This window comes from Streptomyces sp. 3-6, assembly GCF_056323165.1.
Genome location: NZ_JBWHZP010000009.1, coordinates 1 through 114,770, shown reverse-complemented (window position 1 = coordinate 114,770; position 114,770 = coordinate 1). Strand labels below are relative to the sequence as shown.

92 protein-coding genes, 2 tRNA genes and 1 other RNA gene (1 of these 95 running past the window's edge) are annotated in these 114,770 nt (G+C 73.7%); 33 read left to right on the top strand and 62 right to left on the bottom strand.

What is annotated here, in order from left to right; all coding sequences use genetic code 11:
* A protein-coding gene (locus AC02VZ_RS14315; protein WP_432055156.1) for an SGNH/GDSL hydrolase family protein crosses the window boundary here: on the top strand, positions 1–1,090 show its 3' portion. 275 nt of this gene lie to the left of the window's left edge; the window shows 1,090 of its 1,365 coding nt (coding positions 276–1,365); the start codon falls outside the window, past its left edge; it ends in the stop codon at positions 1,088–1,090.
* Positions 1,091–1,432: 342 nt separating this feature from the next.
* Here the strand turns inward: AC02VZ_RS14315 and AC02VZ_RS14310 are convergent, their stop codons facing one another.
* Positions 1,433–2,248 carry a DUF1707 SHOCT-like domain-containing protein gene (locus tag AC02VZ_RS14310; RefSeq protein WP_432055155.1) on the bottom strand — a complete coding sequence of 272 codons (816 nt, stop codon included), beginning with the start codon at positions 2,246–2,248 and terminating at the stop codon, positions 1,433–1,435.
* A gap of 335 nt (positions 2,249–2,583) precedes the next feature.
* Between AC02VZ_RS14310 and AC02VZ_RS14305 the strand changes: the two genes are divergently transcribed.
* The gene (locus AC02VZ_RS14305; protein ID WP_476475499.1) at positions 2,584–4,959 is read left to right on the top strand and encodes a transglycosylase domain-containing protein; all 2,376 of its coding nucleotides are present in this window, start codon (positions 2,584–2,586) and stop codon (positions 4,957–4,959) included.
* A gap of 180 nt (positions 4,960–5,139) precedes the next feature.
* Here AC02VZ_RS14305 and AC02VZ_RS14300 read toward each other — a convergent pair whose 3' ends face one another.
* A complete protein-coding gene (locus AC02VZ_RS14300; protein WP_203591459.1) occupies positions 5,140–5,442 on the bottom strand; it encodes a GroES family chaperonin in 303 nt (100 codons plus the stop codon).
* A 99-nt stretch (positions 5,443–5,541) separates the two neighbouring features.
* On the bottom strand, positions 5,542–5,871 hold the full coding sequence (locus AC02VZ_RS14295) for a DUF3618 domain-containing protein (protein ID WP_432055153.1): 330 nt from the start codon (positions 5,869–5,871) through the stop codon (positions 5,542–5,544).
* Positions 5,872–6,066: 195 nt separating this feature from the next.
* Here AC02VZ_RS14295 and bcp point away from each other — a divergent pair, with 195 nt between their 5' ends.
* Positions 6,067–6,534: a thioredoxin-dependent thiol peroxidase gene (gene bcp, locus AC02VZ_RS14290; RefSeq protein ID WP_432055152.1), complete on the top strand. Its 468-nt coding sequence runs from the start codon at positions 6,067–6,069 to the stop codon at positions 6,532–6,534.
* A gap of 39 nt (positions 6,535–6,573) precedes the next feature.
* A tRNA-Leu gene (locus AC02VZ_RS14285) sits at positions 6,574–6,660 on the top strand.
* 84 nt (positions 6,661–6,744) lie between these two features.
* On the opposite strand, the gene rdgB is transcribed toward AC02VZ_RS14285, so the two are convergent.
* From rdgB to AC02VZ_RS14265, 4 genes are all read right to left on the bottom strand, one after another.
* Positions 6,745–7,347, bottom strand: coding sequence for an RdgB/HAM1 family non-canonical purine NTP pyrophosphatase (rdgB, locus tag AC02VZ_RS14280; protein ID WP_432055151.1), 603 nt, complete (start codon positions 7,345–7,347; stop codon positions 6,745–6,747).
* A gap of 34 nt (positions 7,348–7,381) precedes the next feature.
* Positions 7,382–7,780, bottom strand: coding sequence for a hypothetical protein (locus AC02VZ_RS14275; protein WP_432055150.1), 399 nt, complete (start codon positions 7,778–7,780; stop codon positions 7,382–7,384).
* Between the two features lie 141 nt (positions 7,781–7,921).
* Positions 7,922–8,659, bottom strand: a complete 738-nt coding sequence (gene rph, locus AC02VZ_RS14270) for a ribonuclease PH (protein ID WP_432055149.1) — start codon at positions 8,657–8,659, stop codon at positions 7,922–7,924.
* 133 nt (positions 8,660–8,792) lie between these two features.
* Positions 8,793–9,026 carry a PTS sugar transporter subunit IIB gene (locus tag AC02VZ_RS14265; protein WP_020270294.1) on the bottom strand — a complete coding sequence of 78 codons (234 nt, stop codon included), beginning with the start codon at positions 9,024–9,026 and terminating at the stop codon, positions 8,793–8,795.
* Between the two features lie 228 nt (positions 9,027–9,254).
* On the opposite strand from AC02VZ_RS14265, the gene AC02VZ_RS14260 reads away from it, so the two are divergent.
* Positions 9,255–10,568 carry a PTS transporter subunit EIIC gene (locus tag AC02VZ_RS14260; protein WP_432055148.1) on the top strand — a complete coding sequence of 438 codons (1,314 nt, stop codon included), beginning with the start codon at positions 9,255–9,257 and terminating at the stop codon, positions 10,566–10,568.
* 251 nt (positions 10,569–10,819) lie between these two features.
* Here AC02VZ_RS14260 and AC02VZ_RS14255 read toward each other — a convergent pair whose 3' ends face one another.
* Positions 10,820–12,892: an ABC transporter permease gene (locus tag AC02VZ_RS14255; protein ID WP_476475498.1), complete on the bottom strand. Its 2,073-nt coding sequence runs from the start codon at positions 12,890–12,892 to the stop codon at positions 10,820–10,822.
* A gap of 334 nt (positions 12,893–13,226) precedes the next feature.
* Here AC02VZ_RS14255 and AC02VZ_RS14250 point away from each other — a divergent pair, with 334 nt between their 5' ends.
* Positions 13,227–14,477 carry a PTS transporter subunit EIIC gene (locus AC02VZ_RS14250; RefSeq protein WP_432055146.1) on the top strand — a complete coding sequence of 417 codons (1,251 nt, stop codon included), beginning with the start codon at positions 13,227–13,229 and terminating at the stop codon, positions 14,475–14,477.
* Positions 14,478–14,580: 103 nt separating this feature from the next.
* Here the strand turns inward: AC02VZ_RS14250 and AC02VZ_RS14245 are convergent, their stop codons facing one another.
* Positions 14,581–15,333 carry an MBL fold metallo-hydrolase gene (locus AC02VZ_RS14245; RefSeq protein WP_432055145.1) on the bottom strand — a complete coding sequence of 251 codons (753 nt, stop codon included), beginning with the start codon at positions 15,331–15,333 and terminating at the stop codon, positions 14,581–14,583.
* A 203-nt stretch (positions 15,334–15,536) separates the two neighbouring features.
* On the opposite strand from AC02VZ_RS14245, the gene AC02VZ_RS14240 reads away from it, so the two are divergent.
* Positions 15,537–15,983 (top strand): type II toxin-antitoxin system PemK/MazF family toxin, encoded by a 447-nt coding sequence (locus AC02VZ_RS14240; RefSeq protein WP_432055144.1) that lies wholly within the window; start codon positions 15,537–15,539, stop codon positions 15,981–15,983.
* A 140-nt stretch (positions 15,984–16,123) separates the two neighbouring features.
* Here AC02VZ_RS14240 and AC02VZ_RS14235 read toward each other — a convergent pair whose 3' ends face one another.
* The 7 genes from AC02VZ_RS14235 to clpS all read right to left on the bottom strand — a co-directional run bounded on the left by AC02VZ_RS14235 (position 16,124) and on the right by clpS (position 21,251).
* A complete protein-coding gene (locus tag AC02VZ_RS14235; RefSeq protein WP_476475497.1) occupies positions 16,124–17,074 on the bottom strand; it encodes a PLP-dependent cysteine synthase family protein in 951 nt (316 codons plus the stop codon).
* A 6-nt stretch (positions 17,075–17,080) separates the two neighbouring features.
* Complete coding sequence (locus AC02VZ_RS14230; protein ID WP_476475496.1) at positions 17,081–17,392, bottom strand: MoaD/ThiS family protein; 312 nt, start codon at positions 17,390–17,392, stop codon at positions 17,081–17,083.
* 124 nt (positions 17,393–17,516) lie between these two features.
* Positions 17,517–17,612, bottom strand: coding sequence for a putative leader peptide (locus AC02VZ_RS14225; protein ID WP_318653187.1), 96 nt, complete (start codon positions 17,610–17,612; stop codon positions 17,517–17,519).
* A gap of 133 nt (positions 17,613–17,745) precedes the next feature.
* On the bottom strand, positions 17,746–18,168 hold the full coding sequence (locus AC02VZ_RS14220; RefSeq protein WP_362098750.1) for a M67 family metallopeptidase: 423 nt from the start codon (positions 18,166–18,168) through the stop codon (positions 17,746–17,748).
* Positions 18,169–18,323: 155 nt separating this feature from the next.
* Positions 18,324–19,865 (bottom strand): alanine/glycine:cation symporter family protein, encoded by a 1,542-nt coding sequence (locus AC02VZ_RS14215; RefSeq protein ID WP_476475495.1) that lies wholly within the window; start codon positions 19,863–19,865, stop codon positions 18,324–18,326.
* A gap of 412 nt (positions 19,866–20,277) precedes the next feature.
* Positions 20,278–20,880 (bottom strand): DUF2017 domain-containing protein, encoded by a 603-nt coding sequence (locus AC02VZ_RS14210; protein WP_432055140.1) that lies wholly within the window; start codon positions 20,878–20,880, stop codon positions 20,278–20,280.
* Between the two features lie 53 nt (positions 20,881–20,933).
* A complete protein-coding gene (clpS, locus tag AC02VZ_RS14205; RefSeq protein ID WP_192231433.1) occupies positions 20,934–21,251 on the bottom strand; it encodes an ATP-dependent Clp protease adapter ClpS in 318 nt (105 codons plus the stop codon).
* 108 nt (positions 21,252–21,359) lie between these two features.
* On the opposite strand from clpS, the gene AC02VZ_RS14200 reads away from it, so the two are divergent.
* Positions 21,360–22,757, top strand: coding sequence for a nicotinate phosphoribosyltransferase (locus AC02VZ_RS14200; RefSeq protein ID WP_476475494.1), 1,398 nt, complete (start codon positions 21,360–21,362; stop codon positions 22,755–22,757).
* A 142-nt stretch (positions 22,758–22,899) separates the two neighbouring features.
* On the top strand, positions 22,900–23,490 hold the full coding sequence (locus AC02VZ_RS14195) for a nicotinamidase (protein WP_432055138.1): 591 nt from the start codon (positions 22,900–22,902) through the stop codon (positions 23,488–23,490).
* A gap of 212 nt (positions 23,491–23,702) precedes the next feature.
* Here AC02VZ_RS14195 and AC02VZ_RS14190 read toward each other — a convergent pair whose 3' ends face one another.
* Together AC02VZ_RS14190 and AC02VZ_RS14185 are read right to left on the bottom strand one after the other, a co-directional pair.
* Positions 23,703–24,047: a hypothetical protein gene (locus tag AC02VZ_RS14190; RefSeq protein WP_362098760.1), complete on the bottom strand. Its 345-nt coding sequence runs from the start codon at positions 24,045–24,047 to the stop codon at positions 23,703–23,705.
* Positions 24,048–24,168: 121 nt separating this feature from the next.
* The gene (locus AC02VZ_RS14185) at positions 24,169–26,529 is read right to left on the bottom strand and encodes an immune inhibitor A domain-containing protein (RefSeq protein ID WP_476475493.1); all 2,361 of its coding nucleotides are present in this window, start codon (positions 26,527–26,529) and stop codon (positions 24,169–24,171) included.
* 393 nt (positions 26,530–26,922) lie between these two features.
* On the opposite strand from AC02VZ_RS14185, the gene AC02VZ_RS14180 reads away from it, so the two are divergent.
* Complete coding sequence (locus AC02VZ_RS14180; RefSeq protein WP_432055136.1) at positions 26,923–27,255, top strand: hypothetical protein; 333 nt, start codon at positions 26,923–26,925, stop codon at positions 27,253–27,255.
* 24 nt (positions 27,256–27,279) lie between these two features.
* Here AC02VZ_RS14180 and AC02VZ_RS14175 read toward each other — a convergent pair whose 3' ends face one another.
* Both AC02VZ_RS14175 and AC02VZ_RS14170 read right to left on the bottom strand, forming a co-directional pair.
* Complete coding sequence (locus AC02VZ_RS14175; protein WP_476475492.1) at positions 27,280–28,050, bottom strand: RDD family protein; 771 nt, start codon at positions 28,048–28,050, stop codon at positions 27,280–27,282.
* Between the two features lie 117 nt (positions 28,051–28,167).
* On the bottom strand, positions 28,168–29,718 hold the full coding sequence (locus tag AC02VZ_RS14170; protein ID WP_476475491.1) for an RDD family protein: 1,551 nt from the start codon (positions 29,716–29,718) through the stop codon (positions 28,168–28,170).
* Between the two features lie 364 nt (positions 29,719–30,082).
* On the opposite strand from AC02VZ_RS14170, the gene AC02VZ_RS14165 reads away from it, so the two are divergent.
* Positions 30,083–30,493 carry an SsgA family sporulation/cell division regulator gene (locus tag AC02VZ_RS14165; RefSeq protein WP_476475490.1) on the top strand — a complete coding sequence of 137 codons (411 nt, stop codon included), beginning with the start codon at positions 30,083–30,085 and terminating at the stop codon, positions 30,491–30,493.
* 32 nt (positions 30,494–30,525) lie between these two features.
* On the opposite strand, the gene AC02VZ_RS14160 is transcribed toward AC02VZ_RS14165, so the two are convergent.
* Complete coding sequence (locus tag AC02VZ_RS14160; RefSeq protein ID WP_432055132.1) at positions 30,526–31,947, bottom strand: FAD-binding oxidoreductase; 1,422 nt, start codon at positions 31,945–31,947, stop codon at positions 30,526–30,528.
* A gap of 103 nt (positions 31,948–32,050) precedes the next feature.
* Here AC02VZ_RS14160 and AC02VZ_RS14155 point away from each other — a divergent pair, with 103 nt between their 5' ends.
* Positions 32,051–33,526: a tetratricopeptide repeat protein gene (locus tag AC02VZ_RS14155; protein ID WP_476475489.1), complete on the top strand. Its 1,476-nt coding sequence runs from the start codon at positions 32,051–32,053 to the stop codon at positions 33,524–33,526.
* A gap of 258 nt (positions 33,527–33,784) precedes the next feature.
* On the opposite strand, the gene hppD is transcribed toward AC02VZ_RS14155, so the two are convergent.
* Positions 33,785–34,930: a 4-hydroxyphenylpyruvate dioxygenase gene (gene hppD, locus AC02VZ_RS14150; protein ID WP_476475488.1), complete on the bottom strand. Its 1,146-nt coding sequence runs from the start codon at positions 34,928–34,930 to the stop codon at positions 33,785–33,787.
* 122 nt (positions 34,931–35,052) lie between these two features.
* On the opposite strand from hppD, the gene AC02VZ_RS14145 reads away from it, so the two are divergent.
* From AC02VZ_RS14145 to AC02VZ_RS14125, 5 genes are read left to right on the top strand one after another with little or no spacing between them, the layout of a single operon-like run.
* The gene (locus AC02VZ_RS14145) at positions 35,053–35,553 is read left to right on the top strand and encodes an Lrp/AsnC family transcriptional regulator (RefSeq protein ID WP_476475487.1); all 501 of its coding nucleotides are present in this window, start codon (positions 35,053–35,055) and stop codon (positions 35,551–35,553) included.
* Between the two features lie 25 nt (positions 35,554–35,578).
* Positions 35,579–36,226, top strand: a complete 648-nt coding sequence (locus AC02VZ_RS14140) for an ABC transporter permease (RefSeq protein WP_432055128.1) — start codon at positions 35,579–35,581, stop codon at positions 36,224–36,226.
* Between the two features lie 58 nt (positions 36,227–36,284).
* Positions 36,285–37,505, top strand: a complete 1,221-nt coding sequence (locus tag AC02VZ_RS14135) for a betaine/proline/choline family ABC transporter ATP-binding protein (protein WP_476475561.1) — start codon at positions 36,285–36,287, stop codon at positions 37,503–37,505.
* Entirely contained in the window at positions 37,502–38,359 is an 858-nt protein-coding gene (locus AC02VZ_RS14130; protein ID WP_432055127.1) for an ABC transporter permease, read from the top strand. Before AC02VZ_RS14135 ends, AC02VZ_RS14130 begins: the two co-directional genes overlap by 4 nt.
* Positions 38,356–39,372, top strand: coding sequence for a glycine betaine ABC transporter substrate-binding protein (locus AC02VZ_RS14125; RefSeq protein WP_476475486.1), 1,017 nt, complete (start codon positions 38,356–38,358; stop codon positions 39,370–39,372). The genes AC02VZ_RS14130 and AC02VZ_RS14125 overlap by 4 nt, the downstream gene beginning before the upstream one ends.
* A 208-nt stretch (positions 39,373–39,580) precedes the next feature.
* On the opposite strand, the gene AC02VZ_RS14120 is transcribed toward AC02VZ_RS14125, so the two are convergent.
* The 4 genes from AC02VZ_RS14120 to AC02VZ_RS14105 all read right to left on the bottom strand — a co-directional run bounded on the left by AC02VZ_RS14120 (position 39,581) and on the right by AC02VZ_RS14105 (position 45,153).
* Complete coding sequence (locus tag AC02VZ_RS14120) at positions 39,581–40,369, bottom strand: YlbL family protein (RefSeq protein ID WP_476475485.1); 789 nt, start codon at positions 40,367–40,369, stop codon at positions 39,581–39,583.
* A 297-nt stretch (positions 40,370–40,666) separates the two neighbouring features.
* Entirely contained in the window at positions 40,667–41,305 is a 639-nt protein-coding gene (locus AC02VZ_RS14115) for an IclR family transcriptional regulator (protein WP_432055124.1), read from the bottom strand.
* Positions 41,306–41,612: 307 nt separating this feature from the next.
* Positions 41,613–43,406, bottom strand: coding sequence for a DEAD/DEAH box helicase (locus AC02VZ_RS14110; RefSeq protein WP_476475484.1), 1,794 nt, complete (start codon positions 43,404–43,406; stop codon positions 41,613–41,615).
* Positions 43,407–43,659: 253 nt separating this feature from the next.
* Complete coding sequence (locus AC02VZ_RS14105; protein WP_476475483.1) at positions 43,660–45,153, bottom strand: MFS transporter; 1,494 nt, start codon at positions 45,151–45,153, stop codon at positions 43,660–43,662.
* 221 nt (positions 45,154–45,374) lie between these two features.
* On the opposite strand from AC02VZ_RS14105, the gene AC02VZ_RS14100 reads away from it, so the two are divergent.
* A tRNA-Cys gene (locus tag AC02VZ_RS14100) sits at positions 45,375–45,449 on the top strand.
* 71 nt (positions 45,450–45,520) lie between these two features.
* Here the strand turns inward: AC02VZ_RS14100 and AC02VZ_RS14095 are convergent.
* The 9 genes from AC02VZ_RS14095 to AC02VZ_RS14055 all read right to left on the bottom strand — a co-directional run bounded on the left by AC02VZ_RS14095 (position 45,521) and on the right by AC02VZ_RS14055 (position 56,834).
* Positions 45,521–45,940, bottom strand: coding sequence for a PIN-like domain-containing protein (locus tag AC02VZ_RS14095; protein WP_476475482.1), 420 nt, complete (start codon positions 45,938–45,940; stop codon positions 45,521–45,523).
* A complete protein-coding gene (locus AC02VZ_RS14090) occupies positions 45,897–46,544 on the bottom strand; it encodes a DUF433 domain-containing protein (protein WP_476475481.1) in 648 nt (215 codons plus the stop codon). Before AC02VZ_RS14090 ends, AC02VZ_RS14095 begins: the two co-directional genes overlap by 44 nt.
* A gap of 299 nt (positions 46,545–46,843) precedes the next feature.
* On the bottom strand, positions 46,844–48,010 hold the full coding sequence (locus tag AC02VZ_RS14085) for an SUKH-4 family immunity protein (RefSeq protein WP_476475480.1): 1,167 nt from the start codon (positions 48,008–48,010) through the stop codon (positions 46,844–46,846).
* A 366-nt stretch (positions 48,011–48,376) separates the two neighbouring features.
* Entirely contained in the window at positions 48,377–50,692 is a 2,316-nt protein-coding gene (locus AC02VZ_RS14080; protein ID WP_476475479.1) for a xanthine dehydrogenase family protein molybdopterin-binding subunit, read from the bottom strand.
* Complete coding sequence (locus AC02VZ_RS14075; RefSeq protein ID WP_476475478.1) at positions 50,689–52,584, bottom strand: (2Fe-2S)-binding protein; 1,896 nt, start codon at positions 52,582–52,584, stop codon at positions 50,689–50,691. Before AC02VZ_RS14075 ends, AC02VZ_RS14080 begins: the two co-directional genes overlap by 4 nt.
* Complete coding sequence (locus tag AC02VZ_RS14070; protein ID WP_362098880.1) at positions 52,581–53,474, bottom strand: FAD binding domain-containing protein; 894 nt, start codon at positions 53,472–53,474, stop codon at positions 52,581–52,583. Before AC02VZ_RS14070 ends, AC02VZ_RS14075 begins: the two co-directional genes overlap by 4 nt.
* 285 nt (positions 53,475–53,759) lie before the next feature.
* Positions 53,760–55,412 (bottom strand): beta-N-acetylhexosaminidase, encoded by a 1,653-nt coding sequence (locus AC02VZ_RS14065; protein WP_476475477.1) that lies wholly within the window; start codon positions 55,410–55,412, stop codon positions 53,760–53,762.
* Positions 55,413–55,941: 529 nt separating this feature from the next.
* Positions 55,942–56,232 carry a DUF3039 domain-containing protein gene (locus AC02VZ_RS14060; RefSeq protein WP_362098886.1) on the bottom strand — a complete coding sequence of 97 codons (291 nt, stop codon included), beginning with the start codon at positions 56,230–56,232 and terminating at the stop codon, positions 55,942–55,944.
* 29 nt (positions 56,233–56,261) lie between these two features.
* A complete protein-coding gene (locus AC02VZ_RS14055) occupies positions 56,262–56,834 on the bottom strand; it encodes a YqgE/AlgH family protein (RefSeq protein ID WP_476475560.1) in 573 nt (190 codons plus the stop codon).
* Positions 56,835–57,088: 254 nt separating this feature from the next.
* Here AC02VZ_RS14055 and murA point away from each other — a divergent pair, with 254 nt between their 5' ends.
* Complete coding sequence (gene murA, locus AC02VZ_RS14050) at positions 57,089–58,435, top strand: UDP-N-acetylglucosamine 1-carboxyvinyltransferase (RefSeq protein WP_432055108.1); 1,347 nt, start codon at positions 57,089–57,091, stop codon at positions 58,433–58,435.
* 271 nt (positions 58,436–58,706) lie between these two features.
* On the opposite strand, the gene AC02VZ_RS14045 is transcribed toward murA, so the two are convergent.
* From AC02VZ_RS14045 to AC02VZ_RS14000, 10 genes are all read right to left on the bottom strand, one after another.
* Positions 58,707–58,988 (bottom strand): HU family DNA-binding protein, encoded by a 282-nt coding sequence (locus AC02VZ_RS14045; protein WP_003990598.1) that lies wholly within the window; start codon positions 58,986–58,988, stop codon positions 58,707–58,709.
* Positions 58,989–59,413: 425 nt separating this feature from the next.
* The gene (locus tag AC02VZ_RS14040) at positions 59,414–60,832 is read right to left on the bottom strand and encodes an NAD-dependent malic enzyme (RefSeq protein WP_432055107.1); all 1,419 of its coding nucleotides are present in this window, start codon (positions 60,830–60,832) and stop codon (positions 59,414–59,416) included.
* Positions 60,833–61,179: 347 nt separating this feature from the next.
* Entirely contained in the window at positions 61,180–63,477 is a 2,298-nt protein-coding gene (locus AC02VZ_RS14035) for a HelD family protein (protein WP_476475476.1), read from the bottom strand.
* 60 nt (positions 63,478–63,537) lie between these two features.
* Positions 63,538–64,323: a zf-HC2 domain-containing protein gene (locus AC02VZ_RS14030; RefSeq protein ID WP_432055105.1), complete on the bottom strand. Its 786-nt coding sequence runs from the start codon at positions 64,321–64,323 to the stop codon at positions 63,538–63,540.
* A gap of 47 nt (positions 64,324–64,370) precedes the next feature.
* A complete protein-coding gene (locus AC02VZ_RS14025) occupies positions 64,371–64,952 on the bottom strand; it encodes a sigma-70 family RNA polymerase sigma factor (RefSeq protein WP_164338096.1) in 582 nt (193 codons plus the stop codon).
* Between the two features lie 348 nt (positions 64,953–65,300).
* A complete protein-coding gene (locus AC02VZ_RS14020) occupies positions 65,301–65,897 on the bottom strand; it encodes a CGNR zinc finger domain-containing protein (RefSeq protein WP_476475475.1) in 597 nt (198 codons plus the stop codon).
* Between the two features lie 138 nt (positions 65,898–66,035).
* Positions 66,036–67,190: a uroporphyrinogen-III synthase gene (locus tag AC02VZ_RS14015; protein ID WP_476475474.1), complete on the bottom strand. Its 1,155-nt coding sequence runs from the start codon at positions 67,188–67,190 to the stop codon at positions 66,036–66,038.
* Between the two features lie 120 nt (positions 67,191–67,310).
* Positions 67,311–68,672 (bottom strand): nitrate/nitrite transporter, encoded by a 1,362-nt coding sequence (locus AC02VZ_RS14010; protein WP_476475473.1) that lies wholly within the window; start codon positions 68,670–68,672, stop codon positions 67,311–67,313.
* Positions 68,673–68,840: 168 nt separating this feature from the next.
* Entirely contained in the window at positions 68,841–69,674 is an 834-nt protein-coding gene (locus AC02VZ_RS14005) for a hypothetical protein (protein WP_476475472.1), read from the bottom strand.
* A 26-nt stretch (positions 69,675–69,700) separates the two neighbouring features.
* Positions 69,701–70,171, bottom strand: coding sequence for an ATP-binding protein (locus AC02VZ_RS14000; RefSeq protein ID WP_476475471.1), 471 nt, complete (start codon positions 70,169–70,171; stop codon positions 69,701–69,703).
* 228 nt (positions 70,172–70,399) lie between these two features.
* On the opposite strand from AC02VZ_RS14000, the gene AC02VZ_RS13995 reads away from it, so the two are divergent.
* Positions 70,400–71,251, top strand: coding sequence for a helix-turn-helix domain-containing protein (locus AC02VZ_RS13995; RefSeq protein ID WP_476475470.1), 852 nt, complete (start codon positions 70,400–70,402; stop codon positions 71,249–71,251).
* 10 nt (positions 71,252–71,261) lie between these two features.
* Positions 71,262–71,435 carry a DUF397 domain-containing protein gene (locus tag AC02VZ_RS13990; protein ID WP_476475469.1) on the top strand — a complete coding sequence of 58 codons (174 nt, stop codon included), beginning with the start codon at positions 71,262–71,264 and terminating at the stop codon, positions 71,433–71,435.
* A 34-nt stretch (positions 71,436–71,469) separates the two neighbouring features.
* Here AC02VZ_RS13990 and AC02VZ_RS13985 read toward each other — a convergent pair whose 3' ends face one another.
* The 8 genes from AC02VZ_RS13985 to ftsE all read right to left on the bottom strand — a co-directional run bounded on the left by AC02VZ_RS13985 (position 71,470) and on the right by ftsE (position 81,155).
* Positions 71,470–72,786 carry an acyltransferase family protein gene (locus AC02VZ_RS13985; protein ID WP_476475468.1) on the bottom strand — a complete coding sequence of 439 codons (1,317 nt, stop codon included), beginning with the start codon at positions 72,784–72,786 and terminating at the stop codon, positions 71,470–71,472.
* A gap of 67 nt (positions 72,787–72,853) precedes the next feature.
* On the bottom strand, positions 72,854–75,049 hold the full coding sequence (locus tag AC02VZ_RS13980; RefSeq protein ID WP_476475467.1) for a bifunctional polysaccharide deacetylase/glycosyltransferase family 2 protein: 2,196 nt from the start codon (positions 75,047–75,049) through the stop codon (positions 72,854–72,856).
* The gene (locus AC02VZ_RS13975; RefSeq protein WP_476475466.1) at positions 75,049–76,575 is read right to left on the bottom strand and encodes a hypothetical protein; all 1,527 of its coding nucleotides are present in this window, start codon (positions 76,573–76,575) and stop codon (positions 75,049–75,051) included. The genes AC02VZ_RS13980 and AC02VZ_RS13975 overlap by 1 nt, the downstream gene beginning before the upstream one ends.
* 548 nt (positions 76,576–77,123) lie before the next feature.
* Positions 77,124–77,525: a transfer-messenger RNA gene (gene ssrA / locus AC02VZ_RS13970) on the bottom strand.
* 175 nt (positions 77,526–77,700) lie between these two features.
* Positions 77,701–78,180 carry an SsrA-binding protein SmpB gene (gene smpB, locus AC02VZ_RS13965; RefSeq protein WP_432055092.1) on the bottom strand — a complete coding sequence of 160 codons (480 nt, stop codon included), beginning with the start codon at positions 78,178–78,180 and terminating at the stop codon, positions 77,701–77,703.
* A 78-nt stretch (positions 78,181–78,258) separates the two neighbouring features.
* Positions 78,259–79,437: a S41 family peptidase gene (locus tag AC02VZ_RS13960; RefSeq protein WP_476475465.1), complete on the bottom strand. Its 1,179-nt coding sequence runs from the start codon at positions 79,435–79,437 to the stop codon at positions 78,259–78,261.
* 68 nt (positions 79,438–79,505) lie between these two features.
* Complete coding sequence (gene ftsX / locus AC02VZ_RS13955) at positions 79,506–80,423, bottom strand: permease-like cell division protein FtsX (RefSeq protein WP_362098934.1); 918 nt, start codon at positions 80,421–80,423, stop codon at positions 79,506–79,508.
* A 42-nt stretch (positions 80,424–80,465) separates the two neighbouring features.
* Entirely contained in the window at positions 80,466–81,155 is a 690-nt protein-coding gene (gene ftsE / locus AC02VZ_RS13950) for a cell division ATP-binding protein FtsE (protein WP_164333262.1), read from the bottom strand.
* 391 nt (positions 81,156–81,546) lie between these two features.
* On the opposite strand from ftsE, the gene AC02VZ_RS13945 reads away from it, so the two are divergent.
* Positions 81,547–81,741 (top strand): hypothetical protein, encoded by a 195-nt coding sequence (locus tag AC02VZ_RS13945; protein ID WP_432055090.1) that lies wholly within the window; start codon positions 81,547–81,549, stop codon positions 81,739–81,741.
* Between the two features lie 129 nt (positions 81,742–81,870).
* Here AC02VZ_RS13945 and AC02VZ_RS13940 read toward each other — a convergent pair whose 3' ends face one another.
* The 4 genes from AC02VZ_RS13940 to AC02VZ_RS13925 all read right to left on the bottom strand — a co-directional run bounded on the left by AC02VZ_RS13940 (position 81,871) and on the right by AC02VZ_RS13925 (position 87,754).
* Positions 81,871–82,536 carry an LPXTG cell wall anchor domain-containing protein gene (locus AC02VZ_RS13940; RefSeq protein WP_432055089.1) on the bottom strand — a complete coding sequence of 222 codons (666 nt, stop codon included), beginning with the start codon at positions 82,534–82,536 and terminating at the stop codon, positions 81,871–81,873.
* Between the two features lie 309 nt (positions 82,537–82,845).
* Positions 82,846–83,952, bottom strand: a complete 1,107-nt coding sequence (gene prfB, locus AC02VZ_RS13935) for a peptide chain release factor 2 (protein ID WP_432055088.1) — start codon at positions 83,950–83,952, stop codon at positions 82,846–82,848.
* A gap of 368 nt (positions 83,953–84,320) precedes the next feature.
* The gene (locus AC02VZ_RS13930) at positions 84,321–85,565 is read right to left on the bottom strand and encodes a serine/threonine-protein kinase (RefSeq protein ID WP_432055087.1); all 1,245 of its coding nucleotides are present in this window, start codon (positions 85,563–85,565) and stop codon (positions 84,321–84,323) included.
* A 503-nt stretch (positions 85,566–86,068) separates the two neighbouring features.
* Complete coding sequence (locus tag AC02VZ_RS13925; protein WP_476475464.1) at positions 86,069–87,754, bottom strand: serine/threonine-protein kinase; 1,686 nt, start codon at positions 87,752–87,754, stop codon at positions 86,069–86,071.
* Between the two features lie 461 nt (positions 87,755–88,215).
* Between AC02VZ_RS13925 and AC02VZ_RS13920 the strand changes: the two genes are divergently transcribed.
* The 6 genes from AC02VZ_RS13920 (at position 88,216) to AC02VZ_RS13895 (ending at position 99,902) form a co-directional block, all read left to right on the top strand.
* The gene (locus AC02VZ_RS13920) at positions 88,216–91,857 is read left to right on the top strand and encodes an FHA domain-containing protein (RefSeq protein WP_476475559.1); all 3,642 of its coding nucleotides are present in this window, start codon (positions 88,216–88,218) and stop codon (positions 91,855–91,857) included.
* Positions 91,858–92,008: 151 nt separating this feature from the next.
* Positions 92,009–93,421 (top strand): ABC transporter substrate-binding protein, encoded by a 1,413-nt coding sequence (locus tag AC02VZ_RS13915; protein WP_476475463.1) that lies wholly within the window; start codon positions 92,009–92,011, stop codon positions 93,419–93,421.
* 6 nt (positions 93,422–93,427) lie between these two features.
* On the top strand, positions 93,428–94,777 hold the full coding sequence (locus AC02VZ_RS13910; protein ID WP_476475462.1) for a carbohydrate ABC transporter permease: 1,350 nt from the start codon (positions 93,428–93,430) through the stop codon (positions 94,775–94,777).
* Positions 94,774–95,688 carry a carbohydrate ABC transporter permease gene (locus AC02VZ_RS13905; protein WP_476475461.1) on the top strand — a complete coding sequence of 305 codons (915 nt, stop codon included), beginning with the start codon at positions 94,774–94,776 and terminating at the stop codon, positions 95,686–95,688. The genes AC02VZ_RS13910 and AC02VZ_RS13905 overlap by 4 nt, the downstream gene beginning before the upstream one ends.
* A 147-nt stretch (positions 95,689–95,835) precedes the next feature.
* On the top strand, positions 95,836–98,133 hold the full coding sequence (locus tag AC02VZ_RS13900) for a bifunctional glycosyltransferase/CDP-glycerol:glycerophosphate glycerophosphotransferase (protein WP_476475460.1): 2,298 nt from the start codon (positions 95,836–95,838) through the stop codon (positions 98,131–98,133).
* A 209-nt stretch (positions 98,134–98,342) separates the two neighbouring features.
* The gene (locus tag AC02VZ_RS13895; protein WP_476475459.1) at positions 98,343–99,902 is read left to right on the top strand and encodes a hypothetical protein; all 1,560 of its coding nucleotides are present in this window, start codon (positions 98,343–98,345) and stop codon (positions 99,900–99,902) included.
* 220 nt (positions 99,903–100,122) lie between these two features.
* Here the strand turns inward: AC02VZ_RS13895 and AC02VZ_RS13890 are convergent, their stop codons facing one another.
* Positions 100,123–100,536: an organic hydroperoxide resistance protein gene (locus tag AC02VZ_RS13890; RefSeq protein WP_432055080.1), complete on the bottom strand. Its 414-nt coding sequence runs from the start codon at positions 100,534–100,536 to the stop codon at positions 100,123–100,125.
* Positions 100,537–100,670: 134 nt separating this feature from the next.
* Between AC02VZ_RS13890 and AC02VZ_RS13885 the strand changes: the two genes are divergently transcribed.
* Positions 100,671–101,177, top strand: a complete 507-nt coding sequence (locus AC02VZ_RS13885; RefSeq protein WP_476475458.1) for a MarR family winged helix-turn-helix transcriptional regulator — start codon at positions 100,671–100,673, stop codon at positions 101,175–101,177.
* 201 nt (positions 101,178–101,378) lie between these two features.
* Positions 101,379–103,013, top strand: coding sequence for a glycosyltransferase family 2 protein (locus AC02VZ_RS13880; RefSeq protein ID WP_476475457.1), 1,635 nt, complete (start codon positions 101,379–101,381; stop codon positions 103,011–103,013).
* A gap of 204 nt (positions 103,014–103,217) precedes the next feature.
* On the opposite strand, the gene AC02VZ_RS13875 is transcribed toward AC02VZ_RS13880, so the two are convergent.
* The gene (locus AC02VZ_RS13875) at positions 103,218–103,856 is read right to left on the bottom strand and encodes a TetR/AcrR family transcriptional regulator (RefSeq protein ID WP_476475456.1); all 639 of its coding nucleotides are present in this window, start codon (positions 103,854–103,856) and stop codon (positions 103,218–103,220) included.
* Between the two features lie 123 nt (positions 103,857–103,979).
* Here AC02VZ_RS13875 and AC02VZ_RS13870 point away from each other — a divergent pair, with 123 nt between their 5' ends.
* Entirely contained in the window at positions 103,980–104,909 is a 930-nt protein-coding gene (locus AC02VZ_RS13870; RefSeq protein WP_476475455.1) for an ABC transporter permease, read from the top strand.
* A complete protein-coding gene (locus AC02VZ_RS13865; RefSeq protein ID WP_476475454.1) occupies positions 104,902–105,759 on the top strand; it encodes an ABC transporter ATP-binding protein in 858 nt (285 codons plus the stop codon). Before AC02VZ_RS13870 ends, AC02VZ_RS13865 begins: the two co-directional genes overlap by 8 nt.
* A 487-nt stretch (positions 105,760–106,246) precedes the next feature.
* On the opposite strand, the gene AC02VZ_RS13860 is transcribed toward AC02VZ_RS13865, so the two are convergent.
* From AC02VZ_RS13860 to AC02VZ_RS13850, 3 genes are all read right to left on the bottom strand, one after another.
* Positions 106,247–111,178, bottom strand: coding sequence for an NAD-glutamate dehydrogenase (locus tag AC02VZ_RS13860; protein WP_476475453.1), 4,932 nt, complete (start codon positions 111,176–111,178; stop codon positions 106,247–106,249).
* Positions 111,179–112,039: 861 nt separating this feature from the next.
* Complete coding sequence (locus tag AC02VZ_RS13855) at positions 112,040–112,711, bottom strand: HAD family hydrolase (RefSeq protein ID WP_432058583.1); 672 nt, start codon at positions 112,709–112,711, stop codon at positions 112,040–112,042.
* Positions 112,712–112,879: 168 nt separating this feature from the next.
* Positions 112,880–113,422, bottom strand: a complete 543-nt coding sequence (locus AC02VZ_RS13850) for a DUF6912 family protein (RefSeq protein ID WP_432058584.1) — start codon at positions 113,420–113,422, stop codon at positions 112,880–112,882.
* 376 nt (positions 113,423–113,798) lie between these two features.
* On the opposite strand from AC02VZ_RS13850, the gene AC02VZ_RS13845 reads away from it, so the two are divergent.
* Entirely contained in the window at positions 113,799–114,629 is an 831-nt protein-coding gene (locus AC02VZ_RS13845; protein ID WP_476475452.1) for an Rv3235 family protein, read from the top strand.
* Positions 114,630–114,770: the final 141 nt, after the last annotated feature.

Below are 114,770 nucleotides of genomic sequence, written 5' to 3'. Positions count from 1 at the left end.
GGTGCGCAACGTCGTCCACACCAGCGCCGGCGGTACGAGTGCCCGCGTCACGCTGTCCAATCTCTACGGGCAGTCCCCGCTCACCGTGACGCACGCGTCGATCGCCGTCGCGGCCGGACCCGGCCGTGCCGCCGCCGTCGCCGGCACCCTGCGCCCGCTCACCTTCACCGGCAGCCGCTCCGTCGTCGTCCCGGCGGGCGCCCAGGTGACCAGCGACGCGGTGCGCGTCACCGTGCCCCGGGACGGCGACGTGCTGATCACCACCTACTCCCCCACCCCGTCCGGGCCCGTCACCTACCACCCGCGGGCCCGCCAGATCTCCTACGTCGCCGAGGGGCAGCACACCGCGGACACCACCGGCGCCCCGTACACCACGCGGACCGGCTACTGGCGGTACGTGACCGCGCTGGACGTGCTCAGCAGCGAGTCGGACGGCACCCTCGTCGCGTTCGGCGACTCCCTCACCGACGGGGTCTCCGCAAGCGTCGGCGCCAACAACCGGTGGCCGGACGTCCTCTCCGACCGGCTGCGCGCCGCCCAGGACGCGGGGCGGGACGTGCCCCGGCTCAGCGTCGTCAACGAGGGCATCAGCGGCAACCGCCTCCTCACCGACGGCCTCGGCCGCCCGCCGGAGAACCCCAGCGGCCTCAACCGCTTCGGCCGGGACGTCCTCGGCCGCACCAACGTACGGGCCGTCGTCGTCGACCTCGGCGTCAACGACATCCTGCGCCACCCCGGCGCCGGCGACCCGGACCAGATCCTCGACGGCCTGCGCACCCTCGTCGACCGGGCCCACGCCCGCGGCCTGAAGGTCGTCGGCGCCACCCTCATGCCGTTCGGCGGGCACCCCGGTCACACCGAGGCGCGGGAGGCGGTGCGGCAGCGGATCAACGCGGAGATCCGCTCCGGGCGGGTCTTCGACGCGGTGGTCGACTTCGACAAGGCGCTGCGCGACCCCTACGACCCGCGCCGCCTGCGCCCGGTCTACGACTCCGGCGACCACCTCCACCCCAGCGACCGCGGCTACACGCGGATGGCGCAGGTCCTCGACCTCGACGAGCTGAGCGGCGGCGCCCCGGCGCAGTTGTGACGGGCGCGGGTGCCCCGCCCGTTCTGTGACGGGGCGCGGGCGCCTGTTGTCCGGTGACCGGGCGCGGGTTCCCGTCGTCCGGTGACGGGTCCCCGGGGTCGCCGGGAGGCGCTGCGGGAGCGCCGGGGTGGCCAGGGCGGCGAGAGGGCCGGGACGCGGACGGGGGGCCGGGGCCCAGGGTCACCGGTCACGGGGTCACAGGCCACGCCGAAGGGTCAGCGGCCGGCGGAGGGGCCCGCCGGTGGAGGGTGGCCCAGCGGTGGAGGGTGGCCCAACGGCGGAGGGTGGTCCAGCGGTGAACGGTGGCCCGCCGGTCGCGCCGCCCGGGGCCGGGACCGCCCGTCAGTGCCCGCCGTGTCCGCCCCGGCCGTCACGGCGCTCGGAGGGCTCCTCCGCGCCCGAGCCGTGCAGGCCGTGCAGGCCGTGCAGGCCGCCGTCCCAGGACCTGGAGCCCGAGGAGGCGTCCAGTGCGCGGCGGTTCGCCTTGCGTTCCAGCTTCTGGCGTCGGCGTTCCTCGCGCAGCCGCTGCTTCTCCGCACGGGGCAGCTTGCGCTGCACCCCGACCCCGCCCCAGAAGGCGAAGCCGGTGACGATCACCCGGGGCGCGCCCGGCTCGGCCGGAACGCCCTCCTCCCGGTGGTCGAAGCCGCCCATGATGCCGATGCCGCGCACCACGACCTCGACGCCCGGCGGGACGGTGATGTCCACCCCGCCCATGATCGCGATCGCGTTGATCACGATCTCGCGGTCCGCGAAGTTCGCCTCCCGCAGGTCGATGTCCCCGCCGCCCCAGAACGCGAAGCAGTTGAACTGCCGCGGCGCCGTCCAGCGGCCCTTGCGCTGGAACCCCGACATCACCGCGACCGCCCACGACGACCGGCCGGCGTCGTCGCCGCCCACGATCCGCCCGGCCCAGTCGTCGGAGGGGGCCGGTTCCTTGGTCAGCGACACCGCCGGGGCGTTGACGCCGGCGGCCGGCAGATCACGGGTGATCGGCGCCAGTTCGCCGTACGTGCGCGCCCGGTAGGTGGCGTCCAGCCGCTCCCCGAACTCCTCCATGTCCAGGCGCCCTTCAGCGAGCGCCTCGCGCAGGATGTCGGCGACCCGTTCGCGGTCACGGTCGGAGGCACGGAGGTCCGGGGCGGCGTCGTCGGTCATACCCGTCAGCCTACGATTCCCCGCCGTCCGTCGGCTACGACGGACGGCGGGAACGCCCCCGGTCCCGCCTCCGCCCGCCGCCCCCGCCCACCGCCGACGGCACCCGGCGGCCGGAGGCCGCCCCCGCCCGCCCCGGCCCGCCTCCGCCGCCGCCCTGCCCTCCCCTCGCCGCCCGCCCTCCCCGCCCGGCCGGGCCCCATGCGTGTGAGAAGGCGCATCCGACGCGGACGCGCCGCGTCGGCACGGAACTGTTCCCCGGATGCGACAGTCTTCAATAGAAGGAGCGCACCAGGCGTAGAGCGACGAACGAGGCGAAACAGGAGTCCGTGCACGACATGAGCGACGAGCCGCAGCCACAGCCCGGCCCGGGCCGGCCCCCGAGAGAGCCACAGGCGGCGGACGCCCCGCAGGGCACGGCGGAGGGCGGACGCAGGCGCACCGGCTGGCGTCGCCTGGTCCCCACCTGGCGGATCGTGCTCGGCACCTGCCTGGTCGGCGGCCTGCTGCTGGTCGGAGCCTTCTTCCTCGGCTACCACCTGGTGAAGATCCCGCCCGCCAACGCCCTCGCCACGAAGCAGGCCAACGTCTACCTGTACGCCGACGGCTCGGTCATCGCCCGCGACGGCGAGGTCAACCGGGAGAACGTCACGCTCGACCGCGTCTCCAAGGACGCCCGGCACGCGGTGCTGGCCGCCGAGGACCGAGACTTCTACACGCAGTCCGCCGTCGACCCCAAGGCCATGGTCCGGGCCGCCTGGAACACCGCCACCGGCAAGGGCAAGCAGTCCGGCTCCACGATCACCCAGCAGTACGTGAAGAACTACTACCTGCGGCAGGAGCAGACCGTCACCCGCAAGGTGAAGGAGTTCTTCATCGCGATCAAGCTGGACCGGGAGCAGACCAAGGACCAGATCCTCGAGGGCTACCTCAACACCAGCTACTTCGGCCGCAACGCCTACGGCATCCAGGCCGCCGCCCAGGCCTACTACGGCATGGACGCCAAGGACCTCGACGCCGGCCGCGCCGCCTACCTGGCCGCGCTGGTCAACGCGCCCAGCCAGTACGACGTCGTCGCGCACCCGGAGAACCGCCGGGCCGCGGAGTCCCGCTGGAACTACGTCCTGGACGGCATGGTCGAGAAGGGCTGGCTCAGCGAGTCCGAGCGGGCCGGCATGGAGTTCCCCATGCCGAAGGAGAGCACCACGTCCACCGGCATGTCCGGACAGCGCGGCTACATCGTCCGCATCGTCAAGGACCACCTGGTGCAGAACCGGATCGTCGCCGAGGAGGAACTCGACCGGGGCGGCTACCGCATCACCACCACGCTCCAGAAGGACAAGCAGGACGCCTTCGTCGACGCCGTCAACGACAAGCTGATGGACCGCCTCGACAAGAAGAACCGCAAGGTCGACACCTACGTCCGGGCGGGCGGCGCCTCCGTCGACCCGAGGACCGGCAAGGTCGTGGCGATGTACAACGGCATCGACTACGTCAAGCAGTACACCCCGAACGCCACCCGCCGGGACTACCAGGTCGGCTCGATCTTCAAGCCGATCGTGTTCACCTCCGCCGTGGAGAACAAGTCCAACACCCAGGACGGCCGGCTGATCACGCCCAACACCGTGTACGACGGCACCAACAAGCGCCCGGTGCAGGGCTGGTCCGGGCACTACGCCCCCGAGAACGAGGACCACGTCTCCTACGGCGACGTCACCGTGCGCGAGGCCACCGACAAGTCCGTCAACTCGGTGTACGCGCAGATGGCGGTGGACGTCGGCTCCGAGAAGGTCATGCAGACCGCCGTCGACCTCGGCATCCCGGCGAAGACGCCCTCGCTGACGCCGAGCCCGTCGATCGCGCTCGGGGTGGCCACCGCCAGCGTGCTGGACATGGCGGAGGCGTACGCGACGCTCGCGAACCACGGCCGGCACGGCACGTACACCATGATCGAGAAGGTGACGAAGGACGGCCGGGAGACGGTGGAACTGCCGAAGCGGCAGACCCGCCAGGCCGTCAGCCGCCAGGCCGCCGACACCACCACCTCGGTGCTGCGCGGCGTCGTGCAGAACGGCACCGGCACCGCCGCCCTCGACGCCGGACGGCCCGCGGCGGGCAAGACCGGCACCGCCGAGGAGGACAAGGCGGCCTGGTTCGCCGGTTACACCCCCGACCTCGCCACCGTCGTCGCCGTGATGGGCCAGGACCCCGAGACCGGCGCCCAGAAGAAGCTGTACGGCGCCATGGGCCTGCCCCGCGTCAACGGCGGCGGTGTCCCGGCCGAGATCTGGGCGCAGTTCACCCGGGAGGCCCTGGAGGGCGAGCCGGTGCAGGAGTTCGACCTCGACCTCCAGGTGGGCGCCGACCAGATCCAGCCCCTGCCGAGCGACGCCACCCCCGCCGACCCCGGCGCCGGCGAGGAGGACGAGGACCACTCGCCCACGCCCGGCGGGCCGGAGAGCGGCACCGAAACCCCTGGCACCGATCCGGGGCAGACCGAGGGCCAGACCGACGGCCAGACGCAGGGCCAGACCGACGGCGGCACCGGCACCCCGGACGGAGGAACCACCGAGGGCGGCACCACCGACGGCACCGGCACCGGCGGCACCACCGGTGACCCCACGGGCGGCACCGGGGACGGCGGCGCCGACGGCACCGGCGGCATCGACCAGGGCGGCCTCTCCGGCACGCTCACCGGTGGCCGCAGGCAGTGACCGGCGGGCCGGCGGGTCGGCGGGTCGGCGAGCCGCGGACGCTGAACCCCCGGACCGCAGTCCGGCGCCCCGGACGGCGCGTGGCCCCGGGGTCCACGCGCCCGGGGGCCCGACACGGCGGAGGGGGCCGGTGACCACCGCGGTCACCGGCCCCCTCCGTCACGCACACAGCCGGCGGGCCTACAGGTACAGGCCGGTCGAGTCCTCGGAGCCCTCGAACCGGTCCGCGGCCACCGCGTGCAGGTCGCGCTCCCGCATCAGCACGTAGGGCACGCCCCGCACCTCCACCTCGGCGCGGTCCTCCGGGTCGAACAGCACCCGGTCGCCGGGTTCCACCGTCCGGACGTTCTGCCCGACGGCCACCACCTCGGCCCAGGCCAGCCGCCGGCCCACCGCGGCGGTCGCGGGAATCAGGATGCCGCCCCCGGAACGCCGCTCGCCCTCAGTGGTGTCCTGCCGGACGAGCACGCGGTCGTGCAGCATCCGGATGGGCAGCTTGTCGTGCTGGGAGCCGTGGTCGTTACTGTTGGCGCTCACGCTCTGAAACCTACCTGCCCGCTCCGCCCCCGCGCGCGGGCGGGGTCAGCTCCGGCGCCGGCGCGAGCCCAACGCCAGCAGCCCCACCACGCCGACCAGCAGCACCGCCGCCGGCACGACCCGCTCCATACGGGGGGACCCGTCCTCGTCCACGAACCGGGCCTTCACCTCGCTCAGCGCGGCGTTCACCCCGACGTAGGCGCGGCCCACCGTGTGGTCCACGTGGGAGACGACCCGGGCCTTGGCGTCGTCCACGATCGTCTTCGGGTGCACCCGCACGCCGATCTCGTCCAGGGTCTCGGCCAGCACCGCGCGACGGCGCCGGATGTCCGCCTCGATCTCCGCCGGGGTTCTGGTGTCCGCCGTGTCCGCCACCGTGTCGCCTCCGAAGTCCGCTGGATCCGTGAATCCGCTGATGTGATCCGCTGATACCGCTGATACCGCTCATACCGCTGTTGCCTGTGCCGGACAGTCTGTCAGCTTCGCGCCGGGCCGCACCGTCAGCACCCCCGGTTACCCTCGATCCCGGCACCCGATCCACCCAGCGCGCACGTACGAGGAGACAGACCGATGAGTGAACGCCTCCAGCCCGGGGACGAGGCCCCCGCCTTCACCCTGCCCGACGCCGACGGCAACGAGGTGTCCCTCGCCGACCACCGGGGCCGCAAGGTCATCGTGTACTTCTACCCCGCCGCCCTCACCCCGGGCTGCACCAAGCAGGCCTGCGACTTCACCGACAACCTCGACGTGCTGGCCGGCGCGGGGTACGACGTGATCGGCATCTCACCGGACAAGCCCGAGAAACTGGCCGCGTTCCGCGAGAAGGAGTCCCTGAAGGTCACCCTGCTCGCCGACCCCGACAAGAAGGTCCTGGAGGCGTACGGGGCGTTCGGGGAGAAGAAGAACTACGGCAGGACGTACCTGGGCGTCATCCGCTCCACGATCGTGGTGGACGAGGAGGGCAAGGTCGAGCACGCCTTCTACAACGTCCGGGCGACGGGACACGTGGCCAAGATCATCAAGGATCTCGGCATCTGATGCCGCTGCCCGGCCGCTAGCATGGCCGGGCAGCATCGAGCGGCCGTGGTGGAACTGGCAGTCACGCTGGGTTTAGGTCCCAGTGGGGTAACTCCCGTGAGGGTTCGAGTCCCTCCGGCCGCACCAGAGTCCGGTCCACCGGTCCGTTCGGCCCACCGGTGTCCGGCCCACCGGTCCGTTCAGTCACCGGTGTCCGGCCCACCGGTTCGTTCAGCCCACCAGTTCGCGGATCACCGGCACGAGCGCGCGGAAGGCCTTGCCGCGGTGACTGATCGCGTTCTTCTCGGCGGCCGTCAGCTCCGCGCAGGTCCGGCTCTCGCCGTCCGGCTGGAGGATCGGGTCGTAGCCGAAGCCGCCGGTGCCGGACGGGGCGTGGCGCAGGGTGCCGGTCAGGCGGCCCTCGACGACCCGTTCCGTGCCGTCGGGCAGGGCCAGGGCCGCCGCGCAGGCGAAGTGGGCGGCGCGGTGCTCGTCGGCGATGTCGGAGAGCTGGGCGAGGAGCAGGTCCAGGTTGGCCCGGTCGTCGCCGTGGGTGCCGGCCCAGCGGGCGGAGAAGATGCCCGGGGCGCCGCCGAGGACGTCGACGCAGAGGCCGGAGTCGTCGGCGACGGCGGGCAGGCCGGTGGCGCGGGCCAGGGCGTGCGCCTTGAGGAGGGCGTTCTCGGCGAAGGTGACGCCGGTCTCCTTGACGTCGGGGACCTCGGGGTGGGCGTCGGCGCCGACGAGTTCGTGGGGCAGGCCCGCGTCGGCCAGGATCGACCTGAGTTCGGTGATCTTTCCGGCGTTGCGGGTGGCGAGGATCAGGCGGGTCATGGCGTCCAGTATCCCGGCCGGCGCGGGCCGCCCGTCACGGTGTGCAGACCTTGGTGAGTTCCCCGGCCGCGTCGGTCACCGGGCTGATGTCGGGGTTCCGGTCACCGTTCTCGACGGCGGTGCGGACGTTGCCGACGGCGCGGTCGAGGTCGTCGACGGCCTTGCCGACGTCGGCGTTGTCGGTCGTGTCGGCGAGCTCGTCGAGGTTCTTCTCGATGGAGGTGAGGGACTCCTCGAGCTGGGTGACGTCGTTCGAGGCGTTGTCCACGGCCTGCTGCATCTCCGTCACGCTGTCGGCGATGGCGTCGGCGGTCCGGACGCAGTCCAGCGCCTTGTCGACGGCGGCGCAGCCGGTGGTGAGTCCGGCGGTCAGCGCGACGGCCGCCAGGGTGGCGGCGACGGCTGCGGTGCGGCGTCGGCGGCTCGCGGCCATGGGCGGGGTCCTCCCTCGTGCGGGCCGGTTGGGCCCGGTGGCTGGGCGGGCGCGCGGAGTCGGCCGTGCGCCCGTTACCGGTTCAGACGCGGCGGTGACCGGCGCGGTTGCCCGTGCCGGCCACCGGAGTTGGGGCGCGCTTTACCTTTCGAGGACGGTGGCGAGCGCGGCGCGCTGGGCGTCGGCGAGGGTGGCGCAGCCGGCCACGGCGAGGTCGAGGAGCGCGTTGAGCTCGTCGCGGGCGAACGGCTCGGCCTCCGCGGTGCCCTGCACCTCGACGAAGCGGCCGTCGCCGGTGCAGACGACGTTCATGTCGGTGTCGGCCTTGACGTCCTCCTCGTAGCGGAGGTCGAGCAGCGGGGTGCCGTCGACGATGCCGACGGAGACGGCGCTGACGGTGCCGGTGAGGGGGCGGCGGTTGGCGCGGACCAGCTTGTTCGCCTGGGCCCAGGCGACGGCGTCGGCGAGGGCGACGTAGGCGCCGGTGATGGCGGCGGTGCGGGTGCCGCCGTCGGCCTGGAGGACGTCGCAGTCGAGGACGACGGTGTTCTCGCCCAGGGCCTTGTAGTCGATGACGGCACGCAGCGACCGCCCGATGAGGCGGCTGATCTCGTGGGTGCGTCCGCCGATGCGGCCGCGGACGGACTCGCGGTCGCCGCGGGTGTTGGTGGCGCGCGGGAGCATGGAGTACTCGGCGGTGACCCAGCCCTCGCCGCTGCCCTTGCGCCAGCGGGGGACGCCCTCGGTGACGGAGGCGGTGCACAGCACCTTGGTGTCGCCGAAGGAGACGAGGACGGAGCCTTCGGCGTGCTTGCTCCAGCCGCGTTCGATGGTGACGGGGCGGAGCTGTTCGGGGGTGCGGCCGTCGATGCGTGACATGGCGCAAGAGCCTAGCCGTCGTGGGGTGCGGCCCGTGCCCGAGGTGCGCCAGGGGCCCCCGCCCGGCATGGGGAGGGGGCCCCTGGGACCTCGCGTCGGTGGGAACGCCGGCGCGGTGCGCGCGCCGCGCGTCTCACATGAGGTCTTCGATCTCCGCCGCGATGGGGTCGGCGTCGGTGCCGATGACGACCTGGATGGCGGTGCCCATCTTGACGACGCCGTGGGCTCCGGCGGCCTTCAGGGCGGCCTCGTCGACCTTGGCCGGGTCGACGACCTCGGTCCGCAGGCGGGTGATGCAGCCTTCGACTTCCTCGATGTTGTCGATGCCGCCGAGCCCGGCAACGATCTTCTCAGCCTTGGTGGCCATGTTCGCACTCCCTGATCCGAACCGCTTTGTCGCAGTAACCCACAGTTGGCCCAACTTTGCGAGCGGTCATGTCGTGGGTGCCCAAGGATGGCGTCACGACAGCGGAACCGTCACCAACTGGTCTACACCACCCGGTGGACCGTCGACAAACCCGCGGCCGTCGGCGCGCGCGCCCGGGCACCGCCGGATCGGATGAACGCCGCACGAGCGTCCAGCGAAGGGGACCGGATGAGTGCCGACAGTCCCGCGAACGCGGCGAACGGGGTCAGCCCCCTCCGCGAGCGGTGGAACCGGTTCTTCCAGGGCCTGCAGAAGATGGGCCGCAGTCTGCAGCTGCCGATCGCGGTGCTGCCGGCGGCGGGCATCCTCAACCGGCTCGGACAGCCCGACGTCTTCGGCGACGACGGTCTGGGCTGGACGAACGTCTCCAAGGTGATGGCCGGCGCGGGTGGCGCGCTGCTGGACGGATCGCTGGGCCTGCCGCTGCTGTTCTGCGTGGGCGTGGCCATCGGCATGGCGAAGAAGTCGGACGGCTCGACGGCGCTGGCCGCGGTGGCGGGCTTCCTCGTCTACTACAACGTGCTGCGCCAGTTCCCGGAGGACTGCCCCGAGGGCTCCACGGCGGTGCAGGCCATCGGCTGCCAGGTGACGGAGGACCCGGCGACGGTGACGCCGTTCACCTTCCAGAACCCGGGGGTCTTCGGCGGCATCGTGATCGGCCTGATGGCGGCGTACTTCTGGCAGCGCTTCCACCGCACCAAGCTGGTCGACTGGCTGGGCTTCTTCAACGGCCGCCGCCTGGTGCCGATCATCATGGCGTTCGCGGCGATCGTGTTCGCGGCCCTGTGCCTGTGGGTGTGGCCGCCGATCGGCGACGCGCTGGAGAGCTTCAGCGACTGGATGACCGACCTGGGCGCGTGGGGCGCGGGCGTCTTCGGCGTCGCCAACCGGGCGCTGCTGGTGGTGGGTCTGCACCAGTTCCTCAACGTGCCCATCTGGTTCCAGTTCGGCAGCTACACCAAACCGGACGGGACGGTCGTGCACGGCGACATCAACATGTTCCTGGCGGGCGACCCGAACGCCGGGCAGTTCCTGTCCGGCTTCTTCCCGATCATGATGTTCGCGCTGCCGGCGGCGGCCCTGGCGATCACGCACTGCGCGCGCCCGGAGCGGCGCAAGGAGGTCGGCGGCCTGATGCTGTCGGTGGCGCTGACGTCGTTCGTCACGGGCATCACCGAGCCGATCGAGTACTCCTTCCTGTTCGTCGCCCCGGCGCTCTACGTGATCCACGCGCTGCTGACGGGCGCCTCGATGGCGGTGACCTGGGGGCTCGGGGTGCACGACGGCTTCAGCTTCTCGGCGGGACTCATCGACTACGTCATCAACTGGAACCTGGCGACCCGGCCGTGGGCGATCATCCCCATCGGCCTGTGCTTCGCCGCGCTGTACTACGTGATCTTCCGCTTCGCGATCACCAGGTTCGACCTCAAGACCCCGGGACGGGAGCGGGAGGAAGAGGTGGAGGACACCACCAAGGCGTGATCGGGTGCGTCGGCCGGCCCCTGGATGCGGGGCGGCCCGCTGGGTGGGAGCCCACGGGCCGAGGGTCGGGAGCCGGAGGTCGGGGGCCGGACGCCGGGGGCCGGACGCCGCAGCCCCCGTTGCGAGGACTCACGACACCGCAGCCCCGTGCGAGGGCTGCGGTGTCGGGCCGTCCGGGTCTCCCAGCGGGTCGGGAGACCCGGACCACCGGGTCGGTGCGCCGGATCGGTGCGCCAGGTCAGTGCACCGGGTCAGTGCGCCGGGGCGAGCGCCGGGTCGCCCTTCTTCGGGGCGTCGACGGTGGCGCCGTCCTCGGTCGCGTCGGAGCCGGGGTTCCCGGAAGCGGCCGGCGGGTTCGGCGCCCTCTTATCCCGGCGGGCCAGCCACAGGTCCACCAGGACGTTCAGGACCAGGCCCGCCGCGCCCCAGATGCCGATGGTCAGGAGGTTGCGGCCCAGCCCGTGGCCGTCGAAGTACACCGTCGAGCGCACGATGTCGACGGCGGCGGGCAGCGGCAGAACGTCCTGAAGGCTGCGGAACACCTCCGGAACCATGTACACGGACAGACCGCCACCGGACGCGGGGACACCGGCCAGCATCAGGACCAGCATCACCGGGATGATCGCGGCGAGACCGAGGGTGCGGGTGAAGACGCCGGTCACCAGCGAGACGCAGAAGACCGTGAGGGCGCCGACACCGATCAGCTCCAGGGCGTGTCCGTTGACGGCGCCGATCAGGACGTCGAAGAGGAACCACAGCCACACCGAGATCCCGACCGCCCAGCCGGCCAGCTTCACCAGGAAGTGACGCAGCCGCGTCAGCTCCGGCGCACCGCCGCGCAGCACCGCCATGATCAGGAAGCCGGCCATGATCCAGGACATGCCGACGTACATGCTGTTGCTGCCCTGGGTGTCGTCCTGGGTCAGCGGCTTGATGTCGATCGGCTCCAGTGCGGTCTTCTGTCCGGCGGCGACCTGCTGGAACACCGACCGCAGGGTCATCTGCTGGCTGGAACCGGCGGCCGAGGAGCTGTAGAGGGTCGCCGGGCCGTCGGCCGAGGACGGCAGGACGTAGGCGCCGACGATCTCCTGTTCGAGGATCTGTTCCTTGACCTCGTCGACGGAGGTGCCGCTGCGGAGGTCGAGCATGGCGCCGAGCTGGGGCTTGAGGCCCTCGGCCAGCTGCTCTGCCTGTCCGGCGTCGGCGGCGACCACGACCACGGGCATGTCGTGGATCTTCGGCTGGTGCATGGAGGCGCTCATCGCGCCGACGACACCGATCAGGATGGCGAGCGGGAAGGCTGCCGCGGCGAAGTAGCGGATCTTCGGCGACCGCACCGGACCGCCGGACAGCGCGGGCAGCGGGGTGCTCACGTCGGACACGTCGGGCGCGGCCGGGATCGCGTACCCGGAACGGCGCTCCTTCAGCAGCGCGAGCGCGAAGGCGATGACGAGCCAGGAGACCAGCGGGAGGAGGTGGCCGCCGGCGCCGCGGCCGTCGAAGTACAGCAGGGAGCGCAGCGCCTCACCCGCCGCGGGCAGCGGCAGCACGCCGTACAGCCACTGGAAGAAGCCCGGCATGCTGTGCATCGATAGCGCCAGGTTGGACGAGGGCATGCCGAAGACCACCCACAGCAGCATCCCCACGAGGACGGCGAGCGGCCCGACCAGCTTGGTGAACAGCGCCTGGGTCATGCCGACCGCGCCGATCGTCAGCATGCCGACGCCGAGGAACTGCAGGTAGTGGCCCTCCACCGCGCCCACGACCGGCCCGAGGATGACCCAGATGACGGTGCTGGTGGCCGCGGCCCACCCGACGAGGAGCGGGACGAAGGTGCGCAGCCGCAGCAGGAACGGCAGCGACAGCATCAGGATGCTCAGCGGCACGTAGCCCGCCAGCATCATGCCCATGCCCGCGAAGAGGACGGCGGTGCCCGACATGTCGCCGTCGGGGAGCGGGGCGGAGTCCTTGGTGGTGATCTGCCACTGGTTCTCGGCGACCACCGGCGTCAGCACCTGCTGGACCGTGCTCGCCTGGGAGGCACCGGCGGCCGACGCCGTGTGGATCACGGCCGCGCCCCCGTCGCCCGCGGGTATCTCCAGGGCGCCGGAGATCTCACGGTCCCGGAGCAGGTCCAGCGCCTCGTCGGCGGTGGCCACCAGCCGGGGCTCGACGGGGCCGCCGTCGAGGGCGTCCAGTTGGGCGACGACCTGCTGCGCGGCCTGCCCCGACCCCACCACGGCCACCGGCATGTCACGGGCGGCCGGTGCGTGCATGGTCCCGACGTACGTCGCGTACATCATCGTCACCATCAGGAACGGCATGGCGAAGAGAGCGACGTAGCGCGCGATCCGGGTCCTGCGGTCCTCCCGGCACCCGGCGGAGGCGGAGGGGGGAATGCCGTCACCCCGCCCTCGCCCTCCGCTTGGCTAGGCTGGAGCCGGCTCCCACGGCCCTCGGACCCTGCCGGTCCGGGGGTCTTTCGGTGTGCCCGCAGGCCACCCACGAGCGGCGGCACCCGGTTCCGCTTCGCCCCCCGGGGTGGCCACGGTGCGTAGCCCCGTGGTTGCGATTTTGACGGGTTCCTTATATGCGCCACATCGTGCTAGAACAGGTCTACACCACTCAGTGGTGTAGACCACCACCGATGGAGGACGTATGAGTACCGCCACCGCATCGGCGGCCCCCGCGAAGAAGCGGGGATCCGGCCTTTTCCAGGGCCTGCAGAAGGTGGGCCGCAGCCTTCAGCTCCCGATCGCCGTCCTGCCGGCGGCGGGCATCCTGCTCCGCCTGGGCCAGCCGGACGTGTTCGGCGAGGACGGGTTCGGCTGGGACCGGGTAGCGGCCGTCTTCGCCACCGCCGGTGGCGCGATCTTCGACAACCTGCCGCTGCTGTTCTGCGTCGGCGTGGCCATCGGCTTCGCCAAGAAGTCCGACGGCTCCACGGCGCTCGCCGCGCTGGTCGGCTTCCTCGTCTACAGCAACGTCCTGAAGGCCTTCCCCGTCACCGAGGCGAAGGTCCAGGCGGGCGAGGACATAGCCGCGACCTACAACAACCCGGGTGTCCTCGGCGGCATCATCATGGGTCTGCTGGCGGCGGTGCTGTGGCAGCGCTACCACCGCAAGAAGCTGGTGGACTGGCTCGGCTTCTTCAACGGCCGCCGTCTGGTCCCGATCATCATGGCCTTCGTCGGCACCGCGATGGGTGTCTTCTTCGGCCTGGTCTGGGAGCCGATCGGTGACGGCATCTCCAACGTCGGCGAGTGGATCACCTCGCTCGGTGCCGTGGGCGCCGGCCTGTTCGGCCTGATCAACCGTGCGCTGATCCCGGTCGGCATGCACCAGTTCGTCAACACCGTCTCCTGGTTCCAGATCGGTGACTTCACCAACGCCGCGGGCGAGGTCGTCCACGGTGACCTGAACCGGTTCTTCGCCGGTGACCCGGACGCCGGTCTGTTCATGTCGGGCTTCTTCCCGATCATGATGTTCGGTCTGCCGGCCGCCGCGATCGCCATCGCGCACGCCGCCCGCCCCGAGCGCCGCAAGGCCGTGATGGGCATGATGGTCTCCCTCGCGCTGACCTCCTTCGTGACCGGTGTGACCGAGCCGATCGAGTTCGCGTTCATGTTCATCGCCCCGGCGCTGTACGTGATCCACGCGGTGCTCACCGCCCTGTCCATGGCGATCACCTGGGCCCTCGGGGTCCATGCCGGCTTCACCTTCTCGGCGGGCGCCATCGACTACGGGCTCAACTGGAACCTGGCGACCAAGCCATGGCTGATCATCCCGATCGGCCTGGTGTTCGCGGCGATCTACTACGTGGTCTTCCGCTTCGCCATCGTCAAGTTCAACCTGCCGACTCCGGGCCGTGAGCCGGAGGAAGAGGTCGAGGACACCACCAAGGCGTAGGCCCGCCCCCGCGGGGGGTCAACGCGAAGGCCCCCGGGAACCGTCGTGCGTGACGGTGCCCGGGGGCCTTCCCCGTGGGCGGGCGGCGGCCCGCCTGCGGAGGTCAAACCTGGTACGTGGCCCCCGGCGCCGCCAGTTCCACCGGGCCGTCGTAGACCGCGCGGGCGTCGCGCAGGTTGACCTGCGGGTCGGTCCAGGGGGCGATGTGGGTGAGGACCAGGCGGCGGGCGCCGGCCCGGGCGGCGGTCTCCCCCGCCTCGCGCCCGTTCAGGTGCAGGTCGGGGATGTTCTCCTTGCCGTGGGTGAAGGCCGCCTCGCACAGGAACAGGTCGGCGTCGCGCGCGAGTTCGTCCAGCACCGGGGTGACGCCCGTGTCGCCGGAGTACGTCAGCGTGCGCCCGCCGTGCTCGATCCGGATGCCGTACGCCTCCACCGGGTGCGCCACCCGGTCGGTGTGCACGGTGAACGGGCCGATCTCGAAGGTGGACGGCTTGACCGTGTGGAAGTCGAACACCTCGCTCATGGAGGAGGCGGAGGGTGTGTCGGCGTAGGCGGTGGTGAGGCGGTGCTCGGTGCCCTCGGGACCGTAGACCGGGAGGGGGTCGCAACGGCCGCCGTCGTGCCGGTAGTAGCGCGCGACGAAGTACCCGCACATGTCGATGCAGTGGTCCGCGTGCAGGTGGCTGAGGAAGATCGCGTCGAGGTCGTAGAGACCGCAGTGGCGCTGCAGCTCGCCCAGGGCACCGTTGCCCATGTCGAGGAGCAGCCGGAAGCCGTCGGCCTCGAGGAGGTAGCTCGAACAGGCCGAATCCACGGACGGGAACGACCCCGAGCAGCCGACGACGGTGAGCTTCATGGAGCAGAAACCTCCGCTGCGGGGATGTGAGAACGGGGGTTGTGCGGTCCGTCGAGCGTAAGACGCAAAACGTGTGGTCGCTCCTTCGCCAGGGGCGGTTGTGGGGGAACTCACCTGCGCTGTCACCAGTTCGGCTGGAACCGGGGCGCGTGGGGCGGGTGGAGGGGCGCGCGGCCGGCGCCCGCGCCGGTACGGTCGGTGCCATGGACACGTCCTGGTGGTGGCTCGCGCTCGCCGCGGTCGTCCTGCTCGCCCTGGTGGCCGCGCTCGTCGACGGCTGGGGCCGGGGCCACCGGCCCTCCGCGCGCGGAAGACGGAGCCGGACCGGGCCCCGGGCGGGCGGGCCGCGGCCGGCGGAGATCTGGTGGGCGGGGGTGCCCTTCGAGGACCGCCCGGGGAGCAAGGACCGGCCCTGCCTGGTGCTGACGGTGCACGGGGACCGGGTCACGGTCGCCAAGATCACGACGAGGTCGGGCGACGGGCGGCCCGGGGTGGTCCCGCTGCCGCCGGGGTCCGTCGGCGACGCCCGGGGGCGGGCCAGTTATCTGGAGACGGACGAGCTGCGGGACGTCCCGCTGGAGGACTTCCGCCGCCGGGCCGGCGTGCTCGACCCGGCCCTGTGGGAGCGGGTGCGCCACCTGGCGGAGTGAGCCCGGCGGGGAGCGGGCGGGCCGCCGGGTGCCGCCCGGGCCCTCGCCCGCGCAGACGCCCCCGGGCAGCGGTGAAGGGGCCGGAGCGGTGCTCGGGCCCCTTCGGGGTGCTGGGCGGACGGCCGAGGGTCAGCCGGGGGTCAGGCCCAGAGCTGGCCCTGGAGGGCGTCGATGGCCTGCTCGGTCGTCGGGGCCGTGTAGACGCCGGTCGACAGGTACTTCCAGCCGCCGTCGGCGACCACGAAGACCACGTCGGCGCTCTCCCCCGCCTTCAGCGCCTTCTTCGCCACGCCGATCGCGGCGTGCAGGGCGGCGCCGGTGGAGACGCCCGCGAAGATGCCCTCCTGCTGGAGCAGCTCACGGGTGCGGGTGACCGCGTCGGCGGAGCCGACGGAGAAGCGCGTGGTCAGCACGGAGGCGTCGTACAGCTCGGGGACGAAGCCCTCGTCGAGGTTGCGCAGCCCGTAGACGAGGTCGTCGTAGCGCGGCTCGGCGGCGACGATCTTCACGTCGGGCTTGTGCTCGCGCAGGTAGCGGCCGACGCCCATGAGCGTGCCGGTGGTGCCGAGTCCGGCCACGAAGTGGGTGATCGACGGCAGGTCGGCGAGGATCTCCGGGCCGGTGCCCGCGTAGTGCGCGCCGGCGTTGTCGGGGTTGCCGTACTGGTAGAGCATCACCCAGTCCGGGTGCTCGGCGGAGAGTTCCTTGGCGACCCGGACGGCGGTGTTGGAGCCGCCCGCGGCCGGGGAGGAGACGATCTCCGCGCCCCACATGGCGAGCAGGTCCCGGCGTTCCTGCGAGGTGTTCTCGGGCATCACGCACACGATCCGGTAGCCCTTGAGCTTCGCGGCCATCGCCAGGGAGATGCCGGTGTTGCCGGAGGTGGGTTCGAGGATGGTGCAGCCCGGGGTGAGGCGGCCGTCCTTCTCCGCCTGCTCGATCATGAACAGGGCGGGACGGTCCTTGATGGAGCCGGTGGGGTTGCGGTCCTCCAGCTTGGCCCAGATCCGCACGTCCTCGGACGGCGAGAGCCGCGGCAGGCGCACCAGAGGGGTGTTGCCCACCGCGGCCAGCGGGGAGTCGAAGCGCATCGGCGATCAGGCCGTTCCCGACCGTCGCCCGGCGGTCGCCGCGGCCGAGCCGCCGGCCACCGCCGGGAGGATGGTCACGCTGTCGCCGTCGCTGAGCTTGGTGTTGATGCCGTCGAGGAAGCGGACGTCCTCGTCGTTCAGGTACACGTTGACGAAGCGGCGCAGCTGCGCGCCGTCCACGATGCGGTCCTGGATGCCGGTGTGCCGGGTCTCGAGGTCGGCGAAGAGCTCGGCGAGGGTGTTCCCGGAGCCGTCCACCGCCTTCTGACCGTCGGTGTACTGGCGGAGGATGGTCGGGATGCGGACCTCGATGGCCATGGCAGAGGGCTCCTGTCGGAAGGTGTCGTCTCGTCGGTGGGCGCACGGCGGCGCGGGTGCGTGGTGACGCGGGTGGTGCTCGGTGCGGACGCCGGGGCTCACGGCCGTACGGCGGCAGGGTTCGTCAACAGATGGCGCTGGCGAGCCTGCACAGGTCGACGTGCAGCCGCGCCACGAGCATGCTGCCCGGCGTCTTGTCGCTCACGTCAGGGAGAACCATGCGGTCATCGTATCGATTCCCGATCGGGGGATCCGAGTGTGATCTCACACTGCGGACGGCTACCGACCGGACATCGAGACGGTGCAGGTGGGCGGGGTCCGTCCGGTCCGTGGGGCGGACCCTCGTGGCGGTCTCAGTACGCCTCGACGACCTTGACCTCCTCCTCCGTGACCTCGCCGTCCACGATGCGGAAGGAACGGAACTGGAACTCGCCGAGGCCGTCGGTGTCGGCGGTGGAGACCAGCACGTAGTGGGCGCCGGGCTCACTGGCCAGCTCGATGTCGGTGCGCGAGGGGTGCGCCTCGGTGGCGGTGTGCGAGTGGTAGATGACCACGGGTTCTTCGTCGTTGTCGTCCATCTCGCGGTACAGCCGCAGCAGGTCCTTGGAGTCGAACTCGTAGAACGTGGGCGAGCGGGCGGCGTTCAGCATGGGGATGAAGCGTTCGGGGCGGCCGGAGCCCACCGGGCCCGCCACCACTCCGCACGCCTCGTCCGGGTGGTCCTTGCGGGCGTGGGCGACGATCTGGTCGTAGAGCGCCTGGGTGATGGTCAGCATGAGGCTCAGCATAAGCAGACGGGCCGTCCCGTACCGAAGGGTGGTACGGAACGGCCCGGATGCCGGACGCCGTGAGCGGCCGGCCGCGGGGAGCCCCACGAGTGCTCCCCGCGGCCAGGGCGTCCTGGGAGGGGACGGTCGGCGGTGCCGGAGGGTCAGAGCGACTTCGTCGCCGGGACCTCGGGCTCCTCGGGCCGGGCGTCGGCGGCCTCGGCGCTCTTGCGGAGGCGGACGAACTCCAGGAAGGAGTTGAGCTCCCGCTTGACGACGGGGGCCAGGAGGTAGAGGCCGATGATGTTCACGACCGCGAGGAGGAAGAGGGCCGAGTCGGCAAGGCTGATCAGGGAGTCGAGGGAGAGGAGGGCACCCGCGACGACGAAGATGCTCCAGACGCTCTTGAAGATCGTCTCGCTGGTCCTGCTGCGGCCGAAGAGGTACGTCCACGCCTTCAGGCCGTAGTAGCCCCAGGTGAGGATCGTGGAGAAGGCGAACAGCAGCACCGCGACGGTCAGCAGGTGCGGGAACCAGGGCAGGACGGTGGCGAAGGCGTCGGAGGTGATGGTGACGCCGCCGATGCCCGCACCCTCGCGGGCCTCGCCCCAGCTGGCCGGGTTGGCGATGACGATGGTCAGCGCGGTCATGGTGCAGACGATGACCGTGTCGATGAACGGCTCCAGCAGGGCGACCAGGCCCTCGCTCGCGGGGTGCTTGGTCTTGACCGCGGAGTGGGCGATCGGCGCGGAGCCGATACCGGCCTCGTTGGAGAAGGCGGCGCGCTGGAAGCCGACGATCAGGGCGCCGAGGATGCCGCCCGCGACACCCTGGGGCTGGAAGGCTCCGGTGAAGATGTCGCCGATCGCGTCCGGCACGGAGGTGATGTTGACCAGGATGACGGTCAGGCAGGCCAGGACGTACATGATCGCCATGGCGGGGACCAGCCGGCTGGTGACGGAGGCGATGGAGCGGATGCCGCCGAGGAGCACCAGGCCGACCAGGACGGCGATCAGCACGCCGAAGAGGACCGCGCCGGAGGAGGAGGCCATGAAGCCGTCCTCGCCGCCGAAGGTGGAGGCGATCTGGGCGTAGCTCTGGTTGGTCTGGAAGAGGTTGCCGCCGAACAGGCCGAAGAACAGGATGAAGATCGCGGCGAGGGCCGCGAGCACCTTGCCCAGCTTGGCGCCGCCGCGGCCGAAGCGCTCGGCGAGGCCCTTGGGCAGGTAGTGCATGGGACCGCCGGAGACGGTGCCGTCCGGGTGCTCGTCGCGGTACTTCACACCGAGGGTGACCTCCACGAACTTGCTCGCCATGCCGAGCAGGCCGCAGACGATCATCCAGAACGTGGCGCCCGCGCCGCCGACGGAGACGGCGACGGCGACACCGGCGATGTTGCCGAGGCCGACGGTGCCGGAGACGGCCGCGGTGAGGGCCTGGAAGTGGTTGACCTCGCCGGGCGCGTCGGCCTCGTCGTACTTGCCGCGCACGACCTCCAGGGCGAGCTTGAACCGGCGGGCCTGGACGAGGCCGAACCAGCACGTGAAGACGAGACCCGCGATCGCGAGCCAGGCGACGATGAGGGGGAGTTCGGCGCCGAACACCGTGACGGTGTAGAACACGACGTCGCCGACGGCGGTCGCGACGGGGTCGAAGAAATCGCTGACGGAGTCGTCGATGTTTTGTGTGATGGAGTCGAGTGACATCGAGCTTCCTCAAGAGCGGGGACGTGCTGGCGTGGCGCAGCAGAACGGGTGCGACGTGTGCGAACGCCGTGGTCCGTGCGGCGGCGGCGGTGGGGGGAGACGGCCCCCGGACCGGGGCCGTCGCTACCTGCCGTGCTGGGTGGTGCACGCCGGTGAGGGTGGCCGGCTGCCCGTTCCCGGCGGAGGTGTGCCGCGAACGGGCTGGAGATTCGTACCACGCTGCCCACCCGCCCCCGAGTGACACGCATCACAGAAAACCGCCCCTGCGGAATAAATCCACGGGGCGGTGACGGGATCGTTATGCGGAGTTGAGGTTCCTCTGAGCGAACACTTCGCGGGGACCCATATGGATGTATTGGACATCTTCACGGCATGAGGGTCCGACGCGTCACGACTCGAGAGACCCGACGCGTCACGGCATGAGGGTCCCCACGAGCGTCTCCTGGAGACCGCCCAGCCAGAGGTACGCCATCACCATCGGCTTGCGGGCGTCCTCGTCCGGCAGGCCGAAGAGCACGTCGGTGTCGTCCTCGTCGCCGATGTCCAGCCGGGCGCCGATCGCCAGGCGCAGGTCGTTGAGGGCGCCGAGCCACTGCCGGGACTCCTCCGGCGACAGCTTCAGCACCGCCCCGCCCTCCCCGCCGGAGCTGAGGGCGTCCAGGGTGCGGATCACCGCGAGGGCGTTCTCGCGCTTGCCGGCGCGCAGGTCGTTCTCGGTGTAGCGGCGGAACTCGGCGGAGTGGGCCCGCTGCTCCTCGGCCTCGCCGGGGGAGGCCGGGCCCTCGGGGTCGCTGTAGGCGTCGGGGAAGAGGCGGCGCAGCACCGGGTCGGAGGGCGGTTCGCTCGGTCCGTCGGCGAAGAGTTCGGCCAGCGGGTCGCCGGGGGCGTCCTCGGCGGGTCCCGGGCCGATCAGCTCCATCAGCTGCACGGCCAGCGACCGGATGATGGAGATCTCTACGTCGTCGAGGGCGACGGCCGCGCCGCCGCCGGGGAGCGGTTCGAAGTGTCCGGGCATGGAGGCGATCGCTACTTCCGGTCCTGCGCAGGGGACGGGTGATGTCCGGAAGGTCACTTCCGGTCGTGCTGGAGGGTGGCCCACAGGCCGTAGCCGTGCATGGCCTGGACGTCGCGTTCCATCTCCTCGCGGGTGCCGCTGGAGACGACCGCCCGACCCTTGTGGTGGACGTCGAGCATGAGCTTGGTGGCCTTGTCCTTGGAGTAGCCGAAGTACGTCTGGAAGACGTACGTCACGTAGCTCATGAGGTTGACCGGGTCGTTGTGCACGATGGTGACCCAGGGGACGTCGGGCTCCGGCACGGCGAAGGTCTCCTCCGCCGACTCGGTGCGTTCGATCTCCAGGGGTGCGGGTGACGTCACACAGCCCATGCTGCCACCGGAGGGGGGTGGACGCACAAACCGGCCCGCCAGAACGGAAGTCGGCACACCCGCCCCCGGGAAATCGTCAAACTGACGAAATGGGGGTAGCATCGTCGTATGAACACAGCGGATCCAGGGCTGTCGACGGCTGCCGGACGCGAGGCGTCCGCGCGCTCGGGCGGCGGCGGACGGCGACTGGGCGTCCCCTCGACGGCGCTCTTCACGGACCAGTACGAGCTGACCATGCTGCAGGCCGCGCTCAGCGGCGGCACCGCCGGACGGCGCAGCGTGTTCGAGGTCTTCACCCGACGGCTGCCCGGCGGCCGGCGCTACGGCGTGGTGGCCGGCACCGGGCGCGTGCTGGACGCGGTGGAGAACTTCCGCTTCGACCCGGAGATCCTGGGCTTCCTGCGGGACAAGGCGATCGTCGACGCCGACACCCTCGACTGGCTGGCGGACTACCGCTTCACCGGCGACATCTGGGGCTACCCCGAGGGCGAGGTGTACTTCCCGGGCTCCCCGCTGCTGCGGGTGGAGGGCAGCTTCGCGGAGTGCGTGCTGCTGGAGACGGTGATCCTGTCCATCCTCAACCACGACTCCGCCATCGCCGCCGCGGCCTCCCGGATGGCGTCGGCCGCCGGGGACCGCCCGCTGATCGAGATGGGCGCCCGGCGCACCCACGAGCTCGCCGCCGTGGCCGCCTCCCGCGCCGCCTACATCGGCGGCTTCACCTCCACCTCCGACCTGGCGGCCGGCTTCCGCTACGACATCCCGACGGTCGGCACCTCCGCCCACGCCTTCACCCTGCTGCACGACACCGAGCGGGACGCCTTCCGCGCCCAGGTGGACTCCCTGGGCCGCGGCACCACGCTGCTGGTGGACACCTACGACGTGGCCGAGGCGGTCCGCACCGCCGTCGAGGTGGCCGGTCCCGGGCTCGGCGCGGTGCGCATCGACTCCGGTGACCTCCTGCTGGTGGCGCACAGGGTCCGCCAGCAGCTCGACGCGCTCGGCGCCACCGGCACGAAGATCACCGTGACCTCGGACCTGGACGAGTACGCCATCGCCTCGCTCGCCGCCGCCCCGGTGGACGCCTACGGCGTCGGCACCCAGCTGGTGACCGGCTCCGGGCACCCCACGGCCTCGATGGTCTACAAGCTGGTCGCCCGCGCCGAGTCGGACGACCCGGCGGCGCCGCTGGTGCCGGTGGCGAAGAAGTCCACCGGCGGCAAGACCTCCGTCGGCGGCCGCAAGTGGGCCGCGCGGCGGCTGGACGAGGACGGCGTCGCCGAGGCCGAGGTGGTCGGCACCGGGCCGGTGCCCGACGACCTGGCCGACCGGCAGCTGCTGGTCCAGCTGGTCAAGGGCGGCGAGGTGCTGGTCCGCGAGCCGCTCGACGTGATCCGCGAACGGCACATCGCCGCCCGCGCCGGTCTGCCGCTGTCCGCCACCCAGCTCTCCCGGGGGGAGGCCGTCCTGCCGACGGAGTACCACCACGGCCCCTCGGGCCACTGAACCGCACCGCTTCACCGGGCGCACCGGACGGAGGCACGGAAGACCGTGCCGCGCCCCTGTCCGCCCCGCCCGCCGTTCCCTAGGCTCGGTGGTTCACCGGCCGGGCCGCTTCAGCCGACTTCCCACCGGGAGGAAACACACCATGCGCCGCGCCTTGATCGTCGTCGACGTGCAGAACGACTTCTGCGAGGGGGGCAGCCTCGGCGTGACCGGCGGGGCCGACGTGGCCGCCGCCATCACCGAACTGATCGGGCAGGCCCCGGCCGGCTACCGGCACGTCGTGACCACCCGTGACCACCACATCGCCCCCGGTGGCCACTTCGCCGACAACCCGGACTTCGTCGACACCTGGCCCGCCCACTGCGTGGCCGGCACCGAGGGCGCGGGCTTCCACCCGAACTTCGCCCCCGCGGTGCTCTCCGGCGCGGTCGACGCCGTCTTCGACAAGGGCTCCTACTCGGCCGCCTACAGCGGATTCGAGGGCACCGACCAGGACGGCACCTCGCTGGCGGACTGGCTGCGCGCCCGCGAGATCGACGAGGTCGACATCGTGGGCATCGCCACCGACCACTGCGTGCGGGCCACCGCGCTGGACGCGGTGAGCGAGGGCTTCCGCGCCCAGGTGCTGCTCGACCTCACCGCCGGAGTGGCCCGGGAGACCACCGAGCAGGCCCTGGAAGCCATGCGCGCCGCGGGCGTGGAGCTCACCGGCAAGCCGGTCGTCGGCCACTGACCCGGGCTTTCGCCGACTGACCGGCCGGCCAGGCCCGTGCGGCCCGTGCGGTCCGCACTGCCCCCGCGTCCCGCCCGCGTCGTGCGGCGCCTCGGGCGGGGGCCGCGGGCGCCTCGGGTCCGAGGCAGCGGGGCAGCTCGGGTCCGTGGGCACCGGGGCGTCGCAGGCTGCCGCGGCGGCTCAGGCGAGGGCCCCGGGAGGCCCGGGGCGGCTCAGGCCGGGGCCGCGGGGCGCCGCAGCAGGGCCCGGATCGGCTGCCACAGCTCCACGGCCAGCTCCGGTCCGGTCAGCACACCGGGGCCGGGCGCGGTGCGCCATATCAGGCCGTCGGGATGGTGCAGCACGGCGGTGATCTCGTCGGGGGTCGGCGGGGCGGCGTTGCCCCGCAGGTAGACCGCCCGCAGTCCCAGGTTGCGCAGCCTGGTCAGGGCGCGCGCCCGGTTGCCGGCGTGCACGAGGACGCGGACCGCGCCGGTGCCGTCGGCGGCCGGGCGGGGCAGGTTCAGCGCCACCACCACGGTGCCGTTCGGCAGCTTGCAGAAGCCTCCTGCGGCCATGTGATCAGACCCCCGTGTCCGTCGGTGTCAATAAGAGATGCACGGACGCACCTAAACACGGATCGGCGGCGACCCGCCAGGGGGTCGCCGCCGATCATGCTCTGACCTGCGAGAACGCGGATTACTTCACCGCGGGACGCACCTCGAGCTCGATCGTGGAGCCGTCGCGGGCCTCCTTGGTGATCTTGATCTTGGTGTTGGTGTCAGTGATCTGGACACTGCCGCCCGGGTTCGCGGGGTCGTAGTAGGTGTGCTTGTGGTCGTTGAACTCCGACACACCCTTCGACGACCTGATCTTCGTGCGGACGCCGTCCTTGTGGAGCGTGATGCCGTCCGTGCGGAAGGTGCTGAAGGTGGAGTCGTAGGTCTGGATCCGGTTGCGCATCAGCGTGCCGTCGGACCACTTCATGGCCTTCGGGTGCGCGTCGACGGGCAGGATCAGACCGGTGCCCGGGTGCTGGCTGGTGTTGTTGTCGGCCTGGGAGGTGTCCCACTTCCAGATCAACAGGCCGTTCTGGTACGGGAAGTGCTCCACCCAGTCCGGACGGCTGCTCGCGAAGCCGAAGTTGTACGGGCCGACCTTCAGGGTCTTGTCGTACGAGACGTACTGACGGTTCTCGGCGATGTAGTACTGCGCGTAGTCCTTGGTGAAGGACGCGCCGATGCGGGAGAAGCCGGTGGCCTTCCACGCGTCGTCCGCCGTCTCGGCGTTGTCGGTGAAGACGGCCTCGCCGTCCGCGGTCACCGCGATCCGGTCGGCCGCGAAGCCCTTGAGGGCCACCCCGCCGTCGGTCTGGTAGCGGAAGCGCAGGTCGATCTTCTGGCCGGCGTAGGCGTCCAGCGGGAAGACCATGGGCTTGTAGCCGTCGACCGTGCCGTGCAGGGCGGGCTTGTCGCTGCCGTCCCGCGGGAGCGGCTGACCGTCCACCGTGCCGTCCAGGGCGGTCCAGTTGGCGCCGCCGTCGGTCGACACCTCGGTGTAGAGGTAGTCGTAGTTGGCCTCGATCTCGTACCAGCCGTCGAGGGTCAGCTCCGCCGACTCCTTGCCGGTGAGGTCCACCGAGCGGGTCAGGGTGTTCTTGAGGTTGTCACCGCTGCCGCTCCACCACTGGGTCTGCCCCTCGGCGGGGGTGACGACCTCGGTGGTCACGGCCTTCTTCGGCAGCTCGACGACCAGCGCCTGCTTGTGCTTGGTGTTGTACTCGGCCAGGCCCAGCTTGTGCCAGGAGTTGACGCCCGCCTTGGCCCGGTCGTAGTTCAGCCAGCCCAGCTGCAGCTTGTCCCAGGCGGTCATGTCGCCGGGGAGGTCACCGATCTCCTTCTTGCCGGTGCCCAGCCAGGAACCGGAGGACATCAGGGTCCAGAAGCCGGTGGAGTTCTCGCCGCCCGCGGTGTCGTAGAGGTCCGGCAGGCCGAGGTCGTGGCCGTACTCGTGGGCGAAGACGCCGAGTCCGCCGTTCTCCGGCTGGATGGTGTAGTCGCCGACCCAGATGCCGGTGTCGCCGACGGCCGCGCCGCCCAGCTTGTTCTGCTCCGGGCCGGTGGCGCCGGCGTCGGTGCCGAAGGCGTACCAGCGGTGCGCCCAGATGGCGTCCGTGCCCTGCGCGCCGCCGCCGGCGGACTCGTCCTCGCCGGCGTGCACGATCTGGAAGTGGTCGATGTAGCCGTCGGGCTCGTTGAAGTCGCCGTCGCCGTCGTAGTCGTAGCGGTCCCACTCGTCGAACTCGGCGACGTTCGCCTTGATCTCGGCGTCGGTCCGGCCGGCCGCCTTCTGCTGGTCGACCCAGGCGTCCAGGCCGTCGCTGACGACGTTCCACACGCTCGGGCAGTTGCTCTGGCCGCAGGCGTTGTTGCCGTACCGGGCCTCGTTGTAGGGGACCTTGACCCAGTCGGAGACCTGGCCCTCGACCGAGTAGCGGCCGGAGGACTGCTTCTCGAAGTACGTCTTGACCGACTCGGTGCCCTTGCCCTCGCCGAAGTACAGGTCCTCGAAGTGCTTCTGGTTGTAGTCGGCCTGCCAGGCGGTGGAGTTGTCCTTCTTGCGGTCCGGCTCGGCGATCTGGTTGTGCAGCGGGCCGGGGGTGCCGCCGTAGCGGCTGTCGATCTGGTCGCCGAACTCGACGAGGATCGTGAAGATCTTGTCGGTCTTCTCGCGGCCGAGCTCGACGTACTTGGTGTCGCCCTTCTTGCTCTTGAGGCCGACGACCTTGGAGCCGTGACGGTTCTTCACGGTGTTCTTGCCGGAGATGACCTGCTTCAGCGCCTCCTCGCGCTGCGCGGCCTGGGTCTTGGAGAGCGGGCCCTCGAGGTCGTGCTCGACGTGGGTCAGCTCCGCCGGGTCCTTCCGGTCCACGGTGACGGGCCGGTCGGCCCGATCGGCCGTGTCGGCCTGGGCCAGGGTGAACGCAGAGCCGGTGGCGGTGGCCGCCGCGACGGCCACGCCTATCGCGGCCGCTCTGAACGTCCATGGTCTCGTGGTCACTTGAGAGATCCCCTCCCGCGTGCGTGTGCGCGGCAGGGGGGTTCCGGTAATGGATGCAGTCCGCGCACACGTGATCAACGCGTGTAATCAAGTGACGACATTTGACTAGAGGTTCCGCTGAAAAAACAGACCTTGACTTGAACAGATCAAAGGCGTTATGCGGAACGGTGGTTCGCATTGCGGACACACCGTTGCGAACCGCACGGCGCGTACGGCCGTCCACAGGGTGGACGTCATGACTCCGTGCGCCCCCTGTGCACCGGTCCTGTCGGTCAGGTCACGCTTACTGTCCGTTCCCCTCGGGCACCCTCGGCGTTAGAGTCGGATGGCGGATCGCCCATGAGCCGGCGGTTGCCAGGCCGACAGCCCCCGACCTCCGAGGACACGATGGCCATGCCCCGTCCGACTGTCGCTCAGCTCGCCTGCGGTTCGTGCACCGTGGTCCTGTCCACCCTCGCCATGCTGCTGCTGTCCGGGGCGAGTTCGGGCCCCGCCGTCGCCGCCGTCGCCGTCGCGGCCCTCGCCCTCGGCCTGCTGGCCGCCGTGCGGCTGCCGCTCGCCCGGCCGCGCCCCGCCACGGCCCCGGCCGCCTCGGCTCCGGCCGTCCCGGGTCCCGCCGCGTCGGCTCCCGCCGCCCCGGCCGGGCGTCCCTCGCGCCCGGCCGCCGTACGGGCCACGGTCGGTTCCCCGGTCCGCGAACCCGTACGGGAGCGGGCGGCCTCCTGAGGCCCTCCGGCACCCGCCGGGGCGTCAACCGGTGCTGACCACCACGGTCTTGGCCACCTTGTCGTGCAGGCCCTGCTTGTACGGCCGGTCGAAGTAGCTCCAGCCACCGGCGATCACGGTCCACACGCAGGCGCAGCAGAACGCGAACGGCAGCCACAGCACGGCCGCCCGCGTCAGCGAGGTCTGCGTCGAGGGCGTCGCCCCGTTGTCCAGGTTGGCCACCCGGAGCCTGAGCCACTTCTTGCCCAGCGTCTGCCCCAGACGCGCCGTCAGCAAGGTGTCGTAGGCGATGTACAGCACCGCGGCGACCAGGGACTGCCAGAAGGAGTTGCCCACATTGATCTGATCGGTGTCGACGTTGTACTCGCTCACCCCGAACGGCCAGGTGAGCAGCCAGACCACGATGCCGACCAGGATCATGTCGATGATGCGGGCGAGGGTGCGCCGGCCGCTGTCCGCGAGCGGCGGCATCCCGGCGAGCGGATCGCCCGGACCGCCGGCGCGGCCGGGACCGTACGGACCGCCGCCGCCGCCGTAGGGGCCGCCCCCTCCCCCGCCGTAGGAACCGCCACCGCCCCCGTAGGGGCCGCCGCCCTGGCCGCCTCCGCCGCCGTAGGGGTCACCGGGGTACGGCGGGGGCTGCTGCCCGGGCGGCGGATCGTAGGGGGAACCCTGGCCCGGACCGGGACCCTGCCCGGGCCCGGGGGCGCCCGGGCCGCCGGGCGGGGGGTGTTTGCGCAACGGGTCGTCGTCCGGGGGCTGCTGTCCCGGACCGGGAGGCGGTGTGCTGCTCATAGGCCCGAGTCGACCCCGAACCCCTCGGCTCCGCATCCGGCGCGCCGCCGTCCGGAGTACCGGGACGACGGCCCGCCCCGGCAGTTCCCGAGGGCCCCCCGAGGGGTCCTTGGGAGGTCAGCCGGCCACGAAGGTGTGGGCCGCCTTGTCGTGCCAGCACTGGCGCCACGGCTTGTCGAACAGGCACCACAGGACGCCGACGATCCCCACGACGAGCAGCCCGGGGACGCTGTAGACGAGCCAGCGGCGCAGCGCCGCGCCGAACTCCGGGCTCTCGTGTCCCTCGATGTCCCGGACGTCCAGCCCCAGCAGCCGCTTGCCCAGCGTGCGGCCCCACTTGACGGTGGGCAGCACCTCCAGCAGGAGCCCGGCGAGCAGCAGCACGGCCAGCACGATGCCGAGGTGGAGCGAGGTGGTGCCGTCGAGCAGCCACACCGTGACGGTCCGTCCGGACAGCTTGGCGGTCTCGATCTTCGCCTCGATGTGGTCCAGCGCCCGGCTGCCCAGCGGCACCGCGGCCACGGCGGTGACGGCGCCGAGGACGACCGTGTCCACCAGCCGGGCGGCGAACCGCTTGCCCAGCGGGGCGGGCCGGGCCTCGGCCTGCCGCCGGGCGGCGGCCTGGAACGGGTCGTCCACCGGCGGCTTCCACGGCACCACCGGCGGCTCGTCCCCGCCCGCGAGCCGGTGCACCTGCTGCGCCCAGGACGACTGGCCCCCGCCCGCGCCGCCCGCCAACGGCCCGGAGGCCGCCAGGGGCGGGGAGGCGGGCGTGGCCGCCGGGGCGGGAGAGGAGGCGGGCGCCGGAGCGGGCGCCGGAGCCGGAGCGGGCGCCGGGGCCGCCGCCGCGGCCGGTGCCGTCGGCGGGGTGGCGGCGCGGGCGGCCGTCTGCGGGGCCGGGGACTGCGGGGGCACGGTGGGCGTCGGCGCCTGCTGCGGTCCGGACGGCGGGACGGCGGCGGCCGGGGCGGACCCGGACGCCGAGGCGGCAGCCGCCCGGCTCGCGGCGCGGGCGGCTGCCGCCTTGCCGGCGCCGAACCCGGGACGGCCGCCCCCGGACGGGGTGGTGGCGGCCCGGAACGTCATGGTGCCCTCGTCCTGCCGGGTGCTCCCGGCCGGTGCGGCGGGCCCCCCGGTGCCGGCCGCCGGCGCCCCCACGGGTCCGTCCGCTCCCGCACCGCCGTCCGCCTCCGGTCCGGAGGCGAGCGGTGCCCGCGGGTCGGCGCCCCAGGAGACCCGGCGGTCCGGTCCACCGCCGAAGCCCGACTGGCGGGAGCGGTCGGCGCCCCAGGCCGACGCGGGCTCCGGACGGCTGCCGTGCTGCGCCTCGGCCGGGGACGGCGCGGACGACGGCCCTGCCGTGGGCGACGTGGGCGACGTGGGCGATCCGGGGGCCGGGACGGCGGGCGGCGCGGGGGCCGGGGCGACGGGCGGCTCGACCGGGTCCTCGTCGAAGAAGTGCGGTCCCGTCTCCTCCACGGCGGGCGGCGCGGGGGCCGCCGCACCGGGCGGCGGCGCGAGGCGCTCACCGGCCGCGGGCGCGGGACGGCTGGTGCCGGGCACCCAGGCGGCGCCGTTCCAGTACCGGACGTATCCAGGAATGGACGGGTCCGGGTAATACCCTTCGCGGGGCCTGTCGTCGCCCGGGGCCGGGGTTGGGGCGCTCATGTCCGTCGTCCCGTATCTGCTCGTTGGGTGGGATGGGGGGATACACATCTATCAGACGGCCCGGGGCCCCACCGCCCGTCCCGCCGGACCCGCCCCTTTCGGGGGCCGATGTGGTACGCACGCACCGCCCGTGACGCCCCTGCCCCCGCGGTCCCCGGACCGTCCGGGGCGCCGCCGGCCCCCACCGCGCCCGCGCCGCCGAGGGGGTGCGCGAGGTGGGTGCGCCCGGTGCGTCCGGTGCGTCCGGTGCGTCCGGCGCCGCCCGCGAAAAAGTTTCCGGAAGCCGCGTAATGCTCCCGGCCCCGGCCGCTCTCTCCTCGTGCGGGCCCCCGACGGGTCCGGTCACGCGAGAGGAGCACATGCCATGAACACCGTGGTGGAGCGGGAACTGGAACTGCGGCTGATCCTGTCGCCGGAGCGGGCGCTGCCCGTACCGGCGCGGCTCGGCTACCGCACCGACGACCCCTACGCCGTGCACGTCGCCTTCCACGTCACCTCCGAGCATCCCGTGCACTGGACGTTCGCCCGGGAGCTGCTGGTGGAGGGCGTGTTCCGGCCGTGCGGGCACGGGGACGTGCGGGTGTGGCCGTCGAAGGCGGACGGGCGTTCCGTCGTGCTGATGGCGCTGAGCTCGCCCGACGGCGACGCGCTGCTGGAGGTCCCGGCGGCGCAGGTGTCGGCCTGGCTGGAGCGCACGTTGCGGCTGGTGCCGCCGGGCAGTGAGAGCGAACAGCTGGATCTGGACGAGGAGCTGGCCGGGCTGCTCGCGCCGTGACCGCCGGGCCGGCGCGGTGCCGGACGGGCGGATCAGAACAGCTTGCCCGGGTTGAGGAGGTCCAGCGGGTCGAAGGCCCGTTTCACGGCCCGCTGCATCTCCAGCCCGACGGGTCCGAGCTCGCGGGCCAGCCACTCCTTCTTCAGCAGCCCGACGCCGTGCTCGCCGGTGATGGTGCCGCCGAGTTCCAGGCCGAGGGCCATGATCTCGTCGAAGGAGGCGCGGGCGCGCCGCGACTCGTCCTCGTCGGTGGCGTCGAAGCACACCGTCGGGTGGGTGTTGCCGTCCCCCGCGTGGGCGACGACGCCGATGGTGAGCCGGTGCCGGGCGGCGATCCGCTCGACGCCCTCGATGAGTGCGCCGAGCCGGGAGCGGGGCACGCACACGTCGTCGATCATGGTGGTGCCCCGGACGGCGTCGAGGGCGACGAGGGAGGACCGCCGGGCCTGGAGCAGCAGTTCGGACTCGGCCGGGTCCTCGGCCGGGACGACCTGGGTGGCGCCCGCGGCCTCGCACAGCGCGCCGACGGCGGCGAGGTCGGCGGCCGGGTCGGTGGTGTCGAAGGCGGCGAGCAGCAGGGCCTCGGTGGTCTCGGGCAGGCCCATGCGGGTCAGGTCGTTGACGGCGCGGACCGTGGTGCGGTCCATGAGTTCGAGGAGTGAGGGGACGTGGCCCCCCTCCATGATCCGGCACACGGCGTCGCAGGCGGCGGCGCCGGAGGCGAACTCGGCGGCCAGCACGAGCTGTCGGGGAGGCTTGGGCCGCAGGGCGAGGACGGCGCGGACGACGACGCCCAGGGTGCCCTCGGAGCCGACGAAGAGGCGGGTCAGGTCGTAGCCGGCGACGCCCTTGGCGGTGCGGCGGCCGGTGGACATCAGGCGGCCGTCGGCGAGGACGACGTCCAGGCCGAGCACGTACTCGGCCGTCACCCCGTACTTCACGCAGCACAGCCCGCCGGACGCGGTGCCGATGTTCCCGCCGATGGTGCAGGTCTCCCAGCTGGAGGGGTCCGGCGGGTAGGCGAGGCCGTGTGCGCCGACGGCGCGGGAGAGCGCCGCGTTGACGACGCCGGGTTCGACGACGGCGATCCGGTCGACGGGGCTGATCTCCAGGATGCGGTCCATCTTCGTCAGGGAGAGCACGATGCAGCCGTCGGTGGCGTTGGCGGCGCCGGACAGGCCGGTGCGGGCGCCCTGCGGGACGACGGGCACGCGCAGCGCGGTGGCGGTGCGCAGGACGTGCTGGACCTGTTCGACCGTCCGGGGCAGGACGACCACCGCGGGGCGGCCGGCCGGGCAGAAGCCGGCCATGTCGTGGGCGTAGGAGGCCGTGACGTCGGGGTCGGTGAGCACGGCCTCGGGCGGCAGGCCGCCGAGGAGCCGGTCGACGAGCGGCCCGGCCGCCACCGTGTCCGTGTCTGCGTGGTGTCGCGCTTCGGTACGGCTCATGATCACAGCGTGACATCCGGGGCCATCGGTGTGAACCCCGCGCGCGGCGGCCGGCCGGCCCCGGAGTGTGATCGTCGTACGGCGCGGGGGGTGGCGCACAGTGTGCGCCATGGACGACGCCACGGACGCCACGCCACCACGGCCGGAGCAGCGGGGGGACGCGGGGACGGCGGGGACCGGCCCGGATCCGCATCCGTCCGGCGGCCCCGCCCGGCGGCGCCGCGGGGTGCTGCTCGCCTCGGTCGCCGGGTGTGCCGTGCTCGGGGGCGTCCTGGCGCTGCTGCCCTGGGGGCGGGGGCCGGAACGGCCGCCGGAGCCGGAGCCCTGGGCGCGGGCGCGGGCCGCCGTGACCGCCGGGGTGCCGGCCGCGCTGCCCGACCTGGACGCGCTTCTGGAGGAGCAGCGGCGGCGGGTGCGGGACGACCCCCGGGACGCCGTGTCCTGGGCGGTGCTCGGGGCGGCCCGGGTGGAGCGGGGGCGGCGGCTCGCCGACCCGGCGTCCTACTCGCGGGCGGAGGAGGCGCTGCGCACCTCGTTGAAGGTACGGCCCGAGGGCAACGCGCCGGCCCTGCGCGGACTGGCGGCGCTGGCGAACGCCCGGGGGGACCACGGCAGGGCCCGCGCCTGGGCCGAGGCCGCGCGGAAGCTGGAGCCGGGGCGGTGGACGTCGTACCCGCCGCTGATCGAGGCGTGCGCGGGGCTGGGTGACCACAAGGCGGTGGGCCCACTGCTGGAGCGCCTGGTGGAGCTGCGGAAGGGGCCGGTGGTGAAGGCGCGCAAGGCGGCCGTGTACCGGGACCGGGGCTGGCGGGAGGACGCGGCGGCGCAGATCGCGGACGCGGCGGCCGGGGCGTCCGGACCGGCCGAGCGGGCGGCGTACCTGGAGCGGGCCGGGCAGCTGGCGTGGGAGCGCGGCGAGCGGGAGAGCGCGCTGGCGCACTTCCGGGCGGCGGTGCGGACCGACCCGGACCAGCGGGCGGCCCTCGCGGGCGAGGCCCGGGCGCTGACGGCGCTGGGCCGCACGACCGAGGCGCTGAGCGCCCACCGGATCGCCCTGGAGAAGCAGCCGCTGCCCGAATACGCCCTGGAGCTGGGCGAGTTGTACGCGTCGCTGGGCATGGAGCAGGCCGCCGGGGTGCAGTACGACCTGGTGCGCGAGCTGGTCCGGAAGGCCGCCGCGCACGGGGTGGCCGGGGACCTGGTGCTGGGCCGTCTGGAGGCGGACCACGGGGACGCCGGGGCGGCCGTGCGGCGGCTGCGCGCGGAGTACCGGCGGCGGCCCTCGGCGGCGGTGGCGGACGCGCTGGGCTGGGCGCTGCACCGGGAGGGGCGGCACGCGGAGGCGTTGCGGTACGCGGTGCGGGCGACGGAGGGCGAGCACGGCGGCGGGGCGCGCGTCGCGCTGCACGTGTTCCACCGGGGCATGATCGAGCGGGCCCTGGAGCGGCCCGGTCCGGCCCGGCGGCACTTGCGGGAGGCGCTGCGGATCAACCCCTGGTTCTCGCCGCTGCGGGTGCCGGAGGCGAAGGCGGCGCTGGCCCGGCTGGGCGAGCCGTCGGTGGCGGCGGGACCCGAGTCGTCCTGAGGCCCCGGACGGCGCTGCCGGGCTCCGGGCATCCGGGCATCCGGGCACCGGGCGCGGGCCTCGGCCGCCCCACGGCCGGAAGGCCGAAGTACCGGCGGACCGGCGGACCGGCGGACCGGCGGACCGGAAGGCCGGCGGGCCGGAAGGCCGGCGGGCCGGAAGGCCGGCGGGCCGGAAGGCCGGCGGGCCGGAAGGCCGGCGGGCCGGGGACCGGAGGTGGTGCCGGTGCCCCGCCCCGCCGTGCACGGGCTCAGCGGCTCACAGGTTGCCGCGCTTCTCCTGCTCCCGCTCGATCGCCTCGAACAGGGCCTTGAAGTTGCCCTTGCCGAAGCCCATGGAGCCGTGGCGCTCGATGAGTTCGAAGAACACCGTCGGGCGGTCCTGGACCGGCTTGGTGAAGATCTGCAGCAGGTAGCCGTCCTCGTCGCGGTCGACGAGGATCTTCAGCTCGCGCAGGGTCTCGACCGGCACCCGGGTCTCGCCGGCCCACTCGCCGAGCGTGTCGTAGTAGGAGTCCGGGGTGTCCAGGAAGCGCACGCCGGCGGCGCGCATCTGGCGGACCGTCTGCACGATGTCGTTGGTGTTCAGCGCGATGTGCTGGACCCCGGCCCCGCCGTAGAACTCCAGGTACTCGTCGATCTGGGACTTCTTCTTGGCGATGGCGGGCTCGTTGATCGGGAACTTGACCTTGAGCGTGCCGTCGGCCACCACCTTGGACATCAGGGCGCTGTACTCGGTGGCGATGTCGTCGCCCACGAACTCCTTCATGTTCGTGAAGCCCATGACCTTGTTGTAGAACCCGACCCACTCGTTCATCCGGCCGAGTTCGACGTTGCCGACGCAGTGGTCGATGGCCTGGAAGGTGCGCTGCGCGGGCGGCTCGACGATCGGGTCGGCGGCCACGTAGCCGGGCAGGTACGGGCCGTCGTAGCCGCGGCGCTCGACCAGGGTGTGGCGGGTCTTGCCGTAGGTGGCGATGGCGGCGAGGACGACGGTGCCGTGCTCGTCCTTCATCTCGTACGGCTCGGCCAGCGAGCGGGCGCCGTGCTCGACGGCGTAGGCGTGGGCGGCCCGCGCGTCCGGGACCTCGATGGCGAGGTCGATGACGCCGTCGCCGTGGGCGGCGACGTGGTCGGCGAGGAAGGCGCCCCACTCGGTGGACTGCTTGATCACCGAGGTGAACACGAAGCGGGCGGAGCCGCTCTCCAGGACGTAGGAGGCGGTCTCGCGGCTGCCGTTCTCCGGGCCGGAGTAGGCGACCAGCTTCATGCCGAAGGCGGTGGAGTAGTAGTGCGCCGCCTGCTTGGCGTTGCCCACGGCGAAGACGACCGCGTCCATTCCCTTGACCGGGAAGGGGTCGGCCTGCCGGGCGGTGTCGGGAGTGTGGTGTGTGGTCTGCGTCATAGGTGCAGGGTGGTGCAGCTCTGCAAGGTGCGCAATACTTCGCTGGATCACTGGGCAATCTGTACAGCGCCGTACGGGTGACGGCGGACTTCCTGTACAGGATGACCATCGGGGAGGCGGGAATGGCGATCGATCATCTGGACGGCCGCATCATCGTGCTGCTGGCGCGGGAGCCGCGGATCGGGGTGCTGGAGATGTCCCGGCGGCTGGGGGTGGCCCGGGGCACGGTGCAGGCGCGGCTGGACCGGCTTCAGTCGAACGGAGTCATCCGCGGCTTCGGCCCGCAGGTGGACCCGGCGGCCCTCGGCTACCCGGTCACGGCGTTCGCCACGCTGGAGATCCGGCAGGGTCAAGGCGCCGATGTCCGGGCCCACTTGGCGTCCGTGCCGGAGGTGCTGGAACTGCACACCACCACCGGCACCGGGGACATGCTGTGCCGGCTCGTGGCCCGCTCCAACGCCGATCTCCAGCGGGTGATCGACCGGGTCGTCGGTTTTGATGGCATCGTCCGGGCCGCCACGGCGATCGTCATGGAGAACCCCGTTCCGCTGCGGATCATCCCGCTGGTGGAGCAGGCGGCGCTGGGCTGCACGTCCGGCCCGGAACGGAGCGGACGGGACTGAACCGGCGGAGCTGGGGTGAGCGGATGTGAACTTCCTCGAGTACCTGGACAGCCGCCACCAGCAGTTGCTGGCGGACGCCTACCAGCACGCCAGCGTGGTGTTCCAGTGCATGGTCGTGGCGACCGTGCTCGGGGTGCTGATCGGGGTCGCCACCTACCGCAGCGAGTGGGCGGGCAACCTCGCCACGACCACCACCGCCACCCTGCTGACCATCCCCTCGCTGGCCCTGATCGGTCTGCTGATCCCGCTGGTGGGCCTGGGCGTGCCGCCGACGGTGATCGCGCTGACGCTGTACGGGCTGCTGCCGATCGTGCGGAACTGCATCGTCGGGCTGCGCGGGGTCGACCCGTCGCTGGTGGACGCGGCGACCGGCATCGGCATGTCCCGCCCGGCCCGGCTGGCCCGGGTCGAGCTGCCGCTGGCGTGGCCGCCGATCCTGACCGGCATCCGGGTCTCCACCCAGATGCTGATGGGCATCGCGGCCATCGCCGCCTACGCCTCCGGACCCGGCCTGGGCAACCTGATCTTCCGCGGGATCGCCTCGCTGGGCAGCAGCAACGCGCTCAACCAGGTCCTGGCCGGCACCCTCGGCATCATCGTCCTCGCGCTGCTGTTCGACGCCGCGTACGTGCTGATCGGGCGGCTGACCATCCCCAGGGGGATCCGTGCCTGAGCCGACCACCGCCACCGCGGCCGACGACGCCGCCCCCGCGCCCTCCGGCGGCGCCGCCATGGGCGCCACCATCGAACTGGACGGCCTGACCAAGCACTACCCGGGCAGCCCGCAGCCCGCCGTGGACGACGTGACCATGGACATCAGGGCCGGGGAGACCGTGATCCTCGTCGGCCCGTCCGGCTGCGGGAAGTCCACCACCCTGAAGATGATCAACCGGCTGATCGAGCCGACCGGCGGCCGGATCCGCATCGACGGCGAGGACGTCACCGACATGGACCCGGTGCGGCTGCGCCGCAAGATCGGGTACGCGATCCAGGCCAGCGGGCTGTTCCCGCACATGACGGTGGCGCAGAACATCGCGCTGGTGCCGAAGATGCTCCGCTGGCCGGCCGCCCGGGTGCGGGCCCGGGTGGAGGAGATGCTGGACCTGGTCGGCCTGGACCCCGGCGAGTTCCACGGCCGCTACCCACGCCAGCTGTCCGGCGGGCAGCAGCAGCGCGTCGGGGTGGCCCGGGCGCTGGCCGCGGACCCGCCGGTGCTGCTGATGGACGAGCCGTTCGGGGCGGTGGACCCGATCACCCGGGACCACCTCCAGGACGAGCTGATCCGGCTCCAGCACGAGCTGCACAAGACGATCGTGTTCGTCACCCACGACTTCGACGAGGCGATCAAGCTGGGCGACCGGATCGCGGTGCTGCGCGAACGCTCGCACATCGCCCAGTTCGACACCCCGGAGGCGATCCTCACCAACCCGGCGGACGACTTCGTCTCCGGCTTCGTCGGCGCCGGCGCGGCGCTGAAGCGGCTCAACCTGACCCGGGTGCGGGACGTGCCGATCACCGACTACCCGACGGTGACGGTGGACGACCCGCTCCAGGAGATCTTCAACCGGCTGCGCTCCAGCGGCACCAACGAGATCCTGCTGCTCGACCGGCGGGGCCGCCCCTACAAGTGGCTGCGGCGCGGCGACCTGATGCGGGCCAAGGGCTCGCTGGCCCGGGCGGGCACGCTGGTGCACGACCACGTGAGCCGGGCGGCGACGCTGCGCGACGCGCTGGAGGCGGTGCTCACCGACAGCTCGGGGCGGGTGGTGGTCACCGGTCCGCGCGGGGTCTACGAAGGGGTCGTCGACGTGGAGACGCTGATGAACTCGGTGCACGAACTGCTGGAGGCGGACCGGCTGGAGGCGCTGGAGGCGCAGCACGACCTGGAGTCCCACCGCGCCGACCGCACCCACGCCGAGCAGGAGGGGCACGGCGGGGAGGAGGAGGCGTGACGGCGGCCCCGGGGCGGCGGCCCGACGGCGAGCACGACGTCCGGGGGCTCGCCTTCCGCGACGAGGGCGACGACGAGGGCGGGAGCCCGCCACCGCCCCCGCAGGCGGTACGGGCGCCCCGGGTGACCTGGCAGAAGCTGACGTTCCTGCCGCTGGCACTGGTGGCGCTGCTGCTCGGCACCTGGCTGTGGTTCCTCCAGGCCGACCTCGACCCGCTGGAGCAGAACGCGCTCTCCGACGGCCAGGTGTCCAAGGCACTGTGGCAGCACATCGAACTCACCGTGATCTCCACGTTCTTCGTGCTGATCATCGCGATCCCGCTCGGCATCCTGCTGACCCGCGGGGCGATGCGCCGGGCCACCCCGGCCGCCATGGCGCTGGCCAACATCGGCCAGGCGACCCCGGCGATCGGTCTGCTCGCGCTGCTGGTGATCTGGCTGGGCATCGGCCGCAGGGCCGCGCTGGTCGGCATCATCGCCTACGCCGTGCTGCCGGTGCTGGCCAACACCATCGCCGGGCTGCGGGCCAACGACCCGACCCTGCTGGAGGCGGCCCGCGGCATCGGCATGTCCCCGCTCGGAGTGCTGACCCGGGTCGAACTGCCGCTGGCCGTGCCGCTGATCCTGGCCGGGGTGCGCACCGCCCTGGTGCTGAACGTCGGCACCGCCACCCTGGCGACCTTCGGCGGGGGCGGCGGCCTGGGCGTGCTCATCACCACCGGCATCACCAGCCAGCGGATGCCGGTGCTGATGCTCGGGTCGATCCTCACCGTCGCGCTGGCGCTGCTGGTGGACTGGCTGGCCTCACTGGCCGAACTGCTGCTGCGCCCGCGCGGACTGGAGGCCGGATCATGAGCCGGTACGGAACACGGCCGGGCCACGGCACCCGGCGGCCGGGGGTACGGCGGAGGACGCGGGCCCTGCTCGCCGGGGCGGTCCTGCTGTCGGCCGCCGCCTGCGGCCTGACCAGCGGCTCCCCGATGGTGGACGACGTGGAGCCGGGATCCATCGGGCGGGGCAAACCCCTGGAGGGCGCCAAACTCACCGTCACCTCCAAGGAGTTCACCGAGCAGCTCATCCTCGGCGCGATCATGGGCATCGCGTTCCAGGCGGCCGGCGCGGAGGTCATCGACCGCACCGGCATCCAGGGCAGCGTGGGCTCCCGGGAGGCGGTGGTCAACGGGGACGCGGACGCCGCCTTCGAGTACACCGGCACCGCGTGGATCACCTACCAGGGCAACAGCAAGCCGCTGCCCGACCCGCGCGAACAGTGGGAGGCGGTGCGCGCGGCGGACGTGAAGAACGGGGTGACCTGGCTGGAGCCGTCCACCCTGAACAACACCTACGCCCTGGCGATGAACCGGGCGAACGCGAAGAAGTACGGCACCAGGACGCTGTCGGACGTGGCGGCGCTGGCGAAGTCGGACCCGGGCGCGGTGACGCTGTGCGTGGAGGGCGAGTTCGCCAACCGGGCCGACGGGCTGCCGGGCCTGGAGAAGGCGTACGGGATGAACATCCCGGCGGGCAACATCACCCAGATGGACACCGGGATCATCTACACCCAGGCCGCCAAGGGCACCTGCACCTACGGCGAGGTGTTCACCACCGACGGCCGCATCAAGTCCATGGACCTGGTGGTGATGGAGGACGACAAGAAGTTCTTCCCCAACTACAACGCGGCGCCGACGGTCAACACGAAGACCCTGAAGGAGTGGCCGGCCATCAACGAGGTCCTCGACCCGGTCACGGCCAGGCTGAACAACGACGTGGCCCGGACCCTGAACGCGAAGGTGGACGTGGACGGCGAGGACCCGCACCAGGTGGCGCTGGACTGGATGGTGGACGAGGGCTTCGTGAAGGAGGGGTAGGGACGGCCGTGCGGGTCCGGGTCGCGGCTGGGCTCCGGCTCGCGGCTGGGTCCCGGCCCAGTGCCCGGTCGTGGCCTGCGGCTCGGTCCCGGTCTGCGGCTGGGCTCTGGCTCGCGGCTCGGTCCCGGCCGCGGCTCGGTCCTGGCCCGCCGTCGGGTAGCGGTCCGCCCCGCCGCTCGCTCCGGGTCGGACCCCCGGCGTCCGCCGGTCAGCAGGCGGGGACCTTGCCGCCCTTCTCCAGGGAGACCAGGGCGTCGACCGCGCCCTTCAGGGTGGTCACCGGGATCAGACGCAGGCCCGCGGGGAGTTCGGCGCGGGCGTCGGCGCACTCGGCCTCGGGCACCAGGAAGACGGTGGCACCGTCGCGCCGGGCCGCCTGGGTCTTCAGGGGCACGCCGCCCACCGGGCCGACCGTGCCGTCCGCGTCGATGGTGCCGGTGCCCGCGACGACCCGGCCTCCGGTGAGGTCGCCGCCGCTGCCGTCACCGTTCAGCTTGTCGACGATGCCGAGGGAGAACAGCAGCCCGGCGCTCGGGCCGCCGACGTCGGCCAGCTTCAGCTCGACCTCGATGCCCTTGCCGTCCTCGCCGAGGTAGCCGAGGGCGGCCTGCGTGGCCTCGTCCTGGGACTCCTCCATCTGCTCGCGGTTGTAGCGCTCGATCTCCTTGACGGTGTCCCCGCTCGGGTAGACCGCGTCGCGCGGCATGACCGCCCGGTCGGTGCTGAACCAGCTGTCGATCACGTCGGGCAGGCTCACCCGGGTGTCCGGTGAGGTCGCCTCGATCGTCGTCATCCGCAGCTGGCCGCGCGTCTCCCGGACCGGGGCGCCCGAGATGGTGATCACCTGGGTGCCCTTGTTCTCGCCGAGCACGTCCGCCGTCAGTCCCGGCTGGGCGACCGAGAACGGCAGCGGTGCGAACACCACCGTGGCCAGCAGGGCGACGACGGGGACGGCGCAGACGGCGAGGGCCCGGGGGCGCGTGAGACGAGAGAGCACGGGTTCAATCTACGGGGTGGCCCGGACGGGGGGTGGCCCCGGTGGGGACGGCCGGGACGGCGGGTGGCCCCGGTGAGGATCCCCTGCTCGGGCCCTCGCGGGGGCGCGGTCGGGGTCATGCGGCTGGCTCCCGTAGGGGCCGCGCGACGCACCCGTGGGGGCCCGAGGCGCCCCGTAGGGGTTGAGGGCCGAGGGGTGTCCCGTAGGGGTTCGGGGGCGTCGAGGGGTGTCCCGTAGGGGTGTCCGGGGGCCCGAGGGGTGTTCCCGGCGGGCAGAGGCCGCCGGCGCCGGGAGCGGTCAGCGCAGGGCCTCCGCGACCTCGCGGGCCGCGTCCACGACCCGCAGGCCGACCCGTTCGGGGACCACGTCGGCGAGCATCACCACGCCCACGCTGCCCTCCACCCCGGTGACCCCCAGCAGCGGTGCCGCCGCCCCGCACGCCCCGGCCTCCAGTTCGCCCGCGGTGAGGGTGTAGCCGGGGTCGTCCAGGCGCTGACGGGCCGAGAGGATCGCCCGGCCGGCGGCGCCCCGGTCCAGCGGGTGCCGGAACCCGGCCCGGTAGGCCACGTGGTAGTCGGTCCAGGAGGGCTCCACCACGGCCACGGCGAGCGCCTCCGCGCCGTCGACCAGCGTCAGGTGGGCCGTGGCGCCGATGTCCTCGGCCAGGGACCGCAGCGCGGGCATCGCGGCCTCGCGCACCAGCGGATGCACCTGCCGTCCCAGGCCCAGCACCCCGAGGCCGACCCGGGCGCGCCCGCCCAGGTCACGGCGTATCAGCGCGTGCTGTTCGAGGGTGGCGAGCAACCGGTACACGACGGTCCGGTTCACGCCCAGTCGGTGGGAAAGCTCGGTGACGGTCAGCCCGTGGTCCGTGTCGGCGAGCAGCTTGAGGACACGCAGTCCCCTGTCGAGCGTCTGAGAGGTCTCCGCGGTCACGACGCCCACTCCTTAGTGGTGAGGTCGGCGGCCCCCTCGCGGCGTGTGCGTCACCGAGTCCCGTCGGAGACGCGCTTCAGAGGCCGCCGATCGGCCGGCGGCCCGGACGTGGTCCCGGGCACAGTCGCTTCACGGCTGCGCTCCGCGGCAGCGCTGCCACGGGGCGTGTGCGTTGCGGGGACAGTAGCGAGCCGGTCCGGTCAGCGGAAGGCTCCGTCCAGAATCCGGTCACCTCTGCGCACGAAGTGCCGCTCTTTGTCCGCAAAAGCCCGGCGGTGGTCCTGCACGCGCCCCCGCACGGTCCGCGTCACCGCATCCGGGTGGCCCACTCCTGCACCTTGGCGATGCGCGCCCGCAACTGTCCGGCGGTGGCCTCGGCGGCGGGCGGGCCGCCGCAGACGCGGCGCAGTTCGGTGTGGATGACACCGTGCGGCTTGCCGGACTGGTGGACGTAGGCGCCGACCATCGTGTTGAGCCGCTTGCGCAGCTCCATCATCTCCTTGTGGGAGACCACCGGGCGCCGCTCGGCGGGCAGTTCCAGCAGGTCGGCCTCGGCGTCCGGCTTCTTGCGGCTGTGCGCGATCTGCCGAGCCTGGCGCTTCTGCAGCAGCAACTGCACCTGGTCGGGCTCCAGCAGCCCGGGGATGCCGAGGTAGTCCTGCTCCTCCTCGCTGCCCGGGTGGGCCTGCATGCCGAAGTCGGCGCCGTTGTAGGTGACGCGGTCGAAGACGGCGTCGGACTCCAGCGCCTCGAAGGGCAGCATGTCCTGCTCGCCGGTGTCCTCGTCCTCCTCCCGGTTCGCCTCGTCCATCTCCGCCTCGGACTCGGCGTAGGGGTCCTCCTCGCCGTCCTTCTTCGGCTTGTCCAGGACGTGGTCGCGCTCGCGCTCCATCTCGCCCGCGAAGCCGAGCAGGTCGGGGATGGTCGGCAGGAACACGGACGCGGTCTCGCCGCGCCGCCGGGACCGCACGAAACGGCCGACGGCCTGGGCGAAGAACAGCGGGGTGGAGATGGTGGTGGCGTACACGCCGACCGCGAGCCGCGGCACGTCGACGCCCTCGGACACCATCCGTACGGCGACCATCCAGCGGTCGTCGCTGCCGCTGAACTCGTCGATGCGTTTCGACGCGCCCGTGTCGTCGGACAGCACCAGGGTGGCCCTGTGCCCGGTGATCTCCCGGATCAGCTTGGCGTAGGACCGCGCGGAGTCCTGGTCGGAGGCGATCACCAGGGCGCCCGCGTCGGGCACGGACTTGCGGACCTCGGTCAGGCGCTGGTCGGCGGCGCGCAGCACGGACGGCATCCAGTCGCCGCGCGGGTCGAGCGCGGTGCGCCACGCCTGGCTGACGGCGTCCTTCGTCATCGGCTCGCCGAGCCGGGCGGCGATCTCGTCGCCGGCCTTGGTGCGCCAGCGCATATGGCCGCTGTAGCTCATGAAGATGACCGGCCGCACGACTCCGTCGGCGAGCGCGGAGCCGTAGCCGTAGGTGTAGTCGGCGGACGATCGGCGGATCCCGTCGTCGCCCTCCTCGTAGGTGACGAAGGGGATCGGGTTGGTGTCCGACCGGAACGGCGTACCGGTCAGGGCGAGCCGCCGGGCGGCCGGTTCGAACGCCTCCAAGCACGCCTCGCCCCACGACTTGCTGTCGCCGGCGTGGTGGATCTCGTCGAGGATGACCAGGGTCTTGCGCTGCTCGACGCGGTTGCGGTGCAGCATGGGGCGCACGCCGACACCCGCGTAGGTCACGGCGACGCCGTGGTACTCCTTGCCGAGCGGGCCCGCGCTGTACTCGGGGTCCAGCTTGATCCCTATCCGCGCGGCGGCGTCGGCCCACTGCTTCTTCAGGTGCTCGGTCGGCGCGACGACGGTCACCTGCTGCACGACGTGGTGGTGCAGCAGCCAGGACGCGAGCGTCAGCGCGAAGGTCGTCTTGCCGGCGCCGGGGGTCGCCACCGCCAGGAAGTCGCGCGGCTGCTCCTGGATGTACTTCTCCATCGCCCCCTGCTGCCAGGCCCGCAGCTTGCTGGCGGTGCCCCAGGGGGCGCGGCCGGGGAAGGCGGGCGACAGGTGGTGCGAGGCAGAGGCTGCGGTGGTAGTCACGGTCTCCGTCGGGGGGTGGTTCGGGCGGCTCGGCTACGTCGGACGACCGAGCCACCCTACCGAGCGGCCGACCGGACGCGGGCGCGGACCGGGCCGGGCCGCCCGGGGGTGGGACCGACGTCACACCGGCGGCCCGGCGGGCGGTCTGCGGGCGGTCCGGACCGCTCCGGGGCACGGTGGACGACCCCGGCCCCGGCCCCGGCCCGGGGTCCCGGCGGGTGGTCCGGCCCCGCTACCCGCCGGAACGCGGCCGCTACTTGCCGGCCCGCAGCCGCGTCGTCACCCACACCCCCGCCAGCGCCACCGCCGCCATCGGCAGGAACACCGCGGCGAAGGCGGCCGGGTTCGCGCCGGTCGCCTCGGTGGCCACGTGGCTGACGGCGCCACCGCCGAGCGCCACGAAGGCCGCCCCGCCCACGGCGAGCAGGAGCACGTTGGACAGGCCGTCGGAGATCTGGAGGGCGGCGGAGTTGGTGCCCGCCTCCTCGGGGGCGGAGAGCTGGAGCAGCAGCACGCTGGTCGAGGAGATCACCAGGCCCATGCCGAAGCAGCCGAACGCCCACGCGACGGCCAGCGTCCAGGCCGGCACCGAGGGGATCAGCACGCTCGGGGCCGCCGCGATGGCGAGGGCCACCAGCAGCATGCCGAGGCTCATCAGCCGCTCCCGGTACGGCTCCAGGCGCGGCCGGGACTGCGCCCACGAGCCCAGCGCCCAGGTGCCGCCGCCGGCCGCCAGGGAGAACCCGGCGAGCGTCGGGCTGAGGCCCCGCTGGGTGACCAGCATCAGCGGGACGAAGGACTCCGCGGCGATGAACGACCCGGCCGCGATCCCGCGCAGCAGCACCACCGACGGCAGCCCGCGCGCCGCCCGCCAGGTGCCGCGCGGGAGCAGTCCGAGCACGGCCGGGACCAGCAGGGCCACGCCCGCGGCGGCCGGCAGCAGGGACGTCCAGCGCAGGTCCTGCGCCGCGTACTGGAGCAGCCCCGCGCCGAACGAGATGGCCAGGGCGAGGCGGATGCGACGCCGGTCGAGCGACGGCCGCCGCTTCCCGGACGGGCCCGCCGCCCCGCCCGGCTCGTCCACCGGGCCGGCGGCCCGCCGCCGTATCTGCGGCAGCGCCAGGGCCAGCGGGAACACGACGAGCACCGGGATCCCGAGGAACACCCACCGCCAGCCGATGTGCTCGGTCACCGCGCCCGAGGCGAGCGGACCGACGATCGACGGCACCACCCAGCTCGCCGCGAACGCCGCCATGATCGCGGGCCGCAGCCGCTCCGGGTAGGCCCGGCCGACGACCACGTACAGGGCGACGATCACCAGCCCGCCGCCGAGCCCCTGCACCGCCCGCCCCAGGATGAACAGCCACATCGCGCCCGCCGTCCCGGCCAGCAGCAGCCCGGTGGCGAAGGCGGCGATGCCGGTGGTCAGCGGGGCGAGCGGCCCCCGGCGGTCGGACCACTGGCCGGAGAGCACCATGGCGAACAGGCTGGTGGTGAAGAAGCCGGAGAAGGCGAACGCGTACAGCGACACCCCGTCCAGCTCCCGCGCCGCCACCGGCATCGCCGTCCCGACCGCCGTCGCCTCGAAGGCGATCAGCAGCACCACGGAGACGATCCCGATGCTCAGCGCCCGGTAGGAACGGCTCAGCACGGTCTCGTCGCGTTCGACGGGTGGCAGGCCGGCGGGGGCGCCCGGGACGGCGTCGGGCACGGCGACAGACGTGTCGCGCGGGTCGGGGTGGGTCATGCTCGCCAGGGTAAGGGGCGCGAAGCGGTTACACGCCTGTCGGTGGTCGGTCCGGTTCCCGGACCATGGTCCTGGGTCCGGCCGGCCCACCCCTTCGTGAACGGCGCGTTGCGGTCCTGTGGCAGCCCCGCCGATCTCCTTGAGCCCGCCTCCCGCCCCGCCCTACGGTCGTCCCACCGGTCCACCACGGCGGGACGCCCCAGGGCACCCGCCTCCGGCCCGGCCGTGTGCCCGAGTGGTTCAGGGACTCGCCTGCAAAGCGAGTAACGCGGGTTCGATTCCCGCCACGGCCTCCAGGCGATCAGCCGTCCGATGCCACGAAACGGTCAACCACGGCTGGTTGACGCTGCATCCGTGTCGATGCCGTTCATGACCATGTCCTGCGTACGCCGTCGCGGCCGATCGCGAATGCGGCAGGCCCCTTCCTGCAGGCGACACGGTAGATCTCCGACTGCGCGCTGTGGATGCGACGCACCATTTCAGAGATCGACAGTTGCTGATTGTCCAGGTAGAAGAGAACCGCAGCGCTGTCCACCAGGGGCCGGCGCTCGTGCGCGCGGGCCTTGATCCGCCCGTCCTTGCACAACGGGTGCCAGCCACGCGACAGCCCGTACGCGATCCACTCCTCGTCAGCGATGTCCTGAGCGTCGTCGGGGAATTCGACGGCGATCAGATGAACGGACCAGCCAAGTTCCGCCAACCTTTTCGGGACGCTCTTGCCCAGGTTTCGATCAACCAGGAATTCAGGCTGCTTGGGCTGCTCGGAGAATGGCTTCGACCTCGTCACGCGACAGGCCGTACTCGTCGCCCACCACTTCGAGTGGCTCGCCCGCCTGCCAGAGGTCCACGATGGCATCCACCTGGACCTTGTTGGATGCGACCACGGGTGCGCCCCAACCGAACCGTGGGTCGATGATCACTGGCGCGACGTCCGGATACTGCTTCAGTCTCAGTCGCTGAGGGGTCTGTCCGTCCGCTTCCCAGGTGATGTAGCGCAGGTAGTCCCCGATGACTTCGCGAATGGGACGCTGCCCGTCGCGCGCCCTGGCAAGGTCGCCGGCATGGTCCACGAAGATCTCCACGCCGTCGGTGGCGATCCTGCGGGTGGCCAGGCCGTAGGGCTCGTCGAACTCTCGACGAACGGCCGTTGCGGCCTCGCGGATCTTGCGAAAGCTCAACCCGAGATCCCGTAGTGCATGCAACACGTACGCTTCGACCACGGCGACGAACGGCACTGACGGCCAGCCCTGTCTCTCGGCCTCGACAGCGTGCACCAGAGGCTCTCCCGCTGCCTTCTCGTGCAACCAGCGGTACATCGTTCGCTCGTTGATCCGAAGATGCCGCGCTGTCTCCAAAGGGGTCATGATCGGATCCCGGAACTTGTCCACCATCGACGGCACCTCCCTTCGGCTCAGCGTTGCACATCGAGCGCCACTCACCCCCACACTTGCGCAGTGAGCGGCACCCTACTGTTGCACTCGTTCCCCCCGGAACGTCGCAGGCGTGAGATCACCGGAAAGAGCGGTACATCCAGCGCATCAGAGGTGATGACCGCGCAAAGCCGTCAGAGTCGTGATGGGTTCTGCCCACAGCCGCGCGCAGTGGGTTGCTGCGGAGGAGCCGACGACGGCGGCGGAGGCAGCCGGTCCGACGACCTGTAGGCCCCGTGCCGCCCGGGGCACCGCCCCGCTCAGAGCACCCCGTCCGCCTCGTCGCGAAGGAGACCGGACCAGTCGTGCTCGTCGGTTTCGGCGGTCGCGTCGGCCGGGTCGAAGGCCGAGAGGGCCTGGATCATCGCCATGACCAGCCGGTCGTACGCCCGCGAGGTCAGGGCGTCCTCCGAGTCGGCGTCCAGGGTGTGTTCGCGCTGGAGGAGCCAGAGGGTGGCGGCGAGGGTGGAGACGTCCGTGGTCAGGGGGCGCAGGGTGCGGGCGTGCTCGTCCCAGTGCAGGACCTCGCCCGTGGCGCCGTCGACGACCAGGCTGTGGTGCGGGACCGGGGTCCCGAGGCGGAGCAGCCGGTCGGCGTGGGCGGGGAGGCGGGCGTCGTCGTGGCCCTCCTCGGCGTGGTGTTCGGCGAGGGTGCGCGGGGGCCGGTCGGTGTCCTGGCGGAAGAGGAAGCTCTCCTCGGGCAGGCCGGTGTCCCGGAGGAAGCGGCGGGTCGGCTCGTGGGTGAGGGTGGCGGGGAGGTCGACCTCCTCGAAGCGGACCAGGCGGCCCCGGCCGAACGTCTCGTGCAGCAGGCGGGGCGGGAGGTCGAGGGCGAGGCCGGAGAGCGTGTCCGGGCCGGCCGCCGGGGCCAGGGGGCGGATCAGGGCGGCCAGGCGGCAGGGCGGGGAGGGACGGCCGTCGGCACCGTCCTCGAAGGCGGCCAGGAGGCGGCGGGCGGCCTCGGCGGCGGCCTGCGGGCCGCGGCGGGCCGCCCGGGCGGCGAACCGGTTCCGGAGGCCCGCCAGTTCGTCGGTGGCCGCCGCGAACCGCGCCAGGGTCGGCAGGGACGGGGCCAGCGGGCGCTGGTCCATCGGGTCCTGGCCGGTGCAGGCGAGGCGGGCGGCGGCGAGCGCCACGGGCGGGCCCGCGAGCGGGGCGGGGACCCTGCCGCCCGCCGCTCCGAGCAGTGCGCTGAGGACGAGCCGGTCCCGCAGGACGTCGGCGAGACGGTCGCCGAGGGTGCCGCGGACCGCCGTGCCGACGCACGCGCCGTCGGCCGCGCGGAGGCCGGTGAAGGTCAACAGGGCCGGGTCGCCGGGCAGTCGGGGGCCGTCGGGCCGGTGCCGGACCGGGGCGTACGCGAGGTGGGGGCCGAGGATGTCCTCGGTCAGGGCGATCGCCGTGACAACGGTGTCCCTCGTGCTCATGCTTCCCCCGCGATGACGTGTACTCGGCTCCGGGCCGCGAACGCTCCGGCCGGGCGGACGGTCGCCCGCCGCCGTGCCCGGCAGCCGTCCCCCACGACTCGGCACACTACGCGCCACCACTGACAACGCCCCCGGACCGGGAACGCGCACCCGCACGTTCCGTATCAGGAGACGCCCGGACGGGGCCGGGAGTTGCCCCGGCGGCCGGAATTCGCCCCCGGTTCACCGACGGCGCCCGGTGCACCGACCGCGCCCCGGTCCGGAACCGTCCGTGTCCGGCAGAACGCGTGACGCCTCGCACGTGCACGACACGGCCCCGGCCCGTGCCGCCGCCCCGGCGTTCCCACCGCCCCGGCGCCCTCGGCGTCAGCCCGCCGTCACCACCGCCGCCTGCGGGCGGATCGGCAGGCGGTTGACCGGGCGCCCGGTGGCGGCGCGGACGGCGGAGGCGACGGCTGCGGGGGACGTCACCACCGGCACCGCGCTGACCGCCTTGGCGCCGAACGGGGCGACGACGTCCCGTTCCTCGACCAGCTTGACGATCCGGATGTCCGGGGCGTCAAGGGCCGTCGGCAGGGCGTAGCCGGTGAGGTCGGGGTGGCGGATCAGGCCGCGCGGGGTGCGCAGGTTCTCGGTGAGGGCGGCGCCGACGCCCTGGGTGACGCCCGCCTCGATGCGGGCGGCGAGCTGGGCCGGGTTGAGCACGCGGCCCACGTCCTGGGCGACCGCCAGTTCCACGACCCGCACCGAGCCCAGCTCGATGTCGACGTCGACGACCGCGCGGATCGCGCAGAAGGCGAGGCCGACGAACGCGTCGCCCTGGCCGGACTCGTCCAGGGGTTCCGTGGGGTGCGGGCGGCACTGGGCGGTGGCCCACAGTTCCTTGCCCTCCAGCGCCTCGGCGACCGTGGTGGACAGGACGCCGTCGTAGGAGGTGATCTTGCCGTCGGTGATCTGCAGCAGCTCGGTGGACATGCCGAACTTGTGGGCCAGCGGCTGCAGGAGCTGGGTGCGGACCATCTTGGCCGCGCGTTCCACCGCGCCGCCCGACACCCAGGTGTGCCGGCCGCGGCAGCCCGCGCCCGCCGGGGGCTGGTCGGTGTCCACGGGGGCCACGTGCACCTCGTCGACGCCCAGGGTCTCCTGGACGATCTGCCGGGCCAGCGTGGTGAAGCCCTGCCCGGTCTCGACGGCCGCGCACAGCACGGTCGCCACGCCGTCCTGGACCTTGACGGTGGCGGTGGAGACCTCGTCGGCGCCCTCCGCGCCCAGCATGTGCACCATGCCCAGGCCGTAGCCGACGCCCCGGCGCACGGCGCCCGGCTCACCCGCGCCCTCGGGGCCGCCGGGCAGCAGCCACTCGTCCTCGGGGGTGTCCTTGGGCAGCGGGGGCAGCGGGTGGTCCCGCACCGCCTGGAGGAGTTCGGCGACCGGCGCGGGGCAGGTGACGGTCTGGCCGGTCGGCAGCACGTCGCCGGTGGCCAGGACGTTGCGCAGGCGCAGTTCGGCCGGGTCGGTGCCGAGCTTCTTGGCCAGCTTGTCCATCTGCGCCTCGTAGGCGGCGCACACCTGCATCGCGCCCTCGCCGCGCATGTGGCCGGAGGGCGGGTTGTTGGTGCGGACGGCCCAGCCCTCGATGAAGGCGTTGGGGACGACGTACGGGCCGCAGGCGAAGGAGACGGCGGCGGCCAGCGCGTCGGAGGAGGTGTCGGCGTAGGCGCCCGCGTCGAGCAGGACCTGCGCCTCGACCTTGACCAGGCGGCCCTCGGCGTCGGCGTGGTGCCGGTAGCGCAGCAGCGTGGGGTGGCGGTGGGCGTGGCCGAGGAAGGACTCCTCGCGGGTGGCGGTGAGCTTGACCGGGCAGCCGGTCCTGAGCGCGAGGAGTCCGAGCGGGAGCTGGAAGCCCTGGTCCTCGCGGTCGGCGGTGGCGCCGGGCACCCCGGTGACGACGATCTTGACGCGGTCGGCCTCCAGGCCGAGCACGGCGGCGGCCGTGTCGCGGTCGGCGTGCGGGTCGGTGGACGCCAGGTACAGCTCGACGCCGCCGTCCGGGCGGGGCACGGCGAGTCCGGCCTCCGCGCCGATCGGGGCGGGGTCCTGGCGCCCGATGCGGTACAGCCCCTCCACGACGACGTCGCCGGTCGCGTCGGGGTCGCCGTGGCGCAGCGGGATGTGCCGGATCAGGTTGCCGTCGGGGTGCAGCGGCTCGGCCTCGAACGCCTGCTCCGGGTCGGTGACCGGGTCGAGCGCCTCGTACTCGACGATGACCGCGGCGGCGGCCATCCGCGCGGTGTCGGGGTGGTCGGCGGCCACGGCGGCGATGGGCTCGCCGTGGTGCCGCACGACCTCGGAGGCGAAGACCGGGCGGTCGGAGGTGCCGCGGCCGTGCACCGGCCGGCCGGGGACGTCCTCGTGGGTGACGACCGCGCGGACGCCGGGCATCGCGCGGGCGTGGCTGGTGTCGATGGAGACGATGCGGGCGTGCGGGTGCGGGGAGCGCAGCACGGCCGCCCACAGCAGGCCCTCGGCCCACAGGTCGGCGGCGTACGGGAAGGTGCCCTCGGTCTTGGCGCGGGTGTCGGCGGCGGGCAGGGAGGCGCCCAGCCCGTGCGGCAGGGGCTCCGGCTCGGGGAGGTCCCCGAGGGCCCGCGCGGCCTGCGCGGTGGCTGTCTCGTCGGTCACGCCTGGCCTCCGTCCTGGCCGTGGGGCTGGTCGTCCGGGCCCGGGTGGGCCGGCGGGTGCGCGCCGCCGTCACCGGGGCCCGCCTGGTGCGGGATCCGGGCCTCGTCCGCCGCGGGGTCGCCGTCCTGGCCGGTGTCGTCGGGCGCCGCGTGCGCCTCGCGTTCGGCGACGACCTGCCGGACGGCGTCGACCACGCCCCGGTAGCCGGAGCAGCGGCACAGGTTGCCGCACAGGGCCTGGCGGGTCTCCAGCTCGGTGGGGGCGGGGTTGCCCTCCAGCAGGTCGTGCACGGTCATCGCCATGCCGGGCACGCAGAAGCCGCACTGCACGGCGCCGCACCGGGCGAGCGCCCGCTGCACGTCGGAGGGCCGGCCGTCCTGGGCGAGGCCCTCGACGGTGCGGACCTCGCTGCCGGCCGCGGTGACGGCCGGGACCAGGCAGGAGGCGACGAGGCGGCCGTCGACCTGCACGTTGCAGGCGCCGCACTCGCCCTGCGAGCAGCCGTCCTTGGCGCCGGCGAGTCCGAGCCGCTCGCGCAGGACGTAGAGCAGGGACTCGCCGATCCAGGCGTCGGTGACGGGCCGGTCGGTGCCGTTGACCCGCAGCACGTACGAAGCGAGCGGGTGGTCGTCGTGCGGGCCGCCCGGTGGGGCCGCGTCGGGGGCGGTGGCGTCGGGGGCGGGTTCCGGCTGTCCGTCGGCGGGGGCGGTGTCCGCGGACGGGGCGTCGCCGTCCCCGGGGCCGGGCGCGTCCGCGCGGACGGCGGGGTCCGGGTCCGCCGCGGGGGCGGCCGGTTCCGCGTCGTCCGTGGAGCCGCCGGGGTCCGTCCCGGCGTGGGCGGGGACGCCGTCCGTGCGCGGGTGGCCGTCGGCGGGCTCGCCGGTGCCGGGGCCGGCCGGGCGGTCCCGCTCCGGGGACGGGTGAGCGCCGGCGGTGTCCGGGTGGCCGGGCTCCCCGGAGGGGGCCGGTGCGGTGCCGGAGGGGTACGGGTGCGGCGGGTGGCCGGTGCCGTGGTCGTCGGGGGCGGGGCGTCCGTCGGCCCCGCCGTGCTGCCGCCCGGCCCCCTCGTCCGGGCCGTGGCGGTGCTCCGGGCCCTCAGGGGTGCCGGTAGTGCCGGGAGTGCCGGAGCCCTCGGGCTCGTCGTCCTGCGGCACGCCCGGGACGCCGGGGCCCCAGGGGCGGCCGATGGCCTCCGGCGGCGGGGCCCAGGGGGCGGACGCGCCGCCCGGGAGGGTGGCGGGCGGGGTGCCGCCCCACTGCTCGACCAGCGAGGACGTGGTGAACTCGCCCGATTCGTCGGGGATGTCGCCGCGGGCGACCGGGATCGACCACTGTCCGGTCACGTCCTGGCCGGGCGCCGGGCTCTCCCCGCCACGGCCCTCCCCGCCACGGCCCTCTCCGGTGGCGGCCTCGTCGAAGGCCCACCCGCCGGTGTCCCCGGGCCGGTACCCGTAACGGTCGTGCCCGTCCTGCGGACCCGCCTGCGGGTCCGGGTGCCGCTGGTCCTGGTGCCGCTGGTCCTGGTGCCGCTGGTCCGGGTGCTGCGGGTCCTGGTGCCGCTGGTCCTGGTGCCGCGGGGGCTCCTGGTCCGCCCGGGGGGCGTTCCACCCGGTCCCGTCCAGGGGCGCCCCGGGCACGCCGGGCAGCGACCAGGTGCCGGTGGCGGCCGGGTCGGTGCCCGCGGTGGTGGCCGGGGTGACCGTTATCGGCGGCGGCACGTAGCCGTGGCCGGGGGCGGCGAGCGGGGTGTCCGGGGAGGACGCCGGGCCGCCGTCGAAGCCCTCGGGCAGCTGCACGAACGCCGTGGCGCCGTCGTCGTACTCGCCCTGCGGCAGCGGGTCCCAGCGGCCGCCCCCGCGCGGGGTGCCCTCTCCGTGCTGGTCGTCGGTCACGACAGTGCCCTCCCCAGTGCTCGTCGGGCCAGCGCGGCGACGGTGCGCCGCAGGTGCAGTACGGCGGGCGGCAGCGGGGCGAGGGAGCCGTCCTCGGCGGGGGCCGCGTCGGGGATGCAGGCCGCGGCGACGTACTCGCCGAAGGCGGTCAGGGCCTCCGGCACGATCGCGCGGTTGTTGTCCCAGTCGATGAGCCCGGCGACCCACTGCTCGGCGTCCACGGGGCGCAACGGCATCGGCGCTATGGCGCCCACCGCGCAGCGCACCCCGCGCCGCGCCGGGTCGAGGACCAGGGCGACGGACGCCGTCGCGCGGCCGGGCCCGGTGCGGCCGGTCGCCTTCAGGAAGACCTGCGGGGCGTGCAGCAGCGGCACGCGGACGTAGCCGATGAGTTCGCCGGGGCGGAGCATCTCCATGCCCGCCAGCAGGTGGGAGACGGGCAGCTCGCGGCGGGCTCCGCCCGGGCCGGCGACGATCAGCGTCGCCTCCAGGGCCGCCAGCACCGGCAGCGCGTCCCCGGTGGGGGCGGCGGAGGCGATGTTGCCGCCGAGGGTGCCGGCGTTGCGGATGTGCGGCGGTCCGGCCGCGCGCGCGGCGGCGGCGAGGGCCGGGATGAGGGCGGCGAAGTCGGGGCGGCCCATGCGCGCGTGGGTGAGCCCGGCGCCGAGCAGCGCGTGCCCGTCGAGGTACTGCCAGCTGCGGATCTCGCTGATCCGGCCCAGGCCGACCAGGGCGGCGGGCCGGAGCTGTCCGGAGTTGACGGCGGCCATGAGGTCGGTGCCGCCCGCGACGGGCACGGCGGCGGGCATGGCGGTGAGCGCCGCCACCGCCTCGTCCAGCGTCGTGGGCAGCGTGACGGTCTGCGCCGCCTGTGGTGCGTGCGTGGTCAAACCGGCTGCCCCTTCCCGCTGCCCCACCTGGTCCCACCTGTGTTGCCGTACGGTACGACCTGACAGGGCGGACGTGGCAACTCTGGCACATCTTCGCGGGTGCCGAGGACAGGGGTCCGCTAGGAGACGTTCGCCCACCTCACCCCGCACATGGTCCGATTTCGGACGGCATCGCCAGTGTGCTCGGTTCGGCACGCTTCCGCGCCTCTTGTGACCTTTCGTGACCTGTTCGAGGTGGGGCGGACGCGGGCGTGTGACCCGCCGGCGGCGGAGCGGGCGTGCGGGCTACCGGTTCGGGGGCGTGCCGTCGATCGGGCGCCCCAGGACGCCCGGACGCTTCTGCCAGGGCAGCGGCCCGGCGGGCGGCCGGTAGGCGACCCCGAGGGCGTCCAGGCGCCGGTAGTGGGCGTCCATCCGCCGTTCGAAGCCGGCGAAGTCCCGTTGCGCCGGGGCCGGCAGGGCGCTCCAGGCGACCTCGGCGAGCGCGCACAGCCGGGGGAACAGCTGGTAGTCGACGCGGGCCCGGTCCTCCGTCACCTCGCTCCACAGGTTGGCCTGGGTGCCCAGCACCCGCTCCGCCTCCTCGGGTGTCAGCTCGGCGGGAACGGGTTCGAAGCGGTAGACGTCCTCCAGGGTGCGCACGTACCCGATGGGCACCGGCTCGTCGGGGCCCGCGTCCTGACGGTGGTCCAGGTACACCTGCTGCTCGGGGCACATGACCACGTCGTGGCCGGCGCGCGCGGCGGCGATCCCGCCCGCGTAGCCGCGCCAGGAGGACACCGCGGCGCCGGGGGCGAGGCCGCCCTCCAGGATCTCGTCCCAGCCGATGAGCCGGCGTCCGCGCGCGGTGAGCCAGCGGTCGAAGTGGCCGGTGAACCACGCCTGCAGCGCGTCCTCGTCCGCGAGTCCGAGCCGGCTCAGCTGTCGCTGCGCGGCGGGCGAGGCGCGCCACTGGTCCTTGGGGCATTCGTCGCCGCCGAGGTGCACGAACGAGGAGAAGGGGCTGCCGGCGTCCGCCGGGAACAGGTCGAGGACTTCCTCGAGCACCTCCTCCAGGAAGCGGAGGGTGGCGTCGGTGGGGGCGAGGACGTTGGGGTTGATGCCCCAGGTGTCCCAGACGGTCAGGGCGGCGGTGTCCACGACGTCGGAGTTGCCCAGCTCCGGGTAGGCGGCGATGGCGGCCTGGGAGTGCCCGGGCACGTCGATCTCGGGGACGACGCCGATGTGCCGGTCGGCGGCGTGGGCGACGATCTCCCGGATGTCGTCCTGGGTGTAGAAGCCGCCGTGCGGGCGGTCGTCCCACAACGGCGAGGCGCGGTGGCCGATCTTCGTCCGGGACCGCCAGGACCCGACGGTGGTCAGCCGGGGGTGGCGGCGGATCTCGACGCGCCAGCCCTGATCGTCCGTCAGGTGCAGGTGGAGCACGTTGAGTTTGTGGGCGGCCATCAGGTCGAGGTGGCGCAGCACGTCGTCCTTGGGCATGAAGTGCCGTGCCACGTCGAGCATCAGGCCGCGCCAGCGGAAGCGGGGGGCGTCCTCGATCCTCTGCTCGGCCAGGCGCAGAGGGCCGTGCGGGCGGACGGGGGCCCGGCGGAAGGCGTCGGGGCCGAGCAGTTGGCGCAGGGTCTGGGCACCCCAGAAGACCCCGGCCGCGCTGCCGCCGGTGATCTCGGTGCCGGTGCCGGCCTCGACGGTGAGCCGGTACGCCTCGGGCGGGAGGGTGTCGTCGACGCGCAGCCGCAGCCCGTCGGGGGCGTCCTCGGGGCCGGGGCGCAGCGGCAGGCGCAGCGCGGCGCCGAGGGTGGACCGCAGCCAGCGCTCGGTGGTGCCGGTGCCGGGTCCGGCCCACAGCGTGGTGGCGTCGGTCAGGTCGACGGTGCCGTCCCGGGGCCGTTCGACGGCCAGCGGTGCGGGCAGGAGGTCGGTCGGTGAGGTCACGTCAGTCCTTTACCGCGCCGCCCGGTGCCAGGACCGGACGCCGCTGCGCGAGGGCGAGGAAGAAGACCGGTGGGGAAGGCCGGTGGGGAAGGCGGGTGAGGAAGACCGGTGAGGAAACCGGTGGGGGAAGGGCCGGTGAACAGGACCGGTTCGGGAAGCGTCGTCGCCGTGGGGGCCGCCAGGACGCCGCCGCTGTCGGCCGGGCCGTCCGGTGCGCGGGGGCAGCAGCGCCGTCGGGAGGGTCGACGCGCGCCGACGACGGCGGCCGGCCGGACGGCTTCACGTGGCTCCTCCGAGTGTTGCGGCCTGCGCAATGGCGGTTCCGCCACGCACAACACCTCGGAGGCTAAGGACCGGGCCGTCGGGGCCACAAGAGGTCTGCACCACTCTGTGACCGGCGGACGCACACCGCGCAACACCGGCGCGCACAAAGGGCAGCACAAAGGGCAGCACAAAGGCCCCCGGAGGCGTGCGCACACGCCCCGGGGGCCCGGGAAGTCCGTCGTGGGGCGACCGGCCGGGGACGGGCCTACTTGTCGCCCTTGCCCTTGCCCTTGTCCTTGTCGTCGCCGGAGCCCATGGACTCGTAGATCTCCTTGCACATGGGACACACCGGGTACTTCTTCGGGTCGCGGCCGGGCACCCACACCTTGCCGCACAGCGCCACGACGGGAGTCCCGTCGAGGGCGCTTGCCATGATCTTGTCCTTCTGGACGTAGTGGGCGAAGCGCTCGTGGTCACCGTCGCCGTGGGAGGTCTGCGGCGTCGGCTCGACGAGGGTCCCCGTACCAGTCCCGCGCTCGGGCTCAAGAGTGCTCATGCAAGAAAGGGTACTGAAGGTCACAGGCTTCAGTTGAGCGACGGGTCGTCCGGATACGTCGCGACCATCGCCAGCTCGTTGCGCTGGCGGCGGAGCACTGCGCGCCAGAGCCGCTCCGGCGCCGGTGAGGAGACGTCCCCCGGCTCCGACTCCACCACGTACCAGGCGCCCTCGGCCAGCTCGTCCTCCAGCTGGCCGGGGCCCCAGCCCGCGTAGCCGGCGAAGATGCGCAGCGAGCCGAGGGCCGAGGCCAGCAGCTCGGGCGGGGCCTCCAGGTCCACCAGGCCGATCGCGCCGTGCACCCGGCGCCAGCCCAGCGGCGCGGCCCGGTCCCCCGGCTCCCCGGGGACGACGGCGACGCCGAGGGCGGAGTCCAGGGAGACGGGGCCGCCCTGGAAGACGACACCGGGCTCGCCGGCCAGGTCCGCCCAGCCCTCGAGGATGTCTCCGACGTCCACCGGCGTCGGCCGGTTCAGGACCACGCCGAGCGAACCCTCCTCGTCGTGGTCGAGGAGGAGCACCACCGCACGGTCGAAATTCGGGTCCGCCAGGGCGGGGGTGGCCACGAGCAACCGCCCTGTGAGCGAGGACACCTCGGTCATGGCAGACATGATCCCGCATCCACCCGCCCGATGGGGAGGCAACCGGTGCACGGGAGTGGACGCAGCTCAGGGCGGCCCGGTGCACCCGGGGCGCACGGCCGCGCCGGTGACCGCCCGTGGCCGCCCCCGGACGGTTCGTGTTGTGACGGATTCATGACGTGGCCGGACCCCGTCCGGGCATACAGAAGCGGGCCCGGGGCCGACTACCCTGTGCCTTTCGGCCCTGCCCCACCACCCCACGGAACGCGAGATCCATGACCGTCAACGGCGCTGATGACGTACTGCTGGTCCACGGCGGAACCCCGCTGGAGGGCGAGATCCGGGTCCGCGGTGCGAAGAACCTCGTACCGAAGGCCATGGTCGCCGCCCTGCTGGGCAGCGCTCCGAGCCGGCTGCGCAATGTTCCGGACATCCGTGACGTCCGTGTCGTACGCGGCCTGCTGCAGCTGCACGGGGTGACGGTCCGTCCGGGGGACGAGCCCGGCGAGCTGGTCCTGGACCCCACGCACGTGGAGAGCGCCAACGTCGCCGACATCGATGCCCACGCGGGCTCCTCGCGGATCCCGATCCTGTTCTGCGGGCCGCTGCTGCACCGCCTCGGGCACGCCTTCATCCCCGGCCTCGGCGGCTGCGACATCGGCGGCCGGCCCATCGACTTCCACTTCGACGTGCTGCGGCAGTTCGGCGCGACCATCGAGAAGCGGGCGGACGGCCAGTACCTGGAGGCCCCGCAGCGGCTGCGGGGCACCAAGATCCGGCTGCCGTACCCGTCGGTGGGCACCACGGAGCAGGTGCTGCTGACGGCGGTCCTCGCCGAGGGCGTCACCGAGCTGTCCAACGCCGCGGTGGAGCCCGAGATCGAGGACCTGATCTGCGTCCTGCAGAAGATGGGCGCCATCATCGCGATGGACACCGACCGCACCATCCGCATCACCGGCGTCGACCAGCTCGGCGGCTACACCCACCGCGCCCTCCCGGACCGCCTGGAGGCCGCCTCGTGGGCGTCGGCGGCGCTGGCGACCGAGGGCAACATCTACGTCCACGGCGCGCAGCAGCGCTCGATGATGACGTTCCTGAACACCTACCGGAAGGTGGGCGGCGCCTTCGAGATCGACGACGAGGGCATCCGCTTCTGGCACCCGGGCGGGCAGCTGAAGTCCATCGCGCTGGAGACCGACGTGCACCCCGGCTTCCAGACCGACTGGCAGCAGCCGCTGGTGGTCGCGCTGACCCAGGCCACCGGCCTGTCGATCATCCACGAGACGGTGTACGAGTCCCGGCTCGGCTTCACCTCCGCGCTCAACCAGATGGGCGCGCACATCCAGCTCTACCGCGAGTGCCTGGGCGGCTCCGACTGCCGCTTCGGCCAGCGCAACTTCCTGCACTCCGCCGTCGTCTCCGGCCCCACCCGGCTGCAGGGCGCCGACCTGGTCATCCCGGACCTGCGCGGCGGCTTCTCCTACCTCATCGCCGCCCTGGCCGCCCAGGGCACGTCCCGGGTCCACGGCATCGGGCTCATCAACCGGGGCTACGAGAACTTCATGGAGAAGCTGATGGAGCTGGGCGCGAAGGTCGAGCTGCCGGGCAAGGCGCTGGGCTGACGGCGGCCCCCCGGCCGGGCGGGGCGCCCGTCGGCCGACGGCGCCCGCCGGTCCGGAGCGGCGCCCGTGGCCCCCACGTGGCGCCCACGGGCCCGGCCGACGCCCGTCGCCCCGACGCGGCCTCCGTGGGCCCGGTCGGCGCCCGTCGCCCCGGCCACCCGCCGGGTGAGGACAGCAGGACAGCAGAAGGGGCGGCCACCCGGACCGGGTGGCCGCCCCTTCGGGCGTCACTGTGCGCCGTACGCCGTCCCGGGACGTACGGACGTCAGGATCACTTGCCCTTGGCGGCTTCCTTCAGCTTGGAGCCCGCGGAGACCTTCACGCTGTAGCCGGCCGGAATCTGGATCGGCTCACCGGTCTGCGGGTTGCGGGCGGTGCGGGCGGCACGGTGGGTGCGCTCGAAGGTGAGGAAACCGGGGATGGTGACCTTCTCGTCGCCCTTGGAGACGATGTCGCCGACGACGTCGGCGAACGCGGCCAGCACGGCGTCGGCGTCCTTGCGAGTCACCTCGGCGCGGTCGGCCAGCGCGGCCACCAGCTCACTGCGGTTCATGTTGTTACTCCCGTGTTCTTCTTGCTGTTGAGGCGAGCCACGCGGCGGGGCCGCATGGTGCGCACGGCCAGGCCGATGCTGCCAGGGCCCCGGAAAAGGCCCGGGACCCGGGTCCGTCATCCGGACCCACGCGCCACTGGGGGTGCCCCCGGACGTAGTCCTTGGTGAAGCATCCTGCCTCTACCTGCGGCGGGAATGCCAATCCGGCACCCGCATGCGCCGTGAGTACACCCGTGGGAGTCACCCGACGGAGCGCCCCGCCCTTCCGGGCGGTGACGGCGCCGCCGTCCGCCGGCGGCCGCGGTCGGCAGGAGACCGGTAGCTCGTACCGGCCGCCACCCTAGAGGGCACCGGCACCGGGCGGGTTCCACGACGCGCCGCTCCCGGCGCGCGTGGCGATCCTCACAGCGCCCGCGCCCCGGCGCCTACGCCCCCGGGCGCGCCTCCTCGACGGCGGCCTCGCGGACCGCCCCGGCGACCGCGCCCGCGACCTTCTCGTTGAAGACGCTGGGGATGATGTAGTTCGGGTTCAGCTCGTCCTCGGTGACGACGTCGGCCAGGGCCTGGGCGGCGGCCAGCATCATGCCGGTGGTGACCGAGCTGGACTGGGCGTCCAGCAGGCCGCGGAAGACGCCGGGGAAGACCAGCACGTTGTTGATCTGGTTCGGGAAGTCCGACCGGCCGGTGGCCACCACGGCGGCGGTCTGGCGGGCGATCGCCGGGTCCACCTCGGGGTCGGGGTTCGCGAGCGCGAAGACGACCGCGCCCTCGGCCATCGCGGCCACGTCCTCGGCACCGAGGACGTCCGGCGCGGAGACGCCGATGAAGACGTCCGCGCCGCGCACCGCCTCCTTGAGGGTGCCGGTGAGGTTCTCCGGGTTGGTGTGCTCGGCGATCCAGCACAGCGTGGAGTCGGGCGCGGCCTGCTTGAGGTCCTCGCGGCCCGCGTGCACCACGCCGTGGATGTCGGCCACGACGGCGTTCTTGACCCCGGCGGCGAGCAGCAGCTTCAGGATGGCCGTGCCGGCCGCGCCGGCGCCCGACATGACCACGCGGATGCCCTCGATCGACTTGCCGGTGACCCGCAGGGCGTTGGTCAGCGCGGCGAGGACGACGATCGCGGTGCCGTGCTGGTCGTCGTGGAAGACGGGGATGTCGAGGGCCTCGCGCAGCCGGGCCTCGATCTCGAAGCAGCGCGGCGCGGAGATGTCCTCCAGGTTGATGCCCGCGAAGCCCGGGGCGATGGCCTTGACGATCTCGACGATCGCGTCGGTGTCCTGGGTGTCCAGGCAGATCGGCCAGGCGTCGATGCCCGCGAACCGCTTGAACAGGGCCGCCTTGCCCTCCATCACCGGCAGTGCGGCCTGCGGGCCGATGTTGCCCAGGCCCAGCACGGCGGAGCCGTCCGTCACGACCGCAACGGAGTTGCGCTTGATGGTGAGGCGGCGGGCGTCCTCGGGGTTCGCGGCGATGGCCATGCAGACCCGGGCCACGCCGGGCGTGTAGATCATGGACAGGTCGTCGCGGTTGCGGATCGGGTGCTTGGCCTGCATCTCGATCTTGCCGCCGAGGTGCATCAGGAAGGTGCGGTCGGAGACCTTGCCGAGGACGACGCCCTCGATGCCGCGCAGCTCCTGGACGATCTGGTCGGCGTGGGCGGTGGAGGTGGCGGCGATGGTGACGTCGATGCGCAGCTTCTCGTGGCCGGAGGCGGTGACGTCGAGGCCGGTCACCGAACCGCCTGAGGACTCCACGGCGGTGGTGAGCTGGGACACGGACGTTCCGCTCGCCGGCACCTCCAGCCGGATCGTCATCGAGTAGGAGACGCTGGGCGCCGTTGCCATGGCCGACTTCCTCTGCTTTTTCCGTTACTGCGCCGCCGTGTCCCCACAGCGGCGCGTCGTGCTGTCCGATCGTCGCACCTACCAGCGAGTACGCGGTAGCCGCCTCGGATTGCGAACGTTGTGTTCACGGGCCCGGGACCACGACGAGAGGCCCACGTCACGTGGTGACGTGGGCCTCTCGGACGCTGTGGCGACACCGACCCGCCATGCTCGCCTCGCGGCAAGTGGTCGCTCGAAGCGACGAAGGTTGGGCCCGGGGGCTTGGATCGGGCCGGTGTCACGTCCAGGCTAACAAACGGATCGCCGTCGGCCATTCCCGCGCGGGGACGAATTTCCCGCGCGGCCCCTCAGTCCCGCAGCAGGTCCGGGACACCGGCCGCGTCCGGCTCGTCGCGTTCCCCGGAGACCACCGTGAGCTGCTGGGTGGCGCGGGTCAGGGCGACGTACAGGACGCGCAGGCCGGCGGGGGACTCGTCGGCGATCTCGGCCGGGGAGACGACGACCGTCGCGTCGTACTCCAGGCCCTTGGCCTCCAGGCTGCCCAGGGCCACCACCCGGTCGCCGAGTCCGTCGAGCCAGCGGCGGGCCTCCTCGCGGCGCTGCATGGCGACGACCACGCCGATCGTGCCGTCCACCCGGCCCAGCAGGCGCTCCGCCTCCCCGCGCACGGCTTCGCCGAGCGGCCCGCCGGCGACGGCGAACCGGGGTTCGACGCCGGTGGAGCGCACCGCGCGGGGGGCGGTGGAGCCCGGCATGGCGAGGGCGAGCACCCGGGACGCCAGGTCGGCGATCTCGGCCGGGTTGCGGTAGTTGACCGTGAGTTCGAAGCGGCGGCGCGGGCGGGAGCCGAGGGCCTCGTCGCGGGCCGCGGCGGCCTCGTCGGGGTCGGACCAGGAGGACTGGGCCGGGTCGCCGACGACGGTCCAGGTGGCGTGCCGGCCGCGGCGGCCCACCATCCGCCACTGCATCGGGGTGAGGTCCTGCGCCTCGTCGACGATGACGTGCGCGTACTCGACGCGTTCCTGGGCGAGCCGCTCGGCGCGCTCGCGCTGGCTCTCCTCGCGCACCGGCATCAGCTCCTCCAGGCCGGTGAGCTGGTCCAGCGGGTCGAGTTCGCGCCGCTTGCAGGGGCGGGCGGGGGTGCCGAGCAGGGCGTGGAGCTCGTCGAGCAGGGCGATGTCGTGCACGGAGCGGCCGTCCCGTTTCAGGGAGCGGGCGACGCGGCGGACCTCACCGGGGTTGAGGACGCGCCGGGCCCAGCGGCCGAGGCGCCGTTCGTCGGCCATGGCGTCGAGCACGACGGCCGGGGTCAGCTCGGGCCACCAGGCGTCGAGGAAGGCGAGGAAGTCGTCCTCGGTGGTGAGGTCGTCGTCGAAGGAGGAGCGCAGTTCGGCGGCGAGCTCGGGGTCGGTGTGCCGGGTGCCCGCGCCGGAGCGCTCCCACAGCGCGTCGAGCAGCAGCTTGCGGGCGCGCGGGCGCAGCAGGTTGACGGGGGCGGTGCCGCCGAGGGCGGCGCGTCGGATGCCGGCCAGGTCGTCGGCGTCGAGTTCCAGGCGGCGGCCGAAGGCGACGACCCGCAGCCGCTGCGGCGCGCCGTCCGTCTCCAGGGCTCCGCGGGCGGCCTTGCGCAGCACCTTGAGCATGCGGGCGGAGCCCTTGACGCGGGCGGTGGCGGGGGTGTCGTAGAGGGTGGCCTCGGCGCCCTCGACCAGGTTGCCGAGGGCGCGGATGGCGACCTGGCCCTCCTCGCCGAGGGAGGGCAGCACGCCCTCGGTGTAGGCGACGAGCAGCGGGGTGGGCGAGACGACGAGGATGCCGCCCGCGTAGCGGCGCCGGTCCTGGTAGAGCAGGTAGGCCGCCCGGTGCAGGGCCACGGCGGTCTTGCCGGTGCCGGGGCCGCCCTCGACGAGGGTGACGGAGGCGGCGGGGGCGCGGATCACCAGGTCCTGCTCGGCCTGGATGGAGGCGACGATGTCCCGCATGCTGTGGGTCCGCGCCTGGCCGAGGGCGGCCATCAGGGCGCCGTCGCCGACCACGGGCAGTGCGTCGCCGTCGAGGCGCGCGGTCAGCTCGGGGCGCATCAGGTCGTCCTCGACGCCGAGGACGCGGCGGCCCTTGGAGCGGATGACGCGGCGGCGCACCACGCGGCCCGGGTCGACGGGGGTGGAGCGGTAGAAGGGGGCGGCGGCCGGTGCCCGCCAGTCGATGACCAGCGGGCTGTAGTCGCGGTCGAGGACGCCGATGCGGCCGATGTGCAGGGTCTCGGCGATGTCGGCGGTGCCGTCGGGCCGGACGGCGCCCTCGGCGGGCTCGACGGCGGTGTAGGCGCCGTCAGGGCCCTTCTTGCCGTCCTTGCCCTGGAGCAGGTCGATCCGGCCGAAGAGGAAGTCCTCGAACTCGTTGTTCAGCCGGTTGAGGTGGATGCCGGCCCGGAAGACCTGGGCGTCCCGCTCGGCGAGCGCGCCGGGGGTGCCGACCTGGCCGCGCCGGGCCGCGTCGCGCATGAGGAACTCGGCCTCGTCGATCTTCTCCTCGAGGCGCCGGTACACCTGGTCGAGGTGTTCCTGTTCGACACGGATCTCCCGGTCGCGGACGGAGTCGTGCACCGGTCCGACCGCGGATTCCTGTTGAGCCTGAGCGGCCACCGGGCCCCCTTCTGACGTGCTGGGCAGCCGTCAACCGTACGCGAAGGGGGCCGGGTGAGGCTACGCGTCCACTTCGACGAGCTGCTTGCCGTCGAAGTCCACCACGACGAAGTGGTCGATCTCGTTCATCTCGAAGGCCGCGCCGCCCTGGATGTAGAGCGGCTGCCGGGCCTTGTCCGTCTTGGCGTCGGGCACGCCGTAGCCCTCGGCGGGGACGGACCACGAGGTGACCGTCTCGCGCTCGCCGTTCTTGCCGACGGCGATCAGCGAGCACTTCTCGAAGCCCTTGAGGTTCCGCAGCTCGGTGACGGTGCCGGTGCCCCAGTCCTTCTCCTGGAGGGCGACGGTCACGGTGACCTTGGTGGTGGGGTCGGTGGCGGTGACCTTGTCGGGGATCTGCTCGAAGGCGTCCTTGGCCGGGTTCGCCGAGAGCGTCCGGTTGGTGTCGCCCCCGCCCCCGCCGTCTCCCCCGCTGTTCGCCGCCACGGCGACGAACGGGCCGCTGACGATCAGCGCGCCGGCGGCGGCCACCATGTAGAAGTTGCGGCGGCGCTTCCTGGCCCTGCGCTCGGCGACCTCGTCGACCAGCTTCTCCACCACGCGCGGGGAGGGCTTGGCGGACAGCGACTCGCCGATCGACGGCGTGCCGGAGCCGGGCAGGTCCGCGAGCGCGGCCAGCATCGGTTCCATCCCGGCGAGTTCGTCGAGCTGCTGGGCGCACCACTCGCAGGTCGCGAGGTGCATCTCGAAGCGGCCGGCCTCGGCGTCGTCCAGGATGCCGAGGGCGTAGGCGCCGACGGTCTCGTGCTCGTTCGGCACCGGTGATCCCTCCATGGGAGCAGACATACCCGTACCACCCGCGCCGAATCCCTGGTTTCCCCCGTACACACCCATCACGCCGTCACCCCCCGCTCCTCCAGTGCCAGCTTCATCGAACGCAGGGCGTAGAACACCCTGGAGCGCACCGTACCGCTGGGTATCCCGAGCGTTTCGGCCGCCTCGTTGACCGTACGTCCCTTGAAGTACGTCTCGACGAGCACCTCCCGGTGGGCAGGTGTCAGGTCGTCGAGTGCGTCCGACAACGTCATCAGCCACAGCGCCTTGTCGATCTCGTCCTCCGCGGGGATGACCTCCAGCGGCGACGGATCGACCTCCTGCGGCCGGGCCTGCCGGCTGCGGTGGCCGTCGATGACGATGCGCCGGGCGACCGTCACCAGCCAGGGGCGTACCGAACCGGTCGCCCGATTGAGCTGACCGGCGTTCTTCCAGGCACGGATGAGCGTTTCCTGCACGACGTCCTCGGCGCGCTGCCGGTCTCCGGCGACCAGCCGCAGCACATAGGCCAGCAGGGGTCCGGCGTGCTCGCGGTACAGAGCACGCATCAGCTCCTCGTCAGGTTCCGAGGGCTGGGACGCGCGATGTCGGGCCCTCGTTCCACGTTCATTGGCCACGACGGAATCCTTGCGCACGCCCACCTCCGGTGTCCGGGGGATCCCCCAGTCGGTCGCTCGACTACCGGTACGCAGCACAAGGGGCGGGTGTTCAAAGCGAGGTGAGACTTTTCCGCGGGCCGACGTGACGAGGGAGGACATGGAGCCACATATTCCCCCCGCGCTCTTTACATTTCCGACACACCTGACGGGAGGGGGCGCGCTGCCCGTCCTCCGGAACCCGCAAACGAGGTGTAAGCAACGTCACTTCGGAGTGCGGAGCACACAAGCGGCAAACAGGACACCGGCCGCCGCACCCGTCCCCCGGAAGCGCCCCGGGACCCCCGCGCCGGGCCCTTCCGCACGGCACCCGAAGGGCCTCAGAGGGTGGGGTCAGGCGCGGGTCAGGGCGGCGGCGCGGCGGCGGTGGCGGGCGACCCGCTCACGGTTCCCGCAGACCTCACTGGAGCACCAGCGCCTCCGGCGTCCCCGGGACGTGTCCACGTACACGATGGGGCAGTTGTCCCCCTCGCACTGGCGCAGGCTCGCCCGTGCCACCGGATCGGTCAGCAGGTCCACCGCGTCCCGGGCGATCGCGCCGAGCAGGGCGCCCCGCCGGGGCGGGCCGTCCAGGCGCCGCACCAGCGTGCCGTCCGCCCCCGGCACGGCCCGCGGGGCGGGCGGTGCCACGCGGGCGAGTTCGTTGACCCGGGCCAGCGCGAGGTCGTGCGCCGGACGTCCGGGGGTCGGCCGGCCGCGCAGCAACGGCACCAGCAGACCGCGCAGTTCACGGAAGGCGGGCGGCCAGGAGGCGTCGGCGTGGGCGAGCGGGGTGCCCGGCGGGACCAGACCGGAGCCGGTGATCCAGGCGCGCAGCACCGCCAGGGAGTCGAGCCGTTCGACGGGATGCGTGGTGGCGAGCAGGTCCAGACACACCCGTCCGGTGTCGAACCGCAGCTCGTGGGACGCCGTGGCCGTGCCGAGTGCCATGAGCCTGTCACCGCCTGGGGTGCGCCCCGGCCGGGGGCCGGTGCGGCGCGAGCGAGGGGGCCGGGGAACCGTCCTTCTACAGTGCCCGTCCCCGTGCCCGCCCGGAACCCCCCGGGGCCCTCCGCGGCCGGCGCCCGCTCAGGAACCGGCGTACTTCTCCTCCGCCCGGGGGTCCAGGGCGAGCCGGTAGCCGCGCTTGACGACGGTCTGGATCAGCTGCGGGGCGCCCAGCGCCGCCCGGAGCCGGGCCATCGCGGTCTCCACGGCGTGCTCGTCCCGGCCGGCACCGGGCAGCGCCCGCAGCAGGTCCGCGCGGGCCACGACCCAGCCGGGCCGCCGGGCCAGCGCCCGCAGCAGGGCCATCCCGGCCGGCGGCACCGGCCGCAGTGCGCCGTCGACGACGGCCGCGTGCCCGCGGATCTCCAGCCGGTGCCCGGCGACCGGCAGCGAGCGGGCGCGGGCGGGCAGGTCCCGGCAGAGCAGCTGGACCAGCGGGCCGAGCCGGAAGCGCTCGGGGTGCACGGTGTCGATGCCGCGCGCCTGCAACGGCAGCGCGGTGACCGGGCCGACGCAGGCGGCCAGTACGTCGTGGCCGAGGGCGGCCAGCAGGTCGTCGAGCCGTCCCCGTTCCTCGGCCCGGGCCAGCAGCGAGGCGGCGGCGGGCGCGCTGGTGAAGGTCACCGCGTCCAGCGTGCGGGCGACGGCCGCGTCCAGCAGCCGGTCGACGGGGCCGAGGTCCTCCGGCGGCAGCCACCGGTAGACCGGCACCCCGATCACCTCCGCTCCCGCGGCCTCCAGCGCCTCCACGAACCCGGGCAGCGGTTCCCCGTGCAGCTGGATCGCGACGCGCAGTCCGTCGACGCCCTCCGCCAGCAGCCGGTCGAGCACCTCGGCCATCGACTCCGAGGGCGGCGACCACTCCTCCCCCAGCCCGGCGGCCCGCACGGCCCCCTTCACCTTGGGGCCGCGGGCCAGGATCCGCGCCCCGCGCAACGTGGTGAGCAGGTTCTCGCCCAGGCCCCAGCCGTCGGCGGCGGACATCCAGCCGCGGAACCCGATCGCGGTGGTGGCGACCGCGATGTCCGGGGCGCGGCCGATGATCTCCTTGGTGGCGGCCAGCAGTTCACTGTCGTCGGCCAGCGGCACGATCCGCAGGGCGGGCGCGTGCAGCACGACGGCTCCGCGCCGCTCCAGCAGCGCGCCCAGCTCGTCGGCCCGGCGCGCCGCGGTCACCCCCACGGTGAAGCCCGCGAGGGGCCCGTGGGCGGGTGGCTGCTGTTGTTCGTCGTCCATGGCTCTCGTCCCGGGATCGAGTCGGCGTACCGCGGGGAGGCGCGGCTCCGCCTCCCCGCCGCCCGAGCCTGTCAGTGATCCATGACGGGCTCGGTTCGGCTTCGTGTCACCAGTGTTACGTCATACCTCGGCGTAACTGACCTGCCCCTTCCCCGCGGGGGCGGTGTCCGGGCCGGACAGCCGGGCCGCGGGGCGGCGTCGCAGGTACACGGCCCAGGTGACCGCGCAGCAGACCGCGTAGCAGGCGAGGAAGGCCACGAACGCGCCGGTGCCGGAGCCGTGGGCGAGGAAGGACTGCCGGAACGCCAGGTTGATGCCGACCCCGCCGAGCGCGCCCACCGCCCCGATCAGCCCCATGGCCGCCCCGGACAGCCGCCGCCCGTACGCCGCCGCCTCCTCCCCCGCGAGCCCCCGGGCCAGCGCCTTCGCCCGGAAGATGCCGGGGATCATCTTGTACGTCGACCCGTTGCCGAGCCCGGTCAGCACGAACAGGACCACGAAGGCGGCGGTGAACAGCGTCAGCGACTGCCGGGTGGAGGCGGTGATCAGCACGGCGGTCGCCGCGCCCATGGCGACGAAGGTTCCCAGCGTGATGCGCGCGCCGCCGTACCGGTCGGCGAGCCACCCGCCCAGCGGCCGGATCAGCGACCCGAGCAGCGGGCCGAGGAAGGTGACGTACGCGGCCTGGAGCGGGGTGCGGCCGAACTGCGTCTGGAGCACCTGCCCGAAGGCGAAGCTGTAGCCGATGAACGAGCCGAAGGTGCCGATGTAGAGGAGGGACATGATCCAGGTCTGCGGGTCCCGCGCGGCCTCCCGGGCGGCGCCGGTGTCGTTGCTGACGGAGGCGAGGTTGTCCATGTGCCGGGCGGCGAGCACGGCGGCGGCGACGATCAGCGGGATGTAGAGGCCGAGCAGCACGCGCGGCCCCCCGCCGGCGCCAATGATCGCGAGCGCGGCGAGCTGGATCACCGGGACGCCGATGTTGCCGCCGCCGGCGTTCAGGCCCAGCGCCCAGCCCTTCTTCCGAAGCGGGAAGAAGGCGTTGATGTTGGTCATGGAGGAGGCGAAGTTGCCGCCGCCGATCCCGGCCAGCAGGCCGACCAGCAGGAACGTGGAGAAGGAGGTGCCCGGCTCCATCACCGCGAAGGCGGCGACGGTCGGCACCAGCAGCAGCCCGGCGCTGATCACCGTCCAGTTCCGCCCGCCGACGACGGCGACGGCGAAGGTGTACGGCACCCGGACGACGGCGCCGACCAGGGTGACCAGCGAGGTCAGCAGGAACTTGTCGGCGGGGGTGAGCCCGTACTCCGGGCCCATGAAGAGCACCAGCACCGACCACATCGTCCAGACGGAGAACCCGATGTGCTCCGACACCACCGAGAAGAGGAGGTTCCGGCGGGCGACGCGCTCCCCGGTGCGGTGCCAGAAGGTCTCGTCCTCCGGGTCCCACTGCTCGATCCAGCGACCGCCGGTGGCTGTCATGGGGCCTCCCCTGTGCTCCGGGACGTGACGCGCGGCCGGGTGTGCCGCGTCGGGACGGTCCGACGGTAGGCAGGGGGCGTTTCGGCCCTGTGGCGGGCGGTGACCGGCAGGGAACGTTGCTCTCACCCGGGGCGGAGGCCGGGTGAGAGGCGGCGGGGCGGCGGGGGCCTACCGCGGGGGCTGCTGCCCGTAGGGGGCCTGCGGCGGGGCGTACGGCTCGGGGGCCTGGGACGGGGCCCCGTACGGGTGCGGTGCCGACGGGGCGTGCGGCACCGGCTGCGGAGGCTGCGCCCCGGGCTGATACCCGTACCCGTAGCCGGGCACGGGCGCCGGCAGGGCGGGGGCGGGGACGCCGTAGGGGGTGCCCCCGTAGGGGCCACCGCCGTGCGGGCTGCCGTGGCCCGGCGCCGCGGCGCCCGGCGGGAGGTGGCGCACCCGCCCCGTCCCGTCGGTGACCGGGACGAACCCGGCGGCCCGCAGCCGCGCCGCGAACGTGGCGTTGCGTCTGCGGTTGACGACGAACCCGATCCCGCAGGCGCCCATCAGCGCCAGCCAGATCACCGCGGCGACGGCGTAGTGGGACGGCTCGTTCCCGAACCGGAACGCCAGCAGGACGCACCCGACGGTGGCACCGGCGACCCCCCACAGCATCCGCCGCTCGGCGTTCCGCCCGGTGAGGTCGAAGTTGATGCGCGCCTTGAGGAGTTCGAGGGCGTCCGGCACCGGGGGCGGCACCGACACCCCGTCGTGGGCGTTCGGGTACTGGGCCCAGTTCTGCGCGGCGCGGGCGCGGGCCTGCGGGCTGGGGTCGGGCACGATCAGCATGATGAACTGGCTGTTGTTCGCACCGCCGTACCGCACGTCGGCGTACTCGTAGCCGAACTGCTGGGCGACGAAGGCGAGTCGCGCGAGCCTCTTCACGGAAGCCATCGCGCTGGTCACCTCGACCGGCCCTCCGCCCGCCATCAGCCGCAGCATCTTCCGCGTCTGCCGCCTGCTCATCCGCCCCACCCCCGTGGTCACACCGTTCACTTCCGCAACAGGGGCAGTCTGGCACGGGCGTCGACCTCGAACCAGAGCAGCTTCCCCACCGCCCGCCCCGGCCCGCCGCCGCCGGTGGTCCAGCCGCCCCAGGAGTCGGCGTACTCCCGCACGAGGCCCAGTCCCCGACCCGATTCGGCGTCGGGTGCGACGGGCGGCACGCCGTCGCGGTCCGGCGGGCCGAAAGGAGGGGGGACATGGGGATGGCTGTCCCACACCCCGACCCGCAGCCGGCCGTCGCCCAGTCCCGAAAGCCGCAGGGAGGCCGGTCCGTCGGTGTGCCGGTAGGCGTTGGTGACCAGCTCCGACGTCAACAACTCCACGACGTCGGCAGCGTCCTGCATGCCGTGCCCGTCGAGCGCCGCCCGCACCGTCACGCGTGCGACGCGTACCGCGCGCGGGTCATGGGGGAGGCGAAGGGCGTATGCCCAGGGGTGGGGCGGGGCTACGGTGACCATGGTTGTCTCCGGGGGTGGAAGGGGACCGGGACGCGCTCGGCCACTCCGTCGGACGGTGGCGGTGCCGCGTCCTGCGGTGCACTTCCGGCCTGTGGAGTGGGCGATCGAGCGCTGTGCGACCACCGTAGAACCGATGGTTAGATGGTTCCTACGAAAAGACCTGAATCCATGCAGGCTTCACTCGTGTGAGGGAGAAACGCGCCGCCTCGCGGCCGGGAGGGACACACTTTGCCGCCCACGAACAATCCGACGCTGCGGCAGCGGAGACTGGGCGCTGAGCTGCGCAAGCTCCGTGAACGGGCCGGCCTCACCGCGACCGCCGCCGGGGAGCTGCTCGGCGTCAACCAGGCGCGCATCAGCATGATCGAGACGGGACGCACGCCCGTCAGCGCCGACCGGATCCACTCCATGGCACACGCCTACGCCTGCCCCGATGCCGCACTGGTCGACGCCTTGGCCGCGATGACCGGGCGGCGATCGCGGGGCTGGTGGGAGGAGTACCGGGAGCACCTTCCCGCGGGCCTCATCGACCTCGCCGAACTGGAGCACCACGCGACGGCACTACGTGTCGCGCTGGTCGTCCACATCCCGGCACTGCTGCAGACCACGGAACACGCCCGGGCCCTCTTCCGCGAAGCGGTCCCCCCGCTACGGCAGTTCGAGATCGAGCACCGCGTGACCCACCGCATCAAGCGACAGGGCGTTCTGCACCGCGCGACCCCACCTCCCTACACGGCGGTGATCCACGAGTCCGCTCTGCGCATGGGCTACGGCGGTCCCGCGACCGTCCGCGCCCAGCTCCGGCATCTGCTGGACATGAGCGAACTGGAACACGTCACCGTTCGGATCATTCCGTTCGGCAAGGGCTCCTTCCCGGGAACGGGACAGTCGATCGACTATCTGTCGGGGCCCGTCCCGCAGCTCGACACCGTGCAGCTGGACACCCACCACGGGTGCGAATTCCTCGACGCGGAAGCCCAGTTGAGAAAGTACCGTTCCGTACTCGACCGCATGGAGTCGAACGCCCTCGAGCCCGCCGAATCCCGCGACCTGATCCACCGCGTCGCCCAGGAGACCTGAGAGAGGCACCATGTCCGATCACGCTTGGCGCAAGTCCTCCTACAGCCCGGATGCTTCCAACTGCGTCGAAGTGGCCACCGCACCCGCCACCGTCCTCATACGCGACTCGAAGGCCGCGCGCGGCCCCCGTCTCGCCTTCTCCCCCACCACGTGGACCGCCTTCCTCGCTCACCTCGCCAGGTGAACGGTGGGGACACCGGCGTTGCCCGCCGCGGCCGTCAGCGCAGGGCGTGACGTGCGGCGTCCCCGCTCTCACCCCCGGTGCGCCGCCCGTGGCGGCGGCCCCTTCGGCGTCCGTCGGGCCACAGGCGGGGGCGGCGCCTGGCGGCGAGGTCCTCGGCCCAGCCGAAGGCCACCACGCAGCCCGCGATCAGGATCCAGGTCAGGATCAGCACCGGCCAGGTGCTCTCCAGCAGCCAGGGCACGTGGCGTTCCAGCGTCTCGAAGCCCCACAGCCGGTCGTAGAGGGTGGCGGCGGTGAGGATGCACACGTTGTGCCAGAGGTAGACGGTCACCGCGCGGGAGTTGAGCAGGGTGACCGCCCGGTCCCAGCGGCGCAGCCGGTGCGGCCACTCGCTCCACGACGGGCTCAGGTGGAGCAGCAGCAGGACGGTGCCGAAGGACCACAGGGCCTGCGCCGGGGGGATGGAGTCCAGGTCGTGGCCGGTGCCGAAGCCGTCGCGGACGGCGTACCACAGGCCCGCGCAGGCGATGAGCGGGGCCAGTGACGGCACCACGTACTGCGGCAGGCGTTTGAGGACGCCCTGCTGGTGGGCCATGCCCAGGATCCAGCAGGCGCCGAAGGTGCTGAAGTCGGTGAGCGCCGAGTCGACGCGCTCGCCCGGCAGGGAGATCCAGCCGAGGTGGAGCACGCCGGACAGGGCGAGCGGGGCGAGGATCGTCGCCCAGGGCAGGACGCGCAGCAGCTTCAGCAGGTACGGGGAGAGCAGCACGAACCAGAGGTAGGCGCGGAGGTACCAGAGCGGGCCGGCGAGTTCGGCGGCCCAGTCCTCGCCGAGGACGCCGTGCACGCCGGGCATCCCCTCGGCGTACGGCGGGTCGCTGAGCGGCAGGACCCAGAAGCCGAGGTGGAGGAACCACCAGCCGGGGTGGCCGTCGTCGTCCGGGCTCCAGCCCTGGGCCAGCATGCCGGTCACACCGATCGCGCCGAGCAGCCACAGCGGGGGCAGCAGGCGGCGCAGACGGCCGCGGACGACCTGGACGGCGGGCCGCTTCAGGGAGCGGGCCATGAGGTGGCCGGCCAGGGCGAACATCACGCCCATGGACGGGAAGACGACCGGCAGCCAGGCCCAGCCGGTCAGGTGGTAGAGGACGACGCGGAACAGGGCGACCGCGCGCAGCAGGTCGAAGTAGCGGTCGCGGGCGGGAGGCGGGCCGGCCGGTCGAGCCGGGTCGGCCGGGTCCGGTCGTCGAGCCGGGTCAGCCGGGTCGGCCGGTTCGACGGTCGGGGGTCCGGGGGGTGCGTCCGGGCCGGGGGCGCCGTCCCGGGGGGACGGCAGGCCGGTGGTCGTCATGCGGTGCGGTGCTTCCTGGTCGTGCCCCGGCCGGCGGGCGCCGGCCGGGGGCGGGAAGGGACGGCGCTCAGGCCACCGGCCGGCCGTCCCGTACCTGCGGGGACGGGATCTCGGCGGCCCCCGGCGGTGCCTGGACACCGCCCTTGCGGCGCAGCTTCTGCCAGCGCAGCCGGCCGCCGGTCAGCGCGGTGATCCAGGACTGCAGCAGCACGACGTACATCAGCTGCCGGTAGAGGATCTGCTGGAGCGGCAGGGAGAGCAGCGGGGTGAGCTTCTCCTTGTCGAGGACGAACGCGTAGGCCGCGCAGGCCGCCTGGATGGCGAGGACGCCGAACCAGGCCAGGACGGTCTTGCCGGTGGGGCCGAAGACCAGGCCGTAGACGAGGAACACGTCGATCAGCGGTGCCAGCAGCGGCGCGAGGACCATGAACAGCGACACCAGCGGCAGGCCGACCCGGCCGAAGCGGCCCGAGGGGCCCCGTTCGACGAGGGCCCTGCGGTGCTTCCAGATGGCCTGCATGGTGCCGTAGGACCAGCGGTAGCGCTGGGACCACAGCTGCTGGACCGACTCCGGGGCCTCGGTCCAGGCGCGGGCGTTCTCGGCGTAGACCACCTTCCAGCCGTCGCGGTGGATGGCCATGGTGATGTCGGTGTCCTCGGCGAGCGTGTCGTCGCTCATGCCGCCGACCCGCTCCAGCGCCGAGCGGCGGAACGCGCCGACGGCACCGGGGATGGTGGGCATGCACTGCAGGACGTCGTACATCCGGCGGTCGAGGTTGAAGCCCATCACGTACTCGATGTGCTGCCAGGCGCCGATCAGCTTGTCCTTGTTGCCGACCTTGGCGTTGCCGGCGACGGCGCCGACGCGCGGGTCGCCGAAGGGCTGCACCAGTTCGCGGACGGTGGTGGGTTCGAAGACGGTGTCGCCGTCCATCATCACGATGATGTCGTGACGGGCGTTGGCGACGCCGCGGTTGAGCGCCGCGGGCTTGCCCGCGTTGAGCTGGCGCACCACCCGGACGTTCGGCAGGCCGAGGTCCTCCACGATCCGCGCGGTGCCGTCGCTGGAGCCGTCGTCGATGACGACGACCTCGATGGGGTGGTCACTGGCCATCAGCGAACGCACCGTGTTCTCGATGCACTTGGCCTCGTTGTACGCCGGGACCAGCACCGACACCGGTTCGGTGATCGGCGGGCCCCAGGCGAAGCCCTTGCGGCGCACCTTGCGGGCGTGCAGGGCGGACAGCACCAGCATGAGCAGGAACCGGGCGATGACCGCGAACCCCACGACCGCCAGGCCGACGACCAGCGCGCCGGTGAGGGAGTCGCTGGCCTGGACGAGGAGGACCCAGGCCTTGCCCTTCCACAGGTCCGCACCGGTCACCGGGCTGTGCGCGCTGGGCGCCTCCAGGGCCTCGGTGAGGTTGTCGAACGCGTAGCCCCGCTCCTTGAGGTCGGGGAGCATCCGGTCGAGCGCCCGCACCGTCTGCCCGCGGTCGCCGCCGGAGTCGTGCATCAGGACGATGCCGCCCTTGCCGTCCTCGGGCGTGGAACGCCGGATGATCTCCTCGACGCCGGGCCGGCGCCAGTCCTCGCTGTCGTGCGTGTTGACCACGGTGATGTAGCCGCGTTCCCCGATGTACTGCGCCACCGGCCAGGACCTGTTGTCCATGGCGCCGGCCTGCGAGGAGTAGGGCGGCCGGAACAGGGAGGTGCGGATGCCGGCCGCGCCCGTGATGGCGAGCTGGGTCTGGGACAGCTCGAAGTCGATGCGGCGGTCCGACTGGAGGGCGAGGTCGGGGTGGTTGAAGGTGTGCAGCCCGATCTCGTGGCCCTCGTCGACCATGCGCTCGACGAGGTCCGGGTAGCGGGAGGCCATCGTGCCGGTGACGAAGAAGACGGCGTGCGCGTCGTGTTTCCTCAGCACGTCGAGGACCTGCGGCGTCCACACCGGGTCGGGGCCGTCGTCGAAGGTGAGCACCAGATGACCGTCGGGCACCTGGAGGGCCTCCGCCCGGCCGCCCCGGGTGTCGATGACCGGGCCTCCGTCGAGGACCTTCTCCGGTACCCGGTCGGCGGCGACCGGGGGCTGGACGCGGTGGTCGGCGAGGATCTCGCTGTGCACGAAGCCGCGCAGCAGCAGCATCGCCATCAGGGCGACGAGGAACAGCAGCGGCAGCAGCAGGCGCAGGGGCAGGCGGCGTCGCCGGGAGCCGCCCCGGGCCGCGGCTGCGGTTCCCGGGCGGCGGGTGCGGATGGCCATCAGAGGACGTGCTCCGGGGACGGTGCGGCGGGCGGGTCGGACGGGTCGGACGCGGCCGGCGGCGCGTCGGGCCCGGCGGCCACGACGGGCGGGCCGGCGGGGGCCCCGGCGACGTCGTCGGTGTCCGCGCCGCCTCCGCCTCCGCCTCCGTCACCGCCGCCACCGCCGGCCGGCTCGGTCGTGACGGGCGGGGGCTCCTCCGCCGGGCTCTCGGCGGGCGGCGGTGCGACCGGGGTCGCGGGCTCGGCCGACGAGGTGGGGGCGGTGGTGCCGCCGGGCGCGGGCTTCGTCGCGCGGCCGGTGGAGCCGGGGGCCGGTGCGGTCGTCCGTGCGCCGTCGGCGTCCTGGCGGGGCGCGGTCACCCCGGGGGCGGGAAGGCTGGCGCCGGGCGTGGGCAGGGTGAGGTCGCCCGTGTCGGGCAGGCTTCCGGGGCCGAGGCTCGCGCCGGAACCGGGGACGCCGTCGGACTCGGCGGGGTCCGGCGAGGTCTCGACCTTCCCGGCGGGCGTGTCCTGCTGCTGGCCCGGGACGGGCAGCCAGGGGGCGTCGGAGTTGCCGGACAGCAGGGTGGCGACGATGACGACGGCGTACCCGGCGCAGGCGAGTCCGACGGTCAGGCCGATCCTGCGGTAGCGGCGTCCGCGCCGTCCCGACTCGTCGACGAACACGGGCCCTTCCGAGGGCTCCGGCCCGCTGCCCTGCCCGCCGGGGGTGCGGCGCAGCACGCCGTCCGCGAACTGCACGGAGTCGAGCTGGACGGTGACCTCGTGCGGGTCGTGGGTGTGCTCCCCCGGCACCGCGTCCGCCGCGTCGTCCTCCCGCCAGGGGTCGCGCACCGGGCTCCCGGAGCCGGGCGGTGGGACGGTGGCGGGCCCGTCGGGGGCACGGCCGGGCAGGGGGACGGTGGCGGCTCCCCCGGGGGCACGGCCGGGCGACGGGGGTGTCAGCAATGGGGCCGCCGGGGGCTTCGACAGCGACGTGGCCGGGGGCTTCAGCAACGAGGTCGCCGGGAGCTTCGACAGCGAGGCCGCCGAGGGCTTCAGCAACGAGGTCGCCGGAGGCTTCGACAGCGGGGGCGTCGGCCGTGCGGTGCGCGGGGCCGGCATGCGCAGGGCCGTGGTCCGGCGGTCGCCTGGAACCGCGGAGCCGCCGGCGACGTCGGATCTGGGGTCGTCGGCCCCGGAGACGGCGGAACCGGAGACGGCGGCATGGGAACCGCCCGGCGCGGAACCGTCCGGACCAGAACCGTCCGGAGCGGAGTCCTCGGCGTGGGAGTCGTCGACGCCCGCGTCATCGACCCCCGCGTCATCGACCCCCGAGTCGCCGGCACCGGAGTCGTCGGCGTCGAGGGCGGCGGCTTCCGCGCCGGGGGCCCCGCGGCCGGCGCCGGAGGCACCGGACGTCTCAGCGGCTTCCCGCGCCGCGGAGGCTTCGGAGGTGGCGTCGCGGCCGGTCCTCAGCACCTCGTCGGCCGGTGACGCACCGTCGGTACGGTCCGGTTGGGCGTCTTCTCGCCAAGCTTTCACGCGCACGCACTTCCCCCCAGGGACAGATCCGGGTGCGCGTTCGACCCGAGCACGCATCGCGGACCGGGCCCCCACCCGCTCCGAGCGCCCCGTTTATCACACTGTGCTCGGGCGTTGAATGTAGCGCACGCGGAGGTCCCGTGTTCGCCACGTGGTGATTCGTAGCGGTCGTGAGACAGAGCGGGGACGACACCAACACAGAGCGGGTGGCCGGATCCTTTCGGTCCACGTGTCCCCTGATACCGGACATACCGGGAAGGCACCCGTACAGGCGGACGAGGAGCGACAGGTGCCCCCACGGCGAGAGAGAACCGTCCCGCCCGGGACGACCGGTCGACGCGGGCACCGGCGTCAGGGCCGTCAGCCACACGCCAGGATCCGGCCATGATCCACCGGAGGCCGGTCACCGACCACCGGCCGGTCACCGGACACCGGCCGCACCGCGACGCATCACACGTCGGCCCACACGCCCCACCCCTCCTCCTCGGTGGCGGTGGAACGACGAAGGCCCCGCCGCTGACGCGACGGGGCCTTCGCCCACATGGGGTAAGTGGAGATGGCGGGAATCGAACCCGCGTCCAACGGTGCGGAACCAGGGCTTCTCCGTGTGCAGTCGGCTGTGCTTTTCTCGGCCCCGGAGATCACGCCGACAAGTCTCCGACGGGCCCAGTCACTGTGTGATTTCCCTTTTCACCCCGTGACCGGGATCAAGGTTTAGTTCCCTCAATGATGCCAGGATCCGGGTCGGGAACACCCCCGGGCTGACACTCCCTCAGATGGGGGAGCCGCTACTCGCTACCTGGATCAGGCAGCGAGGGCGAGCTCGCCCTGGGAGATGGATCGCTTGGAATTGGCGATTATTTTTTTCGGCCTGTGGTTTACGAGATCATGGCCGCTTCCTCGACACGCTTCCCCTGCTTCGACATCCGCTGTCGAAACCGATCATCCCCATGTTGTTTTTTCAAACCCTCCGAGGAGGGGCCTCGCGCCCTCCGTGGGGCGCTGGTGCCATCGTACGTGACCAACGCGGGTCGGTGCCAGCGTATTCCCGCGCAGGCCCGGGGCCCACCGGAGCACCGCACCGACGGGCGCGGTGCCGGCGCCACGGGCGCGCCGGACACCGGCCTACGCGCGCTGCTTGCGGCGGACCGCCGAGATCGCCCGCTCGGCCTCGCGCCGGTCCTGCTTCTCCCGCAGCGTCTGCCGCTTGTCGTACTCCTTCTTGCCCTTCGCCAGCGCGATCTCGACCTTCGCGCGGCCGTCCTTGAAGTACAGGGCGAGCGGCACGATCGTGTGCCCCGTCTCCTGGGACTTGGACTCCAGCTTGTCGATCTCCGCGCGGTGCAGCAGCAGCTTCCGCTTGCGGCGCGCGCTGTGGTTGGTCCAGGTGCCCTGGCTGTACTCCGGTACGTGCACGTTGTGCAGCCACGCCTCGTGGTCGCTGAGCTGGACGAAGCCGTCCGCCAGCGACGCCCTGCCCTGACGCAGCGACTTCACCTCGGTACCGGTGAGGACCAGGCCGGCCTCGTAGGTGTCGATGATGTGGTAGTCGTGCCGCGCCTTCTTGTTCTGCGCGATCAGCTTGCGCCCTTTTTCCTTAGCCATAGTGCAGCCATCTTCGCACTGAGCGGGGGGTCGGGGGGAAGCCGTTTACGGGCGGGGCGGGGGACAGGGGGAAGCCGGTCACGGACGGGGCGGGTCCTGGCGGCCGAGGCCCCGCAGCACGGTGGTGGCCCGGTCCAGCGCCGCGTCCTCGGCCTCGACGTCCGGGGTGATGCCGCGGCCTTCGACGCCCCGGCCGGACGGGGTGCGGTAGTGGCCGACGGTCAGCTCGGCGACCGAGCCGCCCGGCAGTCGGCTCGGCATCTGGACGGAGCCCTTGCCGAAGGTGCGGGAGCCCACCACGACCGCCCGCCCGCGGTCCTGCAGAGCACCGGTGAGCAGTTCGGCCGCGCTCATCGTCCCGCCGTCGACGAGGGCGACCAGCGGTCTGCCGGTGTCGCCCCCGGGGTCGGCGTGCAGGGCGCGCTGCTCGCCGTCGACGTCGTAGGTGGCGACCAGGCCGCCGTCGAGGAAGGCGGAGGCGGCGGTGACGGCCTCGGCGACCAGTCCGCCGGAGTTGCCGCGCAGGTCCAGGACGATCCCGGCGTCGGCCGGGGCCTCACGGACGGCGGTGCGCACCTGCTTCCCGGAGCCCTTGGTGAAGGCGCCGACCGTGACGAGGGTGACCTCCGGGGCCAGTTCCCGGGTGGAGACGGAGTCCCGCGACAGCCGCACCCGGCGCACGGTCTCGCTCCAGGTCCGCCCGGCCCGCTCCAGGCCGAGGCGGACGGCCGTGCCGGCCCGGGCGTCCGTGCCGTCGCCGCGCAGTAAGGAGACGACCTCGGTGACGGGCCGCCCGTCGACCCGGGCGCCGTCGACGCTGCGCAGCCGGTCGCCCGCACGGACGCCGGCCCGGTCGGCGGGGGTGCCGGCGCCCACCCGGGTCACCTCGATCCGGCCGTCCCGGGCGCGGGCCCACAGGCCGACGCCGGTGTACTGCCCGTCCAGGGTGTCCTCGAACTCCTCGTACTCGCCCGGGGAGTAGACGGCGGCCCAGCGGTCCCCGCTGCGGCTGACGGCGCGGCGCGCGGCCTCCACGGGAGAGGTGCCCTCGGCCACCGCCTCCGCGACCGCCTCGCTCACCTCGGTGTGGTGCCCGGCGGGGGACGCCGGGCGGGCGCCGCCCGCCGTGGCCTCCGGGTCGACGCCGGGCAGGCTGCCGGTGGCGGCACCGGCGACCAGCACGCTCGCGAACACCAGGGTCAGGGCGGCTCCGCGACGCGGGCGACGGGGCCGACAGAACAGGTCACGACCTGACATGCCGGTGAGTCTAGGACAAGGGCGAGGGGCGCACGGCCCGTTGGCCACGCGCCCCTCATGGGGAAGAGTCACACCTTCAGGTACTTGCGCAGCGCGAAGAACGCGGCCACCGCCGGCATCAGGAGACTCGTCGCGAGGATGAGCGGCAGCTTCGTCAACACCGCGTCCCAGCCGATGAAGTTGATCAGGTTCAGCTTCTCCGACAGGGCGAGGCCGTTGTCGATGATGAAGTACCGGCCGACCACCAGGAAGGCGCAGGCGAGCGTGCCGCCGATGAGTCCGGCGACGGCGGCCTCCATGATGAACGGCGCCTGGATGTAGAAGCCCGAGGCGCCGACCAGGCGCATGATCCCGGTCTCGCGCCGCCGGCTGAACGCCGAGACCCGCACCGTGTTGACGATCAGCATCAGCGCGACCACCAGCATCAGCGCCATCACCATGCGGGCGGCCCAGTTCATGCCGTTCAGCAGCCCGAACAGGTTGTCCAGGATGCCCTTCTGGTCCTGCACGGACTGCACACCGTCCCGGCCGTCGAAGGCCGTGGCGATGACCTGGTACTTCTCCGGGTCGGTCAGCTTGATGCGGTACGACTCCTGCATCTGGTCCGGCGTCAGCGAGCTGGCCAGCGGGGAGTCGCCGAACTGCTCCTTGTAGTGCTTGTAGGCCTGGTCCTGCGTCTCGTGGGCGACCGTGTCGACGACCGACATCTTCTCCAGGTCGGTCTTGATCTGCTTCTTCTGGTCCTCGGTCACCGCGCCCTTGGCGCAGTTGGGGTCGGTCTCCGCGTCGCTCTTGTTGCACAGGAAGATCGAGACATTGACCTTGTCGTACCAGTAGCCCTTCATCGTGTTGACCTGGTCGCTCATCAGGAGCGAGCCGCCGAACAGGGCGAGGGAGAGGGCGACGGAGACGACGACCGCGAAGGTCATCGTCAGGTTGCGACGGAGACCGACGCCGATCTCCGACAGAACGAACTGGGCGCGCATGGCGGGTCCTTCAGGCCTTATGGGGGACGCGATCGGGGGTGATCAGTGCTGGTAGCCGTAGACGCCGCGGGCCTGGTCGCGGACGAGGCGGCCCTTCTCCAGCTCGATCACGCGCTTGCGCATCTGGTCCACGATGTTCTGGTCGTGCGTCGCCATCACCACGGTGGTGCCCGTCCGGTTGATGCGGTCGAGCAGCTTCATGATGCCGACGGACGTCTGGGGGTCGAGGTTGCCGGTGGGCTCGTCGCAGATCAGCAGCTTGGGCCGGTTGACGAAGGCCCGGGCGATGGCCACGCGCTGCTGCTCACCGCCGGACAGCTCGCCCGGCATCCGGTCCTCCTTGCCGCCGAGCCCGACCAGGTCGAGGACCTGCGGCACGGACTTGCGGATCTCCCCGCGGGACTTGCCGATGACCTCCTGGGCGAAGGCCACGTTCTCGCCCACCGTCTTGTTGGGCAGCAGGCGGAAGTCCTGGAAGACCGTCCCCAGCTGGCGCCGGATCTGCGGCACCTTCCAGTTGGAGACGCGGGCCAGGTCCTTGCCCAGGACGTGCACCTGGCCGTGGCTGGCCCGCTCCTCGCGGAGGATCAGCCGCAGGAAGGTGGACTTTCCGGAGCCGGAGGACCCCACCAGGAACACGAACTCGCCCTTCTCGACCTCCAGGGAGACGTCCCGGAGGGCTGGACGGTTCTGTTTGGGGTAGACCTTGGAGACGTTGTCGAATCGGATCACGGATGCACCACGGGTCGCCGGGGGTAGATGAGCGTGACCTTACGCGAAGCGGAAGGCCGCCCGCAGTCACCGGCCGGGGTTACGCCGCAGTTGCGCCCTATGTGAGGCATGTGCCGCCCCGCGCGTCCTCCCGGGCGCCGGAAGCACCAGCCGGACGAGCGGGGCGGACGAGTGGGACGAGCCGGACGAGAGGGGTGCGCGGGGTGCGGCTCCCCGGCGGCACGGGCGGCGCGCTCCGGGGCGGCACGGCGGGACGGTCCCCGTACCACGGGAGTGGGGGTTCCGGGGGCGGGCCGCGCCGATCCCCGGCGGACCTGGCACAGTGGGAGGGGGGAACGTTCGCGGCGGCGCGGACGTTGTACGAGTGGGACCGCTGCGAGGAGGCGAGCGCATGACGTACGACCGGCTGGTGTGCGCGAACTGCGCTGCGCCCGTGAACGAGGGCCGGTGCCCGGTGTGCCGCGCGAACCGTGAGCGGCTGCAGCAGGACAACAACTTCTTCGCGGGTCTCAACCCCATGATGCTGATCGCCCTGCTGGCGGTGCTGGTGGCGGCGGTGGCCCTGCTGGCCCACCAGACCGCCTGAGCATTCCGCCCGCTCCCGGCCGGTCTCGGCCGGGAGCGACGACGGGACGCACGAGGAGGGGCCCGGAGCGCGCTGCGGCGCTGCTCCGGGCCCCTCCCTCATGTTCCGCGCACGCGGGTGCCGTCACCGTCAGGCGGCGGCGCCCCCGCGACCGGTCATCAGACGCGGCAGCACCCGGAAGCCGATGCCGCCGGCGATCATCGTGGCGGCGCCGATCACCAGGAAGGTGGTCTCGGCGGCACCGGTCTCGGCCAGCTCGTCACCGCTGCCCTGGGCGGAGGTGGCGGGCGCGTCGCCGGTGTCGGTCAGGGCCGAGGAGCCCTGGTCCTGGGCGGAGGGGCCGTTGCCCCCGGCCGGGGTGGTGCCGGCGTCGTCGTCCTTGTCGCCGGGCTTGTCGCCGGGAGTCGTCGGCTTCTCGATGGGCCCCTCACCGGGCTGCTCGCCACCGTCACCGGGGTCGCCCGGCTGCTCGCCACCGTCGCCCGGGTCGCCCGGCTGCTCGCCGCCGTCACCCGGGTCGCCGGGCTGCTCGCCGCCGTCACCGGGGTCGCCGGGCTGGCCGTCACCGTCACCGGGGTCGCCCGGCTGGCCGTCACCGTCGCCCGGGTCGCCCGGGTCCTCGTCGCCGTCACCGGGGTCGCCCGGGTCCTCGCAGGCGGGGTCGGTGCCGATGATGCCGCAGCTCGGGTCGCCCGGGTCGGCCTGGGCGACACCCGTCACCATGAGCGACGCACCCGCGGCGACCACGGCGCCGGCGGCGATGCGTGCGACGCGGACCCGCGTCTTCTTCGTCATACGTGCTACCCCCAGTAGCTGAATCGTCGATGAGGCCGCGCCCGGGGCCGTGATCGACGGGGGTCAACTGCGATGACGCGTCCCCCGGTTCACATGCGCCCCGGAGATGCGCATGCCACCCCGCACCCTTCCGATTTTCCAAAAGAACGTCAAGGCCGTTGCGTACGCGATGTCCCCGTACGTGCGCTTTGCCGAACGAGGAACGCGCAAGTGTGACGCGAAAGGTACTCGTTTCGGACGCCGGAACGACAAATGCCGCCACAAGGGCGGCAGTTGTCATGTCGACAAAGCGCTCGACGGCGCAGGGTCCTACTTGTCCCGCTGCTTGCGCCAGCGAATCCCGGCCTCCAGGAAACCGTCGATCTCACCGTTGAACACGGACTCGGGGTTGCCGACCTCGTGCTCGGTGCGCAGGTCCTTGACCATCTGGTAGGGGTGCAGCACGTACGAACGCATCTGGTTGCCCCAGGAGTTGCCGCCGTCGCCCTTGAGGGCGTCCATCTTGGCCTGCTCCTCCTGACGGCGCCGCTCCAGCAGCTTGGCCTGGAGGACGTTCATGGCGGTGGCCCGGTTCTGGATCTGGGACCGCTCGTTCTGGCAGGAGACCACGATGCCGGTGGGGATGTGCGTGATGCGCACCGCGGAGTCGGTGGTGTTCACACCCTGACCGCCGGGCCCGGACGACCGGTAGACGTCCACGCGCAGCTCGGACTCGTCGATGTCGACGTGGTCGGACTGCTCGACGACCGGGAGCACCTCGACGCCCGCGAACGAGGTCTGGCGGCGGCCCTGGTTGTCGAAGGGCGAGATGCGCACCAGGCGGTGCGTGCCCTGCTCGACGGAGAGCGTGCCGTAGGCGTAGGGCGCCTGCACGGCGAAGGTGGTCGACTTGATGCCGGCCTCCTCGGCGTACGACGTCTCGTAGATCTCCGTCTTGTAGCCGTGCTGCTCGGCCCAGCGCAGGTACATCCGCTGGAGCTTCTCGGCGAAGTCGGCCGCGTCGACGCCGCCGGCCTCGGCACGGATGTTGACCAGGGCCTCACGGGCGTCGTACTCGCCGGACAGGAGGGTGCGGACCTCCATCTCGTCCAGCGCCTTGCGGACGGCCTCCAGCTCGGACTCGGCCTCGGCGCGGGTGTCCGGGTCGTCCTCCTCCTCGGCCATCTCGAAGAGCACCCCGAGATCGTCGATCCGGCCGCGCAGCGCCTCCGCCTTCCTGACCTCGGCCTGGAGGTGGGAGAGCTTGCTGGTGATCTTCTGCGCCGCTTCCGGGTCGTCCCACAGGGACGGCGCGGCCGCCTGCTCCTCGAGCACGGCGATATCTGCCCTCATCCGGTCGAGGTCCAGGACGGCCTCGATCGACTCCATGGTCGAGGAGAGGGACTTCAGCTCTTCGGATACATCGACGACTGCCACGCCCTCCAGCGTAACGGTTCCGCCGCCCGGCCCACGCCGGGTCCGGCCCGGGCGGGACCACGGCCCACGGGCGGGCGGGGCGGGGCGCGGGGAATCCGGGCCGGGGGCGGGGGCGATGCCGTTCCGGGGGCGTGAGGCCGGCGCGGGGGCGGCGCGGGGGCGGCGCGGGGGCAGCTCGGCGCAGGTACGGGAGCGGCTCGGAGCGGGGCGGGGTCGGCGCCGGAACGGCCCCAGGGACGGCGCGGCGGCGGCTCGGAGCGGGGCCGGGGCGCGGCCGGCGGGCCGGGGGCGGTCCTGCGCGGCCCCGCGGGGGCGCCGGGCGGGCGGGCTCGGCGTCGCGGGGCCGTGGAGGGGCGGCGGAGGCGCGGTCAGGGCGTCGAGGGCGCGGAGTTCCGGGTGTCCTGGGGGGTGGAGGTGTCGTCGTCCGCCGTGGCCAGCCAGGCGCCGACCCCGAGGGCCGCGGCGAGCACCACCGCGGCGGCGGCCAGGGTGATCCGGCGGCGCCGGGCGACCGCGCGGTTGCGGGCCGAGCCGGGGCGCGGGGCACCGGCCGCCCGGGGTGCGCGGGCGGTGCCGCGGGCGCCGCCGGCCAGTTCGTCGGGGGCCGGGACCCGCATCGACGTGTGGGTGTCGCGGTTGGAGTCGGCGGGCTTGGCGCCCGGCACCAGAGGCACCGCTCCCCGGCGGCGCACCGGCCGGCCGGCGGCCGGGGCGGCGGGGGCGGCGGCGTCCTGCACCACCTCCTCGGCCGGTTCGGTGCCCGGCTCGTCCACGTCCAGCGGCGGCATGCCCGCCAGCAGCGGGAGCAGCTCGCGCAGCCGGGCCCCGAGCTCGGAGGCGCGCAGCCGGGAGGCAGGGGCCTTCGCCAGGCACTGCACCAGCAGCTGCCACAGCTCGTCCGGGATCCCGGGCAGCGGGACGACCGACTCGGTGACGTGCCGGCGCAGCACCGCGCCCGGGTGCCCGCCGCCGAACGGGGTGAAGCCGGCCAGCAGCTCGTACAGGACCGTGGCCAGCGCGTAGATGTCGACGGAGGCGCGCGGCGGCAGGCCCTCCACGATCTCCGGGGCCAGGTAGTCCGGTGTTCCGATGATCTTCGTGGCGCGGGTGCGGCGAGGGGTGTCGATCAGCTTGGCCACACCGAAGTCGGTGAGCAGGGCGCGGTGCGAACCGCCGGGACCGAGCGGGCCCTGCATGTCCAGCAGGACGTTCTCGGGCTTGACGTCGCGGTGCACGACCCCGGCGGCGTGTGCCGCCGCCAGCCCGTCGGCGACGTCCGCGACGATCGCCACGGCCGCCTCGGGGGCGAGCCTGCGCTCCCGGTCGAGGCGGGTCCGCAGGTCGGTGCCCCGGACCAGGTCCATGACCAGCGCGAGGTCGTTGCCGTCGACCACCAGGTCGCGCACCGAGACCACGTGCGGGTGCTCCAGCCCCAGCAGCGCGGTCCGCTCCTGCACGAACCGTCCGACGAGTTCCTCGTCGGAGGAGAGGTCCTCGCGCAGCAGCTTGATGGCCACCGGCCCCTCGGGCCCCTCACCCAGCCACACCGTGCCGGCGCTGCCCCGCCCGAGGATCTGGTGGGCGGTGTACCGGCTGCCGATCTTCCGTGCCAAGACTGCTCCTACCGACGCGTGTTGTCGCCAAAGCTACGCGTCCGGGGAGGCAACCTTCACGGCGGAGGCGGAAATCACCCGCCGGGTGTCGACAAATCGGCAGGCTCGGCACGCCGGAGGCGCACTCGCACGGCGGGAGCCGGGGGCGAGTTCCGGCCGGATGTCCGTCCGCGGTGCGGCGGAACGGCCGGACGGTGCGGCGGAACGGCCCGTTCCGGCAGCGTCGCCTCCCACCGGAGCGCCCCGATCCGCCGGAACACCTCGTTCCGTGGCACGGCCGCGTGCGCGGGCGGAGTGCACGGCCTCGGGGCCGACGGCACCGGACGCCTGTCGATGGCGAGGCCCACCGGACGAGCGCCGGACCTCCGCCGGGCCGGGCACCGGACGGCCGGCAACGGAACACCCTCCGGCCGGGCCGCACCGCCCCGGCCGCCCAGGACGCCCTGCCGGACCCTGCGGGGTCCGCCGCGTCCCGGTCACCCGTCAGGGATGCCGGTGGCCCGTCAGGGGGTGCCCGTGCCGCCGTCCGACCCGCTGCCCAGGTTCTGGACCCAGTCCGTGGCCGTGCTGAACCAGTCGGTCAGCTGGGCCCAGTAGCCCTTGCCCGTGCCGATCCAGTCCTGCAGCGGGGTCAGCTCCCAGATCAGCCAGCCCGCGACGAAGAAGATGACGAGCGTGAACAGGCAGCCCTTCAGGCAGCCGAGCCCGGGGATGCGCATCGGGTTGGCGCTGCGCTGCCGCTGCCGGGGCTCGCGCGGCGGACGCTGCGGCTCGGGGGCCGGTGCGTACCGCTGCGGCTGCGGCTGCGGCTGGGGCGGGGGCGGCGGCGGGGCGTACGGCTGCGGCCGGTGCTGCTGCGGGTGCCCGTAGCCGGGCCCCTGCTGGGGCTGCGGCCGGTGCTGCGGCCGACGCTGGGGCGGCTGCTGGGGCGGCTGCTGCTGGGGCCGGGCCACCTGCCGCTGGGGGCGGCGGCGCAGCGGGTCCTCGTCGGGGGCCAGGTACTGGACCTGGGTCTGCTCGTTGCGGTCGCGGGCGGCGCGCAGCTGGTTCTGCCACGGGTGCGGGTCCTCGGGACCGCCGCCCTGCCCGTTGCCGCCGGGCGGGCCGGGGGGCACCGGGGGCATGACCGCCGTGGGGTCCGCCCCGCCACCGGGGCCCGCGGTGTGCGGCAGGACGCTGGTGGCGCCGTTCGGGTCGTAGGCGCCCGCGGTGTGCGGGAGCACCTGCGTGGGGTCGGAGGCACCGGGGGCGCCGGGGGTGCCGGGCACCGGGGCGGGTGCCGGGTCGGGCATGAGGAGGACGCCGACGTTCTCCGCGGCGCCGATCTGCGCGGAGTTGGCGTGCACCCCGATGCCGTCGGCGACGACCCGCAGGCCGCGGGCCAGGTTCTCGGCGCCGGGCCGCTGGTCCGGGTCCTTGCGCAGGCAGCGCTCGATGACCGTCCACAGCGGGTCGGGGACGGTGGAGGGGCGGCGCGGTTCGGCGCTGAGGTGCTGGTGCAGCACCTCCAGGGCGGAGCCGCCGGAGAACGGCGGCCGGCCGGTGACCAGCTCGTACAGCAGGATGCCGGCGCCGTAGATGTCGACGGCCGAGGTCTGCGGGCGGCCCTCGGCGGACTCCGGCGCGATGTAGGCGGGCGTGCCGACGAACTCGTGGGTGCGGGTCAGGCCCGGGGAGTCGGCGAGGCGGGCGATGCCGAAGTCGGTCAGCATCGGGTGCATCTCGCCGCCGTCCTGCTTGAGCAGCACGTTGGCGGGCTTCAGGTCGCGGTGCACCACGCCGTCGGCGTGGCTGGCGCCGAGCGCGTCGGCGATCTGGGCGGTCAGCAGCGCGGCGGCGACCGGGGTGAACGGGCCGTTCTCCCGGAGGTAGCGGTGCAGGTCGGGGCCCTCGACGAGGTCCATGACCAGGGCCAGCAGATCGCCCTCGACGACCAGGTCGCGGACCCGGACGATGTTCGGGTGGGTCAGCCGCAGCAGTACGTTGCGCTCCCGCAGGAAGCGCATCACGACGTCCGCGTCGTTCGCCAGCTCCTCCTTGAGGACCTTGATCGCGACGGTCTCGCCGGGCTGTCCGGGCACGGCCGCCTCGGCGCCCGCGGTCTCCCGCTGGCGTGCTCGCCAGACGGTGCCCGTGGCGCCGCGTCCCAGCGGCTCCTCGAGCAGGTACTTGCTGCCTACCGGCCGCACGTCATGCTCCCTGCTGCTTGCTTGGCGTACACCGTGGTCCACCGTGCTACGGAATGTTCCGACCCACTGTAGTGCCGCCGCGTGGGGCACCGGCCTGACGACTTCTGCGTCGTCCCTTCCGTGGGTGTTACGCACCGGGCCCCGCCGGCGTTCGAAGGTTCGGGGGAAAGACGTGCGACGTGGTCCGTTGGTTGTAACGGGCCGGACGTGACCGATCTCAAGTCGGCGCACAACGATCATCCACGCGTCACCGGTCAGGCATTTTTGGGGGCAGAGCCGACCAATCAAGATCATTCGCAGGCGGGGGGCGGGCGCGTTGTCGGTGGCAGGTGCGAGGATGCCGGGAGAACTGGCCGTACGTGCGCGTGTGGCGGTGGGGGAAGTCCGCGGTGGGGGACCGCGGGACCGGCTTTCGTCCTCCCGTGTCGCGAGCGCCCGCGCAGAAGGGACCGCTGACGGCGATGCAGATCCGGCTGACCGTCGTAGACCCGTCGGGATCCTCCTCCCCCGCGCGGGACCGGGCCGCGAGCTGCGACGTGCTGGTGACGGCACCCGCGGGCACCGCCCTGGCCGCGGTCGCCTCCGCCCTGGCCTCGGCGGTGGCGGGCCCCGAGGGCTCCGGCTCCTCCGGCACCCCCGTGCTGTACGCGGGCGGGCACCGGCTGGACGCCCAGCGCTGCACACTCGGCGAACCGCCGCTGATCGACGGCGCCGTCCTGGCCGTCGGCGCCCCCGGCGAGCCCGAGGCGCACCCCGAGCTGGACGAGGCCCCGACCCGGCTGCACGTCGTCGCCGGCCCGGACGCCGGCGGGGTGCACCTGCTGCACGGCGGTGAGATCCGCGTCGGCCGCTCCGCCGACGCCGACGTACCGCTCGACGACCCGGACGTCTCCCGGCTGCACTGCGCGGTGACCGTGGGGCCCGACGGCCGCGTCCAGGTCGCCGACCTGGGCTCCACCAACGGCACCACGCTGGACGGCCGTCCGGTCGGCCCCCGGCCGGTCCGGCTGGTCCCGGGCGCGCTCCTGCGGGTCGGCGAGTCGAGCCTGAGCCTCACCCCGGCGGGCGGGCCCGGCGCCCGGACCGGCACCACCCCGGACGGCGAGGGCCACGTGCGCGTGCCCGGACCCCGGACGCACGGGGACGCCGACGGGACGGCCCCCGCACCGGACGCCTCCGCACCCGCCGCCTCCGTGCCCACCGCCTTCATGCCCACCGCCTCCGTGCCCGCGCAGGCGGCGGGCCCGGGCGGGGCCGCCGGTCCCGCGACCGCGCCGGACGCGCCGGTCGCGCCGACCGGGCACGGCCGGGGCGGGGCCCACTGGAGCGGCGGCCCCGCGGACGGCCACCGGGAGCCGGCCGGGCCGCCGACGGTGCCGGAGCAGGCCGCGGCACCGGCCGTCGAGCAGCGGGACACCCGGCGCCCCCCGGGCCCCGGCGGCCGGACCCTGCACGTGGCACCGCGCGGCGAGCTGCCCCGGGTGCCCAAGGGACGGCGGGTGTCCCGGCCCCGCCCGGCCGACGGCGCCCCCGGCGCGGGACGGCCCGGGGACGGCACACCGGCCGGTCCGGCCCCCCGCCCGGAGGGCGGCGGAACCCCGGCCGCCGACGCGGCCCTCCCCTTCCCCTCCCCGCGCGCCAACGGCGCGGCCACCCGGCCGGACGCGGCCCCCGCCCCGGCCCCCGCCCCGGCCCCGTACGCCGCCGGAGACGGCACGGACGACGGCCCCGGCTCCCCCGCCGCCACCCGCAAGGCCACCCCGCTGCGGGGCACCGACCTCCCCCCGCCCGCCGACGCCCGCAGGCGCGGCGGCCTCGGCGCCTGGGCGCGCCGACTGGCCGGAAAGCGCCCCGAGCCGCCCGCCCCCGAGGCCGACGCCCCCGGCGACGCCCCGGACACCCCCGCGCCGGACCCGGCCGCCGCCCCCGCCCGCCCCGACACCTGGCCCGACCCGGCCACCCTGCTGCTGACCGCGCTGGGCCCCGGCCCCCGGCTGTGGGAGCGCGGGCCGGACCACCCGGAGGCGCTCGCGGTGCGCCTCGGCACGGCCGACCGGGCGGCACCCGACGGCTCGGGCCTGCTGCCCGCCGTCCCCGTGACCTCGGGCCTGCGTGAGGTGGGCGCCCTGGGCCTGGCCGGTCCGCGCGCGCGGCTCGCCGGGCTGGCGCGCGCGGTCCTCGCCCAGCTCGCCGCCCTGCACTCCCCGGACGTGCTGGAGATCGTGCTGATCGCGGCGGACCGCTCCCGCCCGCTGTCGGAGCGCACCGCCGAGTGGGCCTGGCTGGGCTGGCTGCCGCACGTCCGCCCGAGCCACGGGCAGGACTGCCGGCTGTTGCTGGCCCACGACCGGGACCAGGCCACCGCCCGCACGGGGGAACTGCTGCGCCGGCTGGCCGACCACGAGCAGGCGTCCGCGCCCGCCGCCGGGCCCCCGCCCGGCCCGGCGCCCGCCGAACCAGGACAGGCCGCCGACCCCGGGCAGCCCGCCGGCCGCCGCCCGTCCTGGGCCCGCGGGACCGGCGGCGCGGACGGCCCCGGCCCGTTCACGGTGGTCGTCGTGGACGGCGACCCCGGGGGCGCCGACGTGCGCGAGGCGGTCGCGCGGCTGGCCGTGGAGGGGCCGCGGGCCGGGATCCACCTGGTGTGCCTGGCCGAGGCGCCCGCCGCCTCCCCCACCTCGCCGCTGGCCGAGACGTACGAGGCGGCCTGCGCGGTGGCACCGACGTTCCGCGCGTGCGGGGCGGTCGCCCTGCTCTGCGGGGACGTGGCGACCACGCTGCGGCTGCTGCGGGTGGCCGCCACGACCCCCGGCTCCGTGCCCGGCCCGGTCGGGCACGGCACGCTCGCCACGGTCGACGCGGTCTCCCCGGCCTGGGCGGAGCGCTTCGCCCGCGCCCTGGCCCCGCTGCGCCCGGACGGCGCGTCCGGTGAGCGGCACACCCGGGTGTCCGCGCCGCTGCCGCAGTCCGCGCGGCTGCTCGACGAGTTGGGCCTGGCCCGGGCCACCCCCGCCTCGCTGATGGCCCGTTGGGCGGACGCCGCCGACGACACAGCGGCGCTCGGCGGACGCGCCAGAGCGGTGCTCGGCGCCGGGACCCGCGGCCCGGTCGTCGCCGACCTCGTGGCCGACGGCCCGCACCTGCTGGTCGAGGGCCCCTCCGGCAGCGGCCGCACGGAGACGCTGCGCGCCGTGGTCGCCTCGCTGGCCGCCGCGGAACGCCCCGACCGGCTGGGCATCGTGCTGGTCGACGGCCGGGGCACCGGCGGTGCCGGTGACGGTCCCGTGGACGGCCTCGGGGTGTGCACCGACGTGCCCCACGTCACCACCCACCTCGCGGCCCACGACCCGGTGCGGATGCGGGAGTTCGCCCAGTCCCTGACCGCCGAGCTGAAACGGCGGGCCGAGCTGCTGGGCCGTTCCGACTTCACCGAGTGGCACACCGGGCGGGCCCTGGCGGACCGCATGGTCGCCCAGCGCACCCGCTCCGCGTCCGCCCCCGGCGCCGACCACGGCGACCTCGACGCCCCGCCCAGCACCACCATCCGGCTGCGGCCGGGAGCGGCCCGGCGCGCGGCGGACGCGGCGCCCCCGCTGCCCCGGCTGGTGGTGGTCGTCGACGACCTGGACGCCCTGGTGTCCCCGGCGCTCGGCTCCCCGGGCCGGCCCGCGGCCGGGTCGGTGCTGCGGGCGCTGGAGGCGGTCGCGCGGGACGGCCACCGCCTCGGCGTGCACCTGGTCGCGGCCACCGCGCCGTGTCCCCGCACGGCGGCGAGCGAACCGGTGAAGCAGGCCTCGCTGCGCGTCTCGCTGGACGCGCCCACCACGGGCCCGGACCAGCCCTCGCCCGGCCGGGGCCGCCTCATCCGGGCGGACGGCCGGGTGACCTCGCTGCAGGCCGGGCGGGTGACGGGCCGGATCCCGCGGACGGCGACCCTGCGGCCCACCGTGGTCCCGCTGGAGTGGCACCGCATGGGCGACCCCCCGGCCCGCCGCCCGGTCCGGGAACTCGGCAACGGCCCCACCGATCTGGCGCTGCTCGCCAGCGCGTTGGAGCGGGCCGCCCGGGAGGTCGCCGCGTCCCACGTTCCGTCACTTCTGTAACTCCCGTACCGGGCAACGGTGTTGGCCGTCACGACGAGGTCACGATCGTCCGCTTGACACCGGACGCACTCTTGCCACCCCCCGACCCCGCGGGTAGACCGGAGCGCACGGGACACGCTCGACGTTCGAGGTTGCGGAGAACGGGGCAGTGATGCGCAGGACGAGCAGGATCATCGGCATACGCACGTTGCCCGGAACCCCCACGGCGCCCTCCCGCGCCCGCCGCTCCACGCGGGCGGCGGCCGCCCTGGCGGCGGGGGTGCTCGCGGTCTCGCTCACCGCGTGCGGAGGCGGGGACGACGGCGACGACGAACCGGGCGGGGCCGAGGAGACCGGCTCCACCGTCACCCTCCCGAAGCTGGACGGGGAGAAGCTCGAAGTGGCCGCCGTGTGGACCGGCGCCGAGCAGGCCAACTTCAAGAAGGTCCTCGCGGAGTTCGAGAAGCGCACCGGCGCCGAGGTGACGTTCGTGCCCGCCCAGGACCCGATCATCAACTTCCTCGGCTCGAAGATCGCGGGCGGGGCCCCGCCGGACGTGGCGATGCTGCCGCAGCCCGGCGCCATCAAGCAGGCGGTGGAGAAGAAGTGGGCCAAGCCGCTGGGCGCCGAGGCGAAGGCGGAGCTGGCCAAGAACTACTCCCAGGGCTGGCAGGACATCGGCTCGGTCGACGGCGAGCAGTACGGCGTCTACTACAAGGCCGCCAACAAGTCGCTGATCTGGTACAACGCCCAGGTCTTCGAGAACGCGGGCGCGAGCGAGCCCAAGACCTGGGACGAGCTGCTCACCACCGCGCAGACGGTGTACGACTCCGGGGTCACCCCGTTCTCGGTCGCCGGGGCGGACGGCTGGACGCTGACGGACTGGTTCGAGAACATCTACCTCTCGCAGGCCGGCCCGGAGAAGTACGACCAGCTCGCCGCGCACGAGATCAAGTGGACCGACCCGTCCGTGAAGGACGCGCTGACCACCCTGGCGGAGATCTGGGGCAAGAAGGACTACGTCGCGGGCGGCCCGTCCGGCGCGCTGCAGACGGAGTTCCCGGCCTCCGTGACGCAGACGTTCACCGGCGGCGACCAGCCCGAGGCGGGCATGGTCTACGAGGGCGACTTCGTCCAGGTCAACATCGCCGAGACCGAGGCGGAGATCGGCACCGACGCGAAGGTCTTCCCGTTCCCCGCGGTCGGTGACACCGCGCCGGTGGTGTCCGGCGGCGACGCGGCGGTGATCCTGGAGGACTCCGAGGCGGCGCAGGCCCTGGTGACCTTCCTCGCCTCCCCGGACGCGGCGAGCATCCAGGCCAAGCTGGGCGGCTACCTCTCGCCGAACAAGAACGTGCCCAACTCGGCCTACCCCAACGACGTGCAGCGCCGGACGGCCCAGGCGCTCGTCGACGCCGGCGACGACTTCCGCTTCGACATGTCCGACCAGGCGCCGCAGGCGTTCGGCGGCACGCCCGGCAAGGGCGAGTGGAAGGCGCTGCAGGACTTCCTGAAGGACCCGTCGGACATCGCCGGCACCCAACGGCAGCTGGAGGCCGACGCGGCCGCGGCGTACGGGAACTGATCCGGCATGACGTCGGTCGAGACGGCGGGGGCGCCCGGTGCGGCCCCCGCCGCCCCCAGGTCGCGCAGGAGCGTCACCGGCACCCGCAGGACCGTCGCGGCGCTGTTCCTGCTGCCCGCGCTGGCCCTGCTCGGCGCGCTCGTGGTCTACCCGATCGGGTACTCCGTCGTCCGCAGCTTCTACGACCAGTCCGGTGACGGGTTCGCCGGACTCGACAACTACCGGGCGCTGTTCACCGACGACGGCATCCGCACGGCGCTGAAGAACAACGTGATCTGGGTGGTGTTCGCCCCGACGGTCGCCACCGCGCTGGGCCTGATCTTCGCGGTGCTGACCGAACGGATCCGCTGGGGCACGGCGTTCAAGCTCGTCGTCTTCATGCCGATGGCGATCTCGATGCTGGCCGCCGGGATCATCTTCCGGCTGGTTTACGACCAGGAGCCGGACAAGGGCGTCGCCAACGCGGTGTGGGTCGGGGTGCACGACACCTTCGCCCAGTCCTCCGCGTTCCCCAAGGCGCACCCGGGCCGTGAGTCGCCGCTGGAACCGGCCGGCGGGGGCGCCTTCGTCACCACGGCGACGGTGAGCCCGGGCGACGTGGTCGCCCTGCCGCTGGTGGGCGTGGCCCCGGACATGATGCCGGACGACGCCGTCCGGGCGAAGGCGGCGACGCCGGATCCGGACCGGATCACCGGCACGACCTGGCAGGACTTCACCCGGGGCAAGGGCGTCGGCACCCTCAACGAGGTCGACGCCTCGGAGCTGGGGTATCCGGGGATGCGGATCGAGGCGGTCCGGGACGGCGAGGTGGTGGAGAGCACCACGGCCGCCGCCGACGGCACCTTCTCGCTGTCCGCGAAGGCGGACGGCGCGCGGCTGCGGCTGCCCGCGAGCAACTTCGCGGCTCCCTACAACGGCGTGGACTGGCTCGGCCCGGCGCTGGTCACCCCGTCGATCATCGGCTCCTACATCTGGATGTGGACCGGTTTCGCGATGGTGCTGATCGCCGCCGGACTCGCCGGGATGCCGCGGGAGCTGCTGGAGGCCGCCCGGGTCGACGGCGCCAACGAGTGGCAGGTGTTCCGGCGGATCACGGTGCCGATGCTGGCGCCCGTCCTGGCGGTGGTGGTCGTCACCCTGATGATCAACGTGCTGAAGGTCTTCGACCTGGTGTTCATCATCGCCCCCGGCTCCTCCCAGGACGACGCCAACGTCCTCGCGCTGGAGCTGTACCGCCAGGGCTTCTCCGCCGACCAGCCGGGGATCGCCAGCGCCATCGCGGTGTTCCTGCTGCTGCTGGTGATCCCGGTGATGTGGTTCAACGTCCGCAGACTGCGGCGGGAGGTCAGGCGATGACCGTGAAGGCCGACCCTCCGGTGACGGCGTCCCCCGCTCCGGAACCCGCCCGCGCGGCCGGGGAGCCGCTGGGGTCCCGGCTCGCCCGGTGGGTGAGCGGCGGGGCGGTGCGGGTCTTCCTGATCGTGGTGGGGCTGTTCTGGCTGGTGCCCACCGTCGGGCTGCTGCTGGCGAGTCTGCGCACCCCCCGGGACATGGCCTCCAGCGGCTGGTGGACGGTGTTCACCGAGCCCTCCCAGATCACCTTCGGCGCCTACGAGACGCTGCTGGGCAACGACGACATCACCGGCTCCCTGCTCAACACGGTGCTGATCACGGTGCCCGCGACCGTGCTGGTCGTCGTCATCGGCGCCCTGGCGGGCTACGCCTTCGCCTGGATGGAGTTCCCGGGCCGGGACTGGTGGTTCCTCGCCGTGGTGGGGCTGCTGGTGGTGCCGGTCCAGGTGGCGCTGATCCCGATCGCCGAACTCTTCGGCCGCATCGGGGTGTTCGGCTCGGTGATCGGCGTGATCCTGTTCCACGTCGGCTTCGGCCTGCCGTTCGCGGTGTTCCTGCTGCGGAACTTCTTCGCGGAGATCCCCCGGGAACTGCTGGAGGCGGCCCGGCTGGACGGCGCCGGTGAACTGCGCCTGTTCGCCCGGGTGGTGATGCCGCTCGCCGGTCCGGCGGTGGCCTCGCTCGGCATCTTCCAGTTCCTGTGGGTGTGGAACGACCTGCTGGTGGCGCTGATCTTCTCCGACTCGGGGAGCCAGCCGATCACGGTCGCCCTGCAGACGCAGGTCCGGCAGTTCGGCAACAACATCGACGTGCTGGCGCCGGGCGCGTTCATCTCGATGGCGATCCCGCTGGTGGTGTTCTTCGCCTTCCAGCGGCAGTTCGTGTCCGGGGTGATGGCGGGCGCGGTGAAGTAGCGCACGCGGCGACGCACCGGGGGGCGGACCGCCGAAGGTCCGCCCCTTCGGGTGAGCGGATTCCCCCGGATGCCGCAGCGGGCAGTAACCACATCGGCCCAATGGCCGTTCCCGGGCCGAACGTCCGCAGCGACCGTTGGATGGCCCGTGCCCAGGTTCAGTGTCATTGTCCCCGCGTACCAGGTCCAGGCGTACCTCTCCGAGTGCCTGGATTCGGTGCTGTCCCAGTCGTACCCGGATCTCGAACTGATCGCGGTCGACGACGCCTCACCCGACGCGTGCGGCGCCCTGATCGACGCGTTCGCCGCCCGCGACCCGCGCGTGCGGGCCGTGCACCTGCCGCGGAACACCGGCCCCGGCCCCGCCCGCAACGCCGGGATCGAGCGCGCCACGGGCGACTACCTGCTGTTCCTCGACGGCGACGACACCCTCGCCCCGGAGGCGCTGCTCGCGCTCGCCGACCGGCTGAAGGAGACCGAGGAGCCGGACGTCCTGGTCTACGGCCACGCGCGCACGCACTGGTCCGGCCAGGCCCCCGTCGGCCGGGCGGGCGCCGGACCGCTCACCGAGTGCGGTCCGGCCCCGTTCCGGCTGGCGGACCGGCCGGCGCTGCTGACCCTGCCGGCGGTGGCCTGGGACAAGGCGTACCGGCGGGAGTTCGTCGAGCGGGAGGGCCTCGCGTTCCCGCCCGGCCTGCACCAGGACGCGCCGTGGACGTACCCGGTGCTGATGACGGCGCGGACGGTCGCCACCCTGGACCGGGTGTGCGTGCGCCACCGGCAGCGGCGCGTCGGCGGCCTGATGCGCACCGCCGGTGAACGGCACTTCGACGTGTTCGACCAGTACGACCGGGTCTTCGCCTTCCTCGACGAGCGGCCGGACCTGGCGCGCTGGCGGCCGGTGCTGTTCCGCCGCATGGTCGACCACCTGACGGCCGTGTACGCGCACCGCGACCGGCTGCCGCGGGGCGCGCGGGGCACGTTCCTGCGCCGGGCGCGCTCCCACTACCGCCGCCACCGCACGCCCGGCGCGTCCGTCCCCGCCGGGGCCCGGGTGCGGCACACCGTGCTCCGCTTCGGCCTGCGCCGCACCCACGCGGCCCTGCGCCTGGCCTCGGCCCTGCGGCGCGGTACGGCCCGGCGCGCCGGCCGGCTGCTGCGCGCGCTGCGCAGCGCGGCCCTGCGGCTGCACTACCGCACCCAGCGGCTGCTCCCACTGCGCACCGACCTCGCGGTGTTCAGCTCCGGGGACGGGCACGGGCACGGCGGCGACCCGGGGGCGCTGGAGTCCGCGTTCCGCTCCCTGGCGCCCCACATCCGCACCGCCTGGATCTCCCGGCCCGAGCACCTGCACACCGTCCCGCCGGGCGCGCGCCGCCTGGGGCCGGGCACCGCCGCGTACTGGACGGCCCTGGCCCGCGCCGCCCACCTGGTGAGCGACACCGCCTTCGACCCGCGCCTGGTCAAGCGCAGGGGCCAGGTGCTGGTGCAGACGCGGCAGGGCACCCCGTTCGCCCGTACCGGCACGGACCTGCGGGAACGCCCGGCGGCGGCCTCCGAGGCCGGACTCGACGCGCTGCTGGAGGACGCGGGCCGGTGGGACTACCTGGTCTCCGCGAACCTGCACTCCACGCTCACCTTCGAGCGGACCCTCCCGGGCGGCTACACGGTGCTGGAGTACGGCCGGCCGCGCGCCGACCGCCTCCACACGGCGACCGCGGCGGACGTGGCCCGGCTGCGGGACGCGCTCGGCGTCCCGGACGGCGCGGTGGCGCTCCTGTACGCGCCCGCCGACCGCGACTACCGCCACCCCCGGGCCCCGCTGCTGGACCTGGAGCGCCTGGCCCGCCGGCTCGGTCCGCGCTTCGTGATCCTGGACCGCTCCCCCGCCGGCCACGACGCCCCTCCGCTCGCCGCCACCGGCCGGGTGCTGGACGTCTCCGGGCATCCCCACGTGGAGACCCTCTGTCTGGCCTCGGACGTGCTGGTGACCGACTACGCGCCGCTGATGGCCGACTACGCCGGGCTGGACCGTCCGATCGTGCTGTACGTGCCCGACCGGGAGGCGTTCGAAGCCACCCGGGGCACCGTCCTCGACCCGTGCACGTTCCCACCCGGCGCGGTGGCGCGCAGTGCGGACGAGCTGGCGGACGTCTTCGCCACCGGCCACTGGCGCGGCTCCCGTTCGGACGAGCTGCGGGCCGCGTTCCGGGCCCGGTTCTGCCCGCACGACGACGGCCACGCCGCCGAACGCGTGGTGCGCCGGGTGCTGTTCGGGGAGGACGGACTGCCGGTGGTCGTGCCGCCCGGGGAGCGCCACCCGGCGCCGTCGCCGTCCGCCGCGCGCGCCCCGCTCACCACGGTGCCGGCGCCCGTCCCGGCCGGGGACGTGGCCGTGCCGGAGCCCCGGCCCGCCCTGCTGCTGGCCGCCGCCGACCGCGGCTGACCAGCCCCGGCGGGCCGCCGTGCGCCCCGGCCCCTCCCGGCCGGCCCCGGGCCGCCCGCCCACCCGGCGGCCCACGGGGCGTCCGGGCCGGGCCGCCACGGCGGCCTGGGGCCGCCCTCACCCGATGAGGTGAGGGCGGGTCAGGGGACCGGGCCGGACGGGAAGGTACGGCAGATGCCCCCCGTCTCCCGACCGACCCGCCCGAGCCGGTGACCCCCGCGGTCCTGGCCCGGCGTGCCCTGACCGGGGCCACGGCGCTGCGCGGCGGCCACTCGTGGCGGCCCACGCCGTACCAGCTGGCCGGCCTGCTGTGCTGGCTCGCGCTGTCCCTGGCGTTCTGGGCGGTGCCGCTGTGCTGCGACGCCGGACTGCACGCGGCGGCCGTGGAACGCCTGCGGGACGACCTGCTGCACCCGCGGCACCCGACGGCCGCCCTGCCGGGCGCGGGCAGCCCGGCCTACTCGCCGTACTCCCTGGCCCAGGGTGCCGTCGCCCGGCTGACCGGACTGGGCGGCCGGGAGGTGCTCCGGCTGACCGGGCCGCTGAACCTGCTGGTGCTGATCGTGGGGCTGGGCCGCTTCGTCCGGATGCTGACGCCGCGCCGCTGGGCGCCGGTCCTGGCACTGGTGGCGATGACGTCGTTGTGGGCCGCGGAGGGTGCGGGGTGGAGCGGCGGCCCCGGGCTGCTGCCGCCGGCCGCGACCCTGGCGTACCCGTCGGTGCTCGCCCTCGGGCTGACCTGCTGGGCGTGGGCGCTGACCGGGGCGCGGGCGCGTGACGCGGGCCCCGTGCGCCACGTCGGGCCGTGCGGGCTGCGCGGGCCCTCCGGGTGGGCGGCCCTGGGCGTGCTGTACGGGCTGGTCCTGCTGGTCCACCCGGCCACCGCGCTGGCGGCGGGGCTGGGCGCGGTGGCGCTGGTCGCCGGCGAGCAGCGCGGGTGGCGGCCGGCGGTCGCGGCGCGCTGGGCGCTGACGGGGGCGGTGGCGCTGCTGGCGGGGGCGGTGTGGCCGTACTTCGACGTGTTCGACCCGGCGGTGTGGCGGGACGCGGGCGCGGAGCACCGTCACCTGTACCGGGGGCTCGCCGGGGTGTTCTGGCCGGTGCTGCTGGGGCTCCCGGCGCTGTGGCTGCGGGCGCGGCGGGGGTCGCCGCGCGATCCGCTGGTGCTGATGGCGGTCCTGGGCGGGGCGGTGGCGGCGTACGGCTGGACGTCCGGCCGGCCCGCGGGCGCGCGGGCGCTGGGGCTCGTCGTGGTGGCGGCGCTGTGCGCGCTCGCGGTGGAGCTGGCGGCGCCCCGGCCGTGGCCGGCGGGGCGGCGGGTGCTGTGTGTGGCGGCGGCGGCCGGGTTCTGCGCGGGACTGCTGACCGTGCACGCCGGGGCGGTGGTGCCGCGGGCGCTGGATCCGGTGGGTGCGGTGCAGCTGCCCCGCTGGCCGGACTACACCTGGGCGGTACGGCACATCGGGCGGGGCGAGGCGGTGGTCACGGACGACCCGCGGGCCGCGCTCACGCTCCCCGGGTACGGGGCCGACCTGGCCGCCCCCACCGTGCCGGACCCGGCCCTGGACGAGCTCGAACGGCAGCGGCGGCTGGCCGGTGTCCGGGTCGTGCTCGACCCCGGCTCGACCCGCGCGGAGCGCGCCGGGGTGGTGCGCCGCCTGCGGGTGCGCTGGCTGCTGCTCACCCCGCGCACGCCGGTCCCGCCGGAGGCGGTGGTGGTGACCTGGAGCCCCCGGACGGGGGAGGTGCTGGCCCGCATCGGCGGTTGATCCGTGGGCTCCGGCTCCCGGGGCGCCCGGTCTCGTGGCCGGTGTTCCGGAGGCCGGAGCCGGGGCCTCCGGGGCCCGCAGCCGGTGCTTCGGAGTCCGGGGCCGCGGGTGGGCGCCTCGGGCTCCCAGGGCCACGGGTCGCCGCCTCGGGGCCCCGGGACGGCGGGTCGCGGACCGGGGGCGCCGTCGGACGGGTGGCGCCGCCCCGGTCCGCCGGGGGTCACTCGATGACGAGGTCGACGGGGATGTTGCCGCGGGTGGCGTTGGAGTACGGGCAGACCTGGTGGGCCTGCTCGACCAGCTTGCGCCCGGTCGCCTCGTCCAGGCCGTCGGGCAGCTCGACGCGCAGGGTCACCGCGAGCGCGAAGCCCTCGCCCTGCTTGCCGAGGTCCACCTCGGCGGTCACCGCGGCCTCGCTCACGTCGACCTTGGCGGCCCGGCCGACGACACCGAGGGCGCTGCCGAAGCAGGCCGCGTACCCGGCGGCGAACAGCTGCTCCGGGTTGGTGCCCGTGCCGCTGCCGCCCAGCTCGGTGGGGGCGGTCAGGGCGACGTCGAGCTTGCCGTCGGAGGTGACGGCGCGGCCGTCCCGGCCGTGGGTGGCGGTGGCGACGGCGGTGTAGAGCGCGTCCATGAAGGAACCCTCCGTGGGTGGTTGTCCGGTTCGGGCGGCCGACCGGTGCGTGCTCCCGGCCGCCTCACGACCACGAGTAGAGCACACAATTCAATTGCGCGCAATTGAATGACGGCCGGGGCTACCCTGGAGACATGGCAGCGACCTCCCCACCGGACACCCCGGCCCCCACTCCGGTCCCGGATCCCCAGCACGGCGACTGGCTCCGCCTCGACCAGCAGATCTGCTTCTCCCTGCACGCCGCGTCCCGGGCGTTCAACGGCGTCTACCGGGTGGTGCTCAAGGACCTCGGGCTCACCTATCCGCAGTACCTGGTGATGCTGGTGCTCTGGGAGCACGGCACGCTCCCCGTGAAGCAGCTCGGCGCCCACCTGCGCCTCGACTCCGGCACCCTGTCCCCGCTGCTCAAGCGGCTGGAGGCGGTCGGTCTGGTGGTGCGCGAGCGCAGCGCCCGGGACGAACGCTCGGTGGAGGTGCGGCCGACCGAGGAGGGTGCCGCCCTGCGGGAGCGGGCCCTGCGGGTGCCGCAGCGGGTCACCGCGGCCACCGGTTTCGACCTCGACGGGATCCGGGACCTGCGGGCCCGCCTGGACCACCTCACCGCGGCCCTGGACGCGGCAGCGGCGGCCGAGGACGTGTGACCGGGCCGGAGGGGGACGCCCGACCAGCCCGGACGGGGAGGCCCGATCGGTACCGGAAGGGGGCCCGACCGGCCCCGGAAGGGACGCCCCTCGGTCCCGGAGGGACCCGTGACCGCCCCCGAAGAGGTACGAAACGGCCCGGGGCGGGAAGGAGCCGAGTAACCCGCCCACCCCACCGACCCCCAGCTCCTCAGGAACCCCATGCCTTCCGACCCGCGCCCCGCCTCGTCCACCTCGCCGGCCTCGTCCGCCCCGCCGGCCACCGCATCCGTCGCCGTCGTCGTCCTGGCACGGGACGGCGCACCCGTGGCCGACGCGGTGCGCTCCGCGCTGGACCAGGGACCGGCCGTGCGCGAGGTGATCGTCGTCCCCGGCGCCTCCGGCCGAGGGGACGGGGGCGCCACGCCCCCCGGCGATCCGCGCGTGCGGGTGGTCCGCCACCCCGCCGGCCCCGCCACCCCGCGCGACACCGGGCTCGGCGCGGTGGGCGCGCCGTACGTGATGTTCCTCGACGGCGGCGACCTCCTGCCGCCGGGCGCGGTGGAGGCGCTGCTGCGCGCCGCGACCGCGGCCGACGCCCAGGTGGTGAGCGGCCTGTGCGTCCGGCGGGAGCTGCCCTCGGGCCGCGAGAGCCGGTGGCTGCCCACCCTGTACGCCGCCCCGGCCGTGCTCCCCGAACCGGAGCGGCAGCCGCGCCTGGTCCACGACACCCTGTACGTCAACAAGCTGTACGCCACCGCCTTCCTGCGCGAGCACGGCATCCGCTTCCCCGAGGGCCGCCCCACCCACGAGGACCCCGTCCTCACCGCGCGCGTGTGGGCGGCACGGCCGCGGACCGCGCTGATCCCGGACCGGGTCTACCTCTGGCAGGTGGACCGGTCCGCCGGCCCCGCCGCCCCGGCCGGAGAGGCCGACACCGTGGACCTCGACGCCTGGCGCGCCCGCACCGGCGCCTGCCGGGAGGCCCACACGACGCTGCTGGAGGCCGGGCAGACGCGGCTGGCCCGGGCGGTCCGGGCCGGCTTCCTCGACCACGACCTGCGCAGGTCCGTACGGGAGCTGCCACAGCACGACGACACCCACCGGCGCGCCTGGTGGGCGCACACCCGCGCCTTCCTGTCCGGGTTCGACGCCGCCGACTGGGACCGCGACCCGGTCGCGCCGGGACGGCTGATCGGCCGCGTGCTGCTGGCCTCCACCGAGCCCCGCGACCTCGACCGCCTCCGTGAACTGGCCGCCCGCCCGGCCCGGCTGCTCCCGCCCTACGCCCACACCGAGGACGGCACACCCTGCTGGTCCGAGGACCTGCCCGGCATCGCGCTGGACGGGCTGCTGACCCGGCCGGTCGCCCTGCTCCCGCTCGCGGTCGACGCGGAGCTGCGCCTCACCGCGCGGTCCGGCACGCTGCGGCTGCGCCTGCACGACCTGTACGGGCGGGTGGAGCTGGTGGGGGCGCTGGCGGTGGACGTGGAGTGGCGGCACCGGGGGCCGGAGGGCGCGGCCGTCCGCCGTACCGTGCCGCTGCGGGCGTCGACCGAGGGCGGCTGGACCGCGGAGACGCCCGTCCGCCCGAGCCGGCTGGCCGCGCTCGGCCCCGGCGCCTGGGACCTGCGGCTGCGGCTGCGCTTCCGGGACGGCTCGGACCGGGAGGTCACCGCGCACGCGGTCGACGGCCCCGGCCTGCTGGACCGCCGGGTGCTGCCGAGCCGCCGGCACGGGGTGCTGCTGGTCCGGCCGTACGCCACGCACTCCGGGTCCCTCGCCGTGCGAGTGGCGGCCGGGGTGCACGGGCTCGCCGCGGTCACCCGCGCGCGGGTACGGCGCCTGGTCCACTGAGGCCGACGGCGACCGCGGGACGCCGGCCTCGGCCGAACTCCGGGGTCCGTCGGTCCCGGGGCACCTGGGCCCCCGCGCCACAGGGATCTGGGGTCCATAGCGCCCGTGGTCCCCACGAGCCGGGGATGTGGGGCCGTCAGGCCTGGGCCCCCACGAGCCGGGGATGCGGGGTCCGTCAGGCCCGGGGCCCCGGTGTCCCCCGCGTCACAGTGCCTTCAGCGCCGCCGTCGTGGCCCGGGTCAGGGCCGTCAGGTATCCCTGGGGCGGCTTCGGGCCGCGGATGACGACGGAGCGCCAGTACAGCGGGCCGGAGATCAGGTCGAGGGCCAGGGCGTGGTCGAGGCCGGGGGCGAGTTCGCCGCGCTCCTGGGCCGCCGTGACGATGCCCCGGGCCACGCCGTCCTGGCCCTCCCGCAGCGCCTTCTGCAGGGCCTCGGCGATCTCGGGGTTGCGGGCCGCCTCGGCCTGGAGGTCGGGGAGGATCTGGCTGGCGACGGGGTGGCGCAGGGCGCGGGCGGTGACCTCGTACAGCAGGCGCAGGTCGCCCTCCAGCGAGCCGGTGTCCGGGGCGGGCAGCCCCTGGACGGCGAGCGCGGAGACGAGGTCGAGGACGAGGTGCAGCTTGGAACGCCAGCGGCGGTAGACCGCTGTCTTGCCGACCCCCGCGCGGCGGGCGATGCCCTCGATGGACATCCGCGCGTAGCCGACGGCGGCCAGTTCCCCGAAGACGGCGGACCGGATCGCCTCCGTCACGTCCTCCCGCAGGACGGCGGCCCCGGCGGGGGCCCGCCGGCGCGGACGCGGCTGGGGCTCCTCGGCGTTCGTCGTCATGCGGACCAGCATAGGGCGTGACGACGATACGGTTGCGTTCCGACGTGCATTCGACTTACTCTCGCGTGGCGACGATACGGTGCCGTCCCGACGCGTCGCCCCTCGCGCCCCCGCCCCCTAGCGAAAGCAGCGGATGTGAGTCAGGCCCTCCACACACCGCCCCCCGCACCCCCGGGCCGCCCGGCCGGCGGGGACGACCTCGCGGCCCTGGCCGCCCGGCACGGCCTCAGCGTCAGCGGCGCCCGGCCGTCCCTGCCGGAGTACGTCCGTCAGCTGTGGGGGCGGCGGCACTTCATCCTGGCGTTCTCCCAGGCCAAGGTGACGGCCCAGTACAGCCAGGCCAAGCTGGGCCAGCTGTGGCAGGTCGCGACGCCCCTGCTGAACGCGGCCGTCTACTTCTTCATCTTCGGCCTGCTGCTCGGCGCCCGGCGGGGCATCCCGAGCGAGATGTACGTGCCGTTCCTGGTGACCGGCGTGTTCGTGTTCACCTTCACCCAGAGCTCGGTGCTGGCCGGCGTGCGGGCGATCTCCGGCAACCTGGGGCTGGTGCGGGCGCTGCACTTCCCGCGCGCCTCGCTGCCGATCTCGTTCGCCCTCCAGCAGCTCCAGCAGCTGCTGTTCTCCATGATCGTGCTGGTCGTGGTGGTGATGGCGTTCGGGTCCCTGCCGTCCTGGTCCTGGCTGCTGGTGGCGCCCGCGCTGCTGCTGCAGTTCGTCTTCAACACCGGCCTGGCCCTGATCTTCGCCCGGCTGGGCAGCCGCACCCCCGACCTCGCCCAGCTGATGCCGTTCGTGCTGCGCACCTGGATGTACGCCTCGGGCGTGATGTTCAGCATCCCGGCGATGCTCGCCGACAAGAACGTGCCCGCCTGGCTGGCCGACGTGCTCCAGTGGAACCCGGCGGCCGTCTACATGGACCTGGTCCGCTTCGCCCTGATCGACGGCTACGGTTCCTCCTACCTGCCCGCGCATGTCTGGGCCTTCGGCCTCGGCTGGGCCCTGCTGGCCGGCGGGATCGGGTTCGTCTACTTCTGGAAGGCTGAGGAGACCTACGGCCGTGGCTGAGCACACCGACGAGAAGATCCCCACCGTGATCGCCGACGGCGTGGACATCGTCTACGAGGTCAACGGCACCGGCGCCGGGCGCGGCTCCGCCACCGCCGCCCTGAACCGCATCCTGCGCCGCGAGAAGGCCCGCAAGGCGGCCGGTGTGCGCCGGGTGCACGCCGTGCGCAACGTGTCGTTCGTGGCGTACCGGGGCGAGGCCATCGGCCTCATCGGCTCCAACGGCTCCGGCAAGTCGACCCTGCTCAAGGCCGTCGCCGGGCTCCTGCCGGTGGAGAACGGCCGCATCTACACCGACGGCCAGCCCTCCCTCCTCGGCGTCAACGCCGCCCTGATGAGCGACCTGACGGGCGAGCGCAACGTCCACCTGGGCGGCCTCGCGATGGGCATGACCCGTGAGCAGATCCGTGCGCGCTACCAGGAGATCGTCGACTTCTCCGGCATCAACGAGAAGGGCGACTTCATCACCCTGCCGATGCGCACCTACTCCTCCGGCATGGCCGCCCGCCTGCGGTTCTCCATCGCCGCCGCCAAGGACCACGACGTGCTGCTCATCGACGAGGCGCTGGCCACCGGTGACCGGTCCTTCCGCAAGCGGTCGGAGGCCCGGATCCGGGAGCTGCGCGAGCAGGCCGGCACGGTCTTCCTGGTCAGCCACAACAACAAGACGATCCGCGACACCTGCGACCGCGCGCTCTGGCTGGAGCGCGGCGAGCTGCGCATGGACGGGCCGACCGAGGAAGTCCTCGCGGAGTACGAGAAGTTCACCGGCGACACCGGCGAACGCCCCCGCAAGGCCCGCCCCAAGACGGCCAAGCCGGCGCCGAAGGCCGTGACCGCCGACGCCTGACCGGCTCGCGGGCGGATGGGGACGTGGGCCGTGCCGGGCTGTCCGCCTCGGCCCGGCCCACGTCCGTGTCCGCCCTTCCGGTGCGGTGGAGCCCGCGGGTCCGTGACGGGGTCCACCCCACCCGGGCGGCTGCCCACCGCGCCCCGGCCGCGCCCCGGCCGTGGGCCGTCGGCGGCGGCCACGGAGCACGGGGCGCCGCTCGACGGTGACCGGCCTCAGGGGCCGCCGCTCGACGACGACCGGCCTCAAGGGCCGCCCTTCGACGGCCGCCGGTCGCCGTCCCACCGGTCGCCGCCGTCGCACCGGTCGCCGCCGTAACACCGGGTGGCCGGCCCGCCCCCGGGACCCCGTCGCCGTCCTGGCCCGGTCCCGCGCCCGCGCCGGCCGGGACCACCGCCCGCAACGCCACCGGGACCCACCGCCCGCACACGCCACGGGGGCGCCCCCTGGCCGCAACGGCCCGGAGCGCCCCCGTCACACGGCTGCGTCAGGAGTGGGTGCGCAGCAGCGTCCGCATGGTCCGCATGGCCACCGACAGGTTGGCCAGGTCGAACGTGTCGGAGCTCTGGATCTCCTCCAGCGTGGTGCGCGCGCGGCCCAGCAGTGCCGCGTTCCGCTCCTCCCAGACCTCGAAGCGCCGGCTCGGCGTCGACGTGCCGTCGCCGACCGCCAGGACCTCCGCGGTCAGCGACGCGTGCGCGGCGTACAGGTCCTCACGGATCGCGGCGCGGGCCATGGACTGCCAGCGGTCGGTGCGCGGCAGTTCGCTGATGCGGTCCATCAGCCCGGTGATGCGCAGCCGGTCCGCGAGGTCGTAGTACACCTCGGCGACGTCCAGCGGCTCCTTGCCCATCCGGTCGGCCACCGACACGATGTCGAGGGTCGGGAAGGCGGAGGAGAACCCGGCGACGCGGGTGGCGAGTTCGTCGCCCACGCCGACGCCCGTCAGCTCGTCGTGGATCTTCTGGTACCACTCCAGGTCCGCCCCGCGCAGCAGCTTGGGCAGCTGCGACCAGACCTGCTCCACCCGCTCGGAGAAGAAGGACACCGTCTCCCCGAGCTCCAGCGGCTGCGGCCGGTTGTTGAGCAGCCAGCGCGTGCCGCGCTCGACCAGCCGCCGGGAGTGCAGCCGGATGCGGGTCTGGACGTCGGCGTCGACCTTGTTGTCCAGGGCCTCGACCCCGTCCCACACCACCGCGGCGCGGAAGATCGCGCGGGCCGCGGTCTGGGCCCGGACGATCTCCTCCAGCGACGCCCCGGTCTCCTCGCGCATCCGGTGCAGGTACGTCGTACCGCCGGTGTTGACCGTGTCGTTGACCAGGACGGTCGTGGTGATCTCGCGGCGCAGCGGGTGGTTGTCGATCCGGTCCAGGTACCGCTCGCGCAGCGCCGACGGGAAGTAGGCGTGCAGCAGCACCTTCAGGTACGGGTCGTCGGGGAGCGAGGTGTGCAGCAGCTCCTCGGCGACCGTGATCTTCGTGTACGCCAGCAGGACGGCCGTCTCGGGGCCGGTCAGACCCTGCCCGTTGGCGAGCCGCTCGCGGATCTGGCGGTCGGTGGGCAGGAACTCCAGGGCCCGGTCGAGGTGCCCCTCACGCACCAGGTGCTTCAGGAAGCGCTGCTGGGCGTGGAGCATGTCCTTGGACTGGGCCAGGGCGTTGGCGATGGCGGTGTTCTGCGCGTAGTTGCTGCGCAGCACCATCCGGCCGACCTCGTCGGTCATCTCGGCGAGCAGTTTGTTGCGCTGCTTGACGGTCAGGTCGCCGTCCGCGACCAGGCCGTTGAGCAGGATCTTGATGTTCACCTCGTGGTCGGAGGTGTCCACGCCCGCGCTGTTGTCGATGGCGTCGGTGTTGTTCTTGATGCCGTGCAGCGCGGCCTCGATGCGGCCCAGCTGGGTCATGCCCAGGTTGCCGCCCTCGCCGATCACCCGGACCCGCAGGTCCTTGCCGTCGACGCGGATGGCGTCGTTGCCCTTGTCGCCGACGTCCGCGTGGGACTCCGTGGACGCCTTGACGTAGGTGCCGATGCCGCCGTTCCACAGCAGGTCCACCGGCGCCTTGAGGACGGCCCGGATCAGTTCGGGCGGGGTCATCTTGGTGATGCCCTCGTCGATGCCGAGGACCTCGCGCATCTGCGGGCTGACCGGGATCGACTTGGCGGTGCGGGGGAAGATCCCGCCGCCGGGCGACATCAGCGCGGTGTCGTAGTCCGCCCAGGAGCTGCGGGGCAGCTCGAACAGGCGGCGCCGCTCGGCGTAGGAGACGGCCGCGTCGGGGGCCGGGTCGACGAAGATGTGCCGGTGGTCGAAGGCGGCGACCAGGCGGATGTGCTCGCTCAGCAGCATGCCGTTGCCGAACACGTCACCGGACATGTCGCCGATGCCGACGACCGTGAAGTCCTCGCTCTGGGTGTCCACGCCCAGCTCGCGGAAGTGCCGCTTGACGGACTCCCAGGCACCGCGGGCGGTGATGCCCATGCCCTTGTGGTCGTAGCCGGCCGAGCCGCCGGAGGCGAAGGCGTCGCCGAGCCAGAAGTCGTACGACGCGGCGACCTCGTTGGCGATGTCGGAGAACCGCGCGGTGCCCTTGTCGGCCGCGACGACGAGGTAGGTGTCGTCCTCGTCGTGCCGGACGACGTCGGCGGGCGGGACGACCTCGCCGGCCACCATGTTGTCGGTGATGTCCAGCAGCGCCGAGATGAACGTCCGGTACGCGGCGACGCCCTCGGCCATCCAGGCGTCCCGGTCCACGTTGGGGTCGGGGAGCTGCTTGGCGACGAAGCCGCCCTTGGCGCCGACCGGCACGATCACGGTGTTCTTCACCATCTGCGCCTTGACCAGGCCGAGGATCTCCGTGCGGAAGTCCTCCCGGCGGTCCGACCAGCGCAGACCACCGCGGGCGACCTTGCCGTAGCGCAGGTGCACACCCTCGACCCTCGGCGAGTACACCCAGATCTCGAACGCCGGGCGCGGGGCCGGCAGGTCGGGGATGGCCGTGGGGTCGAACTTCATGGCGACGTAGTCGTGCGGACGGCCGTCGCCGGTCTCCTGGAAGAAGTTGGTGCGCAGCGTCGCCTTGATGACGTTGAGGAAGGACCGCAGGATGCGGTCCTCGTCCAGCGAGGCCACCTGGTCGAGCGCGGCGTCGAGCTCCTCCAGCAGGGCGTCCACCAGTTCGTGCCCGGCGCGCTGCCGGTCCGGCGACATCCGGGCCTCGAACAGGGAGACCAGGAGCCGGGTGGTGTGGACGTTGTTGCGGAGGGTGTCCTCCATGTAGTTCTGGCTGAACGTGGAGTTGGCCTGGCGCAGGTACTTGGCGTAGGCGCGCAGGACCACGGCCTGACGCCAGGTCAGGCCGGCGCTCAGCACGAGGGCGTTGAGGCCGTCGTTCTCCGCCTTGCCGGTCCAGGTGGCGGCGAACGCCTCCTGGAACCGCTCGCGGGCGTCGTCGCCGAGGTAGTCGGCGCCCCCGGCGGGTGCCTTGGGCAGGCGCAGGCCGAAGTCGTAGATCCAGGCGATGTCGTGGTCGTCGCAGCGCAGCTCGTAGGGCCGCTCGTCGACGACCTCGACGCCGAGCCGCTGCAGCACGGGCAGCACCGCGGACAGGGAGACCGCCTCGCCCTTGCGGTAGATCTTGAAGCGGCGCTCCTCGGGAGCCGCGCCCACCGGCTCGTACAGGCTCAGCTCGAAGTCGTTGTCCTCGTCGAGCTGTTCGAGGCGGACCAGGTCGGCGACGGCGCTGCGCGGGGTGTGGTCGGCCTTGTAGCCCTCGGTGAAGGCGCCCGCGTAACGGCGCAGCAGCTCGGCGGCGCGCTCCTCGCCGAACTCGGCGGTCAGCGCCTCACCGAAGCCGTCGTGCCAGGAGCGGGCGGCCTCGACCAGCCGGCCCTCGATGCGCTCCTTGTCGCTGTCGGACAGGTGCTTCAGTTCGGTGCCCTGCGGGACCCGGACGACGAAGTGCAGCCGGGAGAGGACCGACTCGGTGTTCCAGGCGGTGAAGTCGACGCTGACGCCGCCGAGTTCCTCCTTGAGGATGTCGATGATCCGCAGGCGGACACCCGTGGTGTAGCGGTCGCGCGGCAGGTAGACCAGGGCGGAGTAGTAGCGCCCGTACTCGTCCTGGCGCAGGTAGAGGCGCAGCCGCCGCCGCTCCTGGAGGTAGAGCACCGAGGTGACGATCGACTGGAGTTCCGCGAGGGGCGTCTGGAACAGCTCGTCGCGCGGGTAGGTCTCCAGGATCTGCAGCAGGTCACGTCCGTCGTGGCTGTGCGGGGAGAACCCGGCGCGCTCCAGGACCTCCTCGACCTTGCGGCGGATCACCGGCACGCGGCGGACGGACTCGGTGTAGGCCGCGGAGGAGAACAGGCCCAGGAAGCGCCGCTCGCCGACGACGTTGCCGTCCGCGTCGAACTTCTTGACGCCGATGTAGTCCAGGTACGACGGCCGGTGCACGGTGGCCCGGCTGTTGGCCTTGGTCAGCACCAGCAGCTTGTGCTCGCGCGCCTTGGCGCGGGCGTCCGCGGGCAGCCGCTCGAAGGACGGGCTGACCGGGTGGCCCTCGGCGGTCGCGTGGGCGGGGTCGGAGCGCAGGATGCCGAGGCCGGTGCCCGGGATGGCGCCGAGGGAGTCGTCGTCGCGCAGCTCGTACTCGCGGTAGCCGAGGAAGGTGAAGTGGTCGTCGGCCAGCCACCGCAGCAGCTCGCGGGCCTCGTCGACCTGCTGCTCGGCGACGTCCCGCGGCATGGGCTCGTCGGGCAGCGCGCCGGCGAGCCGGGTCGCCGCCTCGCGCATCTTGCCCCAGTCCTCGACGGCCTCACGGACGTCGGAGAGCACCCGCAGCAGATCGGCGGTGATCTGCTTGAGGTCGCCGCGGTCGGTCTCGCGGTCGATCTCGACGTGGATCCACGACTCGACGTGGGCGTCGTGCGGGAGGTCCCCGGCCGGCCGGACCGGGCGCACCTCGATCAGTTTGCCGGTGACGTCCCGCCGCACCACCATCTGCGGGTGGATGACGACGTGGATGCCGCGGCCCTGGCGGGTCAGCTCGTTGGTGACGGAGTCGACGAGAAAGGGCATGTCGTCGGTGACGACCTCGACGACGGAGTGGCTGGACGTCCAGCCGTTCTCCTCGACCGTCGGGGTGTGCACCCGGACGTTGGCCGTGCCCTGCGGGCGGTTCTCGGCCAGCCGGTGGTGCGAGACGGCGGCCCCGAAGACGTCGACCGGGTCACGGTCGGTGAGGTCCTCCGGGGCGGTGTGCAGGTAGTAGCGCTGGAGGAACGCGAGCACGGATTCCCGGTCGGGCGTGCTCTGCCCCGTCGTCCCGGTCGGTAGTTTCCCCCCGGCCGGGCTGTTCTCAGCTACCCGGGCGGCCCTTTCGAGCAGCTCGGCCTTGGCTTCGTCCAGCTTGGTCTGCATCGTCCTCTGACTCCTGTCGCGCGCCGTTGCGTGACGTAGAAGGAAATACGGTGCCCGCGCTCGCGGTGTTCGGCCGACACGGCGCGGGATGTCCGGTCCGTACCGACGCTATGCCGCGAGAGGGGTGGAGCGGGGGCTTCTCGGCCGATGTCGGCGCATCCGGCCGGTATGACGCCGCTGAAGGCGTCCTCGGTGGGACGATCCGCGTCCCGGGTGCCCTCCGGGCCCCGTCCCGCTCGTGGGGATCGGCGACCGCCACCCGGTCACGGTTGTGGTCCGTGCTCTCCGGGCGAACAGCGGGGACGTCCATGTCCCCGCGACGTATCGCGCTGATCACGCCACCCAGGCTATCGCCCTTCGCAGGGGGCCCGTCATGAGCCGTATGTGTACAAAACCGGGGGTGGAAGTTTGACGTTTCGCACAGTGTGCCCGGGGAGGGGGATCAGGCATCGCGGGCGCGGGGGGGGGGCGGGCCACGGCGGGTGGGGTGGTGGCGGGTCACGGCCGGCGGGCGGGCGCGGGGCGGGCCATGTCGGGCGGGGGTGTTGCGGGCCACGCCGGCGGGGGGGGGTGGCGGGGCCTCGGGCCGGGGTTCCCGGGCTCGGCCGGGGTTCCCGGGCTGCGGGCGGGCGCCGGGCTCGGGGGGCCTCTTGGGCGGGCGTCGCCCCGGGCGCCTCTTGAGCGGGCGTCCACTCGGGCGCCCCGGGCGGGCGCAGTGACCGTACCGGGTGGCCTCGGGGCGGGCCGGCCCGGCGGACGTGCCCGGCGGACCTGCTCGGCGCGGGCAAACGCCGGAGCGGTTCGGCTCCGCGCCGCCCGGGCACCGGAAGGCTGGGTCCCGCGCCGCTCGGCCCCGGGGGGTCAGGCGGCCAGGCGCTCCGCCTCGGCCACCGCCTCCGCCAGCGTGTCGACGACCGGCACGCCGACGGACTCCAGGCTGGCCCGGCTGTGCGAGCCCCCGGTGTAGAGGACGGCCCGCGCGCCCACGTGCCGGGCCGCCAGCGCGTCGTCGGCGGCGTCCCCGATCACCACCGTGCGCTCCGGGACGATGTCCGTCAGGGCGCCCAGGTGCCGCACCATGTGCTCCGCCTTGCTGCCGCCGGAGGGCCCCGTCCGCCCGTCGACCCGCAGGAAGTGCGGCTCGATGCCGAAGCCGCGCACCAGGGGCACCAGTTCCTCGTGCCCGTACATGCTGAGGATCGACTGGCTGCGGCCCGAGGACGTCCAGCCCGCCAGCAGCTCCGCCACGCCCTCGGCGAGGCCGCACGCCACCCGGTGCTCCGTGTAGTACCGGTGGAAGATCGTGTCCATCCGCTCCCACTCGGCCTCGGTCGGCAGCCGCCCCAGGAGCCGTTCGTAGAACTTCGGCACCGGCACGCAGTACAGCTCCCGGTACCGCTCCAGCGTCAGCGGCTCCAGGCCGAGTTCCGCGAAGGCGGCGTTGGTCGCCCCGATCACGGCGTCGACGTCGTGGAACAGCGTGCCGTTCCAGTCCCAGACGATGTGCGCGTCCCTCTGCGTCTGCGTCCCCATGCAGGAAAAATACCCGGCCGCACCGACATCCGGCACACAGCGGCGGCCGTCCCCGGGGCTGCCGGGACCCGCCTCCGGATCGCGGACGACCACAGCCCGGCCGGGGACGGTGACACACCGGCCGCGGGCCTTACCCGCGGGTCCGCGCTCCGGCGGTGGCCCAAGCGCTCAGTCCCGCCGGTCCGCCCGGTCCCCCCGGTCCACCCGCTCCACCAGGGCCGGGATCTCCTGCGTGGCGAACCAGAGCAGTTCGTGGTCCTCCGCGCCGTCCACGGTGAAACGGGCGTCGTCGTCCCCGGCGTCGGCGGCGGGCAGCGCGTCCGCCGCGGCCGTCACGTCCGCCGCGGCGTCCTCCGCGTCCACGTGCACCGCCGCCGCCTTCGCCAGGGGCACCGGTCCGTCGACCCGCACCTCCCCGAGGGCAGCGGGGTCGAGCCCCCGGTCGGGGTCCACGGACGCCGAGCGGTCGGGGACGTCCACAGCGACGACGACCCGGCGGCGCGGCGCGGCGGGGTCGGCCGCCAGCAGCCGCAGGGAGGCGTGCGCGGCGCGGTTCAGCGCGGCGTACTCCAGCTCCTCGATGTCGTCGGAGAGGTACCACTCGCGCAGGGCCGGCGTGACGGCGTAGGCCACCACGGGACCGTCGCCCAGCTCACCCGCCGCGTGGGCCTCGGCGAGACCGGGAAGGGTCAGGGGGACGTAGACGCGCATGTCGGCCGTTTTCCTGTCTCGAAGCGTTTCCCGGAGCGGGCGGGGTGGGGTGGGGGGCAGGCCGGCGAAGCCGTCCGGCGGGGCCTTCAGGATACGTGCGCGTGTCCCCCATCGAGTCCCTCCCCCGGCGCCCCCGGGCGTCCACTTCCGTCCCGCGCTTCACCCGGTGGTCCCGCCCAAACACGGGCCCGGCCGCCGTCCGGTCACCCGGATAAGTGAATCCCGCGCGGGCCCGAACAGGTCGTGCCTCGTCTTGCCGCCGCGGCTCCGCGCCCCGTACAAGATCCCCAGCCAGGAAGTTACCGCCCGGTACCGCCCCGATCCCCGAGCCGGGGCGCTGCCGGGCCCGTCGAAACGGGGTCCCGTGAACAAGGTCATGACCAGGACGCAGCAGCGCGCCGGCTCCCGTCCGCCCCAGCGCCGCGACCAGCGCCGCCCGCACGGCACCACTCCGCCCCGCACGCCGTCCGGAGGTCCCGCGCGGACCACGTCCCCCGGCGGCGGGAGGCCGGCCGCCACCGCCCCGACCACCCGGCCCGCGGACAACCGGCCCGCCACCGCCGCGACCACCCGCCCCGGCGCCACGGTCCCCGTCCCGCGCCCCACCCGGGTCCCCGCTCCCGCCCGGGCGTCGGACGCCCGGGCGGCCTCCGTACGGGCCGCCCGCGTCCTCGCCGGAGCGCCGGTCCCCGGGTCCGTCCCCGGAACGGGTGCGGACAGGGTTGCCGGGTCCGGCACGCCCGTGGGCGGTGGGCACGGCGTCGGGGGTACGGGGGCCACGGCTCCGGCCCCCGCCGCGCCCGCCGCTCTGCCGAGGGTGCCCGCCCAGGTCCCGCGCAGGCCGCCGGCCGCCGTCCCGCAGCCCCGCCCCACCGACCGGTTCGCCGAGCTGCTGCTCGCCGTCCTCAGCGGGCAGCGCCCCGTCCACGCGATGCTGCGCCACACCGCCGGGCGCGCCTACGACGACCTGGCCCGCCTCGCCGAGGACGGCCCGCTCCTCGCCTTCGGGCACCGCCCGGTGGTCCGGGACATCGGCTACTTCGTGACCTGGGAGGGCGCCCTGGAGGTGTTCGCCCGGATCGGCGCCGGCGACCGGCTGCGCGCCATGGCCTTCCGCCTGGAACGGGGCCGGGACCTCCGCTGGCGCTGCACCGCCGTGGAGCTCGACGGCCCCCGCGCCCGCCGTTCCGCCCACGAGGACGCCTGACGGCCCCCGCGCGTCCGGGTCGTCCGGGTCCGGCCCCGTTACCTTCTAGACGGCCTCGATCATGAGGCTCCCGGCCTTCTGGCCCGGCATGACTTTTGCCCCCTGTCGACCATGACCCGGGGGGTGGTGTCACCGGGCCGG

Excerpts from the sequence above, each read along its gene's own strand:
- AC02VZ_RS14310 (WP_432055155.1), bottom strand. The coding sequence starts at position 2,248 with ATGACCGACGACGCCGCCCCGGACCTCCGTGCCTCCGACCGTGACCGC.
- AC02VZ_RS14305 (WP_476475499.1), top strand. The coding sequence starts at position 2,584 with ATGAGCGACGAGCCGCAGCCACAGCCCGGCCCGGGCCGGCCCCCGAGA.
- AC02VZ_RS14300 (WP_203591459.1), bottom strand. The coding sequence starts at position 5,442 with ATGCTGCACGACCGCGTGCTCGTCCGGCAGGACACCACTGAGGGCGAG.
- bcp (WP_432055152.1), top strand. The coding sequence starts at position 6,067 with ATGAGTGAACGCCTCCAGCCCGGGGACGAGGCCCCCGCCTTCACCCTG.
- rdgB (WP_432055151.1), bottom strand. The coding sequence starts at position 7,347 with ATGACCCGCCTGATCCTCGCCACCCGCAACGCCGGAAAGATCACCGAA.
- AC02VZ_RS14275 (WP_432055150.1), bottom strand. The coding sequence starts at position 7,780 with ATGGCCGCGAGCCGCCGACGCCGCACCGCAGCCGTCGCCGCCACCCTG.
- rph (WP_432055149.1), bottom strand. The coding sequence starts at position 8,659 with ATGTCACGCATCGACGGCCGCACCCCCGAACAGCTCCGCCCCGTCACC.
- AC02VZ_RS14265 (WP_020270294.1), bottom strand. The coding sequence starts at position 9,026 with ATGGCCACCAAGGCTGAGAAGATCGTTGCCGGGCTCGGCGGCATCGAC.
- AC02VZ_RS14260 (WP_432055148.1), top strand. The coding sequence starts at position 9,255 with ATGAGTGCCGACAGTCCCGCGAACGCGGCGAACGGGGTCAGCCCCCTC.
- AC02VZ_RS14255 (WP_476475498.1), bottom strand. The coding sequence starts at position 12,892 with ATGCCGTTCCTGATGGTGACGATGATGTACGCGACGTACGTCGGGACC.
- AC02VZ_RS14250 (WP_432055146.1), top strand. The coding sequence starts at position 13,227 with ATGAGTACCGCCACCGCATCGGCGGCCCCCGCGAAGAAGCGGGGATCC.
- AC02VZ_RS14245 (WP_432055145.1), bottom strand. The coding sequence starts at position 15,333 with ATGAAGCTCACCGTCGTCGGCTGCTCGGGGTCGTTCCCGTCCGTGGAT.
- AC02VZ_RS14240 (WP_432055144.1), top strand. The coding sequence starts at position 15,537 with ATGGACACGTCCTGGTGGTGGCTCGCGCTCGCCGCGGTCGTCCTGCTC.
- AC02VZ_RS14235 (WP_476475497.1), bottom strand. The coding sequence starts at position 17,074 with ATGCGCTTCGACTCCCCGCTGGCCGCGGTGGGCAACACCCCTCTGGTG.
- AC02VZ_RS14230 (WP_476475496.1), bottom strand. The coding sequence starts at position 17,392 with ATGGCCATCGAGGTCCGCATCCCGACCATCCTCCGCCAGTACACCGAC.
- AC02VZ_RS14225 (WP_318653187.1), bottom strand. The coding sequence starts at position 17,612 with ATGGTTCTCCCTGACGTGAGCGACAAGACGCCGGGCAGCATGCTCGTG.
- AC02VZ_RS14220 (WP_362098750.1), bottom strand. The coding sequence starts at position 18,168 with ATGCTGACCATCACCCAGGCGCTCTACGACCAGATCGTCGCCCACGCC.
- AC02VZ_RS14215 (WP_476475495.1), bottom strand. The coding sequence starts at position 19,865 with ATGTCACTCGACTCCATCACACAAAACATCGACGACTCCGTCAGCGAT.
- AC02VZ_RS14210 (WP_432055140.1), bottom strand. The coding sequence starts at position 20,880 with ATGCCCGGACACTTCGAACCGCTCCCCGGCGGCGGCGCGGCCGTCGCC.
- clpS (WP_192231433.1), bottom strand. The coding sequence starts at position 21,251 with ATGGGCTGTGTGACGTCACCCGCACCCCTGGAGATCGAACGCACCGAG.
- AC02VZ_RS14200 (WP_476475494.1), top strand. The coding sequence starts at position 21,360 with ATGAACACAGCGGATCCAGGGCTGTCGACGGCTGCCGGACGCGAGGCG.
- AC02VZ_RS14195 (WP_432055138.1), top strand. The coding sequence starts at position 22,900 with ATGCGCCGCGCCTTGATCGTCGTCGACGTGCAGAACGACTTCTGCGAG.
- AC02VZ_RS14190 (WP_362098760.1), bottom strand. The coding sequence starts at position 24,047 with ATGGCCGCAGGAGGCTTCTGCAAGCTGCCGAACGGCACCGTGGTGGTG.
- AC02VZ_RS14180 (WP_432055136.1), top strand. The coding sequence starts at position 26,923 with ATGCCCCGTCCGACTGTCGCTCAGCTCGCCTGCGGTTCGTGCACCGTG.
- AC02VZ_RS14175 (WP_476475492.1), bottom strand. The coding sequence starts at position 28,050 with ATGAGCAGCACACCGCCTCCCGGTCCGGGACAGCAGCCCCCGGACGAC.
- AC02VZ_RS14170 (WP_476475491.1), bottom strand. The coding sequence starts at position 29,718 with ATGAGCGCCCCAACCCCGGCCCCGGGCGACGACAGGCCCCGCGAAGGG.
- AC02VZ_RS14165 (WP_476475490.1), top strand. The coding sequence starts at position 30,083 with ATGAACACCGTGGTGGAGCGGGAACTGGAACTGCGGCTGATCCTGTCG.
- AC02VZ_RS14155 (WP_476475489.1), top strand. The coding sequence starts at position 32,051 with ATGGACGACGCCACGGACGCCACGCCACCACGGCCGGAGCAGCGGGGG.
- hppD (WP_476475488.1), bottom strand. The coding sequence starts at position 34,930 with ATGACGCAGACCACACACCACACTCCCGACACCGCCCGGCAGGCCGAC.
- AC02VZ_RS14145 (WP_476475487.1), top strand. The coding sequence starts at position 35,053 with ATGGCGATCGATCATCTGGACGGCCGCATCATCGTGCTGCTGGCGCGG.
- AC02VZ_RS14135 (WP_476475561.1), top strand. The coding sequence starts at position 36,285 with ATGGGCGCCACCATCGAACTGGACGGCCTGACCAAGCACTACCCGGGC.
- AC02VZ_RS14125 (WP_476475486.1), top strand. The coding sequence starts at position 38,356 with ATGAGCCGGTACGGAACACGGCCGGGCCACGGCACCCGGCGGCCGGGG.
- AC02VZ_RS14105 (WP_476475483.1), bottom strand. The coding sequence starts at position 45,153 with ATGACCCACCCCGACCCGCGCGACACGTCTGTCGCCGTGCCCGACGCC.
- AC02VZ_RS14090 (WP_476475481.1), bottom strand. The coding sequence starts at position 46,544 with ATGGTGGACAAGTTCCGGGATCCGATCATGACCCCTTTGGAGACAGCG.
- AC02VZ_RS14085 (WP_476475480.1), bottom strand. The coding sequence starts at position 48,010 with ATGAGCACGAGGGACACCGTTGTCACGGCGATCGCCCTGACCGAGGAC.
- AC02VZ_RS14060 (WP_362098886.1), bottom strand. The coding sequence starts at position 56,232 with ATGAGCACTCTTGAGCCCGAGCGCGGGACTGGTACGGGGACCCTCGTC.
- AC02VZ_RS14055 (WP_476475560.1), bottom strand. The coding sequence starts at position 56,834 with ATGACCGAGGTGTCCTCGCTCACAGGGCGGTTGCTCGTGGCCACCCCC.
- murA (WP_432055108.1), top strand. The coding sequence starts at position 57,089 with ATGACCGTCAACGGCGCTGATGACGTACTGCTGGTCCACGGCGGAACC.
- AC02VZ_RS14045 (WP_003990598.1), bottom strand. The coding sequence starts at position 58,988 with ATGAACCGCAGTGAGCTGGTGGCCGCGCTGGCCGACCGCGCCGAGGTG.
- AC02VZ_RS14040 (WP_432055107.1), bottom strand. The coding sequence starts at position 60,832 with ATGGCAACGGCGCCCAGCGTCTCCTACTCGATGACGATCCGGCTGGAG.
- AC02VZ_RS14030 (WP_432055105.1), bottom strand. The coding sequence starts at position 64,323 with ATGTCTGCTCCCATGGAGGGATCACCGGTGCCGAACGAGCACGAGACC.
- AC02VZ_RS14020 (WP_476475475.1), bottom strand. The coding sequence starts at position 65,897 with ATGGCACTCGGCACGGCCACGGCGTCCCACGAGCTGCGGTTCGACACC.
- AC02VZ_RS14015 (WP_476475474.1), bottom strand. The coding sequence starts at position 67,190 with ATGGACGACGAACAACAGCAGCCACCCGCCCACGGGCCCCTCGCGGGC.
- AC02VZ_RS14010 (WP_476475473.1), bottom strand. The coding sequence starts at position 68,672 with ATGACAGCCACCGGCGGTCGCTGGATCGAGCAGTGGGACCCGGAGGAC.
- AC02VZ_RS14005 (WP_476475472.1), bottom strand. The coding sequence starts at position 69,674 with ATGAGCAGGCGGCAGACGCGGAAGATGCTGCGGCTGATGGCGGGCGGA.
- AC02VZ_RS14000 (WP_476475471.1), bottom strand. The coding sequence starts at position 70,171 with ATGGTCACCGTAGCCCCGCCCCACCCCTGGGCATACGCCCTTCGCCTC.
- AC02VZ_RS13990 (WP_476475469.1), top strand. The coding sequence starts at position 71,262 with ATGTCCGATCACGCTTGGCGCAAGTCCTCCTACAGCCCGGATGCTTCC.
- AC02VZ_RS13985 (WP_476475468.1), bottom strand. The coding sequence starts at position 72,786 with ATGACGACCACCGGCCTGCCGTCCCCCCGGGACGGCGCCCCCGGCCCG.
- AC02VZ_RS13980 (WP_476475467.1), bottom strand. The coding sequence starts at position 75,049 with ATGGCCATCCGCACCCGCCGCCCGGGAACCGCAGCCGCGGCCCGGGGC.
- smpB (WP_432055092.1), bottom strand. The coding sequence starts at position 78,180 with ATGGCTAAGGAAAAAGGGCGCAAGCTGATCGCGCAGAACAAGAAGGCG.
- AC02VZ_RS13960 (WP_476475465.1), bottom strand. The coding sequence starts at position 79,437 with ATGTCAGGTCGTGACCTGTTCTGTCGGCCCCGTCGCCCGCGTCGCGGA.
- ftsX (WP_362098934.1), bottom strand. The coding sequence starts at position 80,423 with ATGCGCGCCCAGTTCGTTCTGTCGGAGATCGGCGTCGGTCTCCGTCGC.
- AC02VZ_RS13945 (WP_432055090.1), top strand. The coding sequence starts at position 81,547 with ATGACGTACGACCGGCTGGTGTGCGCGAACTGCGCTGCGCCCGTGAAC.
- AC02VZ_RS13940 (WP_432055089.1), bottom strand. The coding sequence starts at position 82,536 with ATGACGAAGAAGACGCGGGTCCGCGTCGCACGCATCGCCGCCGGCGCC.
- AC02VZ_RS13920 (WP_476475559.1), top strand. The coding sequence starts at position 88,216 with ATGCAGATCCGGCTGACCGTCGTAGACCCGTCGGGATCCTCCTCCCCC.
- AC02VZ_RS13915 (WP_476475463.1), top strand. The coding sequence starts at position 92,009 with ATGCGCAGGACGAGCAGGATCATCGGCATACGCACGTTGCCCGGAACC.
- AC02VZ_RS13910 (WP_476475462.1), top strand. The coding sequence starts at position 93,428 with ATGACGTCGGTCGAGACGGCGGGGGCGCCCGGTGCGGCCCCCGCCGCC.
- AC02VZ_RS13905 (WP_476475461.1), top strand. The coding sequence starts at position 94,774 with ATGACCGTGAAGGCCGACCCTCCGGTGACGGCGTCCCCCGCTCCGGAA.
- AC02VZ_RS13890 (WP_432055080.1), bottom strand. The coding sequence starts at position 100,536 with ATGGACGCGCTCTACACCGCCGTCGCCACCGCCACCCACGGCCGGGAC.
- AC02VZ_RS13885 (WP_476475458.1), top strand. The coding sequence starts at position 100,671 with ATGGCAGCGACCTCCCCACCGGACACCCCGGCCCCCACTCCGGTCCCG.
- AC02VZ_RS13880 (WP_476475457.1), top strand. The coding sequence starts at position 101,379 with ATGCCTTCCGACCCGCGCCCCGCCTCGTCCACCTCGCCGGCCTCGTCC.
- AC02VZ_RS13875 (WP_476475456.1), bottom strand. The coding sequence starts at position 103,856 with ATGCTGGTCCGCATGACGACGAACGCCGAGGAGCCCCAGCCGCGTCCG.
- AC02VZ_RS13860 (WP_476475453.1), bottom strand. The coding sequence starts at position 111,178 with ATGCAGACCAAGCTGGACGAAGCCAAGGCCGAGCTGCTCGAAAGGGCC.
- AC02VZ_RS13855 (WP_432058583.1), bottom strand. The coding sequence starts at position 112,711 with ATGGGGACGCAGACGCAGAGGGACGCGCACATCGTCTGGGACTGGAAC.
- AC02VZ_RS13850 (WP_432058584.1), bottom strand. The coding sequence starts at position 113,422 with ATGCGCGTCTACGTCCCCCTGACCCTTCCCGGTCTCGCCGAGGCCCAC.
- AC02VZ_RS13845 (WP_476475452.1), top strand. The coding sequence starts at position 113,799 with ATGACCAGGACGCAGCAGCGCGCCGGCTCCCGTCCGCCCCAGCGCCGC.